Annotated in this window: 108 protein-coding genes and 1 tRNA gene (1 of these 109 only partly in view); 61 read left to right on the plus strand and 48 right to left on the minus strand. The window is 64.6% G+C overall.

Annotation, left to right across the window (positions count from 1 at the left end; all coding sequences use genetic code 11):
- Positions 1-233 precede the first annotated feature (233 nt).
- From ACN9MY_RS02850 to pepA, 6 genes are all read left to right on the plus strand, one after another.
- On the plus strand, positions 234-995 hold the full coding sequence (locus ACN9MY_RS02850) for an N-acyl amino acid synthase FeeM domain-containing protein (RefSeq protein WP_426320377.1): 762 nt from the start codon (positions 234-236) through the stop codon (positions 993-995).
- A gap of 73 nt (positions 996-1068) precedes the next feature.
- Positions 1069-3858 (plus strand): XrtA/PEP-CTERM system TPR-repeat protein PrsT, encoded by a 2790-nt coding sequence (gene prsT, locus ACN9MY_RS02855; protein ID WP_426336821.1) that lies wholly within the window; start codon positions 1069-1071, stop codon positions 3856-3858.
- Positions 3859-3863: 5 nt separating this feature from the next.
- A complete protein-coding gene (locus ACN9MY_RS02860; protein ID WP_426320381.1) occupies positions 3864-4736 on the plus strand; it encodes a ThiF family adenylyltransferase in 873 nt (290 codons plus the stop codon).
- Positions 4733-5788 carry a molybdopterin biosynthesis protein MoeY gene (locus tag ACN9MY_RS02865; protein ID WP_426320383.1) on the plus strand — a complete coding sequence of 352 codons (1056 nt, stop codon included), beginning with the start codon at positions 4733-4735 and terminating at the stop codon, positions 5786-5788. The genes ACN9MY_RS02860 and ACN9MY_RS02865 overlap by 4 nt, the downstream gene beginning before the upstream one ends.
- A gap of 14 nt (positions 5789-5802) precedes the next feature.
- Positions 5803-7011 (plus strand): glycosyltransferase, encoded by a 1209-nt coding sequence (locus ACN9MY_RS02870; protein WP_426167293.1) that lies wholly within the window; start codon positions 5803-5805, stop codon positions 7009-7011.
- Positions 7012-7169: 158 nt separating this feature from the next.
- The gene (gene pepA / locus ACN9MY_RS02875; RefSeq protein WP_426167295.1) at positions 7170-8063 is read left to right on the plus strand and encodes a flocculation-associated PEP-CTERM protein PepA; all 894 of its coding nucleotides are present in this window, start codon (positions 7170-7172) and stop codon (positions 8061-8063) included.
- A 57-nt stretch (positions 8064-8120) separates the two neighbouring features.
- Here the strand turns inward: pepA and ACN9MY_RS02880 are convergent, their stop codons facing one another.
- From ACN9MY_RS02880 to ACN9MY_RS02920, 9 genes are all read right to left on the minus strand, one after another.
- Positions 8121-8915: an SDR family NAD(P)-dependent oxidoreductase gene (locus tag ACN9MY_RS02880; RefSeq protein WP_426167297.1), complete on the minus strand. Its 795-nt coding sequence runs from the start codon at positions 8913-8915 to the stop codon at positions 8121-8123.
- Positions 8902-10527, minus strand: a complete 1626-nt coding sequence (locus ACN9MY_RS02885) for a GMC oxidoreductase (RefSeq protein ID WP_426167299.1) — start codon at positions 10525-10527, stop codon at positions 8902-8904. The genes ACN9MY_RS02880 and ACN9MY_RS02885 overlap by 14 nt, the downstream gene beginning before the upstream one ends.
- 12 nt (positions 10528-10539) lie before the next feature.
- On the minus strand, positions 10540-11388 hold the full coding sequence (locus ACN9MY_RS02890; protein WP_426167301.1) for a lytic transglycosylase domain-containing protein: 849 nt from the start codon (positions 11386-11388) through the stop codon (positions 10540-10542).
- 63 nt (positions 11389-11451) lie between these two features.
- Positions 11452-12558, minus strand: coding sequence for a nucleotidyltransferase domain-containing protein (locus ACN9MY_RS02895; protein ID WP_426320387.1), 1107 nt, complete (start codon positions 12556-12558; stop codon positions 11452-11454).
- Positions 12548-13462, minus strand: a complete 915-nt coding sequence (locus ACN9MY_RS02900; RefSeq protein ID WP_426320389.1) for an HprK-related kinase A — start codon at positions 13460-13462, stop codon at positions 12548-12550. Before ACN9MY_RS02900 ends, ACN9MY_RS02895 begins: the two co-directional genes overlap by 11 nt.
- Positions 13456-13689: an HPr-rel-A system PqqD family peptide chaperone gene (locus ACN9MY_RS02905; RefSeq protein ID WP_426167307.1), complete on the minus strand. Its 234-nt coding sequence runs from the start codon at positions 13687-13689 to the stop codon at positions 13456-13458. Before ACN9MY_RS02905 ends, ACN9MY_RS02900 begins: the two co-directional genes overlap by 7 nt.
- A complete protein-coding gene (locus ACN9MY_RS02910; RefSeq protein WP_426336822.1) occupies positions 13689-14333 on the minus strand; it encodes a hypothetical protein in 645 nt (214 codons plus the stop codon). The genes ACN9MY_RS02905 and ACN9MY_RS02910 overlap by 1 nt, the downstream gene beginning before the upstream one ends.
- A 219-nt stretch (positions 14334-14552) precedes the next feature.
- Positions 14553-15176 carry an XrtA/PEP-CTERM system exopolysaccharide export protein gene (locus ACN9MY_RS02915; RefSeq protein ID WP_426172102.1) on the minus strand — a complete coding sequence of 208 codons (624 nt, stop codon included), beginning with the start codon at positions 15174-15176 and terminating at the stop codon, positions 14553-14555.
- A gap of 69 nt (positions 15177-15245) precedes the next feature.
- On the minus strand, positions 15246-16019 hold the full coding sequence (locus tag ACN9MY_RS02920; protein WP_426167311.1) for a S1 family peptidase: 774 nt from the start codon (positions 16017-16019) through the stop codon (positions 15246-15248).
- Positions 16020-16208: 189 nt separating this feature from the next.
- Here ACN9MY_RS02920 and ACN9MY_RS02925 point away from each other — a divergent pair, with 189 nt between their 5' ends.
- Genes ACN9MY_RS02925 through ACN9MY_RS03000 form a run of 16 tightly spaced genes read left to right on the plus strand, consistent with a single transcriptional unit; the run spans position 16209 to position 36361 of the window.
- Positions 16209-17735, plus strand: coding sequence for an XrtA system polysaccharide chain length determinant (locus tag ACN9MY_RS02925; RefSeq protein ID WP_426320392.1), 1527 nt, complete (start codon positions 16209-16211; stop codon positions 17733-17735).
- Positions 17736-17762: 27 nt separating this feature from the next.
- Positions 17763-18719, plus strand: coding sequence for an XrtA-associated tyrosine autokinase (locus tag ACN9MY_RS02930; protein ID WP_426167315.1), 957 nt, complete (start codon positions 17763-17765; stop codon positions 18717-18719).
- Positions 18700-20271, plus strand: a complete 1572-nt coding sequence (locus ACN9MY_RS02935) for a TIGR03016 family PEP-CTERM system-associated outer membrane protein (RefSeq protein ID WP_426336823.1) — start codon at positions 18700-18702, stop codon at positions 20269-20271. Before ACN9MY_RS02930 ends, ACN9MY_RS02935 begins: the two co-directional genes overlap by 20 nt.
- A 16-nt stretch (positions 20272-20287) precedes the next feature.
- Entirely contained in the window at positions 20288-21316 is a 1029-nt protein-coding gene (locus ACN9MY_RS02940; protein WP_426167319.1) for an XrtA/PEP-CTERM system-associated ATPase, read from the plus strand.
- A complete protein-coding gene (gene wecB / locus ACN9MY_RS02945; RefSeq protein ID WP_426320396.1) occupies positions 21313-22443 on the plus strand; it encodes a non-hydrolyzing UDP-N-acetylglucosamine 2-epimerase in 1131 nt (376 codons plus the stop codon). Before ACN9MY_RS02940 ends, wecB begins: the two co-directional genes overlap by 4 nt.
- A gap of 2 nt (positions 22444-22445) precedes the next feature.
- Positions 22446-23291 (plus strand): XrtA system polysaccharide deacetylase, encoded by an 846-nt coding sequence (locus ACN9MY_RS02950; RefSeq protein ID WP_426167323.1) that lies wholly within the window; start codon positions 22446-22448, stop codon positions 23289-23291.
- Positions 23288-24514: a FemAB family XrtA/PEP-CTERM system-associated protein gene (locus ACN9MY_RS02955; protein WP_426167325.1), complete on the plus strand. Its 1227-nt coding sequence runs from the start codon at positions 23288-23290 to the stop codon at positions 24512-24514. Before ACN9MY_RS02950 ends, ACN9MY_RS02955 begins: the two co-directional genes overlap by 4 nt.
- A gap of 3 nt (positions 24515-24517) precedes the next feature.
- Positions 24518-25762, plus strand: coding sequence for a TIGR03087 family PEP-CTERM/XrtA system glycosyltransferase (locus ACN9MY_RS02960; protein WP_426320398.1), 1245 nt, complete (start codon positions 24518-24520; stop codon positions 25760-25762).
- The gene (gene xrtA, locus ACN9MY_RS02965; RefSeq protein WP_426320400.1) at positions 25759-27306 is read left to right on the plus strand and encodes an exosortase A; all 1548 of its coding nucleotides are present in this window, start codon (positions 25759-25761) and stop codon (positions 27304-27306) included. Before ACN9MY_RS02960 ends, xrtA begins: the two co-directional genes overlap by 4 nt.
- A gap of 9 nt (positions 27307-27315) precedes the next feature.
- Complete coding sequence (locus ACN9MY_RS02970; protein WP_426167331.1) at positions 27316-28485, plus strand: TIGR03088 family PEP-CTERM/XrtA system glycosyltransferase; 1170 nt, start codon at positions 27316-27318, stop codon at positions 28483-28485.
- The gene (locus ACN9MY_RS02975; RefSeq protein ID WP_426320402.1) at positions 28473-30368 is read left to right on the plus strand and encodes an XrtA/PEP-CTERM system amidotransferase; all 1896 of its coding nucleotides are present in this window, start codon (positions 28473-28475) and stop codon (positions 30366-30368) included. The genes ACN9MY_RS02970 and ACN9MY_RS02975 overlap by 13 nt, the downstream gene beginning before the upstream one ends.
- A 2-nt stretch (positions 30369-30370) precedes the next feature.
- Positions 30371-31585, plus strand: a complete 1215-nt coding sequence (locus ACN9MY_RS02980; protein ID WP_426172103.1) for a TIGR04063 family PEP-CTERM/XrtA system glycosyltransferase — start codon at positions 30371-30373, stop codon at positions 31583-31585.
- On the plus strand, positions 31582-32727 hold the full coding sequence (locus ACN9MY_RS02985; protein ID WP_426320404.1) for a glycosyltransferase family 4 protein: 1146 nt from the start codon (positions 31582-31584) through the stop codon (positions 32725-32727). Before ACN9MY_RS02980 ends, ACN9MY_RS02985 begins: the two co-directional genes overlap by 4 nt.
- Complete coding sequence (locus ACN9MY_RS02990) at positions 32724-34094, plus strand: phenylacetate--CoA ligase family protein (protein ID WP_426320406.1); 1371 nt, start codon at positions 32724-32726, stop codon at positions 34092-34094. The genes ACN9MY_RS02985 and ACN9MY_RS02990 overlap by 4 nt, the downstream gene beginning before the upstream one ends.
- A 13-nt stretch (positions 34095-34107) precedes the next feature.
- Positions 34108-35400 carry a putative O-glycosylation ligase, exosortase A system-associated gene (locus tag ACN9MY_RS02995; RefSeq protein WP_426320408.1) on the plus strand — a complete coding sequence of 431 codons (1293 nt, stop codon included), beginning with the start codon at positions 34108-34110 and terminating at the stop codon, positions 35398-35400.
- Entirely contained in the window at positions 35390-36361 is a 972-nt protein-coding gene (locus ACN9MY_RS03000) for a polysaccharide deacetylase family protein (protein WP_426320410.1), read from the plus strand. The genes ACN9MY_RS02995 and ACN9MY_RS03000 overlap by 11 nt, the downstream gene beginning before the upstream one ends.
- On the opposite strand, the gene ACN9MY_RS03005 is transcribed toward ACN9MY_RS03000, so the two are convergent.
- Positions 36358-36675 carry a hypothetical protein gene (locus tag ACN9MY_RS03005; RefSeq protein ID WP_426167343.1) on the minus strand — a complete coding sequence of 106 codons (318 nt, stop codon included), beginning with the start codon at positions 36673-36675 and terminating at the stop codon, positions 36358-36360. The genes ACN9MY_RS03000 and ACN9MY_RS03005 overlap by 4 nt on opposite strands.
- Before the next feature lie 62 nt (positions 36676-36737).
- On the opposite strand from ACN9MY_RS03005, the gene ACN9MY_RS03010 reads away from it, so the two are divergent.
- Positions 36738-36995 carry a MoaD/ThiS family protein gene (locus tag ACN9MY_RS03010; RefSeq protein WP_426167345.1) on the plus strand — a complete coding sequence of 86 codons (258 nt, stop codon included), beginning with the start codon at positions 36738-36740 and terminating at the stop codon, positions 36993-36995.
- 1 nt (position 36996) lies between these two features.
- Entirely contained in the window at positions 36997-38085 is a 1089-nt protein-coding gene (locus ACN9MY_RS03015) for a WD40/YVTN/BNR-like repeat-containing protein (RefSeq protein WP_426167347.1), read from the plus strand.
- On the opposite strand, the gene ACN9MY_RS03020 is transcribed toward ACN9MY_RS03015, so the two are convergent.
- Positions 38078-38689, minus strand: coding sequence for a TetR/AcrR family transcriptional regulator (locus ACN9MY_RS03020; protein ID WP_426320413.1), 612 nt, complete (start codon positions 38687-38689; stop codon positions 38078-38080). The genes ACN9MY_RS03015 and ACN9MY_RS03020 overlap by 8 nt on opposite strands.
- A 115-nt stretch (positions 38690-38804) precedes the next feature.
- On the opposite strand from ACN9MY_RS03020, the gene ACN9MY_RS03025 reads away from it, so the two are divergent.
- Positions 38805-39800 carry an MBL fold metallo-hydrolase gene (locus ACN9MY_RS03025; protein WP_426323670.1) on the plus strand — a complete coding sequence of 332 codons (996 nt, stop codon included), beginning with the start codon at positions 38805-38807 and terminating at the stop codon, positions 39798-39800.
- A gap of 96 nt (positions 39801-39896) precedes the next feature.
- Positions 39897-40916 (plus strand): TonB family protein, encoded by a 1020-nt coding sequence (locus tag ACN9MY_RS03030; protein ID WP_426167351.1) that lies wholly within the window; start codon positions 39897-39899, stop codon positions 40914-40916.
- Between the two features lie 42 nt (positions 40917-40958).
- Here ACN9MY_RS03030 and ACN9MY_RS03035 read toward each other — a convergent pair whose 3' ends face one another.
- Both ACN9MY_RS03035 and ACN9MY_RS03040 read right to left on the minus strand, forming a co-directional pair.
- Positions 40959-41276 carry a hypothetical protein gene (locus ACN9MY_RS03035; protein WP_426320415.1) on the minus strand — a complete coding sequence of 106 codons (318 nt, stop codon included), beginning with the start codon at positions 41274-41276 and terminating at the stop codon, positions 40959-40961.
- Positions 41277-41442: 166 nt separating this feature from the next.
- Positions 41443-43899: a TonB-dependent receptor gene (locus tag ACN9MY_RS03040; protein WP_426320417.1), complete on the minus strand. Its 2457-nt coding sequence runs from the start codon at positions 43897-43899 to the stop codon at positions 41443-41445.
- A 139-nt stretch (positions 43900-44038) separates the two neighbouring features.
- Here ACN9MY_RS03040 and ACN9MY_RS03045 point away from each other — a divergent pair, with 139 nt between their 5' ends.
- From ACN9MY_RS03045 to ACN9MY_RS03065, 5 genes are read left to right on the plus strand one after another with little or no spacing between them, the layout of a single operon-like run.
- Entirely contained in the window at positions 44039-45016 is a 978-nt protein-coding gene (locus tag ACN9MY_RS03045) for a LacI family DNA-binding transcriptional regulator (RefSeq protein WP_426167357.1), read from the plus strand.
- A gap of 51 nt (positions 45017-45067) precedes the next feature.
- Positions 45068-47380 carry a glycoside hydrolase family 65 protein gene (locus tag ACN9MY_RS03050; protein WP_426320419.1) on the plus strand — a complete coding sequence of 771 codons (2313 nt, stop codon included), beginning with the start codon at positions 45068-45070 and terminating at the stop codon, positions 47378-47380.
- Positions 47377-48048, plus strand: a complete 672-nt coding sequence (gene pgmB / locus ACN9MY_RS03055; protein WP_426320421.1) for a beta-phosphoglucomutase — start codon at positions 47377-47379, stop codon at positions 48046-48048. Before ACN9MY_RS03050 ends, pgmB begins: the two co-directional genes overlap by 4 nt.
- Positions 48012-49274, plus strand: a complete 1263-nt coding sequence (locus tag ACN9MY_RS03060; RefSeq protein ID WP_426320423.1) for an MFS transporter — start codon at positions 48012-48014, stop codon at positions 49272-49274. The genes pgmB and ACN9MY_RS03060 overlap by 37 nt, the downstream gene beginning before the upstream one ends.
- Positions 49271-50284 carry a substrate-binding domain-containing protein gene (locus ACN9MY_RS03065; protein ID WP_426167365.1) on the plus strand — a complete coding sequence of 338 codons (1014 nt, stop codon included), beginning with the start codon at positions 49271-49273 and terminating at the stop codon, positions 50282-50284. Before ACN9MY_RS03060 ends, ACN9MY_RS03065 begins: the two co-directional genes overlap by 4 nt.
- Here ACN9MY_RS03065 and ACN9MY_RS03070 read toward each other — a convergent pair.
- The 5 genes from ACN9MY_RS03070 to ACN9MY_RS03090 form a co-directional block, all read right to left on the minus strand.
- Positions 50196-51284, minus strand: a complete 1089-nt coding sequence (locus ACN9MY_RS03070; RefSeq protein WP_426167367.1) for a glycosyltransferase family 2 protein — start codon at positions 51282-51284, stop codon at positions 50196-50198. The genes ACN9MY_RS03065 and ACN9MY_RS03070 overlap by 89 nt on opposite strands.
- Positions 51257-53089 (minus strand): GtrA family protein, encoded by a 1833-nt coding sequence (locus ACN9MY_RS03075; protein WP_426320426.1) that lies wholly within the window; start codon positions 53087-53089, stop codon positions 51257-51259. The genes ACN9MY_RS03070 and ACN9MY_RS03075 overlap by 28 nt, the downstream gene beginning before the upstream one ends.
- 169 nt (positions 53090-53258) lie before the next feature.
- The gene (locus ACN9MY_RS03080; RefSeq protein WP_426320428.1) at positions 53259-54785 is read right to left on the minus strand and encodes an alkaline phosphatase D family protein; all 1527 of its coding nucleotides are present in this window, start codon (positions 54783-54785) and stop codon (positions 53259-53261) included.
- 272 nt (positions 54786-55057) lie between these two features.
- Positions 55058-58351 (minus strand): fused isobutyryl-CoA mutase/GTPase IcmF, encoded by a 3294-nt coding sequence (icmF, locus tag ACN9MY_RS03085; protein WP_426167373.1) that lies wholly within the window; start codon positions 58349-58351, stop codon positions 55058-55060.
- Between the two features lie 172 nt (positions 58352-58523).
- Positions 58524-62054 (minus strand): indolepyruvate ferredoxin oxidoreductase family protein, encoded by a 3531-nt coding sequence (locus ACN9MY_RS03090; RefSeq protein WP_426336824.1) that lies wholly within the window; start codon positions 62052-62054, stop codon positions 58524-58526.
- Between the two features lie 216 nt (positions 62055-62270).
- On the opposite strand from ACN9MY_RS03090, the gene ACN9MY_RS03095 reads away from it, so the two are divergent.
- Positions 62271-62957: a substrate-binding periplasmic protein gene (locus ACN9MY_RS03095; RefSeq protein WP_426320432.1), complete on the plus strand. Its 687-nt coding sequence runs from the start codon at positions 62271-62273 to the stop codon at positions 62955-62957.
- A 4-nt stretch (positions 62958-62961) separates the two neighbouring features.
- Here ACN9MY_RS03095 and ACN9MY_RS03100 read toward each other — a convergent pair whose 3' ends face one another.
- The gene (locus tag ACN9MY_RS03100; protein ID WP_426167379.1) at positions 62962-63891 is read right to left on the minus strand and encodes a LysR substrate-binding domain-containing protein; all 930 of its coding nucleotides are present in this window, start codon (positions 63889-63891) and stop codon (positions 62962-62964) included.
- 69 nt (positions 63892-63960) lie between these two features.
- Here ACN9MY_RS03100 and ACN9MY_RS03105 point away from each other — a divergent pair, with 69 nt between their 5' ends.
- Positions 63961-65181, plus strand: a complete 1221-nt coding sequence (locus ACN9MY_RS03105) for an HD-GYP domain-containing protein (protein ID WP_426167381.1) — start codon at positions 63961-63963, stop codon at positions 65179-65181.
- A gap of 9 nt (positions 65182-65190) precedes the next feature.
- Here ACN9MY_RS03105 and ACN9MY_RS03110 read toward each other — a convergent pair whose 3' ends face one another.
- Positions 65191-66237, minus strand: coding sequence for a GGDEF domain-containing protein (locus ACN9MY_RS03110; RefSeq protein ID WP_426336825.1), 1047 nt, complete (start codon positions 66235-66237; stop codon positions 65191-65193).
- A 298-nt stretch (positions 66238-66535) separates the two neighbouring features.
- Between ACN9MY_RS03110 and ACN9MY_RS03115 the strand changes: the two genes are divergently transcribed.
- The 13 genes from ACN9MY_RS03115 (at position 66536) to ACN9MY_RS03175 (ending at position 78448) form a co-directional block, all read left to right on the plus strand.
- On the plus strand, positions 66536-66709 hold the full coding sequence (locus ACN9MY_RS03115) for a Flp family type IVb pilin (protein WP_426167385.1): 174 nt from the start codon (positions 66536-66538) through the stop codon (positions 66707-66709).
- A 46-nt stretch (positions 66710-66755) separates the two neighbouring features.
- Entirely contained in the window at positions 66756-67193 is a 438-nt protein-coding gene (locus ACN9MY_RS03120; protein ID WP_426320436.1) for an A24 family peptidase, read from the plus strand.
- 66 nt (positions 67194-67259) lie between these two features.
- Positions 67260-68549, plus strand: a complete 1290-nt coding sequence (locus tag ACN9MY_RS03125; protein WP_426167389.1) for an ATP-binding protein — start codon at positions 67260-67262, stop codon at positions 68547-68549.
- Positions 68546-69403: a Flp pilus assembly protein CpaB gene (gene cpaB, locus ACN9MY_RS03130; RefSeq protein ID WP_426320440.1), complete on the plus strand. Its 858-nt coding sequence runs from the start codon at positions 68546-68548 to the stop codon at positions 69401-69403. Before ACN9MY_RS03125 ends, cpaB begins: the two co-directional genes overlap by 4 nt.
- A 9-nt stretch (positions 69404-69412) precedes the next feature.
- Entirely contained in the window at positions 69413-70786 is a 1374-nt protein-coding gene (locus tag ACN9MY_RS03135; protein ID WP_426320442.1) for a type II and III secretion system protein family protein, read from the plus strand.
- The gene (locus ACN9MY_RS03140) at positions 70783-72186 is read left to right on the plus strand and encodes a pilus assembly protein TadG-related protein (protein WP_426167395.1); all 1404 of its coding nucleotides are present in this window, start codon (positions 70783-70785) and stop codon (positions 72184-72186) included. The genes ACN9MY_RS03135 and ACN9MY_RS03140 overlap by 4 nt, the downstream gene beginning before the upstream one ends.
- Positions 72183-72620 carry a hypothetical protein gene (locus ACN9MY_RS03145; protein ID WP_426320444.1) on the plus strand — a complete coding sequence of 146 codons (438 nt, stop codon included), beginning with the start codon at positions 72183-72185 and terminating at the stop codon, positions 72618-72620. The genes ACN9MY_RS03140 and ACN9MY_RS03145 overlap by 4 nt, the downstream gene beginning before the upstream one ends.
- Positions 72610-73170: a TadE/TadG family type IV pilus assembly protein gene (locus ACN9MY_RS03150; RefSeq protein WP_426320446.1), complete on the plus strand. Its 561-nt coding sequence runs from the start codon at positions 72610-72612 to the stop codon at positions 73168-73170. Before ACN9MY_RS03145 ends, ACN9MY_RS03150 begins: the two co-directional genes overlap by 11 nt.
- Before the next feature lie 22 nt (positions 73171-73192).
- Complete coding sequence (locus ACN9MY_RS03155) at positions 73193-74368, plus strand: AAA family ATPase (protein ID WP_426320448.1); 1176 nt, start codon at positions 73193-73195, stop codon at positions 74366-74368.
- Positions 74369-74381: 13 nt separating this feature from the next.
- Positions 74382-75725: a CpaF family protein gene (locus tag ACN9MY_RS03160; protein WP_426167403.1), complete on the plus strand. Its 1344-nt coding sequence runs from the start codon at positions 74382-74384 to the stop codon at positions 75723-75725.
- Positions 75726-75734: 9 nt separating this feature from the next.
- The gene (locus tag ACN9MY_RS03165) at positions 75735-76712 is read left to right on the plus strand and encodes a type II secretion system F family protein (protein WP_426167405.1); all 978 of its coding nucleotides are present in this window, start codon (positions 75735-75737) and stop codon (positions 76710-76712) included.
- Entirely contained in the window at positions 76709-77644 is a 936-nt protein-coding gene (locus ACN9MY_RS03170) for a type II secretion system F family protein (RefSeq protein ID WP_426167407.1), read from the plus strand. The genes ACN9MY_RS03165 and ACN9MY_RS03170 overlap by 4 nt, the downstream gene beginning before the upstream one ends.
- 9 nt (positions 77645-77653) lie before the next feature.
- Positions 77654-78448: a tetratricopeptide repeat protein gene (locus tag ACN9MY_RS03175; RefSeq protein WP_426167409.1), complete on the plus strand. Its 795-nt coding sequence runs from the start codon at positions 77654-77656 to the stop codon at positions 78446-78448.
- Between the two features lie 33 nt (positions 78449-78481).
- Here the strand turns inward: ACN9MY_RS03175 and ACN9MY_RS03180 are convergent, their stop codons facing one another.
- Together ACN9MY_RS03180 and ACN9MY_RS03185 are read right to left on the minus strand one after the other, a co-directional pair.
- Positions 78482-79243 (minus strand): GIN domain-containing protein, encoded by a 762-nt coding sequence (locus ACN9MY_RS03180; protein ID WP_426336826.1) that lies wholly within the window; start codon positions 79241-79243, stop codon positions 78482-78484.
- Positions 79244-79277: 34 nt separating this feature from the next.
- Positions 79278-79475, minus strand: coding sequence for a hypothetical protein (locus ACN9MY_RS03185; protein WP_426167413.1), 198 nt, complete (start codon positions 79473-79475; stop codon positions 79278-79280).
- 211 nt (positions 79476-79686) lie between these two features.
- Between ACN9MY_RS03185 and ACN9MY_RS03190 the strand changes: the two genes are divergently transcribed.
- Both ACN9MY_RS03190 and ACN9MY_RS03195 read left to right on the plus strand, forming a co-directional pair.
- Positions 79687-80703, plus strand: a complete 1017-nt coding sequence (locus ACN9MY_RS03190) for a sensor histidine kinase (RefSeq protein WP_426336827.1) — start codon at positions 79687-79689, stop codon at positions 80701-80703.
- Positions 80700-81458 (plus strand): LytR/AlgR family response regulator transcription factor, encoded by a 759-nt coding sequence (locus ACN9MY_RS03195; RefSeq protein WP_426336828.1) that lies wholly within the window; start codon positions 80700-80702, stop codon positions 81456-81458. Before ACN9MY_RS03190 ends, ACN9MY_RS03195 begins: the two co-directional genes overlap by 4 nt.
- On the opposite strand, the gene ACN9MY_RS03200 is transcribed toward ACN9MY_RS03195, so the two are convergent.
- The 4 genes from ACN9MY_RS03200 to mscL are packed head-to-tail and all read right to left on the minus strand — an operon-like array spanning position 81455 to position 84815.
- A complete protein-coding gene (locus tag ACN9MY_RS03200; protein ID WP_426336829.1) occupies positions 81455-82531 on the minus strand; it encodes a tartrate dehydrogenase in 1077 nt (358 codons plus the stop codon). The two genes, ACN9MY_RS03195 and ACN9MY_RS03200, sit on opposite strands and share 4 nt — an antisense overlap.
- Positions 82528-83223: a DUF2461 domain-containing protein gene (locus ACN9MY_RS03205; RefSeq protein ID WP_426167421.1), complete on the minus strand. Its 696-nt coding sequence runs from the start codon at positions 83221-83223 to the stop codon at positions 82528-82530. Before ACN9MY_RS03205 ends, ACN9MY_RS03200 begins: the two co-directional genes overlap by 4 nt.
- A 1-nt stretch (position 83224) precedes the next feature.
- Positions 83225-84358, minus strand: coding sequence for a Do family serine endopeptidase (locus ACN9MY_RS03210; protein ID WP_426167423.1), 1134 nt, complete (start codon positions 84356-84358; stop codon positions 83225-83227).
- A gap of 31 nt (positions 84359-84389) precedes the next feature.
- Entirely contained in the window at positions 84390-84815 is a 426-nt protein-coding gene (mscL, locus tag ACN9MY_RS03215; RefSeq protein WP_426336830.1) for a large conductance mechanosensitive channel protein MscL, read from the minus strand.
- A 200-nt stretch (positions 84816-85015) separates the two neighbouring features.
- On the opposite strand from mscL, the gene petA reads away from it, so the two are divergent.
- The 7 genes from petA (at position 85016) to ACN9MY_RS03250 (ending at position 90129) form a co-directional block, all read left to right on the plus strand.
- Positions 85016-85624, plus strand: coding sequence for a ubiquinol-cytochrome c reductase iron-sulfur subunit (gene petA / locus ACN9MY_RS03220; protein WP_426336831.1), 609 nt, complete (start codon positions 85016-85018; stop codon positions 85622-85624).
- 3 nt (positions 85625-85627) lie between these two features.
- The gene (locus ACN9MY_RS03225; RefSeq protein WP_426167429.1) at positions 85628-87040 is read left to right on the plus strand and encodes a cytochrome b; all 1413 of its coding nucleotides are present in this window, start codon (positions 85628-85630) and stop codon (positions 87038-87040) included.
- Between the two features lie 35 nt (positions 87041-87075).
- Complete coding sequence (locus tag ACN9MY_RS03230) at positions 87076-87840, plus strand: cytochrome c1 (protein WP_426167431.1); 765 nt, start codon at positions 87076-87078, stop codon at positions 87838-87840.
- Positions 87841-87952: 112 nt separating this feature from the next.
- Positions 87953-88564 carry a glutathione S-transferase N-terminal domain-containing protein gene (locus ACN9MY_RS03235; protein ID WP_426320468.1) on the plus strand — a complete coding sequence of 204 codons (612 nt, stop codon included), beginning with the start codon at positions 87953-87955 and terminating at the stop codon, positions 88562-88564.
- Positions 88565-88616: 52 nt separating this feature from the next.
- The gene (locus ACN9MY_RS03240; RefSeq protein WP_426167434.1) at positions 88617-89102 is read left to right on the plus strand and encodes a ClpXP protease specificity-enhancing factor; all 486 of its coding nucleotides are present in this window, start codon (positions 88617-88619) and stop codon (positions 89100-89102) included.
- 26 nt (positions 89103-89128) lie between these two features.
- Positions 89129-89204, plus strand: a tRNA-Thr gene (locus ACN9MY_RS03245).
- Between the two features lie 145 nt (positions 89205-89349).
- The gene (locus ACN9MY_RS03250; protein WP_426167456.1) at positions 89350-90129 is read left to right on the plus strand and encodes a DUF3800 domain-containing protein; all 780 of its coding nucleotides are present in this window, start codon (positions 89350-89352) and stop codon (positions 90127-90129) included.
- Positions 90130-90306: 177 nt separating this feature from the next.
- On the opposite strand, the gene ACN9MY_RS03255 is transcribed toward ACN9MY_RS03250, so the two are convergent.
- The 8 genes from ACN9MY_RS03255 to ACN9MY_RS03290 form a co-directional block, all read right to left on the minus strand.
- Positions 90307-90807, minus strand: coding sequence for a DoxX family protein (locus ACN9MY_RS03255; protein ID WP_426167458.1), 501 nt, complete (start codon positions 90805-90807; stop codon positions 90307-90309).
- 23 nt (positions 90808-90830) lie between these two features.
- Positions 90831-91397 (minus strand): hypothetical protein, encoded by a 567-nt coding sequence (locus ACN9MY_RS03260; protein ID WP_426167460.1) that lies wholly within the window; start codon positions 91395-91397, stop codon positions 90831-90833.
- Positions 91390-92130, minus strand: a complete 741-nt coding sequence (locus ACN9MY_RS03265; protein ID WP_426167462.1) for a putative DNA-binding domain-containing protein — start codon at positions 92128-92130, stop codon at positions 91390-91392. The genes ACN9MY_RS03260 and ACN9MY_RS03265 overlap by 8 nt, the downstream gene beginning before the upstream one ends.
- Positions 92127-92945, minus strand: a complete 819-nt coding sequence (locus ACN9MY_RS03270; protein ID WP_426336832.1) for a DUF692 domain-containing protein — start codon at positions 92943-92945, stop codon at positions 92127-92129. Before ACN9MY_RS03270 ends, ACN9MY_RS03265 begins: the two co-directional genes overlap by 4 nt.
- 18 nt (positions 92946-92963) lie before the next feature.
- Positions 92964-93233, minus strand: coding sequence for a hypothetical protein (locus ACN9MY_RS03275; RefSeq protein WP_426167466.1), 270 nt, complete (start codon positions 93231-93233; stop codon positions 92964-92966).
- A 28-nt stretch (positions 93234-93261) separates the two neighbouring features.
- Complete coding sequence (locus ACN9MY_RS03280) at positions 93262-94023, minus strand: alpha/beta fold hydrolase (RefSeq protein ID WP_426167468.1); 762 nt, start codon at positions 94021-94023, stop codon at positions 93262-93264.
- The gene (locus ACN9MY_RS03285) at positions 94023-94289 is read right to left on the minus strand and encodes a BufA1 family periplasmic bufferin-type metallophore (protein ID WP_090436148.1); all 267 of its coding nucleotides are present in this window, start codon (positions 94287-94289) and stop codon (positions 94023-94025) included. The genes ACN9MY_RS03280 and ACN9MY_RS03285 overlap by 1 nt, the downstream gene beginning before the upstream one ends.
- A gap of 120 nt (positions 94290-94409) precedes the next feature.
- Positions 94410-95660: a DUF3472 domain-containing protein gene (locus ACN9MY_RS03290; protein ID WP_426167470.1), complete on the minus strand. Its 1251-nt coding sequence runs from the start codon at positions 95658-95660 to the stop codon at positions 94410-94412.
- 93 nt (positions 95661-95753) lie between these two features.
- Between ACN9MY_RS03290 and ACN9MY_RS03295 the strand changes: the two genes are divergently transcribed.
- The gene (locus ACN9MY_RS03295) at positions 95754-96122 is read left to right on the plus strand and encodes a hypothetical protein (RefSeq protein WP_426167472.1); all 369 of its coding nucleotides are present in this window, start codon (positions 95754-95756) and stop codon (positions 96120-96122) included.
- Here the strand turns inward: ACN9MY_RS03295 and ACN9MY_RS03300 are convergent.
- The 8 genes from ACN9MY_RS03300 to ACN9MY_RS03335 form a co-directional block, all read right to left on the minus strand.
- Positions 96119-96883: a hypothetical protein gene (locus ACN9MY_RS03300; protein WP_426320499.1), complete on the minus strand. Its 765-nt coding sequence runs from the start codon at positions 96881-96883 to the stop codon at positions 96119-96121. The genes ACN9MY_RS03295 and ACN9MY_RS03300 overlap by 4 nt on opposite strands.
- Positions 96880-97071 carry a hypothetical protein gene (locus ACN9MY_RS03305; RefSeq protein ID WP_426167476.1) on the minus strand — a complete coding sequence of 64 codons (192 nt, stop codon included), beginning with the start codon at positions 97069-97071 and terminating at the stop codon, positions 96880-96882. Before ACN9MY_RS03305 ends, ACN9MY_RS03300 begins: the two co-directional genes overlap by 4 nt.
- A 107-nt stretch (positions 97072-97178) precedes the next feature.
- Complete coding sequence (locus tag ACN9MY_RS03310) at positions 97179-98447, minus strand: FAD-dependent oxidoreductase (protein ID WP_426320501.1); 1269 nt, start codon at positions 98445-98447, stop codon at positions 97179-97181.
- 12 nt (positions 98448-98459) lie between these two features.
- A complete protein-coding gene (locus tag ACN9MY_RS03315; protein ID WP_426167480.1) occupies positions 98460-98978 on the minus strand; it encodes a thioesterase family protein in 519 nt (172 codons plus the stop codon).
- Complete coding sequence (locus ACN9MY_RS03320; RefSeq protein WP_426167482.1) at positions 98975-99748, minus strand: enoyl-CoA hydratase/isomerase family protein; 774 nt, start codon at positions 99746-99748, stop codon at positions 98975-98977. Before ACN9MY_RS03320 ends, ACN9MY_RS03315 begins: the two co-directional genes overlap by 4 nt.
- An 86-nt stretch (positions 99749-99834) precedes the next feature.
- A complete protein-coding gene (locus tag ACN9MY_RS03325; RefSeq protein WP_426320504.1) occupies positions 99835-100764 on the minus strand; it encodes a diiron oxygenase in 930 nt (309 codons plus the stop codon).
- Between the two features lie 55 nt (positions 100765-100819).
- Positions 100820-102508, minus strand: a complete 1689-nt coding sequence (locus ACN9MY_RS03330; RefSeq protein ID WP_426320506.1) for a long-chain-fatty-acid--CoA ligase — start codon at positions 102506-102508, stop codon at positions 100820-100822.
- Positions 102505-103005, minus strand: a complete 501-nt coding sequence (locus tag ACN9MY_RS03335; protein ID WP_426167488.1) for a winged helix-turn-helix transcriptional regulator — start codon at positions 103003-103005, stop codon at positions 102505-102507. Before ACN9MY_RS03335 ends, ACN9MY_RS03330 begins: the two co-directional genes overlap by 4 nt.
- A gap of 182 nt (positions 103006-103187) precedes the next feature.
- Between ACN9MY_RS03335 and aqpZ the strand changes: the two genes are divergently transcribed.
- Together aqpZ and ACN9MY_RS03345 are read left to right on the plus strand one after the other, a co-directional pair.
- A complete protein-coding gene (gene aqpZ / locus ACN9MY_RS03340) occupies positions 103188-103877 on the plus strand; it encodes an aquaporin Z (RefSeq protein WP_426167490.1) in 690 nt (229 codons plus the stop codon).
- Positions 103878-103924: 47 nt separating this feature from the next.
- Entirely contained in the window at positions 103925-104257 is a 333-nt protein-coding gene (locus ACN9MY_RS03345) for a cupin domain-containing protein (protein ID WP_426167492.1), read from the plus strand.
- On the opposite strand, the gene ACN9MY_RS03350 is transcribed toward ACN9MY_RS03345, so the two are convergent.
- The 6 genes from ACN9MY_RS03350 to ACN9MY_RS03375 form a co-directional block, all read right to left on the minus strand.
- Entirely contained in the window at positions 104238-105506 is a 1269-nt protein-coding gene (locus ACN9MY_RS03350; RefSeq protein ID WP_426320509.1) for an ATP-binding protein, read from the minus strand. The two genes, ACN9MY_RS03345 and ACN9MY_RS03350, sit on opposite strands and share 20 nt — an antisense overlap.
- Before the next feature lie 53 nt (positions 105507-105559).
- Positions 105560-106588: an NAD(P)H-dependent glycerol-3-phosphate dehydrogenase gene (locus ACN9MY_RS03355; protein ID WP_426172105.1), complete on the minus strand. Its 1029-nt coding sequence runs from the start codon at positions 106586-106588 to the stop codon at positions 105560-105562.
- 5 nt (positions 106589-106593) lie between these two features.
- Entirely contained in the window at positions 106594-107040 is a 447-nt protein-coding gene (locus ACN9MY_RS03360) for an SH3 domain-containing protein (protein ID WP_426320511.1), read from the minus strand.
- An 85-nt stretch (positions 107041-107125) separates the two neighbouring features.
- A complete protein-coding gene (gene secB / locus ACN9MY_RS03365; RefSeq protein WP_426167498.1) occupies positions 107126-107617 on the minus strand; it encodes a protein-export chaperone SecB in 492 nt (163 codons plus the stop codon).
- 139 nt (positions 107618-107756) lie between these two features.
- Positions 107757-108017 carry a glutaredoxin 3 gene (grxC, locus tag ACN9MY_RS03370; RefSeq protein WP_057265991.1) on the minus strand — a complete coding sequence of 87 codons (261 nt, stop codon included), beginning with the start codon at positions 108015-108017 and terminating at the stop codon, positions 107757-107759.
- Positions 108018-108027: 10 nt separating this feature from the next.
- Entirely contained in the window at positions 108028-108426 is a 399-nt protein-coding gene (locus tag ACN9MY_RS03375) for a rhodanese-like domain-containing protein (RefSeq protein ID WP_426167501.1), read from the minus strand.
- Between the two features lie 103 nt (positions 108427-108529).
- Between ACN9MY_RS03375 and gpmA the strand changes: the two genes are divergently transcribed.
- The 3 genes in view from gpmA to ACN9MY_RS03390 are tightly spaced (at most 16 nt apart) and all read left to right on the plus strand, a layout consistent with a single transcriptional unit that may run on beyond the window.
- Positions 108530-109276, plus strand: coding sequence for a 2,3-diphosphoglycerate-dependent phosphoglycerate mutase (gpmA, locus tag ACN9MY_RS03380; protein ID WP_426167503.1), 747 nt, complete (start codon positions 108530-108532; stop codon positions 109274-109276).
- Positions 109277-109287: 11 nt separating this feature from the next.
- Positions 109288-110748 carry a murein hydrolase activator EnvC family protein gene (locus tag ACN9MY_RS03385; RefSeq protein WP_426172106.1) on the plus strand — a complete coding sequence of 487 codons (1461 nt, stop codon included), beginning with the start codon at positions 109288-109290 and terminating at the stop codon, positions 110746-110748.
- Between the two features lie 16 nt (positions 110749-110764).
- Positions 110765-112012, plus strand: partial view of a S41 family peptidase gene (locus ACN9MY_RS03390; RefSeq protein ID WP_426320514.1) — the 5' portion only. Its footprint extends 159 nt past the window's final position; only the first 1248 of its 1407 coding nucleotides appear in the window; the start codon lies at positions 110765-110767; its stop codon lies off the right edge, out of view.

Here is a 112012-nt window from a genome sequence, read left to right on the forward strand (position 1 = left end):
TTTACTTCATGGGTATTGTGTGGCGGGCGCTAGCATGCCACCATGTGTGGAGTTGGTAATTTTTACATAACTCGCTTGCAATCCGCTACATTTTCGTCCCGGCATCAATCGTGCGCGCCTCCGCAAGTGTAATCAACTATATTTTGCCGTTGAGCACGGCGTCCGCGCCGCTCGCCGTGCTCATTGGCCGTGGCCAGCCGTAAGGCTTGCGAGTGCCAAAGGAGGATACAGCCATGAATGGAACTGCTGTCCCAGTGCTGGAAGCCGAGCCTGTCCGCAAGACTCCAGCCGATTCCCATGCGCGCGCCACGCTCGAGGACTTGCTTCCGGAAAATATGGAAGACCTGGTCACCGACGAAAAATCATTTGGTATTCGCATGATCGATACGGTTGAAGGCCGCAGCAAGGCCAGCCTGCTAATCAATAAAATGTACTCCTGGCGGGGCTATGCCGGGACCCACAAGCTGACTGACGATCCGAACCGGATCACGCTCACCGCCAGCGACAAGGGCGAAGTGGTGGGCACCCTGACCTTGGGGCTGGACTCGCCAATCGGCATCATGGCCGATGAAATTTTCAAGGAAGAGGTCGATTCGGTGCGCATGATTCCGGGTGCCCGTGTCTGTGAAATCACCAAGCTGGCGTTCGACAATGGCGGCAGCAAATCGCAGATGGCTTCGCTGTTCCATCTGTCGGTGATTTATGCGCGCGACCTGCACCACTGCACCCACATCTTCATTGAAATCAACCCGCGCCACCGCCGCTTCTACGAAGCCATGCTCGGCTTCAAGCGCCTGGGGGAACTGAAGACCAACCCGCGGGTCGACGCCCCGGCCTACCTGCTGGTGGTGGAACTGGACTACGTCAGCCAGCAGATCGAGAAATACGGCGGCCAGGGCGCCGACATGGCCATGTCGGCGCGCTCGTTCTACCCGCTGTTCTATTCGCCGCGCGAAGAACGCGGCATTATCCAGCGCCTGAAGAACATCCAATAGTCTATTGAGATTTGATAGTCGATTGACAATTATTGTGGTATTGTCAATATCCTGATCACCTGCAGGGGTTTCCATGCCACGTCGCGAGAACCGGGGGGCGCAGCGCGCCCTCGCCATCTTCGGCAGCCTGATGCTGGCTGCCGGCCTGTCCGGCTGCCTCAAGTCCGAAACCAGCGCCACCCTGGTGGCGCAAGCCCAGCAGTTCTTGCAAAAGGGCGACAGCAGGGCAGCGCTGATCCAGCTCAAGAACGCCGCCGACAAGAGCCCGCAAGATGGCGAAATCCGGCTCCTGCTGGCGCGCGTCTACAACGACAACAGCGAAGCGGCCCTGGCCGAAAAGGAAGTGCGCAAGGCGCTCAGCCTCAAGGTCGAGCGGGCCCGGGCCTTGCCGCAACTGCTGCGTGCCCTGCTGGCGCAGGACAAGGCCAAGGAAGCGCTGGCCGTAAGCGAGGCCGATGCCGCCAGCGCCAGCCCGGCCCTGCTGGCCGTGCGCGGCGATGCCTGGCTGGCCCTGGGCGACGGCGCCAAGGCGCGCGAAGCCTATGCGCAAGCCCTGGCTGGCGAACCCGGCCAGGCCGATGCCCTGCTGGGCCAGGCGCGCCTGGCGCAACAGGCCGGCGATCGCGCCGCCGCCCTGGCGCTGGCCGAACAGGCGCTGCGCGCCCACCCGAAAGACTTGTCGGTGCTGCGCTACCAGGCGGCACTGCTGCGCCAGCTGGGCAGGAACGACGCGGCGCTGGCGGCGCTGGGCCAGGCGCTCAGCGTGCAGCCCGACCATCTGAATGCCCGCGTCGAGCGCACCGACTTCGAAATCGCCCTCAAGCAGTTCGACGCGGCCAAGGCCGATATCGCCGAACTGAACAAGCTGCGGCCCGATACCCTGCATGCGCTGTACCTGCAGGCTTTGCTCGACCATAACCAGGGCAGGTATACGGAAGCGCAGGGCAATCTGCTCAAGCTGCTGAAAGCGGCGCCCGGCCACCTGCGCACCATGCTGCTGGCCGGCGCCAATGAACTCAAGCTGGGCAATGCCACCGCGGCCCAGGGCTACCTGAACGCCTACCTGGAAAAGTACCCGGAAGACCTGTTCGCCCGCAAGCTGCTAGCCCAGTCCCTGCTCGGCACCCACCAGCCGGCCGAGGCGGCCGCAGCGCTGGCGCCGCTGTTGCGCAGCGGCGCCAGGGACCCGCAGTTGCTGGTGCTGGCCGGCGAATCGCACTTGCGCAACAAGGACTATGCCGCGGCCCAGCAGTATTTCGAACAGGCGGCGCAGGCATTGCCCAACGAAGCCACGCTGCACCTGTCGATCGGCCTGGCCCAGCTCGGCCAGCAGCAATATGCCAAGGCCGTCGAGCAGCTCGAGCGGGCCACCGAGCTCGACCCCAAATCGGAGCAGGCCGCGCTCTACCTGATCCACACTGAAATCAGCCTGCGCCGCTACGACAAGGCGCTGGCGGCGATCAAGGCTTACCAGGCCAGCCAGAAGGACAGCGCCATCGTGCGCAACCTGGAAGGCGGCATTTACCTGGCGCAAAAGAATGCGCCGGCCGCGCGCGCCGCCTTTGAACAAGCGGTGGCGCTGCAGCCCAAGCACCTGGCCGCCAACATGAACCTGGCCCAGCTCGACTTGCAGGACAAGCGGCCCGAAGCCGCCCGCCAGCGTTTCCAGACCGTGCTGCAGCACGACCCGCACAATGTCGGCGCCATGACGGCGCTGGCCGACATTTCCACCCAGCAGGGCAAGCAGGAAGAAGCGCTCGCCTGGCTGGAAAAAGCGGTGGCGGAAAAGCCCAAGGCCACCGAGCTGGGGACCCGCCTGGCCCACGCCTACCTGCAGGCCGGCCAGAACGCCAAGGCCACCACGCTGGCGCGCAAGCTGCAGGTGGAAGATCCGGCCAGCGCCTACCTGGCCGAATTGCTGGGCCAGGTGCAACTGGCCAACCAGGACGCCAGCGGCGCCCTGGAAAGCTTCGGCAAGATGGTGCAGCTGGAGCCGAAATCGGCGCGCGCCTGGTTCGGCATGGCCACCGCCCACCTGATGCTGAAAAATGCCACGGCCGCCAGCGGCGACTTGAAGAAAGTGCTGGCCATCGATCCGCAACACCGCCCGGCGCGCCTGGCGCTGGCTGAAATCGCGCAGCAGCAGAACCGCCCGGCCGAAGTGCTGGCCATCGCGCGCCAGATGCAGAAGGAGGCAGGGCAGCAGCCGGCCGGCTATGTGCTGGAGGGCGACCTGCTGGCGCGCCAGCAAAAATACAAGGAAGCCGTGGCCCTGTACGACAAGGCCTATGGGATTGAAAAGGATGGCCGTGTCATGCTGGCGCTGCACCGCACCCTGCTGGCGGCCGGCCTGCCGCGCGACGCCGACGCGCGCCTGGCGCAGCATCGCAAGGAGCAGCCGGGCGACCTGGCGGCCGCCATGTACGCCGCCGAACTGGCCCTGTCGCGCCAGCAATATGCCGCCGCGGCTGCCGACTTGGAGCTGGTGCTCAAGGCCGCGCCGGACAGCCCGGTGGCCCTGAACAACCTGGCCTGGGCCTATAGCCAGCTGAAGGACCCGCGCGCCCTGGCCACGGCCGAGAAGGCGCTGAAGGCGGCGCCGGACAGCCCGGCCGTGCTCGACACTACCGGCTGGCTGATGGTCGGCAAGGGCGACACCGGCCGCGCGCTGCCGCTGCTGAAGCGGGCCAGCACGCTGCAACCGTCCAATGCCATGCTGCGCTACCACCTGGCGGTCGCGCTCAACCAGTCGGGCGACAAGAAGGCCGCCAGGGCCGAACTGGAAAAACTGGTGGCGGCCGGCACCCCGTTCCCCCACCTCGACGATGCGATCGCCCTGCTCAAGGGCTTGAACGGCAGCTAAGCGCGATGAGCGACGACTTCATCTACGGCAAGGCTTTCTCGCGCAACATCGGCTGGGTCACCGAAGCCGAGCAGGCCAGCCTGCGCGGCAAGCGCGTGGCCATTGCCGGCGCCGGCGGGGTGGGCGGGGTGCACCTGATGACCCTGGTGCGCCTGGGCGTGGGCGCCTTCCACATTGCCGACTTCGACAAGTTCGACCTGCCCAATTTCAACCGCCAGGTCGGCGCCATGCAGTCGACCCGCGGCTTGCCGAAGATCGAGGTGATGGCGCGCATGGCGCGCGACGTCAACCCCGAACTCGAGATCAGGATGTTCCCGGACGGGATCAATGCCGGCAACCTGGACGCCTTCTTCGAGGGCGTCGACATCTACATCGACAGCCTCGACTTCTTCGCCTTCGACATCCGCCAGCAGACCTTTGCCCTGTGCGCCCGGCGCGGCATCCCGGCCACCACGGTCGCGCCGCTGGGCATGGGCGCGGCGCTGCTGAACTTCCTGCCGGGCCGCATGACGTTCGAGGAGTATTTCGGCTGGGGCGACTTGCCGGAAGGCGACAAGGCGATCCGCTTCGTGGTCGGGCTGGCGCCGGCCGGCCTGCACCGGCCCTACCTGGTGGTGCCCTCGGCCGTCAATTTCGCCGAGCGGCGCGGGCCTTCGACCATCATGGCCTGCCAGCTGTGCGCCGGCATTGCCGCCACCGAGGCGCTGAAGATCCTGCTCGGGCGCGGCGACGTGCTGGCCGCGCCGCACGGCATGCAGTTCGATGCCTACCGCAACAAGCTGGTGCGCACCTGGCGCCCCGGCGGCAACAAGCATCCGATCCAGCGCCTGGCGATCATGATCGGCAAGCGCGCCTTTGCGAAAATGGCCCAATCATGACTACCATCGAACAGATCCTCGACCTGGCGCGCTGGGCGCCCAGCGGCGACAACACGCAGGTGTGGCGCTTCGAAATCGTGGCGCCGGACCATGTGGCGGTGCATTGCCACGACACGCGCGACCATGTGGTGTACGACCTGGACGGCCACCCCAGCCAGGTCGCGGTCGGCGCCATGCTGGAAACCATGGCGATTGCCGCCAGCGCCCACGGCCTGCGCGCCGATGCCGTGCGCCGCGCCGGCAGCCCGGACACCCATCCCGTATTCGACGTGCGCTTCACGCCCGATCCCGCCATCGCGCCCAGTGCCTTGCTGCCGGTGATCACCACGCGCAGCGTGCAGCGCCGCCCGCTCAGCACGCGGCCGCTGACGGCGCAGGAAAAGCAGGCGCTGGAAGCGGCGGTCGGCCCGGCGCACCAGGTGCAGTGGATCGAAGGCTTCGGCGGCCGCTGGGCGGCGGCGCGGCTGATGTTCAACAACGCCAAGCTGCGCCTGACCATGCCCGAGGCGTACGAGGTGCACCGCAGCATCATCGACTGGGGCAAGACGCACAGCCCGGACAAGGTGCCGGACCAGGCCCTCGGTGTCGACAACGGCACCCTGGCCCTGATGAAATGGGCCATGGTGAGCTGGGAACGGGTCAACACCATGAATACCCTGATGGGCACCTGGGCGCCGCGCCTGCAGATGGACTTGCTGCCCGGCATCGCCTGCGCCGCCCACTTCGTGATTCGCGCCAAGGCCGCGCCGGCCGGCATCGACGACTACGTGGCCGCCGGCCGCGCTACCCAGCGCTTCTGGCTGACGCTCACTGCGCTGGGCCTGCACATGCAGCCGGAAATGACGCCGCTGATCTTCGGCCGCTATGTGCGCAACGCCCTGCGCTTCACGCGCCTGGACAGGCTGCAGGAATCGGCGCGCCGGCTGTATGGCCAGCTCACCGGGGTGATCGGCGCGGCGCCGGAAACGGCCGTGTTCATGGGCCGGCTTGGCGCCGGCAAGGCGCCGAAGGCGCGCTCGCTGCGCAAGCCCCTGGCTGAATTGATGAAGTAAGCCGGTACCGCGCAATGACACGCAAGAAAATCCTGTTCCTGGCCGAAGCGGTGACCCTGGCACACGTGGGCCGCCCGCTGGCCCTGTCCGCCAGCCTCGACCGCGAACAGTACGAGGTGCACTTTGCCTGCGCCGAGCGCTACGCCTTTTGCTTCGAGGGCGCGGACCTGGTGCGCTGGACCATCCACAGCATCTCGAACCAGCAATTCCTGCAAGCCCTGGCGGACGGCAAGCCGGTCTATGATGCCGCCACCTTGGACGGCTACGTGGAAGAAGACCTGCAACTGCTGCGCCAGGTCCAGCCCGATATCGTGGTGGGCGATTTCCGCCTGTCGCTGTCGGTCAGCGCGCGCCTGGCCGGCGTGCCCTATGTTTCGCTGATCAATGCCTACTGGAGCCCGTATGTGCACCAGCGCTACATCGTGCCCAGCCTGCCGCTCACGCGCTTCTTGCCGATCGCGCTGGCCAATGCCCTGTTCAAGCTGGCGCGCCCGCTGGCCTTTGCCCTGCACACCATTCCCCTCAACCGGGTGCGGCGCCGGCATGGCCTGCCCTCGCTGGGCTGGGACCTGAACCGCGTCTACACCGACGCCGACCACACCCTGTATGCCGACGTGCCGCAGCTGTTCCCGCCGCACGACCTGCCGGCCAGCCACGCCTTCATCGGCCCCGTGCTGTGGTCGCCGCCGCTGCCGGTGCCGGACTGGTGGGACCAGTTGCCCACCGATCGCCCGCTGGTCTACGTGACCGTGGGCAGCTCGGGCCACGGCGCCTTGCTGCCCGCCGTGCTGCAGGCCCTGGCCGGCTTGCCGGTGACGGTGCTGGCCGCCACCGTCGGCATGGTCAAGCTCGATGCCGTGCCGGCCAATGCCCGGGTGGCCGACTTCCTGCCCGGCGAGGAGGCCGCGCGCCGCGCCGCCCTGGTGATCTGCAATGGCGGCAGCCCGACCAGCCACCAGGCGCTGGCGGCCGGGGTGCCCGTGGTCGGCATCGCCGGCAACCTCGACCAGTTCCTCAACATGGAGGGCATCGTTGCCGCCGGCGCCGGCGCCTTGCTGCGCGCCGACCGCTTCGATGGCGCCGCCTTGCAGCAGGCGGTGCAAGGCTTGCTGGCCACGCCGGCGGCTGGCCTTGCGGCGCGTCAACTAATGGACATATTCAGAAACTATCGCTCTTCGGAAGCGTTTAGCAAGTTACTGTCGAAAATCCTTACAAAGGCATAAGTTAGTATCAACGTGGTACTAACGGTAACAAGCCAAGGTATTGATTTCTAAGGAAACCGGGAAGTTGGCACAACTATTGCTCATAGGAGCTTGTGCCCGCTGCAAGGCCAGATAGCAGCAAAAGGTCAGACAGCCCCTTTTAACTCAGGAGTCAATCAATGAAGATTTTCCGCAAACTGCTCCCGCTCGCTACTGTAGCCGGCCTGTTGTTCGCTGCCGGTGCTGCACAGGCAGACGTGATCACCCCCTTCACCATCAAGGACGGCACCAACGTGCTGGCCACCAATGTCAATTCGCTGGACTGGGCCGAAACCGGCAGCGGCCTGGCCAAAGGCATCGGCCCCTTCGGTGCGCCGCTGGCGGTTGGCACCAAGTTCGACTTCCTGTACCAGGCAACCCTGGTGGGCAAGGCCGGCGGCACCGGCAGCCCATCCCTGGGCGGCAGGCTGGACGGTGAAGCGAACGGTTCGGCCGACGGCCTGTTCGAGATCACCATCGCTGCCCGCATGACCGAGGTGGTGTCGAGCGTGGTGCCAGGCCCCGGCGGCACCGCCACCGCCAACTTCAACCTGGCCCCGGGCCAGAACCAGGTCGCGATCTATTTCGACACCAACCAGAACGCCAACACCGCCACCGGCGTGGGCTTCGACGACGGCATCATGATCGCCCTGCTGACCATCGATACTAACTCGTCCGTGTTCCAGTTGCTGGCGCCTAACAATGGCCAGGGTTCCGCCCGCCTGCACGCCGGCATGCTGTCGCCCGGCGACTTCATCGACGCCAACTACCTGGAAGGCGTCACCAGCCTGCTGTTCGGCATCGATTTCCAGTCGAGCCTGAACTACCCGGCTGACACCTCGACCACCACCGGTTTCCACCGCAATGGCTCGAGCAATAACGGCGACCCGTTCGCGACCGACCTGGTGGCCGGCAACGACATCCTGTTCAAGGTGGACGGCTCGAACCGCTTCACCCGTGTGCCGGAACCAGGCACCATGCTGCTGATGGGCATTGGCCTGCTGGGCCTGGCTCGCCTGCGCCGCCGCGCCTGAGCTGCCGCAGGAAATCAATGGGGACGTACCCTTTCAAGGGGTACGTCCCCTTTTTATTTATTGCGGCGGCTTGAACATCTTGGCGACTTCGCGGATCACCATGCTGTGCGGGAACAGGCCGGCAAAGAAGCGTTGCTTGTAGGTGCCCTTGATCGAGGCCACCACCGGGTCGCCCTTGGCCAGGCCGGCCAGCGAAGCCTGCACCACCTCGGCCGTGCTGCCGCGCGCAACCAGGGCGCTGGCGTAGGCGCCGGCCTTGGCGTCGAATTCGGTGTCGGTCGGGCCCGGCACGAGGGTTTGCACGAGGATGCCGCGCTCCTTCCATTCGCCATGCAGGGCCTGGCTGAAGCTTTGCACGAAGGCTTTCGAGGCGGCATACACGGCCATGTAGGGCACCGGCTGGTAGCTCGCCTGCGAGGACACATTGATCACAGCGCTGCTCGGGTAGGATGCCAGGTCGGGCAGGAAGCGGTAGCACATCTCGACCATGGCGCGGTTGTTGACCTCGATCATGTCGCGGTAATCATCGAGTTCCCAATGCTCGAGGCGGTTCCAGCGTCCGATGCCGGCGATATTGCATAGCAGGCGAATGCGGATGCCGAACGCATCCAGCCGTTCCTTCACATGGGCCACTGCGCCTGGCTTGGCAAGGTCGACGCGTATCACTTCAGCCTTTACGCCCAGTTCCTGCACCGCGCGCCTGGCCAGTTCCTGCAAGCGCTCTTCGCGCCGCCCGACCAGCACCACGTTGACGCCGTTGCGCGCCAGCTCGCGCGCGAATTCGGCGCCGATGCCGCCCGAGGCGCCTGTCACCAGCGCCCAGTGGCCGCGCAAATCTTCAAGCTTGATCATCGTAAATTCCTTTTCCTGTCAGCTGGCGTGCCACGCGCAGGGCATTGGCGGCAATGGTCAGGCTGGGATTGGTCCCGCCGCTGGACGGGAAGAACGAGCCGTCGACCACGTACAGGTTGGTTAGGCCGTGTGCGCGATTGCTGGCGTCGAGGACGCTGCTGCGCGGGTCGCTGCCGAAGCGGCAGGTGCCGCAGGCGTGGGCGATGCGCTGGTTGTTGTCGGCCTGCTTCACCAGGTCGAAGGCATAGGGCTTGAGCGCATCCTTCATCAGCCGGCGCATCGTTTCGATGCGCGCCGCATCATGCGGGCGCACGCGATATTCGAACGCCAGGCGCGCATCGCCGCTGGCCGGCGTGACGCGGTTGTCGGCATACGGCAAGTCTTCCAGCGTGCTGGCCAGCACCAGGCGCTCGTGCACGAATTGCCTGAGGATGGGCTTGATCACCGGTTGCGCCAGCTTGAACAGGGGCGCCAGCCAGGGCAGGGCGCCTTGCCGCAGGTCGTCTTCCATCGACGCCGCCAGCACCGGCACCGGCGGCAGGCGGCCGAACGATTGCACCGAGCCGAGCTTTTGGCCGCCGCGCTGGTAGAAGTCGTTGAAGCCGAATTCCTTTTGCCGGTTGTCGAACCCGGCCGGCGTGCGCGGCTTGATCACGTACAGGTCGATATGGTGGCGCATCAGGTGGCGTCCCACCAGGCCGGAATCGTTGGCCAGGCCTTGCGGCCAGTGCGGGGAGCTCGACTGCAACAGCAGGCGCGGCGTCTCCAGTGCGCCGGCCGCCAGGAAGACCTGCTTGCCGCGCAAGGTCAGGCGCTGGCCGCGCTGCTGGCACACCACGCCGGTGACGGCGCTGCGCGTGGCCTCCAGCTGCAGCACTTCGCATTCATCCATCAGCGTGGCACCATGCTGCGCCAGGGCCGGTTCCAGGCAGACGCGGCTGGCGTCGTTCTTGCACTGGCGGTCGCACAGGTAACCCTGGCAGGCAGCGCAGCCGTCGACGAATTCACAGGCCAGCGGCAGGCGGTAGGGATGCAGCGCGCGCTGGCGGAAGAACTCGAACAGCTCGCCGGAAGCCGGCGTCAGCGGTGGCGGTTGCCGGAAGTGGGCGGCCCAGTCGCCGCTGCCGCCGGTGCGCAGCGGGTCGGGCGTGCCGCGCACGCGGAACAGGCGCTCAGCCTCGGCGTAATGCGGCAGCAGTTCTTCGTAGCCGATCGGCCAGGCCTCGGGCAATGCCGCCTCGGCTGCGTCCGGGTGCTGTGCCCGCGGCGCGAAATCGGCGGGGAAGAAGCGTTCCAGCACCATGCCGTACAGCGCGCTGGAGCCGCCGGTGCCGCTGCCGATGAAGGGGACGAAATGCTGGGTGCGCGGGCCGGCGTTGCTGCGGATGGTGTCGCTGTAGCGGCCGGCGCGCTGCAAGGTGGCGCGGTGCTGCGGGCCCGGCGCGGCTGGGGTGGGGAAATGCGTTTCGGCGTAGCTGTTGGTCAGGGCGCCCGGCTGCAGATGGGACTTGCCTTTTTCAAGGAATAACACGCGTTGCCCGGCCTTCGCCAGCGCATAGCCAAGTGGCGCGCCGCCCATGCCGGTGCCGATGATGATCGCGTCCCATTCCATCGGGCAAGGATATCATCGGCGTGATCGAATTGCTATCTGGTGTGTACAGCGCTGCGGCGCCGCTGCCGCGTAAGGATGGCTGGATTTGCCGTACAGCTGGCCGATCCGCCGCACATAGGCGCGCGTCTCGTCGTACGGCGGCACGCCGCCGTACTGGTCGACCGCCTGCTCGCCGGCATTGTAGGCGGCCGTGGCCAGCGCGACGTCGCCGCTGTAGCGCGCCAGCAGCCAGCGCAGGTAGGCCAGGCCGCCGCGCAGGTTCTGCTCGGGGTTGAAGGCGTCGAGCACGCAAAAGCGCGAAGCGGTGGCGGGGATCAGTTGCATCAGCCCGCGCGCGTCGCGCGGTGAAACGGCGCTGCGGTTGAAGCCGGATTCGACGGCGATGACGGCCAGTGCCAGGGCCGGCTCGATCTCGTATTCGGGCGCCAGCCTGTCGACCAGGGCCAGCAGTTGCGGCGACGCCGCCGCATAGTCGGGAATCGGCAAGGCAAGGTCGAGCTCGAGCGCGGGATCGGGCGCCATGCAGGCCGGCAGCGCGGCCCCCGGCGCCGCCGGCAGCAGCGCCTGCATGCGTGCGCTGGCCGCATGGCCCTGTTCGGCAGCCAGGCCGAACAGGCGCCAGGCGGCGCCGTCGTCGTGCGCCACGCCGCGTCCGTTGGCATACATCCAGCCCAGGGCATACTGGGAATCGGGGGCGCCAAGCCGGGCGGCGCGGCAGTACAGCGCTGCGGCCTGGTGCAGGTCGCGCGCCACCCCTTCGCCGTGTTCCAGGCGCTGCGCTTGTTCGTACAGGGTGGCGGCATTCTGCGCGCAGGCAGCGTGGGCCAGCAGGCTGGCCGCCACGAGGGCTGGGAGTCGCATGCAGGCTCCGTGCAAGGCGATGTCCCAGCCATTGTAGCGGGACGGCGCTGGCAGTTGCTGCCGTTATGCGGCCGCACCCTGCGAGTTTTTGGGCGTCAAAAGTGCCTTATGGAACAGGTGGCGCGCCAGGCGCAGCGGCGGCATGCGCAGCCAGTTGCCGCGCACATACAAGAGGAAGTCGGCGACCGCGCCGCCGGCGCCGCGGCAGCTCGGATGGTGGGGCAGCAGCGCACGCATGAACAGCGCATCCATCACGGCCAGCAGTGCGCGCGGCGGGCCGGCGGGCGCGATGGCGGCCAGGGTGGCCGGCGGCACCTCGGTGCCGAGCAGCGCGGCACTGTAGCGCAGGCCGTAGAACATGAAGCGCTGCAGCTGGTGCTGGCGCGCGCGCGCCGGCAACCCTGCCCAGAAGCCGGGCTCGCTGGCGCCGAAATGGGTGAGCAGGCAGTGCAGGTCCCACAGGTCGCGCAAGCCCTTGTCGAACTCGCCGTCGGCAAACAGGTGGGTGGCGCTGTGCAGCACCATGTCCAGCGGCGCCAGGATGGCCGAGCCCGGCGGCGCGGCAGCGCCCGCCAGCGGCCGCGCGGCGGCACGCAGCAGGCGCGCATCTGGGCGCTGGGCGGCCGTGCGCGGCAGGATGGTGTGGTGCACGTCGATGGCGGTCTGGCGCAGCACATGCATCATCGGCGGCAGCTCGTGCATCCACTCGCGGTAGTAGCGCTGGTCGTAGCTGTCATGGTGGGTGCCGACCCAGCCGTGGCGCATCAAGGCCGCTTCCACCTGCGGCAGGCTGTCTTCCGGCACCAGGATGTCGATGTCGGAAAACAGGCGGCCGGCGGCAGGCGGCAGACCGGCTGCGGCATAGGCGCCGCCCTTGAGCAGCAGCAGCGGCACGCCGAGCCCGGCCAGGGCCTTGCCGATCAGGCGGATTTCCCAATAGGTGGCCTGGCGGTGGCGCCGCGCCATGACTGCCGCCCACGCCAGCTGCTCGCGCGCCTGCGGCAAGGCTTGCGCCAGCACGCCGTGCCGCTCCAGCCAGTCATGCAGGGTGGCGCTGAGGTTGGCATTGGCGGCCTGGCGCAGCAGCAGGTCCCAGCCGGCCGGCGGCAGGCCGGCCAGCTGCTGCGGCGCGCGCAGGGCGCGCAGCAGGAGCGGCAACTCAGCTTTCATGGAGGCGGGCAAAGGTGTCCAGGGCTTCATCCAGCGCACTATAGCGGAAGCGGAAGCCGGCTGCCTGCTCGATCAGGCGGCCGAGCGCAGCGAAGCCGGCGGCGCCCAGCACGCTGTAGTTGAAGCTGTTGCCTGCCAGTTCCATGAAGGTGGCAGCGCGCGCCAGCGGTTCCAGCGTGGTGGCGGCGCCGGCGCTGTAATGGGGGAACACGATCCAGGCCGGCTGGGCGCAATCGCCGGCCCGCTGCACGGCATCGCCCGGCGCGCGCATATGGGCCACGGTGCCCTTGGTGGTGTCGTGCACGGGTGTGCTCAGCACCGCGTCCGGCACATAGGCGCGGATGATGTCGATCGAAGCATTCTTCAGGCTGATGGGGCGCGGATTGGGCACCAGCAGGCCGCTCTCGGGATCGAGCAGGGTCAGTTCGTCCGACAGCAGGCGCCAGCCGCCCCTGCCGCACAGGGCGGCGGTCAGCGTGCTCTTGCCCGAGCCGGGCGGCGCCGGCAGGATCACGGCGCGGCCCTGGCGCTCGAGCACGGCCGCATGCACGATCAGGTAGCGGTGGGCGCGGCTCGAGACGCACCAGTTCAGGCCCCATTCGAACATGGGGAAGGCATGTTGCAAGGGCATCGGCTGGAACATTTCGTAGCCGTCGCAGTGCAGCCGTACTTGCGGGCGCAGCCAGCGGCGCGCCGAACGCGGGCGCACCAGGTGCAGGTGGAAGTCGGCGAAATCGCTGTCCTGCAGCAGCGGGTAGTCGCCATACAGATGGCCGATGCCGGCTGCCACGCTGGGCATGTCGGCTTGCAGGCGCACGCTGAAGCGGCCGGTGCGCAGGCGCAAGCCGTCGCCGGCCAGGCGCGCCCGCAGGTCAGCGGGCGCCAGCGAGGCCACGTTCAGCATGGTTCCACCAGGTAGAGTTTGCGCAGTTCGGCCAGGGCCAGCTGCAGTTCCGGGTCGGCCCAGTCTTCAGGCGCCAGTTCGCCGTCGCGCAATGCCTGCAGCAAGTCGAGGGTTGCCTGGTCCAGCAGGTGGGTGGCGCCGGACACTTCGTTGTAGAGCACCACCTGGCCGTCCCAGCTGCGGTGCAGCAGGGACTGGCCCGGCACCAGTTGCCATTGCACCGGCATCAACCCATCGTACCGGCCAGGTAGTCGACCACTTGCTTGGCGTCCCATTGCACGCCGGCAGTCGGGGTGAAGTAGCCGGTATCGCGCAGCTCGTTCCAGATGTTTTGCAGCATCGGCACGGTCTGGAAGCCGGACAGGCCGGCCAGCACGTTCAGGTAGGCTGCCACCAGGTGGGCGCCCAGCTTGTAGGTGTCGAAGTTGGGGCCGTTGCCCAGGATATAGTCCAGGGTGCTATTGTCCGAACCGTAGGTGCTGCTCATTTCGAGGTTGCAGGTGAATACAGTCCGGAACAGGTCGGTCGGCAAGGCGCCGGCCGGCCAGACCTTGTCCGGCAGCGGCGATGGCGTCGGATTCTTGCCGCCGCCCTTGCCGTTGCCGTTGCCATTGCTGCTGCCGCCTGGCGCCGGGTCGGTGTTTTTCCAGGCGCCTGGCGATTTGCCGGCGCAGGCGCCGGGGTCGTTGGGGCGGGCGCTGACCAAGCCGGACTGGAAGCCCGATGGACCGGCGCACACGACCGCCGCCATGCCCGGCTGGCTGTGCAGGGTCAGCAGAACGCCGGATGCTGCGGCACCGGCGCGGGTGAAGCGGCGGCGCGCAGCGCCTTTCGCGCTCAGTTGCTTGCCTGGCTGTTGTTCGTTGGCCACGTCGTCGTCCTTGCGAATTATGTGGGGCAGCTCAGCCGCCCATGATACTTAGTGAACAAGCAAGTACCGTTCCAGATACGAGTTTCACCTATGGAACAGCTGGAAAATCAGGTGCTTAGCCACGGAAAAGGGGGCTCGGATGCCCCCCGGCGGGCAATCATATCTTGAACTGTAAGAATTATCGACACCTAAAGGAAACTATCCAGCTGCTACTTCCTGTCAGAAGAAGCTCTCGGGAATGACCAGGATATCGCCGGGGCGCATCGGCACGTTGGCGGAAATGTCGCCATCCTTGATCAGGTCGTTCAAGCGCACGGTGAACTGTTGCTGCTTGCCGTCGACCATGCGGATGATGCTGGCCTTGTTGCCTGCCGCGAATTCCGTGACCCCGCCGACGGCAATCATCACGTCCAGGATCGACATGTCGCGGCGGTAAGGCAGCGATTGCGGCTTGGCGGCCTGGCCGATCACGCGGATCTGCTCGCCGTACGTGCCGACGAAGCCGGTGACGATGACGGTGACCACCGGTTGCTGGATGAACTTGGCCAGCGCTTTTTCGATGTCGCGCGCCAGTTCGGTCGAGGTCTTGCCGCTGGCCGGCAAGTCTTCCACCAGCGGGGTGGTGATCTTGCCGTCAGGGCGCACCGGCACCACTTGCGACACTTCCGGATTGCGCCAGACGATGATGCTCAGGTTGTCGCCCGGGCCAATCAGGTAATCGGTTTGCGGCACGACGCCGGCGTCGGCCGGTGCGCCGCCATGGGGCGTGGAGCAGCCGCCCAGGCCCAGGGCGCCGAGGACCACGGCGCTCGCGGCGAGAACGCGGGCCAGCTTGGTTTGCATATTCACATTATTCTCCTTGTTTGCTTTTTAGCATTGCCTGTTATACCACGAGTCTTGCTATTTTACCTTCTATTTCTGTGCGCCACCTTGCTGCAGCAGTTCGTGCACGTGGCGCACCGGGATCGCGTAGCTGATGCCGCTGGGGGCGGTGATCGCGCTTTCCTTCATGCCCTTGACCAGGGTCATATTGATGACCGCCACCACGGTGCCGGTTTCGGGATCATACACGGGGCTGCCACTATTGCTGGGGTAAGCCGTGCCGTCGAGCTGGTAAATCGTGAACGGGGCGCCACGCTGCAGCTGCAGCACGGCGCGCGGATTGAGGCCGCGCGAAGTCGGGGTCGGCAGGATGGCCGGCGTCTGCGCCGCCAGCAGGGCGCGGTGGGTGACCGGGTTCAGGCCCAGCATGATGCCCAGCGGATAGCCGGTAAACACCAGGTCGCTGCCTTCGTCCAGCATGTCGCTGCTGCCCAGGGTCAGCGCCGGCAGCGGCGTGCCTTTCATGCGCAGGTGCACCAGGTCGTGCGCGCGGTCGATAGTGACCACGCTCGCTTCGCGGAACTGCAGCTGGTCGCCCTTGCCGGTGACAATGCCCAGGGTTTCCAGTTTTTCCGCATCGAGCGCCGTGACCGCATGGGCGTTGGTAATGACCGACAGTCCGTCACCTACCACAAAGCCGGTGGCATGGAATACGATGGCAGGGCTGCGCGTGCGGTTGAAGGTGCCGATGCCGACTACGCTGGGCTTGACCGCGGCGATGGTGCGCGTCAGCGGAGCGGCCCCGGCCAGCGGGCTGGCGCAGCCCAGGCAGGCTGCCAGGAAAAGTGAAATCAGCTTGGCCATGCAGCCTCCAAATTGGTGAATTGCCGTAGGGAAATGTTAAATTCTTTTCGTCAGCAGGGTGCAACAGGCATAAATTAATAGTAACAGGCAGCGCGTTCTGCTGTATGATAGAGATTAGATGTTATTTAGGCAATATTAGATGTGGGCATTGCGACAGTTTGCCTGCCTAACCAGGGATGAGTGATCGAAATGGCAGAGATTTTGGCATTGCTGTTGACCTTTCTTAAGGCAATCGGGAAATACCGCTGGTATGCAGTGGCGATTGCCTGGCTGGTCGCCGTCATCGGCTGGGCGGTGGTGTACCGCCTGCCGAGCGACTACCAGGCGTCGGCCAGGGTGTACGTCGACACCCAGAGCATCCTGAAACCGCTGATGGCGGGCATGACCACCACGCCCAATGTGGAGCAGCAGGTGATGTTCATGCGCCGTACCCTGATCAGCCGGCCCAATGTGGAGCGCGTGCTGCGCATGGTGGACCTGGACATCAAGGCCAAGGACAGCAAGGAGCACGAGCGCCAGGTCGACGAGCTGATGACCGCGATCAAGGTCACCGGCACCGAGCGCGACGACATCTACACCATCTCGTACAACAATGAGAACCCCAAGCTGGGCAAGGACGTGGTGCAGTCGCTGCTGACCATCTTCGTCGAAGGTTCCTTCGGCGGCAAGAAGCAGGATTCGGAAAAGGCCGTGCAGTTCATCGACGACCAGATCAAGATGTACGAGGAGCGCCTGGCAGCCGGCGAAAACGCGCTGAAGGAATTCAAGATCCGCCACATGGGCCTGCTGCCGCGCCAGGGCACCGACTATTCGACCAACCTGGGCGACCTGTCCGAAAAGCTGAACGAGGCGCGCCTGGAACTGCTGGAAGCGGAACAGGCACGCAATGCCATCAAGCGCCAGATTGCCGGCGAAGACATGGCGCCGGCCGCCGATGCCACCAATATTTCCAACCCTGAACTCGACGGCCGCATCTCGACGCTGGAAAAACAGCTCGACAGCCTGCGCATGCAATATACCGAAGAGCATCCGGACATCGTCTCGGCCAAGCGCCTGATCGCCAACCTGCAGCAGCGCAAGAAAGACGAGGCGAAGAAGGCGGCCAAGAGCGGCGACCCGGGCATGGGCTACAGCCCGATGCTGCAGCAAATGAACGTGGCGCTGTCGGTGGAGGAAGCGCGCGTGGCCTCACTCAAGGCGCGCGTTGGCGAATATACCGCGCGCATGGAGCGCATGCGCTCGCAAAGCACGGCAGCGCCGGAAGTCGAAGCGCAGCTGGCCCAGCTCAACCGCGACTATTCGATCAACAAGGAAAACTACGAAAAGCTGGTGCAGCGCCGCGAAGCGGCCAAGCTGTCCGGCGACCTCAGCTCGGCAACCGACATGATGAGTTTCCGCGTGATCGACCCGCCGATCGTGCCGCAAACCCCGATCGGCCCCAACCGCCCGCGCTTCTACTCGATCGTGTTCGTGGCGGCCCTGCTGGCCGGCCTGGGCGGTGCGTTCCTGATGAGCCAGGTCCGTCCTACCTTCCTCAGCCAGCACAGCCTGCGCGAAGTGACCGGCGTGCCGATCCTCGGCACCATCGGCATGAACTGGACCGAGCAGCAGCGCGCCTCGCGCCGGCGCCGGCTGTATGCCTTCGGCCTGGCCGTGGCCTCGCTGCTGACCGCCTTTGGCGGTGTCATGACCGTTACCTTGCTGCGCGCCGCTTGAGTCGCGCAACACCCAGGGAGTCCACAAGTGAGCATTATTGAAAAAGCCGCCAATCGCCTCGGGCAAGCGCGTCCTGCCGACGCCGCTGCCGAGACCACCGTTTCCCCAGCACCGGCCGCGGCTCCGGTAGCTGAAGCAGTGCACGCGGCCCCGGCCGCTGCTGCTCCGGCTGCTGCCCCGGCCGCGCCGGCCCCGGCGGCAGCGCCGCTGATGCCGACCCTGGCTACCCTGCAGCCGCACGGCGACGCCAGCCGCCGCACCACCCATACTGTGGAGCTGGACCTGATGCGCATGCACGAATCCGGCCTGGTGACTGCTGCCGGCGGCCGCACCGCGCTGGTGGAAGACTTCCGCATCATCAAGCGCCCGCTGATCAAGCGTGCCTTCGGCGCGCGCAAGCCGGGCGACAACCCGGGCAACCTGATCATGATCACCAGCTCGCTGCCCGGCGAAGGCAAGACTTTCTGCGCCATCAACCTGGCCATGAGCATTGCCATGGAACTGGACCACACCGTGCTGCTGGTCGACGCCGACGTGGCGCGTCCTTCGGTGCTGCGCACGCTCGGCCTGCCGGCCCAGCGCGGCCTGATGGATATCCTGCTGGACGACAATGTCGACATGGCCGATGTCATGCTGCGCACCAATGTCAACACCCTGTCGATCCTGCCGGCCGGCACCAGCTCGCCGCGCGCGACCGAGCTGCTGGCTTCGCACATGATGAAAAACCTGGTGAACGAGATCGCGAACCGCTACCCGGACCGTATCGTGATCTTCGATTCGCCGCCGCTGCTGCTGACTTCCGAATCACATGTGCTGGCGTCGAACATGGGCCAGATCGTGATGGTGGTGGAGTCGGAACGCACCACCCAGCACGCGGTCAAGGAGTCGCTGCGCCAGCTCGAGGGCTTGAGCAACGTCAACCTGATCTACAACAAGTCGCGTGAATTCCCGGGTACCGAAACCTATGACTATCACTATGGCTAAGCGCGGCCGCCTGGCCCTGCTGCCGCTGGCAGCGGGCTTGTGCGCAGCGTTTCCGGCGCAGGCCGCATGGGATTTCACGCCCACCGCTGCCGCGCGCGCCACGTATTCCGATAATGTCGGGCTGCAAGCCGATGACCGCGCCGACAGCGGCATGGTGCTGCAGCTTACGCCCGGCTTCCAGTTGCTGAACCACTCGCAGCGCTTCGATTTCAGCCTCGACTATGCGCTGAGCCTGTATGAATACGCCGGTGCGCGCCGCAACGGCGCCCAGCGCCACAACCAGGACCTGAACAGCCAGCTCAAGTCGCGCCTGGTCGAGGACTTCCTGTACCTCGATGCCCAGGCCGGCATCCACCAGCAAGCCACGTCGGCCTTCGGCCCACTGCAGGCCGGCAACGACTACGTGCGCACCAACCGCACCGAGGTGCGCACCTACCGCATCAGCCCTTACCTGGTGCACCGCTTCGGCGCCTTTGCCAATGGCCAGCTGCGCTACACGCACGACTCGGTCAGCACCGACAACGCCGGCATGCGCCGCAGCGACGGCAATACCATCAGCGCCCAGCTGGCCAGCGGCCCGAGCTTCCGCCGCTTCCTGTGGGATGCCATGGCGTCGCGCTCGGTGATCGACGAGCAGCTGCCCAGCATCGGCGGCGGCGCCGAGCGGCAGCAGACCACCAGTTCCAAGGCCGCCAATGTGAACTTGCGCTATGCCGCCACCCCGCAGCTCAACCTCGGCGTGTACGGCGGCTATGACAGCTACGATTTCAGCAGCGTGGGCGGGGCCCAGTCCGGCGCTGCCTATGGCGGCTCGCTGCAGTGGACGCCGTCCGCGCGCACTTCGGTGCAGGCGACGGCCGGCCACCGCTTCTACGGACCCAGCTACAGCCTGGCGCTGCAGCACCGCAGCCGCGGCACCGTGTGGAATATCGGCTACAGCGATTCGGTCAGTTCGACGCGCAGCCAGTTCGTGCTGCCGCAGGCGATCGACACGGCAGCCATGCTGGACAACCTGTTCCGCGCCCAGATTCCCGACGCGCTGCTGCGCGCGGCCGCCGTGCAGGCGTATATCCAGGCGGCAGGCCTGCCGCCGGCGCTGGCCACCAGCGTCAACTTCCTGAGCAACCGCTATTCGCTCAACAAGCAGCTGAACGCCGGCGTGGCATGGCAGCTGGCGCGCACCACCACCACCTTCAGCATGTTCAAGACCAAGCGCCAGATGCTGTCGAGCCAGCAGGTCGACAGCGTCCTGCTGGGCAACACGCTGTCCACCCTGAACGACAACACCGAACAGGTGGGCGGCATGGCCAGCATCAGCTATCGCCCTGGAGCGCAGACGGTGGCGACCCTGCTGGCCAATGCCTCGAACGTCAAATCGTTGAGCGATGCGCGCAGCAGCACCCATCGCGACCTGCGCTTCAACCTGTCGCGCACTTACAGCACGCGCACCACCGGCATCGTGGAATTGCGCCACGTGCGCGGTTCCACCGGGCTGGGCGGCCAGAAGTACACGGAAAATGCCCTGTCCGCGACACTGACAACGAGATTCTAAGCATCAAGGTCTTCCCATGTATGAGAGCTATTACGGGCTGAGCGACAAGCCCTTCCGCCTGCGGCCCGACCCGCATTTCTTCTTCGGCAGCAAGGGCCACAAGCGGGCCATGGCTTACCTGGAGTACGGCCTGTCGCAGGGCGAGGGCTTCATCGTCATCACCGGCGAAGTCGGGGCCGGCAAGACCACCCTGGTGCGCAACCTGTTCAACCAGATCGCGTCGGACAAGATCGTGACTTGCCACCTGGTCAACACCCACCTCAGTTCCGACGACGTGCTGCGCGGCGTGGTGGGCGGCTTCGGCCTGCCGTGCGAGGATGCGGCCAGCAAGACCACCTTGCTGGCGCGCCTGGAAGTTTTCCTGCGCCAGTGTGAGCAGGATGGCAAGCGCGCGCTGCTGGTGGTTGACGAAGCGCAGAACCTGACGCCGAAAGTGGTGGAAGAATTGCGCATGCTGTCCAATTTCCAGACCGACGAGAAATCGCTGCTGCAGACTTTCCTGCTGGGCCAGCCGGAATTCCGCGCCACCCTGCACAGTCCCGGCATGTCGCAGCTGCGCCAGCGCGTGATTGCGACCTACCACCTGGGGCCGATGGACAGCAGCGAAAGCAATGCCTATATCGAGCACCGCATGCGCACTGTCGGCTGGCGCGGCAACCCGCACCTGACGCCGGCTGCCTATGCGGCCGTGTTCGAATATACCGGCGGCATCCCGCGCAAGACCAACCACCTGATGGACCGCCTGCTGCTGATGGGCTTCCTGGAAGAGATGCAGGAATTCACCGATGCCGACGTCGACACGGTGATCCGCGATATCGCGCAGGAATTCCAGCCGCCGCCGCCCGAAGCGGCTGCCGACGGCGCCGATGGCGCGGCCATGCATGCCGCCGGCGCTGGCGGCCTCAGCTTCGGCAACCAGTACCCGGCCGTGCTGGACGAGCGCATGATGCGCGTCGAAAAATCACTGACGTCGGTGCTGTCGATCCTGAAGAAGATCGTGCGTTCGCCGTCCTCTTACAACATCCAACAGGACAGCAACGAATGAGTGCCTTCCGAATCCTATGCGTCGTCGGCGCGCGGCCGAACTTCATGAAGATGGCGCCCATCATGGCCGCTTTCGCGCAGCTCAAGCCGCAGGTCGAGGCGCTGCTGGTGCACACCGGCCAGCACTACGACGTGGCCATGAACCAGCAGTATTTCGATGCGCTGGGCATCCCGAGCCCGGACATCAACCTGGAAGTCGGCTCCGGCAGCCACGCCCAGCAGACCGCCGAAGTGATGAAGCGCTTCGAGCCGGCTATGGATGAGGTGCAGCCGGCTGCCGTGCTGGTGGTGGGCGACGTCAATTCCACCATCGCCTGCGCGCTGGTGGCGGCCAAGAAGGGCGTGCCGGTGATCCACGTGGAAGCGGGCCTGCGCAGCTTCGACCGCGCCATGCCGGAAGAAATCAACCGCGTGCTGACCGACCAGCTGTCGGACCTGCTGTTCACCACCGAGGAGAGCGGCGCCGACAACCTGGCCAGGGAAGGCATCGCAGGCGGGCGCGTGCACTTCGTCGGCAACGTGATGATCGATACCCTGCGCGCCAACCTGGCGCGCGCCATCCCGGCGCCGCAGATCGCGGCCGGCGCCGGGCGCCCGGACTTCCGGGCCGGCAAGGGCGAATACGCCGTGCTGACCCTGCACCGGCCGTCGAACGTGGACGACAAGGCCGTGCTGCAAGGCTTGCTGGAAACCGCCGCCAGGATTTCGGAACGCACGCCGGTGATCTTCCCGGTGCACCCGCGCACCCGCGCCACCATCGAGAAATTCGGCCTGAGCCACCTGCTGGACCGCCCGGAAGTGCTGCTGCTGCCGCCCATGGGCTACCTCGAGATGCTGGGCCTGATGCGCGATGCGCGCGTGGTGCTGACCGATTCCGGCGGCATCCAGGAGGAGACCACAGCGCTCGGCACGCCATGCATCACGCTGCGCCACAACACCGAGCGCCCGATCACTGTCGACGAAGGCACCAACACCATTGCCGGCAACGACCCGGCGCATGTCTGGGCTGCCTATGAGGCGCAGCTGGCCGGCGCCGGCAAGGCCGGCCGCATCCCGCACTTCTGGGACGGCCGCGCCGCCGAGCGCATTGCCGCCATCGTGCTGGACTGGCTGAAGGCGCGGGGCTGAACATGGGCGCGGCCGTTCGCAATGCCATGACCATCGACGTGGAAGACTACTTCCAGGTGTCGGCGTTCGCGCCGCACATCAGCCGCGAAAGCTGGCCGCAGCGCGAGTGCCGGGTCGAGGCGAACATCGACCGCGTGCTTGCCGTCCTGGACGACGGCCGGGCCAAGGGCACCTTCTTCACCCTGGGCTGGATCGCCGAACGCTATCCGGACATGGTGCGCCGCATCGTCGCCGGCGGCCATGAACTGGCCAGCCACGGCTACGGCCACCTGCGCGCTTCCGACCAGTCGCGCGGGCAGTTCATGGACGATGTCTCGCGCAGCAAGAAGATCCTGGAAGACATCGGCGGCCAGCAGGTGATCGGCTACCGCGCGCCCAGCTTTTCGATCGGGCCGGGCAACCTGTGGGCGCTGGACGTGCTGCAGGAAGCGGGCTACCGCTACAGCTCCTCGATCTACCCGATTGCGCACGACCATTACGGCATGCCCGATGCGCCGCGCTTTGCCTTCCACCCGAACGGCGCGCAAGGCTTGCTGGAAGTGCCGATCACCACCGTGCGCATCGGCCAGCGCAACCTGCCGGCCGGCGGCGGCGGCTATTTCCGGCTGCTGCCCTATGCGCTGTCGCGCGGCATGATGCGACGCGTGAACAGGCAAGACGGCCAGCCGGCCATCTTCTACTGCCACCCGTGGGAGCTCGATCCGGGCCAGCCGCGCCCTGAAGGGCTGGGGCTGAAGACGCGCTTCCGCCATTACGTCAACCTGCACCGCATGGAGTCGCGCATCAGGGCCCTGACGCGCGACTTCGCGTGGGATCGCATGGACCGCATTTTCCTGGGGCAGCAATGACGTCGATTATCGAAGCGGCGGCGGAGCGCCGCGCGGCACGCGCCAAGGCGGAAGCGGAAGCGGCGACCGCGCTGGCTGTCGCTGCCGGAAAACCGGTAAACCAGTGTCAGGCACAAGAGCCTGACACTTGCCAGGCAGCTGCTGCGGATCAGGGTCAGACCCTCGGGTCTGACCCAGGTTTACCGGTGTTGGTGCAGTTGCTGGGCAGCAGCCCCGACGAACGCGCCCGCTGGGACGCCTTCGTCCAGGCTTGCCCGGAAGCGACCTTCTTCCACCGCAGCGGCTGGCAAACCATCATCGAGCAATGCTACGGCCACCCGACCTGGTTCTTCTACGTGGAAGAGGGCGGCGTGATCACCGGCGTGCTGCCGCTGGCGCGCATGAAAAGCCGCATGTTCGGGCACTACCTCGCCTCGCTTCCCTTCTGCGTCTACGGCGGCGTGGCAGCCAGCACCGACACCGCGCGCAAGCTGCTGGACCAGGCTGCCGAAGAACTGGCCGCCTCGCTCGGCGTGGGCCACCTGGAATACCGCAACTACGCGGCGGCCCACCCAGGCGACCCGAAATGGCAGGGCAAGGACCTGTACTACACCTTCCGCAAGGCGATCAGCGGCAACGACGAAGAAAACATGAACGCCATCCCGCGCAAGCAGCGCGCGATGGTGCGCAAGGGCATCAAGCTCAATCTGCAGGGCGAGGTGGACGACAACGTCGACCGCATGTTCACCGCCTACGCCCACAGCGTGCACCGCCTGGGCACGCCGGTCTTTCCGAAGAAGTATTTCGCCCTGCTCAAGGAAACCTTCAAGGACGATTGCGAGGTGCGCGTCATCACGCAGGACGGCAAGCTGGTGGCCGGCGTGCTGAGCTTCTTCTTCCGCGACGAAGTGCTGCCCTACTACGGCGGCGGCATGGACCTTGCGCGCGAGGTGGCCGGCAATGACTTCATGTACTGGAACCTGATGCAGGCTGCGGCCGCCAAAGGCTACCGCATGTTCGACTTCGGCCGCAGCAAGAAGGGCACCGGCGCCTTCGACTTCAAGAAGAACTGGGGCTTCACGGCCCAGCCGCTGCCTTATGAATACCAGCTGTTCGCGGCCGACGCGCTGCCGGACGTGAACCCGCTGAACCCGAAATACCAGCTTTTCATCAAGCTGTGGAAGGCAATGCCGCTGCCGCTGGCCAATGCGCTCGGCCCTTTCATCGTCAAGAACCTGGGGTAAATCGTGGAAGACCTGCTGCTGCTGGTGCATCGCATGCCCTATCCGCCCAACAAGGGCGACAAGATCCGCTCCTGGCATTTGCTCAAGCACCTGGCGCAACGCTACCGCGTGCACCTGGCCACCTTTGTCGACGATCCGGACGACTGGCAGCACGTGCCCGTGCTGCAGGAGACCTGCGCCTCGTCGCATTTCCTGCCGCTGGCGCCGCGCGCGGCGCGCTTGCGCAGCCTGGGTGCCGTGCTGCGCAACCGCGCCCTGTCCTACGACTATTACCGCCATGCCGGCATGCAGCGCTGGGTCGACGACACCATGCGCCGGCATGGCATCGGCCGCATCGTGGTGTTTTCCTCGCCGATGGCGCAGTACGCCGAGGCCTGGCCGCAAGCGCGCCGGGTGATCGACTTCGTCGACGTCGATTCCGACAAATGGCGCCAGTACGCCGAGCGCAAGCCGTGGCCGGCCAGTGCGGTCTTCAGCTACGAGGCCAGCCGCCTGCTGCGCTATGAGCGCCAGGTTGCGGCCAGCTTCGACGCCGCGCTCTTCGTTTCCGCGCCGGAGGCCGAACTGTTCCGCCGCCTGGCGCCGGAAAGCGCTGCGCGCATCGGCTCCTTCAGCAACGGCGTCGACACGGCATTCTTCGCGCCGGGAAGCTACGCCAATCCCTACGCGCCCGGCGAAAAGGCGCTGGTGTTCTGCGGCGCCATGGATTACTGGCCGAATATCGATGCCGTGCAATGGTTCGCGGACGAGGTGCTGCCGGCCCTGCGCGAGCGCGATCCTGCGGCGCGCTTCGTGATCGTCGGCGCCCGCCCGTCGGCCGAGGTGCAGGCGCTGGCGGCGCGGCCCGGCGTTACCGTGACGGGGACCGTCCCTGACGTGCGGGCCTATGTGGCGCATGCCGCGCTGTCGGTAGCGCCGCTGCGCATCGCGCGCGGCATCCAGAACAAGGTGCTGGAAGCGATGGCGATGGCGAAAGCGGTGCTGGTGACGCCGCAGGCGCTGGAAGGCATCGATGCGGAAGTGGGGCGCGAACTGCTGCTGGCTGACGATGCCGCGCGCTGGATTGCCGCCGCAACGGCTGCCCTGGCCGGCCCGGCAAGCGGGCTTGACGCACTTGGCGCTGCGGCGCGCGCGCGCGTCGTGGCGGACTACAGCTGGGATGCCCGGCTGGCGCCCCTGGACCGCATGATCGAAACCCCGGCTGCGCGGCAAGCTGGCGCAGCCCCAGCCCTTTGGACACCGGCATGAATACCCTACCTTCCACCGGACCTGCCACGGCGCCCGGCGCGGCGACCGGACCCGTAGCGCACGCCCGCAACGCGCTGCTGGTGGCGCTGGTCATGCTGCTGCCGCTGCTGGTGTTCCATGAAACCGCCTTCAGCATCGCCCAGATCTGGGAGCGCTCCGAGACCTTTGCGCACGGTTACCTGATCCTGCCCATCAGCCTGTGGCTGGTGTGGCGCGAGCGCGCGGCGCTGCAGCAGTTGCCGCTGCAGCCGTGCTGGCCGGCCTTGCTCCTGCTGGCCGGCTGCGGCGCGGCCTGGCTGTTGGCCGACCTGGCTGAAGTGGGCATCGTGCGCCAGTACGCGCTGGCCGCCATGCTGCCGCTGACCGTGCTGGCCGTGCTGGGCAAGCGCATTGCCGGCGCCTTGCTGTTCCCGCTGGCCTTCATCCTGTTCGCGGTGCCGGTCGGCGAAAGCCTGGTGCCGCCGCTGATCGACCTGACCGCCAACTTCACCGTCCAGGCGCTGCGCCTGACCGGCATACCAGTCCTGCGCGAAGGGAACAACTTCGCCATCCCCAGCGGCAACTGGTCGGTGGTCGATGCCTGCAGCGGCCTGCGCTACCTGATCTCGTCGATCACCCTGGGCTGCCTGTTTGCCTATCTGAGCTACCGCACCGCCTGGCGCCGCGCCGCCTTCATCGTGGCATCGATCCTGGTACCGATCGCGGCCAACGGGGTGCGCGCCTACATGATCGTGATGATGGGCCACCTGAGCGGCATGACGCTGGCGGTCGGCGTCGACCACCTGATCTACGGCTGGCTGTTCTTTGGCATCGTCATGCTGCTGCTGTTCTGGGTCGGCAGCTTCTGGCGCGAAGACGCCCAGGCGGCGCGCAGCGGCCCGGCCGCGGCCCGGCCGCCGCTGGCCTTGCCCTTGCGCCCGCTGGCCGGCGGCGTGGCGGCCGTGCTGGCCGTGCTGGTGGTGTGGCCGGCGCTGGCTGCGCGCGCCGACCAGGCCACCGTGGCCGCAGCGCCAGCCAGTCTCGCGCTGGCCTCGCCGGCGCCGGCCGGACCGGCCTTCACCACCTGGCAGCCCGACTATGCCCCGGCCAGCAGCACGCTGCGCCAGTTCTATGCCGGCAAGCCGCCGGTCGGCCTGACCGTGCTGTTCTACCGCGATGCCCCGGGCAGCGCCAAGCTGGTCAGCTCGACCAACCGCATCGGCCAGCAGAAGGGCGCGTTCCACGAAAACAGTTCGGGCCTGCGCGACGAGAATTTCGGCGGCCGCCATATGGCCGTGCGCGAAGCCATGCTGGGCTTTGAGGGACGGCGCCTGCTCGTGTGGCAGTGGTACTGGGTCAACGGCAGCATGACCAGCAGCCATTACGTCGGCAAGCTGCTGCAGATCAAGGGCAAGCTCCTGGCCGGCAACGGCGATGGCGCAGCCGTGATGGTGTTTGCGCCCTATGATGAAGACCCGGCAGCGGCGCGTGCCGCCATGCGCGCCTTCCTGGATAGCAACCTCGAGCCACTGGACCGGGCCCTGGCCGGCACCCGGCGTCCCTGATTCCCTGCCATGAACGACATCCCACTCATCGTCCACCTGACGTATGCCCTGGATTTTGGCGGCATGGAAAACCTCATGGTCGAGCGCATCAACCGCATGCCTGCCGAGCGTTACCGCCACGCCATCGTGTGCCTGACGCGGGTCAACCCGGACTTCGTCAAGCGCATCAGCAAGCCCGGCGTCGCCGTGCACACCCTGGGCAAGCAGCCCGGCCTGTCGCCGGCCACGCACGGCGTGCTGTGGCGCCTGTTGCGCGCGCTGCAACCGGCCGTGCTGCACACCTATAACTTCTCGGCCATCGAATATGCGCCGGCGGCGCTGCTGGCCGGGGTGCCGGTGCGCGTCAACGGAGCCCATGGCCGCGACCACACCGACCCGGACGGCAGCAACCGCAAGCACAATTTCCTGCGCCGACTGATGCTGCCGTTCTACGACGTGTGCTATGCCAATTCGGCCGCCATGGAACAGTGGAACCGCGACGTGATCGGCGTGCCTCCTGCCAAGAGCCGCCTGCTGGCCAACGGCATCGACACCGAGCGCTTCCGCGTGCGCGGCGACAGCGAGGCGCGTCCCTTCTTCAACGATGGCGAAATCGTCATCGGCGCGGTCGGCCGCGTGCAGGACGTGAAGGACCACGCCACCCTGATGGATGCCTTCCTGCTGCTGCGCCAATTGCTGCCGCAGCAGAGCGAACGCCTGCGGCTGGCGATTGTCGGCGACGGCCCGCTGCTGCAGAAACTGCGCGACAAGGCGGCGGCAGCCGGCATTGCCGGCGCCGTGTGGCTGCCGGGTGCGCGCAACGACGTGCCCGACATCCTGCGCAGCTTCGACGTCTTCGCCATGTCTTCGATCGCCGAGGGCACGCCCGGCTCGGCCCTGGAAGCCATGGCCAGCGGCCTGCCGGTGGTGGGCACGCGCGTGGGCGGCATACCGGAAGTGATCGAAAACGGCATCACCGGCCAGCTGGTGCCGCCGTCGAACGCGGCCGCCATGGCGGCCGCGCTGAAGCACTATGTGGAAGCGCCGGCGCTGGCGCGCCGCCACGGCCAGGCCGGCCGCGAGCGGGTGCTGCGCAAGTACAGCATGCCGGCCATGGTGGCCGGCTACCAGGACATGTACGACAGTTTGTGCGAACGCAAGCTCAAGATAAGAAAGCCAGTACCATCATGTGCGGAATAACAGGGATCATGGATGCGCGCGGCGGGCGCGCGGTGGACGAGGCGCTGCTGCGCCGCATGAACGACACCCAGCATCATCGCGGGCCCGACGAGGGCGACGTGTATATCGAGCCGGGCGTGGGCTTTGGCCACCGCCGCCTGTCGGTGATCGACATTGCGCTCGGCCAGCAGCCGCTTGGCAACGAAGACGGCAGCGTGATGGTCTGCTACAACGGCGAGATCTACAACTACCGCGAACTGACCGCGCAGCTGAAAGCGCTCGGCCACACCTTCAAGACCAGGAGCGACACCGAAGTGATCGTGCACGCCTGGGAAGAGTGGGGCGAGGATTGCGTGCACCATTTCCGCGGCATGTTCGCCATCGGCCTGTGGGACCGCAACAAGCAGGTGATGTTCCTGGCGCGCGACCGACTGGGCGTCAAGCCGCTGTACTACGCCATGACGCCGGACGGCTGGTTCGCCTTCAGCTCCGAACTGAAGGCGCTGCGCATGCATCCATCGCTGCCGCGCGAGATCGACCCGCAAGCGGTGGAAGACTATTTCGCCTACGGCTACGTGCCGGAGCCGAAGACCATCTACAAGGGCGCGCTCAAGCTGTCGCCGGGCTTCCGCCTGACCCAGAAAGTCGGCGCGCCGCTGGCGGCGCCGGAGCAGTTCTGGGACGTGCCGTTCAAGCTGCACGAAAAGATGACCGAGAGCGATGCCCAGGGCGAACTGGTGGAGCGCCTGCGCGAGGCGGTGAAGATCCGCCTGGTGGCGGAAGTGCCGCTGGGCGCCTTCCTGTCCGGCGGCGTCGATTCCTCCGCCGTGGTGGCCATGATGGCCGGTTTGGATGAAGGCGCCGTGCACACCTGCTCGATCGCCTTCAAGGACAAGGCTTTCGACGAATCGGAATACGCGCGGCAGGTGGCCGGGCTGTACAAGACCGACCACTTCGTGGAAACCGTCGACACCGACGACTACGGCCTGCTCGACACCCTGGCCCACCTGTACGACGAACCGTATGCCGACAGTTCGGCGATCCCGACCTACCGCGTCTGCCAGCTGGCGCGCAAGCGCGTCACCGTGGCGCTGTCGGGCGACGGCGGCGACGAGAACCTGGCCGGCTACCGCCGCTACCGCTATGCGATGGCGGAGCAGAGCGTGCGCGGGCGCATTCCCGAAGCGCTGCGCAAGCCGGTGTTCGGCACCCTGGGCCGGGTCTACCCGAAGGCCGACTGGGCGCCGCGCGTGCTGCGCGCCAAGACCACCTTTGAAGCGCTGTCTCGCGACCTGGTGGAGGGCTATTTCCACGGCGTGTCGATCATGTCCGACGCCATGCGCGCACGCCTCTTTTCGGCGAAATTCCGCGCCGGCCTGCAGGGCTATGGCGCGATCGACGTGATGCGCGGCCACGCGGCCAGGTCGCCGACCGACGATCCGCTGTCGATGATCCAGTACCTGGACATGAAGACCTACCTGCCGGGCGACATCCTGACCAAGGTCGACCGCGCCTCGATGGCGCATGCGCTGGAAGTGCGGGTGCCGCTGCTGGACCACAAGCTGGTCGAGTGGATTTCCGGCCTGCCGCCGGAGATGAAGCTGAAGGGCAGCGAAGGCAAGTACATCTTCAAGAAATCGATGGAGAAGTACCTGCCGCACGATATCCTGTACCGCCGCAAGCAGGGCTTCGCGGTGCCGCTGGCGGCCTGGTTCCGCGGCCCGCTGCGCGCGCGCGTGCAGCAGGCGTTGCTGGGGCCGGCCCTGGCCGATACCGGCATGTTCAACCAGGACTTCCTGCGCGAACTGGTGGAGCAGCACCTGTCCGGCCGGCGCGACTACAGCGCCCCGATCTGGTCCCTGCTGATGTTTGAAGCCTTCCTGAAAAAAGAGATGCAGGCATGAGTATCCGTATCCTGCACGTGCTGGACCATTCGATCCCGCTGCACAGCGGCTATACCTTCCGCACGCGTTCCATTTTGCAGGCCCAGCGCGCGCGCGGCTGGCAGACCTTCCATATCACCAGCCCGAAACAGGGCGCAAGCGGCGCGCCGCGCGAGACGGTCGACGGCCTGGAGTTCTACCGCACGCCGCCGGCCAGCGGGCCGCTGGCGCAACTGCCGGTGCTGAACCAGGTGGCGGTGATCAACGCCCTGGCGGCACGCCTGCTGGAAGTGGCGCAGGAAGTGAAGCCCGACGTGCTGCACGCGCATTCGCCGGCGCTGAATGCGGTGGCCGCGCTGCGCGTGGGCCGCAAGCTCGGCATTCCTGTCGTGTACGAGATCCGCGCCTTCTGGGAAGACGCCGCGGTCGACCACGGCACCAGCAAGGAGTGGGGCTTGCGCTACCGCCTGACGCGCGCCATGGAAACCTGGGCCCTGCAACGCGTCGATGCCGCCACCACGATTTGCGAAGGCTTGCGCAGCGAGATCATCGGGCGCGGCATCCCGGCCAAGAAAATCGAAGTGATCCCGAACGCCGTCGATATCGGCGACTTCTCGGTCGGCGGCGCGCGCGACGAAGCGCTGGCGCGGCAACTGGGCCTGGAAGGCAAGACCGTGCTGGGCTTCATCGGGTCCTTCTATGCCTACGAGGGACTGGACATCCTGCTCAACGCCCTGCCGGCCATGCTGGCGCAGCGCCAGGAGATCCGCGTGCTGCTGGTCGGCGGCGGGCCGCAGGACGCCGCGCTGCGCGCACAGGCCCAGGCGCTCGGCATCGGCGACAAGGTGGTCTTCACCGGCCGCGTGCCGCACAGCGAAGTGCAGCGCTACTACAACCTGGTGGACGTGCTGTGCTACCCGCGCCACAAGATGCGCCTGACCGACCTGGTGACGCCGCTCAAGCCGCTGGAAGCCATGGCGCAGGGCCGCCTGATGGTGGCCTCGGACGTGGGCGGCCACAAGGAACTGATCGACGACGGCCGCACCGGCGTGCTGTTTACCGCCGGCGACGCCGCATCGTTGTCGCAGCAGGTGCTGGCGTTGCTGGAAGCGCCGCAGACATGGCAGGAGTTCCGCCAGTCGGGGCGCCGCTTTGTGGAGGAAGAACGCAACTGGACCGCCAGCGTGGCGCGCTACCGCAACGTGTACGGCAGCATCACGGAGAAAGCACTGGCATGAACGCGCCGCAGCAAGCATTCGCCGCCGTGCCGCGCGCCGAGGAGGCGCCGGAAGTGCAACGCATTGCCCTGGTCGGGCCGCTGCCGCCGCCTTCCGGCGGCATGGCCAACCAAGCCTTGCAGCTGGCCGGCTTGCTGCGCGAGGCCGGCATCGCGGTCGACTTCGTCCAGACCAACGCGCCGTACCGCCCGGCCTGGGCCGGCAAGGTGCGCGGCGTGCGCGCCCTGTTCCGCATGCTGCCGTATGTGGCAAGCCTGTGGCGCGCCGCCGGGCGCGTGCAGGTGTTCCATGTGATGGCCAATTCCGGCTGGTCCTGGCACCTGTTTGCCGCGCCGGCGATCTGGATCGCGCACCTGCGCGGCACGCCGGTGGTGGTCAATTACCGCGGCGGCGAGGCTGCCAACTTCCTCAAGCAGGCTGCGGCCTGGATGCGCCCCAGCCTGCGCCGCTGCGCCGCCCTGGCCGTGCCGTCGGGCTTCCTGGCGCACGTCTTCGGCCAGCACGGCATCGATTCCGTGGTGGTGCCCAATATCGTCAACCTGGAGCGCTTTGCCGCCGACGCGGCGCCGCGCGCGCGCGGCGCCTTGCGCCTGCTGGTGGCGCGCAACCTGGAAGACATCTACGACAACGCCAGCGCGCTGCGCGCTTTCGCCGTCATCCGGCAAACACATCCCGAGGCCACGCTCACGGTGGCCGGTTCCGGCCCGCTGCGCGGCGAACTTGAACAACTGGCCCAGGGACTGGGCGTGGCGCACGCTGTCCGCTTTACCGGCCGCGTCGATACCGCCGACATGCCGGGCCTGTACCGCAATGCCGACATCATGCTGAATCCCAGCCTGGTCGACAACATGCCCAATTCCGTGCTGGAAGCCCTGGCCAGCGGCGCCCTGGTGGTCAGCACCAACGTCGGCGGCGTGCCCTACGTGGTGGAAGACGGCAAGACCGCGCTGCTGGTGCCGCCGGCCAATCCTGCCGCCATGGCGCAAGCCGTGCTGCGCCTGGCCGAACAACCGGCGCTGGCCGAGGCGTTGCGCAGCGCCGGGCGCGCCAGCGTGGCGCAATATGCCTGGTCCAGCGTCAAGCCGCGCCTGCTGGATGTTTACCGCCAGGCCCTGGCAAGCAAAGGAGGGCGCCGCCCATGATGTACACCGCCCTGGTTTCCGGCGTGCTGTTCCCGCTGCATGAAAAGCTCAAGAAGCACAGCAGCGTGGCCGTGCGCCGCCATATGGAGCAGACCCAGTACTGGCCGCCGGCCCGGCTGCAGGAATTGCAGATCGAACGCTTGCGCGCCCTGCTGCTGCGCGCCCAGCAGCAGGTGCCGTATTACCGCGCAGCCTTTGCCCGCATCGGCTTCGATGCCGCGCGCGACTTCAAAGGCGTGGCGGACCTGGTGCGCCTGCCGCTGCTGGACAAGGCAACGATCCGCGAAAACATCGAAACGCTGAAAGCCGACGATGCCCGGAACCTGGTGCGCTACAACACCGGCGGCTCCACCGGTGCGCCGCTGACCTTCTTCGTCGGGCGCCACCGCGTCAGCCACGACGTGGCCGCCAAGTGGCGCGCCACGCGCTGGTGGAATGTCGATATCGGCGACCGCGAGATCGTGATCTGGGGCTCGCCCATCGAATTGAGTGCGCAGGACCGCGTGCGCATGGTGCGCGACACCCTGATGCGGACCGAATTGATGTCGGCTTTCGCCACCACCGAAGCGGGACTGGACGGCCACGTGGAACGCATCCGCCAGCGCAAGCCGAAGATGCTGTTCGGCTATCCGACCGTGCTGGCGCGCATTGCCTCGCATGCCGAGGACAAGGGCATCCGGCTCGACAAGCTGGGCATCCGCGTTGCCTTCGTCACTTCCGAATGCCTGTACCCCTCGCAGCGCGAGCAGATCGAGCGCGTGTTCGGCTGCCCGGTGGCCAACGGCTACGGCGGCCGCGACTCCGGCTTCATCGCCCACCAGTGCCCGGCCGGCAAGCTGCACATCACCAGCGAAGACATCGTGATCGAAGTGCTGGACCCGGAAGGCCGGCAACTGCCGCCCGGCGAATCGGGCGAGATCGTGGTGACGCATTTGCAGTCGGGCGATTTCCCCTTCATCCGCTACCGCACCGGCGACGTCGGCGCGCTGGACACCGAGCCATGCAGCTGCGGCCGCACCTTGCCGGTGCTCAAGGAAATCCACGGCCGCACCACCGACTTCCTGATCAACCAGGACGGCACCCTGATTCACAGCGCCGCGCTGGCCTACATCATGCGCGACCTGCCGGCGGTGCGCGCCTTCAAGGTGATCCAGGAAACGCTGGACTGGACCCGCGTGCAGATCGTGTACGACGGCCTGTTCGACGACAAGGCGCGGCAGGCGGTCGAAGCCGGCTTCCATGCGCGCATGGGCAAGCAGGTGAAGATCGACGTGGAACTGGTGCCGGAAATCCTGCCGGAAAAGAGCGGCAAATACCGCTATTGCGTGACCAAGCTGGAGACCCCATGGAACGCCTTGACCAAGTAAGCCGGGAGGCGCCATGCGCGACATAATCATTACCCTGATCGTATTCGGCTCGCTGCCGTTCGTTTTCAAGCGCCCCTTTTATGGCGCCGTGCTGTGGATCTGGATCAGCGTGATGAACCCGCACACACAGAGCTGGGGCTGGGCGCAAAGCATGCCGTTCGCCGCCATCATCGCGGGGACCACGGTGCTGGCAATGATGGCCAGGCCGAGAGAGGTGAAGTTTCCGAATACCACCCTGACCTGGCTCCTGGTGGCGTTTACGGGCTGGATGTGCCTGACGACCCTGTTTGCCATCGGCCCGGAAAACCCGCTGCCGCTGCTGAACAAGGTCGTGAAGATCATGCTCATGACCCTGGTCGTGGCCATGCTGGTGCGCACCCGCAGGGACATTGAAATGGTGGTGTGGGCCATCGTGGTCTCGCTGGGCTTCTATGGCGTGAAGGGCGGCCTGTTTACCATCCGCAGCGCCGGCGCCTACCGCGTGTGGGGACCGACCGGCACCTTCATCGAAGGCAATAACGAGATCGCGCTGGCCCTGATCATGGTGGTGCCGCTGATGCTGTTCCTGGGCGGCCTGATCACCAGCAAATGGGGCAAACGCGCCATGTGGGCTGCAGCCGGATTGTGCGTGCTGGCCGCCCTGGGCTCCTATTCCCGCGGCGCGGCAGTAGCGCTGGCAGCCATGCTCGGCTTCCTCTGGCTGAAGAGCCAGGAAAAGTTGAAGCTGGGCGCATTGATGGTGGTGCTGGCGCCGCTGGCGCTGGTGTTCATGCCGGAACAATGGCACAGCCGGATCGATACCATCAACACTTACGAGCAGGACAGCTCGGCGATGGGCCGCATCAATGCCTGGAAGATGGCCATCAACCTGGCCAACGACCATCCGCTGTTTGGCGGCGGCTACCAGATCTACAACAAGTTCATCTTCCAGCTCTACGCGCCCAATCCGGACGATATCCACGCCGCCCACAGCATCTATTTCCAGGTGCTGGGTGAACACGGCTATGTTGGCCTGGCGCTCTTCCTGCTGTTGTATCTCGTGGTCTGGCGCAACGGGACCTGGGTGATCAGGCACGCCGGCGAGCTGCCTGAACTGGAATGGACCATCCGGCTGGTGCGCATGCTGCAGGTGAGCCTGATCGGCTTCATGGTTGGCGGCGCCTTCCTCAGCCTGGCCTATTTCGACGTGCCTTACTACATCATGGTGATCATGGTGGCGACCCGCCTGCTGGTACAGAAAACCTTGAAAGAACAGGCGGCGCAAGCGCCCGCCGCGCTTGAAAAGGAGGCGGAAAGTGTGGCTTAAGCGGCAACTGGAACGGGGCGCCTTGTCGCTGCTGTCCGGCGGCGGCAGGCGTGCGCCGGCCATCCTGATTTACCACCGCGTGCTGCCGGCGCAGGACCCGCTGTTCCCGGGCGAGGTGCATCGCGAACAGTTCCAGCGCCAGCTTTGCTGGCTCAAGTCGCGCTTCAATGTGCTGCCGCTGCTGGATGCGGTGCGGCTGGCTGCCGAGGGCAGGCTGCCCGCGCGCAGCGCCTGCATCACCTTCGACGACGGGTATGCCGACAATGCCGAAGTGGCGCTGCCCCTGCTGCAGAAGCATGGCTTGCACGCGAGCTTCTTTATTGCCACCGGCTTCCTGGATGGCGGCCGCATGTGGAACGATACCGTGATCGAAGCAGTGCGGCGCGCGCCGGGCGAGGTGTTCGATGCCAGCGCGCTCGGCCTGGGACGCCACGCCATCGATAGCTGGGAGGCGCGCCGCAGCACCATCGGCGCCCTGATCGGCCAGCTCAAATACCTGCCGATGGAACAGCGCCTGCAGCAGGTCGGCAAGGTGGCCGCCCTTTCCGGCGCAGAGCTGCCGCGCGACCTGATGATGAGCGGCGCGCAGTTGCGCAAGATGCATGCGGCCGGCATGGGCATCGGCGGCCACACGGTCAACCACCCGATCCTGGCGCGCCTGCCGGCCGCGGAGGCGCGGCGGGAAATCGCGCAGGGCAGGGCGGCGCTGGAAGCGGCGCTCGATGCGCCGGTGCGCGCGTTCGCCTACCCGAACGGCAAACCGGGCCAGGACTACCTGCCCGAGCATGTCGCCATGGTGCGCGAGATGGGCTTTGAGGTTGCCGTGTCGACCTCGTGGGGCACCAGCCGCGGCGAAACGGACTGGTACCAGCTGCCGCGCTTCACGCCGTGGGACCAGGGCATCGGCAAGTTCGGCCTGCGCCTGGCGCGCAATATGCTGCAGCCGGCAGAACGCGTCTAACCGGCGTCGCCGTCGCCCTTGCGCAGGCGCGACAGCAGGGCCGCCGCCTGGTCATTGAGCGGCAGACCGTGGCGCCTGAGCAGCTGCACGTGCAGCACCAGGTTCTCCAGCACCAGCTTGGCCGCCACCGCCAGCAAGGTCAGGCGGCGGTCTTCTTCGCTGAAGCTTTCCATGGTGTCGGCCATTTCGCACAAATGGTTGGCGACCAGTTCGCGCAATTCCTGCTCATCGAACGGCAGGTCGGCAAAATCGATCGGGTCTTCCTGCTCCACTTCGTGCATCAACTGCTCGAGTTCCCGCGGGGTGATGCCCATGTGTGGCTCCGGTTATGCACACGCGTTTATTGTAGGCCAAAGCACGCTAGAATAGCTTTCCCATGGCCCAGATCATCTTTACCCAGCAGTTGGCGCGCTTCCTGCCGGTTCCGACGTTGGAAACCCAGGCGGGCACGTTGCGCGCAGCGCTGGACGGGGCCTTTGCCGCAAATCCGCGCCTGGGGGCCTACGTCTTGGACGAACAGGGCCGCCTGCGTGCCAACGTCGTGGTGTTCATCGACGGCAAGCGCAGTGAGCTCGACGAGCCGCTGCGCAGTGATTCCAGGATCTACGTGCTGCAAGCCCTATCGGGAGGATGACATGGCAGACCGCGCTTTTATTGCAAGCCGCAAGGGCTTGTTCGAGCTGGCTTACCGCAATGGCGCATGGGCGCTGGAGGAAGACAAGTCCTTCTTCGGCGACCCGGTATCGATGGTGCTGTACGACGCGCGCGATGGCGCCACGTATGCTTGCCTGAACCTGGGGCACTTCGGCGCCAAGCTTCACCGGCGCGATGCCGGCAGCGCGCAGTGGCAGGAAATCGCAGTGCCGGCCTATCCGCCCAAGCCGCAGGACAGTAGCGACAAGGTCGACTGGACCCTGAAGCAGATCTGGTCGCTCGAAGCAGGCGGCCCGGACCAGCCCGGGGTGCTGTGGGCCGGCACCTTGCCCGGCGGCCTGTTCCGTTCCGGCGACCGCGGCGAAAGCTGGCAACTGGTGGAAGCGCTGTGGCAAGTGCCGGAGCGCGCGCAATGGTTTGGCGGCGGCTACGACGTGCCGGGCATCCACAGCATTTGCGTCGACCCGCGCGACAGCAATGCAGTGCTGGTCGGCGTATCGTGCGGCGGCGCCTGGCTGACGCGCGACGGCGGCGCGAGCTGGCAGCTGCGCACCCAGGGCATGGCTGCGCGCTACATGCCGCCCGAGATGCAGGATGCCGGCGCGGTGCAGGACCCGCATCGCATCGTGCGCTGTACAGCCGAGCCGGACGTGCTGTGGTGCCAGCACCATAACGGCATCTGGCAGTCGCGCAATAACGCGGAGAGCTGGGAAGAAGTTACGGCGCCGCTGTCGAGCTTCGGCTTTGCGGTGGCGGTGCATCCGCGCGACGGCAGGACCGCCTGGTTCGTGCCGGCCGTGGCCGACCAGCAGCGGGTGCCGGTGGAAGCGGCGCTGGCGGTCAACCGCACTGCCGACGGCGGCGCCAGTTTCAGCACCCTGCGCAGCGGGCTGCCGCAGGAACATTGCTATGACCTGGTGTACCGCCACGGGCTGGCGGTGGCCGACGATGGCAAGACCTTGCTGATGGCCTCGACCACCGGCGGGGCTTGGCTGTCGACCAACGGCGGCGAGCACTGGCAAACCATTTCCACCACGCTGCCGCCGGTGTACGCGGTACGCTTCAACTAAGGCCGTAATAGGACAGGAACATTTCGACGGTGGCGGTGATGACCGCCTCCTGTTCCTGCGGCGTCAGCGGCGCCTTGCCCATCGCCACTTGCGGCCAGAGGGCGAACGACTTCAACTGGCCTTGCAGCATGTGCGACATGAAGGCCGGATCGCCCGCCTTCAGCACCTTGTCTTCCTGCGCCGCGCGCAGGAAGCTGGCCACGCCTTCTTCCTTCTTGCCCAGTTTGGTCATCATGTCGCCGGCGCGCTGCGGCGCGTGGATGGCTTCCGCAATGGCCACGCGCACCAGGTCGAGGAAGTAGTCGTCGCGCAGCATGGCCATTTTCTGGCGCATCAGTTCGAGCAATTGCGGCTTGAGCGGCTTGCCTTGCTGGTAGCCGATGGCATTCAGGGCGGCACTGCAATCCCACAGTTCCTGCAGGATCTGCTCGAACAGCTCGTCCTTGCTGGCGAAGTGGTTGTAGACGGTGCGTTTGGAAACGCCGGCCTCGGCCGCGATGCGGTCCATGCTGGTGGCTTCGAAACCGCGCGCACGGAATTCGGCGATGGCGGCCGTGATGATGGCGGCGCGCTTGCGGTCGGTGAGTTTGTCGGGTTGGTTCATAAAGAATATTTTACACCGGGTAGTTTACTTTTCCCAAAACAGAAACTACACTGTGTAGTGTAAATTTTCTGAACTGAACATGAAACGAACCCTGCTGATTGGAGCGATCTTCATCATGACTTGCCTTGCATTCAACGCCGCTGATTCTCGCCCTGCATACCGCAATGACGCGCCGCGCCAGCAGCCGGGTTTCCTGAAAATGCTCAAGGTGCTGTGGGACTTCACCTTCAACAAACCGGCCGATACCGTGCCGGCGCAAGCCTTGCCAGTGCAAGCACTCACTAGCGAGCAGCTGCTGGCGGCGCCTGACAACAGCCTGTTCCGCCTGGGGCATTCGAGCATCCTGTTGAAGCTCAACGGCGAGTTCTGGCTGACCGATCCGGTGTTTTCCAAGCGCGCCTCGCCGGTGCAGTGGGCTGGTCCGGCCCGCTTCCACGCGCCGCCGATCAGCATTGCCGAACTGCCGCCGATCAAGGGCGTAATCCTGTCGCACAACCATTACGACCACCTCGATTACGCCGCCATTCGCGAACTCGAAGTGAAGACCGAATACTTCCTGGCGCCGTTGGGTGTGGGCGACACCCTGGTGTCCTGGGGTGTTCCTGCGGCCAAGGTGCAGCAACTGGGCTGGTGGCAGTCGGCCACGGCCGGCAGCCTGAAGCTCACCGCCACCCCGGCCCAGCATTTTTCCGGACGCACGCTGTGGGACAGCAACAAGACCCTGTGGGCCTCGTGGGTGATCGAGAGCGGCAGCCTGAAAGTGTTTTTCAGTGGCGATACCGGCTACTTCAAGGGCTTCCGCGAGATTGGCGAGCGCTTTGGCCCCTTCGACCTGACGCTGATGGAAACCGGCGCCTACGACCCGAACTGGCCGGACATCCACATGCAGCCGAAGGAAACCATGCAGGCCCACATCGACCTGCGCGGCAAGGTCATGCTGCCGATCCACAACGGCACCTTCGACCTGGCCATGCATAGCTGGGACGACCCGTTCGAACAGATCACGGCCCTGGCCGCCGCCCGCGGCCAAACCCTGGCGACGCCGATGATCGGCGAAGCCCTCGCTATCGCCCAACCGCAGGCCACCGGCGCCTGGTGGAGGATGCCATGAAACCCTACCAGCAGTTTTTGAGAATGTGGCCCATTCCGCAGCAAGCGGAGTCGTGTTACAGTGAGGAAAATGTTAACCTCATGACAAGTGACCACCATGACCTTACTGAAAGTCTTGCCAGCCCTGCTGGCCAGTCTGGCTATTCTTCCTGCCCAGGCGGAAGGGGTCGGACGTATCGACCGGAGCGTCACGAAGCAGATCTCCGCTGACCTGAAGACTTGCGCCAAACCCGAATGGCCGAAGGAAGCACTGCGCAAGGAGCAAGGCGGGACGGTCATCCTGGCCTTCCTGATTGGCCTGGACGGCAAGGTGCTGGAATCGCGCGTTGAAAAGTCGAGTGGCCATGTCCAGCTGGACCTGGCGGCGCAGGATGGGCTGGCCAAGTGCGCATTCACGCCGCCTGAGAGCGTAGGCCGCACTGAACCGACCTGGACCAAGATGCAGTATGTCTGGACCATCGAGCCCAAAAAGACGCCCGCACAACTGCAAGCCATCTTCGAAAAGGACAAAGCCTTGGCGCTGCAAGGCGACGCTGAAGCCATGTACCGCCTGAGTGTGGCCTATGCAACTGGCCAGGCTACCGAACGCAATAAAGACGAAGCCATGCGCTGGCTGCGCCAGTCCGCCGAACACGGTTTTTCCCTCGCCCAAGAGGGCTTGGGCAATGTGCTGATGATGGGGAAGCAAACAGAACGGCTTCCCGACGAAGGCTGGGCCTGGATCGAGAAAGCTGCTGCCCAGGGCCGCGCCAGCGCGCAAATGACCTTGGGCATGTCGCTGCTGATCGGGCGGGGCAGGGAGCAAGACCTGGCGCGCGGGCGCGAACTGCTGGAAAAATCCGGCGCCCAGGGCAACGCCATGGCCATGGCCGTGCTGGGGACATGGCTGCTGCGTGAAGGCGGTGAGCCGCAGCAGGGCCTGAAGCTGATTGAGGAAGCAGCCGATAAACAGGACCGCATGGCGCAGTTTACCTTGGGCGAGGCGCTGGAAAAGGGCGAGCTACTGCCCCAGGACAACGCTCGCGCCCTGGAGTTGTACCGGCGCTCAGCGGCGGGGGGCTACCGGCCGGCAGTCACTGCACTGGCTCGCCTGCAGCCGCAGGCCCAAAAAAATTGATCAGCTTGTTGCACGCCAGGGCGAGGCTGCGCCCGGGCATGCTCACGCTTGAACATTGATCAGCTTGCCGATCGCCTGGCCGAGGGTATTGACGGTCGGGGGCGTGGGCAGCACGCCGGCTGGGATGCGTTGCCCGATGGCGTAATCAAGGCGAGGCGCTCGCAGCGTTGGCGCTGGCTCGGCTTGGGCGCGTGAGCTGTCCTGTTGTGCCCTGGAGAGGGATTGGGTGTCGAGTTGCAGCTGGGAGCGGCTGGCGTCCAGGCGGTCCTGGTCCCGGGCCACCTGGTCGCGATCGAACTGGACCTTGCGTTCGGCAAAGGCCAAGGCTGTCTGCAGAGCGTTGATGGAGTTCAGGGACACCACAAGTCTACCTTGATAGAGACCTTTCATTCAGGCATCTTGGTCAGCTTAGGCGAAAAGGTGGGCGAATACTAGAGCTCGCTTTGCAAGGGAAAAAAAGGGCGCCGCAGCCTTGGAAAATCCTGCGACGCCCGGAGGGGAACTGGGACTAAGGGGGGTTACGGCATCAGAAACGGTAGGCCAACGACAGCTCCCAGCTGCGGCCGAACAGTGGGCGGGCATTGATCGGGCCGCTGCCGCCCGTGGTCAGGCGCGAGTTGCCTTCGGTCAGGCCAAGTTCGTTGGTGATGTTATTGCCGCTCAGGCGGATTTCGATCTTGTCGCCGATGGTGAACAGTGCGCCCAGGTCTACCGTCTTGTACGAAGGCAGGTATTGCAGGTTGGACTGGTCGGCCCAACGGTCGCCGACATAGGTGTACGTGCCGTACAGCTTGAGCGAATTGTTCTCTCCCATCGCGATGCGGTAGGTAGGCGTGAAGCGGTATTGCAGCTTCGGCTGGCGCTGCACCAGCTTGCCTTCGGTCAGCGGGTTGTCCTTGTACTTCGAATCCTGCCAGTTGCCGGACAGGCTCAGCGACAGGTCGCGGATCGGGCGTACCGCCAGCTCCACTTCCACGCCGTCGCCCTTGGAACCGGACACCGAATTCAGGATGGTGCCATTGGACAGGATCTGCTGGAAGGCGATGCCTTCGAAATCGGTGTGGAAGTAATTGATGTAGGCGCTGTACAGCTGGCCCGCAGTCTTGAAGCCTACCTCGTATTGCTTGATCTTCGGCGTCGGCAGGAAGCTGCGGTCGTCGACCTTGGCCTGGGTGCCGGCATTGCGCAAGTCGTCGAAGGCGATGAAGGTGTGGCCCATATTGGCGCGGGCGAACACGCTCATGTCCTTGGCCAGCTTGTAGTTGCCGCCGACGGTGAAGCTGTTGGCGGAGTCGGTGCGGTTCAGCGCCGTGTTGGAGCCGGTCGGCATCGAGGTATTGTTGTTGTAGACGGTCAGCGGGTTGTTGTCGGTGTCGCCCGTGGCCAGGTTGGAGATCGTTGCGTCAAGCTTCTGGCGCTCGCGGCGCACGCCGCCGTCGATCTTGATCTTGTCGTTGACCTTCCACTCGTTGGCGATGAACAGCGCGGTATTGCTGCCGTCATAGGAAGCGACCGGGGCGTAGAACACGCTGCCATCCTTGCCGTTGTTGGACACGATGACGCCGTTGTCCAGCTTGACGTTGATCAGGCGCGCATTCGGCACGGCCGTCATCAGGTGGCTGCTGCCCAGGTACCACACGTCGTCCGACGAGTAGTTGGCAAAGTAGCCGCCCACGGTCAGGGTGTTGTCCTTGATCCATTCCTTGCTGACGCGGATTTCGTCAGTGAAGGATTTCAACTTCTTTTCGACTGCCCACAGGCCGGCCTGCACCACTTGCTGGTTGGCCGCGACAGGCGTGCCATCGAGGTAGGTAGCCGTGGCGGTGGCGCCGCCATTCGCGGCCAGGGCCGCCGTGTTGTAAGCCGACATCGACAAGGGGTTGTTACCGGTGAACATGGCAATGGTGTTCAGGTCGCCGTCGAAGTGGTTGAACTTGTTGGAGACGTTCCAGCCATTGAAGTCCTGCTCGAACTCCATGCCCAGCACGGTGGATTTCAGGCCGCGGCCGTCGCCCAGGTCGTAATTCAAGGTCTTGCCCGGCGCGGCTTCCACGGTGAAACGGCGCATTTCGTTGCTCATCAAGGTGCCTTTGAGCGGATCGAAACCGGGGAATTCGGTGATGGTGCGGCCTTCATCGCTGGAAATCAGCGGCACGCCGGTATAGAAGGCATTCTTGTCGTCGGTGCGGCGCACGTAGAAGGTCGCTTCGCCCTGGTCCAGCTTGCGGGTCAGGGTGGCGGTAACCTGGCCGCCGTCATCGGACGGGAAGCCGGAATCGCGCACGCCGTGGGTGTTGCGGTAGAAGCCGCCGATGGTGCCGTACCAGCCATCGGAGATCTTGCCGCCGTAGAAGACGTCAATGCGGCGCAGCTCGCCGGTGCCGGTGGTGAAGCGCACCGAGCCTTCCGGTGTGTCGCCGCCCTTTTTCAGGATGAAGTTCATGGTGGCGCCCGGCTGGCCGCTGGAGAAGATGGTGCTCGGGCCGCCGCGCAGCACTTCCACGCGTTCGATGGTGTCGTCCAGGCGGAAGGCCGAGGAGCCCTCGAAGAAGGACAGGGTAGACACCGGATACAGCGGATTGCCCTGCATTTGCACCGAGACGAAAGGCGAATCGGAGCCGGAGGGGAAGCCGCGCACCTGGATGTTGGCGCCGGACTGGCCGCCGGTCGATTCGGCAAACGCGCCCGGCACCAGCTTCATGACGTCGGCAGTGCTGATCGGAGCCGCTTGCTTGAGCTGTTCTTCCGAGGCGGTGGTGATGGAGAAGGCCGAGTCCAGCTTGCGCACGCCGCGGGCCGACGCCACGCCGGTCACGACCACTTGCTGGATTTCTTTCTGGACGGCGGCGTCTGCCGCAGCCGGGGCTGGCGCGGCTTCCGCCGCGGCTGGCTGGCCTTCCTGTTCCGCGGCCTGGGCCTGGCCGATCAAGGTCAGTACAGCGATGGAAATGGACGACAACAGGAACTTCCGATGGTTTTTCATACGTGTCTCTTCTTTCGTTTTATGTGATTCGGCTTCCAAGGCCTGACCATTGAATCAAGAAATGATATCGATGTCAATCGAAATGTTATCGATGTCATTTTGTTGTTGCAGGGTTTGGAAATCTGTCATAATGCCCCGCATGGCTGTCAATAAAACTATGGAAGACCTCGCCAAGCTGGCAGGGGTTTCAAAAATTACCGTGTCGCGCGCCCTGCGTGGCAGTCCCCTTGTGACGGAAGAAACGCGGGAGAAAGTGCGCCAGATCGCGGAAGCCCAGGGCTACCGCCTGAACGTGAGCGCACGCAACCTGCGCATGGGGCGTTCATACTCGGTGGCAGTGGTGGTGGAAATGACACCCGAGAAGGGCCGGCCCATGTCCGACCCTTACCCGCTGGAATTGCTGGGCGGGATCACGCAGGAGCTGACGACAGCCGGCTACAGCGTGGTGCTGACCTCGCGCCAGCTGCTGGATACCGCCCCGGTGCAAGGCGCCGACGGCTTGATCCTGCTGGGCCAGGGTTCGCATGGCGAAGCGGTGACCGCGCTCAAAAAGCGCAGCCAGCCGCTGGTGGTGTGGGGCGCGCCAGGGGCGGGCTCCGATACCGTGGTGGTCGGCAGCGACAACCGCAAGGGCGGCATCAGTGTCGCCCAGCGCTTCATCGAACTGGGGCGCAAGAAGGTGTTGTTCCTTGGCGACGTGGACCACGCCGAGGTGCAGGAACGCTGCGCGGGCTTTATTGACGCGCTGGGAGGGCAGGGTAGCGTGCACATCATGCGGCCGAAGGCGTTTACCTTCGAAGCCGGCTTTGATTGCCTGGACTCCCTGCTGAAGAAGAAGGGCTTGTCGTTCGACGGCGTGTTTGCCGCCAGCGACTTGCTGGCGATGGGCGCGATCCGTGCACTGGCCGAGCGCGAAGTGCGCGTGCCGGAGCAGGTATCGGTCATCGGCTATGACGATACGCCGGGCGCAGTGAGCTTCGTGCCGCCGCTGTCCAGCGTGCACCAGTACCTGCGCGATGGCGGCGTGCTGTTGGCGAAGAAGATGCTGGACCTGCTGGAGGGGCGTCCCGTGGCTTCCGAAACCCTGCCGACCGCGCTGATCGTCCGCGCCACGTAAAAATTTTTTATACCGTTTCCAAACCGGTTTGAACGAAACAGAAGGATGAAGATGCAGCACACTTTCCCCCTCGATGCCTGGTGCATCCGCGAAACGTCCTTCGATGCGGCGTCGAATTTCCTGGATGAGACCCTGTTCGCGCTAGGCAACGGCTACATCGGCCTGCGCGGCACGCCGGAAGAAGGCTATGCGGGCCCGGCCGGCACTTCGCTGGACGGCAGCTACCTGAACGGTTTCTATGAATCGGAACCGATCCACTACCCCGAAAATGCCTATGGCCTGGCGCGCAACAACCAGTTCATGCTGAACGTGCCAAACGCCAAGGGCATTGCGCTGTGGCTCGGCGAGGAGCGTTTCGACCTGCTGCAGGGCAGTGTCGAAAGCTATGAGCGCCGCCTCGACTTCCGCACCGGCTTGCTGGAGCGCGATGTGCTCTGGCAGGCGCCTTCCGGCCGCCGCGTGCAGCTGCGCAGCCGCCGCCTGGTCAGCTTCGCCAGCAAGCACCTGTTCGCCATCGAATTCACGGTGACGCCGCTTGGTTTCGACGGCGCCGTGCGGCTCGAATGCACGATCGACGGCGTGGTGCGCAACCTGGAGGCTGGCGACGATCCGCGGGTAGGCTCCGCCACGACCGGTCCGGCGCTGGCGCTGGCCGGCACCGAGCTGGCGCCGCACTTCGCGGCCCTGCAGCAGCGCACCCACAACAGCGGTTTCACGCTGGTGTCGGCCGCCGCGCAGGTGCTCGATGCGCCGCATTCGTTCGCGCAGCGCGCCGAGGGTTCGCGCCTTGTGCAGTCGTACACCGTCGATGCGCACGACGGCCAGGCCGTGCGGCTGGTGAAGTACGGCTGCTATGTCAGTTCGCGCGATTACGCGGCAGACGAATTGCTGGCACGTGCGCGCGCCGAACTGGAAGCGGCGCGTGGCCTGGGCTTCGACAAGCTCGCCGCGCAGCAGGAAGCCTACCTGGCCGAGTTCTGGGCGCAGGCGGACGTGGAAGTGGCGGGCGACGACGCGCTCCAGCAAGGCATCCGTTTCAACCAGTTCCACTTGCTGCAATCGGTGGGCCGCGACGGCAAGACCAATATCTCCGCCAAGGGCGTGACCGGCGAGGGCTACGAAGGCCACTATTTCTGGGACACGGAGATCTACATCTTCCCCTTCTTCCTGTACAACAAGCCGGAGATCGCGCGCAAGCTGCTGGAGTACCGCTACGCCGGCTTGCCCGCCGCACGCGAACGTGCGCGCCAGATGTCGCACGCCAAGGGTGCGTTGTACCCGTGGCGCACCATCGCTGGCGAGGAATGCTCCGCTTACTTCCCGGCCGGCACAGCGCAGTACCACATCAACGCCGACGTTGCCTACTCCATCAAGCAGTACATGGATGCCACCGGCGACGATGCCTACCTGCTGCAATACGGCGCCGAGATCCTGCTTGAAACCGCGCGCATCTGGCTCGGCATCGGCAGCTATAACCGTGGCGGCGCCTTCGTGATCAACGAAGTGACCGGGCCCGACGAATACACGGCGCTGGTGAACAATAACTACTACACCAACGCGATGGCGAAGCTGCATCTGCAATTTGCCGCCTCGGCGGCCGGGCGCATCGCACGCGAATACCCGCAGGACTGGGCGCGCATTGCCGCCGCCGTTGCGCTGGATGACGGCGAGCTTGAAGCATTCCGCAGCGCTGCCGCTGCGATGCTGCTGCCCTATGACGCGGCCCTTGGCATCCACCCGCAGGATGACAGTTTCCTCGACAAGAAGGTGTGGGACTTCGCCGGTACGCCAGCCGAAAAATATCCCCTGCTGCTCCATTACCACCCGATGGTGATCTACCGCCACCAGGTCTGCAAGCAGGCCGACGTGGTGCTGGCGCTGCTGCTGCTCAGCGAACAATTCACGCTGGAAGACAAGAAGCGCGACTTCGATTACTACGAAGCGGTGACGACGCACGATTCCTCGCTGTCGTCCTGCATTTTCAGCATCATCGCCTCCGAAGTGGGCTACGAAGGCAAGGCCTACGACTACTTCATGGAAACCGCCCGGCTCGACCTGGATAACACCCATGGCAATACGCACTACGGCGTGCACACGGCCGCCATGGCCGGAACCTGGCTGGGCGTGGCTTACGGCTTCGGCGGCATGCGCGTGGTGGACGGCAAGGTGCGCTTTGCGCCGACATTGCCCAAACAGTGGCAGCATTACCAGTTCCGCATCCACCTGCACGGCAGCTTGCTGCAAGTGCGCGTCAGCCCGAGCGGCACGCAATACACGCTGTTGCGCGGCGAGTCGCTGGTTTTCCAGCACCGCGGCGCGCCCGTTACCGTTACACCGGCTGCGCCGGTACAGGAGCTTGCATGAAAGCCGTTATCTTCGACCTCGATGGCGTGATCACCGATACCGCCCACTATCACTTCCTCGCCTGGCAAAGACTTGCGCAGTCGCAGGACGTGCATTTCGACGAAGCCTTCAACGAGAACCTGAAGGGCATCGACCGCATGGGTTCGCTCGAGCTGATACTGGCTGGCGCGCCCCGCAGCTACAGCGACGCGGAGAAACTGGCGCTGGCCGACACCAAGAACGAGCATTACAGGACGCTGATCGCGGAAATGTCGCCCGCCGACCTGTTGCCCGGCGCGGTGGATGCGCTGGACTGGTGCCGCGCGCAAGGCTTGAAGGTGGGCCTTGCGTCGGTCAGCAAGAACGCCTTCACGGTGCTGGAAAGCCTCGGCATCACCGAGAAATTCGACTATGTCGTAGACGCGGCGACGATCGCGCGCGGCAAACCCGATCCCGAAATCTTCCTGCGCGCCGCGTCGGAACTGGGCGTAGACCCGGCCGATTGCGTTGGCGTGGAGGACGCCGTTGCCGGCGTGACCGCGATCAAGGCGGCCGGCATGTTCGCCATTGGCGTTGGCCAGGCGGCCACGCTGTGGCAGGCGGACACCGTGATCCCGGGACTGGGACAATTCAAGAATATCATGGAGACACTATGCAAAACCGGCGCATCACCTGGGTCCTGTTCCTGATCTATTTCACGTTCGCCATACTGTTGAACAGTGTTGGCACGGTGATCCTGCAGGTCATCGGCAACTACGGCGTCAGCAAGTCCGCCGCCAGCGTGCTGGAAGGCTTCAAGGACTTGCCAATCGCCGTGGTGTCCTTCCTGGTGGCGAGCTTCCTGCCGCGCATCGGGTACAAGAAGGCCATGCTGGCCGGGCTTGCCATCGTCACGGGAGCTTGCCTGTCCATGCCGCTGTTGCCTTCCTTCCTCACTACCAAAATGCTGTTCCTGTGCGTCGGCATATCCTTCGCGCTGGTGAAAGTGTCGGTCTACTCCACCCTCGGCCTGGTAGCCGCCGACCGCCGCCAGCATGCGGGCATCATGAATACGCTGGAAGGCTTCTTCATGGTCGGGGTGCTGTGCGCTTACTGGGTGTTCAGCTTTTTCATCGACTCGGACGACCCGCGCTCGCAAAGCTGGCTGCATGTGTATTGGGTGCTGGCCGCCCTGTGCGTGCTCACCTTCGTGCTGCTGCTGGCGACACCTTTCGACGAGAGGCTGGCCGCGCCACCGGAAGCGCGCAGCCTGCCGCAGGAATTTGCGGCGATGCTCAAGCTGTTCTTCAAGCCGTTGGTGTGCGTTTTCGTGCTGACGGCCTTCCTGTACGTGCTGATCGAGCAGAGCGTGGGCACCTGGCTGCCGACCTTCAACAACGAGATCCTGCATCTCCCGGCTGCGATGAGTGTGCAGGTCACAAGCATCTTCGCCGCCTGCCTGGCCGCAGGGCGCCTGTCGGCTGGCGTCCTGATGCGCCGCATGCACTGGTACCCGGTGATGAACGCCTGCCTGCTCGGCATGGGCGCGGTGGTCTTGATTGCGCTGCCGATGACGCACGACGTGGTCGTTGCGCAGGGCGCAGGATGGGGCGATGCGCCGCTTGCGGCCTTCCTGTTCCCCCTGATTGGTCTTTTCATGGCGCCGGTCTACCCGGGCATCAATTCCGTGATGCTGAGCTCCCTGCCCAAGCACCAGCATTCTGCGATGACCGGCCTGCTGGTGATATTCTCTGCGCTGGGCGGCACCACCGGCTCGCTGATCACCGGCTATGTGTTCGGCGCCTTCAGCGGCCATTTCGCGTTCTACCTGACGCTGGTGCCGATTGCGATCGTGCTGGTCACGCTGTACTTCTTCAAGCGTGCGGTCGATGGCAGCGACGGTGGACTGGAGGCACCGGCTATAATTTCGCGATGAACCTGAAGAGCCTCGCCGACAAACTCGGCATGTCGAAGACTACCGTCAGCCGCGCGCTGAACGGCTATCCCGAAGTCAGCGAGTTGACGCGCGAGCGCGTGCTGCGCGCGGCGCGGGAGTCGGGCTACGAAGCCAATCCGATGGCGCGCAGCCTGGCCGTTGGCCGCAGCAACGTGCTTGGCACAATCTATCCGCTGCTGCCGGCCGACCTGGGCGACGCCATGTTCCTCGAGGTGGTGGGCGGGATGTCGGAAGCTCTTGAGCAAAAGCGCATGAACTTCATCATCGCGCCCGTGTCGCCAGCGAACGAAATGCCGTCCTACGAGCAAATGGTGCGCGGCCGCCGCCTCGACGGCTTGGTGGTCAGCCGCACGCTGGTGCACGACGAGCGCATCGCCTTTCTCGCCAAGGCCGGCTTCCCCTTCATCGCCCACGGCCGAACGCAACTTGACGCGCCGTACGCATGGTTCGACTACGATAACGAGGCCGGCATCCGCATGGCGCTCGAGCGCTTGCTGTCGCTGGGTCACCAGCGCATCGCCATGGTCAGCGCACCGCTGGCGATGAATTTCTCAGCGCAACGCCGCGCCAGCTTCCTCGCCACCTTGTCCGGCGCCGGCTTGGCCGCCGATCCGCGCCACCTGGTCGATGATTGCATCGACCGCCGCGCCGGTTATGCGGCCGTACAGGCACTGCTGGCAACGACGCCGCGCCCAAGCGCCATCGTGGTCGACAACCACCTTGCCGGTGTAGGCGCCGTGCGCGCCCTGCTCGACGCCGGCATCGCGATCGGCCAGGAGATCTCGCTGATCGTCTGGGGCAGCATGGCCGACACGCTGGCAGATATCGACGTCACCACCATCGACCAGCCCAATGCCCGCGCCGCCGGCGCGAAAATGGCCGAAATGCTGTTGGCGCGGGTCAATGGCGAGCCAGCCGGCGCGCTGCAGGTGTTGTGGCAGCCGGCGTTGACGGCCGGCGCCACGGCCGGCCCGCTGTGCCGATCTTGACCGTGTTTTTGCTGGCGTCGCCGACCAGGCCCGAGGCGTGCCAGCGATTGACCAGGTAGAGCGGGCGTGCCTTGACCTCGTCAAAGATGCGGCCAAGGTATTCGCCGATGACTCCGATGGCCACCAGCTGGATGCCGCCCAGGAACAGCATTACCGCCATCAGCGAAGGGTAGCCTTTGACTTCATCGCCGAACGCCAGCGCTTTCCACACGACGAATACCGCATATGCCAGCGCCATGATTGCGACACCCAGTCCAACATAGGTGGCCACCTTGAGCGGCGCTACTGTGAACGAAGTAATTCCTTCCAGCGCGAAATTCCAGAGGTTCCAGTAGTTCCATTTGGTCGTGCCGGCAGCGCGCGGCGCCCTGCGGTAGTACAGCGGATGCGAGGAGAAGCCGACCCAGGCAAACAGGCCTTTCATGAAACGGTGTACCTCGCGCAGGCGCTTCATTTCCTGGACCACGCGGCGCGACATGAGGCGGAAGTCTCCGGTGTCGGTCGGAATCGCGACGCGGCTGAGACGGCGGATCAACTTGTAAAAGGCCTTGGCGGTAGCTCGTTTCAGCCAGCTTTCGCCATCGCGCCTGGTGCGTACGCCGTAGACTACATCGTAGCCCCTGCGCCAGATGTCGAGCATGTCCGGGATCAGGGCGGGCGGGTCCTGCAAGTCTGCATCGAGCACCACGACCACATCGCCATTGGTATGGTCCAAGCCGGCGCTCAACGCGATCTCCTTGCCGAAGTTGCGCGACAGGTCGACGATGGCGACGTGCGGATCCGCCTCGCGCAATTGCTGCATCAGCAGCAACGTCTTGTCGCGGCTGCCGTCGTTCACCAGCACTATTTCGTAATCAGCGCCAAGCTGCACCATGACTTCCGTTACGCGTCGATGGAATTCCCCAAGCACTTCCTCTTCGTTGTAGGCAGGCGCAACGATGGAAATGCTGGGCATGCCGGCAGGGCGTGGGGTCAGGTCCTGGTGGGTTGGAATATCCATGATTTGCTCGCTTGGTAGTTAATCAGGAGGATGAGTGCCGTGGCGAATACCTGCGCCAGCAGGTAATGCCAGCCTGCCGCATGGAGCAGCCCGACGATCAAGCCATTCAGGAAAATGCCGACGGCTGCCATCATCAGGAAGCGCGGCAGGGCTTCGCGATGCGGCCGTGTGCTACGGAAGTTGAAACGCCGGTTCAGTTGATAGTTGCAAAGCGCACCGGCGGTGGCGCCGGCCATGGCTGCCAACCCGCTATTCGTCCCGAAGCCCTGTACCAGGCCCACAAGCAGCAGGTAATGCAATCCTGTGCCCACGGCGCCAATGACGGCGTAACGGGCCAGCATCAACATCTCGCGCAACACGCTGCGCGTGCTGTCGGACTGGTGGATGCCGGCCTGGCTTGCACGTACCAGTTGGGCGGCGCCGAAGATCGCCAGCAAGGCCAGCGGCGGGACATGGTATTTGCTGCTGCTTTCAAACACGCTATGCAGAACGAAGAAATAGGCATAGCCCAGCACCAGGGTCGAATGCAAAGCGGCGTCACCGGGACCGGCGCCGCGCAACGATAGCGCCAGCAAGCAGGCCCACAACCCATACCAGAAAGCATTGGCGGCCAGTTTCGCCACCAGGTAGGTACGGCTGCTGCCCCCGCCACTGCGCACCGTGACGTACTGCCCGAATGAATCGTCGCCGAGAAACAGTTTTTGTTTGACAGGTATCAGGCCGACAAACGCAGCGGGATGGCTGCTGATCCATTCCTTTGCCAATTGCAGGCCGGTGCGGTTGCGTTCGAGTTCGCCGAGATTGTCGAGCTCCACTTCGCCGCGCCTGGTATAGCCGCCCGTCGCGAGTGGATTGTTGGCGCGGTACAGGTTGTCGCCACCGTTCGACGTGATCAGCAGGAATTCACCGAACACTCGCGTATTGCGCGCACTCCACGGGGCGATCACAAGCGCCATGCCAAGGACCAGCGTAGCCAGCGCTGCGAGGACGGCGCGCCATGGGCGGCGCTGCAGCAATTCATAGCACAGCAGGACAGCCGGGAAGAACATGGTGGATGGCTGGGCCAGGGCGGAAAAGCCGAGTGCCAGGCCTGCCGCGATGCGCGGCAACGGACCCGCCGACCGGTGCGTGTACAGAAAGAGCACCAGCGGCAGCAGGAAGACCAGCAGGTTTTCTTTCTCGGCCGTCACCGCGCAGGCCAGGTAGTTGGGCCAGACGGCCAGCAGGAAGGCAGCCAGGCGCGCCGCCTGCTGGCCGGCCGCGCAGCTTGCCAATCTCCACACGAGCAGGCTGGCAAGCAGGTATAGCGTCAGGTTGCTCAGCAGGACGATGGTGGCGGCCGGCAGCGGCAAGTGCAGCCAAGCGGCCAGGAAGAGCGGATAGCCAGGCGGCCAGAATGCATGCGAGTTGGCGATGAAATACGGCTCACCGGCAGCGAGCTGCTGCCCCAGTTTCAGGTAAACCGCTCCATCAGACACCGTGGTTGCGGGGAAGACCATGGCCCAGGCAAGGCGCAAGACAATGCCGCATGCCACGATGGCGAGCAAGCTGCTGCGCGGGCTGAACTTGTCGGTGGCTGCAAGTAGCGTGTGCAAGCCATGTGTGAGGTGTGCGCGGAAAAAAAATGCGGTTGCCCCGGCTGCGCTGCCAATCGCGAGGCAACCCAGCAGCGCAACGCTGCCCAGCGGCCCGGCGACTTGCTCCCAGGCGATTGCGGGAGTCGCGAGCAGTACGCCGCATGCCATCACGTAGAACAGGAGACGGGACAAGACAGCAAGTCCGGCAGCAATGGGCGGGGCAGGCATCGCGACCTCCGGTGCGTAGATCGATGCTACATTCGTTTGGATGCGTCCTGTAAAATATTATCAAATATATATTTACAAGTGGTAAATAAAGTGTCGTCCTTTGTGTAATTGTGGGGTCCGTTGCGGCGTCTCCAATGTGGACGTGCCGTTGTGAACTTGCTACAACGCCCTATTTCAGCGGCAGGATGGCTTGGCGGTAGGGCTGCGCCTCGTTCTCCACGTACCAGTTGGCCCACAGGCGGTTGCATGAACGCCCGTCCACCGCGCGATCCGGTTCCAGGCTCAGGTAGTTGCGCGCGCCGATGTAGCGGTGCGAAGTGCCGGGGAACTTGTACATCGAGGTCGTGATGCCGCCTTCCAGTTGTTCCACCTTGTCGCCGACATGTTCGAGGTAGAACAGCGCCATCGCGGGCGGTGGCGGATGCACCACGCCGGAGGAGGTCAGCTGGTGGATGGTAACCGGCTTGCCCCGGTAATGCTTCTGGCTTGATTCGATCGCGCCGATGGCGCCCACGTGCACGTCGCCGGAGAGGATGGTCACGCGGCCGCCGGTGCGCTGCGACCATTCCTGCAGGCGATGGATCAGGCGCAGGCGCTCCCATTGGTGGGTGCGGCTTAACCAGTGGTCTTTCAGGTCGTCCTCCAGCTCCTGCTGGCCGGGCAGGGCGCACAGCAGCATTTCCAGCGTGCTGAAGTCTGGGTGCACGACCGGGATGCTGGACATGAGCAGCAGATGCTTGCAGTCTTCTTGCGCCTCCAGCCAGGCGTAGGCGGCATCCCACGATTGCTGGCCCATGACCACGTCCGGGGTGCGCTCGCTGCGCAAGTCGAGCACCAGCAAGCCATAATCGCCGAAGCGGACGGCCTTGGTAAATCCGGGTTGCTGCGGCAGGCGCATCGGAAGCTCATTCTCCGCCGCGCAGTGCTGCTGGAACAGCAGGAAGTAGTCGCGCGCCACGTCGTAGATTGCCTTGAATACGGGCGATTGCTGGAACTTCTCAGGGTAAGAGCCCCAGCCATCGATGATGTCGTGGTCGTCCCACATCATCACCGTCGGAACACTAGCGAACATGCGCGCCACGTGCGGATATGCCCAGACCTTCAGGTAGTTCCCGAAGAAGAAATCGTCGATCTCGGTTTGCAGCGTCTTGGTGACCGGCTTGTTGGCGAGCTTCTTGTCGTTCGGGGCAGCGGCCCAGTCGTTCAGGGCCGTCGTGCTCCACATGGCATCACTGTAGATCTGGTCGCCGCCCATCAGCAGCAGGTGGTAGGGGCGCTGCACATGGTTGTCGTGCATCTTGTTCCATACCGGGTCCTGCGGGATGTCCTTCATCTTCTTGTAGTCGGAGAAGCCGTTGCAGGAGGTGTAGGCGCAGGTGGGGGCGCTGTCGCGTGCCGGCACGACGAAGGTGAAAGCCTGGCCATCGACGATGTACTGGACCTGCTGCTCGCGCGTGGCGTGCTGCTCGATGGCGAACTGCCAGCTCTCGACGGCATGCACGGCGCGCTTGTGCAAGCGGGTGCGCAAGCGGCGGGATTCGACGGCCAGCGTGCGGACTTCTGCTGCGGCACCTGGCAACACGGCTGCCGTGACTGCGGGCGGTACTTCGCCGTTCCACACGACCAGCGCGCTGACTGTCCACATGCCGTCGGCGCAGCCGCAGAACTTCAAGATAGGTCCCAACACTACTGCCATTGCAATCCCCGTGACGTTAACAAATCGTTAAATGATAACGTATCGCGGTCGGGCTTCGTGTGTTCCAGCTAACTGACGGCCTGCGGTGCGAGTCGTAGCCTGTGACCATGGTTTAACGTCACAGGGAGGCTGTCATGGGGAAGTATTTCTTGGCTTGGCTGCTGGGGGTGCCGGGGATTGTGCTGTTGCTGGTGTGGCTGTTCTTCCACTAGAACCGGTAAGCCGGGGTCAGACCCAAGGGTCTGACCCCAATACGCTGCGGCCGCAGGCCGTTACATGTTGCGGCGGTATTGGCCGCCGACTTCGAACAGCGCGGTCGTGATCTGGCCCAGCGAGCAGACGCGGGCTGCGTCCATCAGCTTGGCGAACACGTTTTCGTTGTCGATGGCGGCTTTCTGCAGCGCTGCCAGGGCGGCTGGCGCGGCATCCGCATTGCGGGCGTGGAAGTCAGCCAGGCGGGTCAGCTGCGATTGCTTTTCGTCGTCGGTGGAACGGGCCAGTTCGATGGTGGCCGGGGCTTCCGAACCCTTTGGATTGCGGAAGGTGTTCACGCCGATGATCGGCAGCGAACCGTCGTGCTTCTTGTGCTCGTACAGCAGCGACTCTTCCTGGATCTTGCCGCGCTGGTAGCCGGTTTCCATGGCGCCAAGAACGCCGCCGCGTTCGGCGATGCGTTCGAATTCCTGCAGCACGGCTTCCTCCACCAGGTCGGTCAGCTCTTCGATGATGAAGGCGCCCTGGTTCGGGTTTTCATTCTTCGCCAAGCCCCATTCGCGGTTGATGATCAGCTGGATCGCCAGTGCGCGGCGGACGGATTCGTCGGTCGGCGTGGTGATCGCTTCATCGTAGGCGTTGGTGTGCAGCGAGTTGCAGTTGTCGTAGATCGCGATCAGCGCCTGTAGCGTGGTGCGGATGTCGTTGAAGTCGATTTCCTGGGCGTGCAGCGAGCGGCCGGACGTCTGGATGTGGTACTTCAGCTTCTGCGAGCGGTCGTTGGCGCCGTATTTCTCTTTCATGGTGACGGCCCAGATGCGGCGCGCCACGCGGCCCAGCACGGTGTATTCGGGATCCATGCCGTTGGAGAAGAAGAACGACAGGTTCGGCGCGAAATCGTCGATGTGCATGCCACGCGCCAGGTAGGCTTCCACGAAGGTAAAGCCGTTGGACAGCGTGAAGGCCAGCTGCGAAATCGGGTTCGCGCCCGCTTCCGCGATGTGGTAGCCGGAGATCGACACCGAGTAGAAGTTGCGCACCTGGTGGTGCACGAAGTACTCCTGGATGTCGCCCATCACCTTCAGCGAGAACTCGGTCGAGAAGATGCAGGTGTTCTGGCCCTGGTCTTCCTTCAGGATGTCGGCCTGCACCGTGCCGCGCACGTTCATCAACACCCAGTCCTTGATCTTCTGGAATTCGTCTTCGGACGGCTGGCGCTTGTTCTCGGTGACGAACTTCTCGACCTGCTGGTCGATGGCGGTGTTCATGAACATCGCCAGGATCGCAGGGGCGGGACCATTGATGGTCATCGATACCGAGGTGCTTGGGTTGCACAGGTCGAAGCCGTCGTACAGCACCTTCATGTCGTCCAGGGTCGCGATGGACACGCCGGAGTTGCCGATCTTGCCGTAGATGTCCGGACGGATCGCGGGATCGGCGCCGTACAGGGTGACGGAGTCGAAGGCGGTCGATAGGCGCTTCGCATCCATGCCGGTGGAGACCAGCTTGAAGCGGCGGTTGGTACGGAAAGCGTCGCCCTCGCCCGCGAACATGCGGGTTGGGTCTTCGCCTTCACGCTTGAAGGCGAACACGCCGGCGGTGAACGGGTAGGAGCCAGGGACGTTTTCCAGCATCAGCCAGCGCAGCAGCTCGCCGTGGTCTTCGTACTTCGGCAGCGAGACCTTGCGGATCTTGGTGCCGGACAGGGTGTGCTGTACCAGGCCGGTGCGGATTTCCTTGTCGCGGATCTTCACGACGTATTCGTCGCCGGCGTAGGCCGCCTGCATGTCCGGCCACTGGGCCAGCAGCTTCTTGGCTGCGCCATCCATGGCGTGATCGCGTTCGATGATCAGGTCGTCGAAGTCGGCCACCGGCTTGCCGGCGACAGCCATCATGCGCTTCGATTCCTGCAGCTGCTGGCGTTCGCGCGCCAGCTTGGCCTGTGCTTGCGTTTTCTTGTGGTAGCCGCGCACGGTGTCGGAGATCTCGGCCAGGTAGCGCGCGCGTGCCGGCGGCACGATCACGTTCTTGCCGGAGCTGAAGCGCACGTCCATCGGGGCCAGCACGCCCTTGGTGGTCTTCAGGCCCTTGCCTGCCAGTACCGGCAGCAGGCCCTGGTACAGCGCGGTCACGCCGTCGTCGTTGAAGCGGGAAGCCTGGGTACCGAACACCGGCATTTCTTCCGGACGCTTGCTCCACATCTCGCGGTTGCGCTGGTACTGCTTGGCCACGTCGCGCAGCGCATCCTGCGCACCCTTGCGGTCGAACTTGTTGATCGCGATGAAGTCGGCGAAGTCCAGCATGTCGATCTTTTCCAGCTGGGACGCGGCGCCGAATTCCGGCGTCATCACGTACATGGAGACGTCGACGTGCGGCACGATCGCCGCGTCGCCCTGGCCGATGCCGGAGGTTTCCACGATCACCAGGTCGAAGCCCGCCACTTTGCAGGCTGCGATCACGTCAGGCAGGGCCTGGGAAATCTCGGAGCCGGCTTCGCGGGTCGCCAGGGAACGCATGAAGACGCGGGTCTTGCCGTTCCAGGGGTTGATCGCGTTCATGCGGATACGGTCGCCCAGCAGCGCGCCGCCGGACTTGCGGCGGGACGGGTCGATCGAGATCACGGCGATGTTCAGCGCGTCGCCCTGGTCCAGGCGGATGCGGCGGATCAGTTCATCGGTCAGCGAGGATTTGCCTGCGCCGCCGGTGCCGGTGATGCCCAGGGTCGGGGCGGTGATGGCCTTGGCGGCCTTGGTCAGTTCGGCGCGCAGCTTGTCGGAGGCCTTGCCGTTTTCCAGCGCGGTGATCAGCTGGGCCAGCGGGCGATGGCGTTGCTCGATCTCGCCGTCGCGGATGGCGTCCAGCTGGGTCGGCGAGTAGGTGGACAGGTCGACGTCGCACTGCTGCACCATCCACTGGATCATACCGACCAGGCCCATGCGCTGGCCGTCTTCAGGGGAGAAGATGCGGGTCACGCCGTAGTCGTGCAGGTCCTTGATTTCGCTCGGGACGATCACGCCGCCGCCGCCGCCGAACACCTTGATGTGCGAACCGCCGCGCTGGCGCAGCAGGTCGATCATGTACTTGAAGTATTCGACGTGGCCGCCCTGGTAGGAGGAGATGGCGATGCCTTGCACGTCTTCGGTCAGGGCCGCGGTGACCACTTCGTCCACCGAGCGGTTGTGGCCCAGGTGGATCACTTCGGCGCCCTGCGATTGCAGGATGCGGCGCATGATGTTGATCGAGGCGTCGTGGCCGTCGAACAGGGACGCGGCGGTGACAAAGCGGACTTTGTTCGCGGTCTTGGCCTGCTCAGGCTCAGCGGACAGTTTCTTGGCGTTGGCGAGGTCGTTCATGTTGTGTGTTCCTTGGAACGGGGGAATTTTGATTATATGACGTTTACGTTAACGTCAAGTCAAGCAAAACCGGTAAACCGGTGTCTGACCCGCAGGGTCAGACACCTCGTCTACGCGGCGGTCGCAGGCCGGGGTGCCTGACCCTGCGGGTCAGGCACCGGTTTACCGGTTTTCAGGCAGCGGCCCGATCGCCGTCCTTGAACGCAGCCATCATCTTCGCCTTAGCCATCTTGTACTCGGCCACAGCCTTTTCCTTCACATGGCCAAAGCCGCGGATACGCTCCGGCAGCCCGGCAATCGCCACGGCCTGCTCATGGTTGCCAGCCGACAACCCCGCCAGCAGTTCAGCCACCACAGCACGGTATTCCGTGATCAGCGCGCGTTCCATCTTACGCTCCTCGGTATAGCCGAAGATATCGAACGCGCCACCGCGCAGGCCCTTGAACTTGGCCAGCAGCTGGAACGCCTTCCACATCCACGAACCATATTCCGCCTTGACCAGGTGGCCCTTGGCATCCTTCTTCGCGAACAGCGGTGGCGCCAGGTTGAACTTCAGCGAGAAATCGCCTTCGAACTGGGTCTTCAACTGCTCCACGAAGCGGCCATCGGTATACAGGCGCGCCACCTCATATTCATCTTTATAGGACATCAGCTTGAACAGCGACTTGGCCACCGCGGTCGACAGCTTGTTGCCCAGGCCCAGCAGGGTCTCTTTCGAGCGCACTTGCTGCACCAGGTCCTCATAGGTGGCGGCATAGGCAGCGTCCTGGTAGCCGGTCAGGAATTCAACGCGCTTCTTGATCACGTTTTCCAGCGACTGTGGCATCTGTACCACGACAGCCTGGGTCGGGGTCGCGATCTTTTCCACGCGCTTGAAGTCCACGGCGGCGCGGCGGCCCCACAGGAAGGAGCGTTTGTTCGATTCAACAGCCACGCCATTCAGTTCGATCGCGCGCAGCAGGGCTGCTTCGCTCAGCGGGATGCGGCCTTTCTGGAAGGCGTAGCCCATCATGAACAGGTTGGAGGCGATCGAATCGCCCATCAGCGCCGTCGCCAGCTTGGTGGCGTTGATGAAGTCCACGGACTGCGCGCCGCCGACCGATTCGGTAATCAGCGCTTCCACGCTTTCGGCCGGGTACTGCCAGTCGGCGTTCTGCGCGAAGGTGCCTGGCGGCTGCTCGTGCTGGTTGACGATGGCGAAGGTGCGGCCTGGGCGCATCTTCGACACGGCGTCGTAGGCGCCGGAGGTCAGCATGTCGCAGCCCAGGATCAGGTCTGCTTCGCCGGTGGCGATACGCTGCGCGCGCAGGTGGGCAGGGGTCTTCGCCACTTTGACGTGGGAAGTCACGGAGCCGTTCTTCTGCGACATGCCGGTCATGTCCAGCACGGAAGCGCCTTTGCCTTCCAGGTGGGCGGCCATGCCCATCAGGGCGCCGACGGTAATCACGCCGGTGCCGCCGATACCGTTGATCAGGATGTTGTATGGCTGCTCGATGCTTGGCAGGACTGGCGCAGGAACATCGCCCCAGTCGTCGGTCTTGGCGGTGCCGGTCTTGGTCTTCTTCAGCGTGCCGCCTTCGACGGTGACGAAGGATGGGCAGAAGCCCTTGGTGCAGGAATAGTCCTTGTTGCAGGAAGATTGGTCGATGGTGCGCTTGCGGCCGAATTCGGTTTCCTTCGGCAGGATCGAGACGCAGTTGGACTGGATGCCGCAATCGCCGCAGCCTTCGCACACCGCTTCGTTGATGACCATGCGCTTTGCAGGGTCGGGGAACTCGCCCTTCTTGCGGCGGCGACGCTTCTCGGCGGCGCAAGTCTGGTCGTAAATGATGACGGTGCAGCCTGGCAGTTCACGCATTTCGCGCTGCACGGCATCCATTTCCTTGCGGTCGTGCAGGGAAACGATGGAAGGCAGGGCGGAACGGTCGGTGTAGCGCGACAGGTCTTCGGTCACCAGGGCGATGCGCTTGATGCCTTCGGCCGCCATCTGCTGCGCGATCATCGGCACGGAGACGGTGCCGTCGACCGGCTGGCCGCCGGTCATTGCCACGGCGTCGTTGTACAGGATCTTGTAGGTGATGTTGACCTTCGCCGCCACGGCGGCGCGGATCGCCAGGTAGCCGGAGTGGAAGTAGGTGCCGTCGCCCAGGTTCTGGAACACGTGCGGCACTTTGCTGAACGCAGCCTGGCCGATCCACGGCGTGCCTTCACCGCCCATATGGGTGGTCAGCTTGTTCATCTCGGGGTAGATCGAGGTCGCCATCACGTGGCAGCCGATGCCGGCCAGCGCGAAGGAACCTTCAGGCACCTTGGTCGAGGTATTGTGCGGGCAGCCGGAGCAGTAGAAGGCCGGACGGAACGGGGTCTCGATCGCCTTCTTCAGTACTGCGTCTTTCGCTTCCAGGAAGGACAGGCGGGCCTTGATCTGGTCCTGGATCGAGGCGTCGGCGATGTAGCGGGCCACGCGGCTGGCGATCACGCGCGCCACTTGCGATACCGAGAAGTCAGCCTTCGGCGGCAGCAGCCATTCGCCGCGCGGGGCCACCCACTCGCCCTTGTCGTCGAACTTGCCGATGATGTGCGGGCGCACGTCGTCGCGCCAGTTGTACAGCTGTTCCTTCAGCTGGTATTCGACGAACTGGCGCTTCTCTTCCACCACCAGGATTTCGTCCAGGCCCTGCGCGAATTCGCGCACCGAGTCCGGTTCCAGCGGCCACGGCATGGAAACCTTGAACAGGCGCAGGCCAACCTTGGCGGCCATGGCTTCGTCGATGCCCAGTTCTTCCAGCGCTTCCAGCACGTCCAGGTAAGATTTGCCGGAGGCGATGATGCCCAGCTTGGCGTCCTTGGAATCGATGGTGGTGTGATTCAGCTTGTTCTCGCGGGCGTAAGCCAGAGCCGCGTAGATCTTGTAGTCCTGCATCAGCGCTTCCTGGTTGCGCGCTTGCTGGCCCAGCGGGATAGAGGACAGGCGGGCATTCAGGCCGCCTTCCGGCATCACGAAGTCCTGCGGGAGCTTCACTTCGACGCGGAACGGATCGGCGTCGATCGAAGCGCTCGACTCGACGGTGTCGGCCAGCGCCTTGAAGGCGACGGCGCAGCCGGAGAAGCGCGACATGGCCCAGCCGTGGATGCCGAGGTCGATGTACTCCTGCACATTGCATGGATACAGCACCGGGATCATGCAGGCGGAGAAAATGTGGTCCGACTGGTGCGGCAGGGTGGAGGAGTAAGCGCCGTGGTCGTCGCCGGCCACCAGCAGGATGCCGCCGTTCCTGGACGTGCCGGCATGGTTCATGTGCTTGAAGACGTCGCCGCAACGGTCCACCCCCGGGCCTTTGCCGTACCACATGGCGAACACGCCGTCGTACTTGGCCGGGCCGATCAGGTCAACCTGCTGCGAACCCCAGACAGCGGTTGCCGCCAGGTCCTCGTTCACGCCCGGAACGAATTGCACATTATGCTTTTCCAGGTGCTTCTGCGCCTTCCACAGGGTCTCGTCCAGGCCGCCCAGCGGGGAGCCGCGGTAGCCGGAAATGAAGCCGCCGGTGTTCAAACCGTCGCGCGCATCGCGCAATTGTTGCATCATAGGCAAGCGCACCAGCGCCTGGATGCCGGACAGAAAGACTTTACCGGTAGTGGAAGTGAATTTGTCGTCGAGGGTGACGTCGTGAAGTACGGACGAGTTGCTGCCGTCTGGCATGGTGGCTGTCTCCAAAATCATGATTCGGTGCGTGCCTGGCATCGGTCGGCGCCGGGTAAGCGCGTCCTTGCCTAGTCACAACGCCTGCGGGTGTGCAGGCCTTTTCAGCGGTCAAGTTTACGGTTTACTTTACGTATACGGAAATATGGTTTGGGGATGGGGGTATAAGAAAAAATGATGGCTCGACGAACAATTCTGATGGCGGCAGCAGTGTTTTTGACCAGCCCAATCGGGGCGTTTGCCGGCGTGGCGCGCAAGATGCAATTGGTGACCAGCCATTTGCCCTCGCTCGTGCATGAAAGCGGCCAGCCCGGCGGTTTGCAGGAACTGGTAGCCGAGCTGTGCAAGCGGGCCGGCGTGGCGCCGGCAACCCAGTTCGTGCCTTGGCGCCGTGCGCAATTCCTGGCCACCACCATGCCGGCAACGGCCATCTATCCTCTGACCCGCTTGCCCGAGCGTGAGGCGCAATACCGCTGGCTGGTGCCGCTGTTTGAGGAGAACTACGTGCTGCTGGCTGTGCGCGGCAAGCTGCTGCCAATCGAGCAGATGAAGGACAAGCGCATTGCCTTGCTGCGCGGCGCCGCCCAGGCAGCGATCCTGAAAGAGTTGGGCTTCAAGCACTTGGTCGAAGCCAGTTCAATCGATGAAGTGCACCGTTTCCTGCTGGGCGGAATGGCCGACGCCGCCTTCGGCGAGCGCCGCATCATTTCCGCCTCGCTGAAAGGCCACGGCTCCGGTGAACGCGATTTCGAAACCAGCGTTCCACTACGCACCACCACGGCCTGGCTGGCAGGCTCTCTTGACTTCGACGACACCGACATTGCCAAGTTCCAGCGCGCACTGGAATCAATGCGGGCGGACGGCACCTTGCGCCGCATCCTTGCAAGACATAAGCTGATCTAATCGCTCAACCGAGCAGGCGGGCGCCGGGCCAGGTATTGCGCTGGCAGAGGTCGGTGGCGACTTGTTGCGTCAGCGCGGCAATCGCGTTGGCGGCATTGGTGAGGGGAATGTTGCGCGATGCGCACAACACCACGGTGCGGCTGATGGCAGGGCTGTTGATGCGCACGCTGCGCATCTGGCCGTGTTCGATTTCGGGCAAGACCGGCGCTACCGGCAGGATCGTGGCGCCCATGCCTGCCATGATGGCGGACTTCAGGATGGCGATCGAGTTGATTTCGATGACATTGCCGATCACCAGCCCGGCGGCGCGTGCCATGGCCTCGATGCGCGGCCGCACGCCATGTTGCAGGCCCGGCAAGATGAGGGTGGTGTTCAGGGCTTGCTGCAGCGTGACGGTTTTGTTGTCGGTGAACCACACCGCGTCGTGACGGCAGATGAAACGCAGTTCTTCTTCCGCCAGGGGGGTGGTGGAAAACGGCGTCAACTGGCCGTCGTCGAACAGCACAGCCAGGTTGACACGTCCGCTTTTGAGCTGTTCCGCCAGGTTTCCGGTCAGTTCTTCGGTCAACTGCAGCGTAATGTCGGGATATTGCTCGCGCGCGGCAGTGAGCAGGGGCAGCGCCAGGGCGCCGGAAATGCTGTGCGGCAGGCCCATGGTGACGCTGCCGGAAGGGCGGGCCGACTGGGTGACGGCGGAGCGGGCGTCGGCCACCTGTTTCAGGATCGCCTGCGCATGGTCATAGAACACCTTGCCGGCATCGGTACTGACCACGCCCTGGGCACTGCGGTGCAGGAGCTGGGCGCCCAGCTCTTCTTCGAGCTGGCGTAGCTGCTGGGTCAGGGCAGGTTGTGCAACATGCAATACCAGTGCGGCACGCGACAACGATCCGTGGTCGACGATTGCTACAAAGTAACGCAGCTGGCGGAGTTCCATATTCCCGTAGGATAACATTGTGTATACTTATTCTAACGTTCTTCACGCAATTACTTCGCGAGCCTCACCATGTTAAAGAAAGTCGATTCGGCGCAGTTAAAGGTCGGCATGTATATCCACGACCTCAGTTGCGACTGGATGACCCATCCGTTTGTGCGCAACCGCTTCGAGATTTCCAGCCAGGAGCAGATCCAGAAAATCATCCAGGCCGGCATCCATGACGTGGTGATCGATGCGTCCAAAGGCTTGGACGTGGAGGATGCGCCCTCGCTGGCCGAGGCCCAGGCGGCCACCGAACGCGAAGTGGAAGAGATCGCCAAGGAACCCTCGCGCATCATCCGCACTTCCCTGGGTGAGGAACTGCAGCGCGCGGCCCAGATTCGCAGCCAGGCAGCCGGCGTGGTGCGCAATGTGATGGCCGATGCCCGCCTCGGCAAGGCTATCGAGATCGGCTCGGTGCAGCCGGTGGTGCAGAACATCACGGAATCGATCTTGCGCAACCCGGGCGCCCTGCTGGGACTGCTGCGCATCAAGTCGAAGGACGATTACACCTTCCTGCATTCGGTCAGCGTGTGCGCCTTGCTGGTGGCCTTCGCCAATGCGCGCAATATGGACCAGGACATCATTCGCGAAGCCGGCCTCGGCGGCCTGCTGCACGATACCGGCAAGGCCCTGGTGCCGGATGCGATCCTGAACAAGCCGGGCCCGCTGACCGACGAAGAATTCGCCATCATCAAGAAGCATCCGATGGATGGCTTCAATATCCTGAAACAGTCCCCTGACGTGCCGGCGCTGGCGCTGGACATCACGCTGCACCACCACGAGCGGCGCGACGGCACCGGCTACCCGGACAAGCTGGCCGGCGACGATATCAGTGAAATCGCGCAGATGGCGGCAATTGTCGACGTGTACGATGCCATTACGGCCGACCGCGTGTACCACAAGGGCCTGCCGGCAGCAGCGGCGCTGCGCAAGATCTACGAGTGGAGCAAGCACCATTTCAACGCCAAGCTGGTGCAGGAATTCATGCGCTGCGTGGGCATCTACCCGGTCGGCACGCTGGTGATGCTGGAGTCAGGCCGCCTCGGCGTGGTGGTCGAGCCGCATGAAAGCAACCTGCTGGCGCCGAAGGTGAACGTGTTCTTCAACACGAAGAAGAATGTCTACATCAAGCCGGAAACGGTCGACCTGTCGCGCGGCCTGGGCTTCGGCGGCGGCGACAAGATCGTGGGCCATGAATCGCCATCGAAATGGCAGGTGGACCCGATGCGCTTCCTGACCCTGGCCTGAGCCCGAACCTCAGAAGAATTCGGCGGTATCGTTGGATTCGACGGTCTGCAGCTGGCCGCCGCTGACCAGCTCGTCGTAATGGCAGGCCATGTTGCGGCCATGGCTCTTGGCGTAATACAGGGCCTGGTCGGCGCGGCCGAGGATGATCACCGGCGCTTCATAGGCGCTGATGCTGACGAAGCCGACACTCACCGTGACCTGGCCAACTTGCGGGAACTCGTGCTGTTCCACGTTCATCCGGAAGCGTTCGATGATTTTCTTGGCGTTATCCAGCGTGGAAGAGCGCAGCAGCACCACGAACTCTTCGCCGCCGAAGCGGAACACGCGGTCCTGGGCGCGGAAGGATGATTGCAGCAGGTTGGCGATCAGGATCAACACCTCATCACCGTACAAATGCCCGAATTTGTCGTTAACTGCCTTGAAATGATCGACATCGACCACGGCCAGCCATTGTTTTTCCTGTTCTTGCGGATTGCGGCGCTCGAGGCCGTCCGGCGGCACTGCCAGCACGTCGTGCTCGGCTGAGGCCTGCAGCATCTTGGCCAGTTGGTCGTCGAAGGTCTTGCGGTTCAGCAGGCCGGTCAGCGAGTCGCGCTCGCTGTAGTCGAGCAGGTTCTGGAAATTGCGGTAGACGCTGACGATGCCGCCGATGATGTGGATGGTATCGCTGGTATACGGCGTCGGATTGACGATTTCCAGGCAGGTATCAGCCTTGTCACCCATCCAGATCGGCAGCCAGAGTGTGTGCTCACCCTCGGGCGACATGTGGTCGGCACTCGATTCGTGGTGCGCCAGGCAGCGCGCGAGGGCGGGGAACATGCTGACCGGGTCGCCCGCGATGGCCGGGTCCAGGTACTCCTCCATGCGCGCAGGGCGGCCTTGCTCGATCACGGCGCGCGAACGGACGTAGAGCTGGCCTCGCACATTGACGATGCTCAGCACACGTGCCTGCGTGGCAGACGCCAGTTCCGCTACCGCCGAGATCACCGAGATGTCGAGCATCGTGTGATCGCGGTGGCCGGTCATGTCCACCATATGTTTCAGAAGGGAATCCATGTGAGTGTCCGGTAACTAGGCGCTCAGCGGCAAAGCAAGGGGCTTTCTAAAGAATAGCTGATCAGGATAAATCTTTTTTGTATTCTCGGCAATTAACTTTGCGCACTTTCATGTAAAAACGCGACCTCATTGCAACACAGCTTCCATGCCTCCAGTTTGACATAGAACACCGCACAGCGAGAAAAAGTTCTGTGCGGAAAGCTTGCGCAATATCAACTTGTTCGTAGGAATGGCTCCTATAGTAAAGCCAATGATGCGCAGCCCAGGCGTCAGAGTTTTCCTAGCGAAGGAGATCATCATGAAAGCACTTTCGGCAGTGAGGCGGTTCATCAGGGATGAGCGGGGCGTGACGGCAATCGAGTATGGCCTGATCGCTTCGCTGATTGCACTGGCAGTAGGCACGGCAATGACCAGCGTCTCGAACGAGCTGAAGGCCGTGTTCAACGACGTGGTCGATGCACTGACGCCTTGATGGGGTGGCTGGCGCCCGGCGGCGGCCGGGCAGCCAGCCTTTTACCATGAGCGGACTCGAAATCATCCTGCTGTGCCTGGTGCTCCAGGCGGCAGCGTCGGACCTGGCCTGGCGCCGGATCCCCAACGTGCTGGTGGCGGCAGGCTTGCTGCTGGCGCTGGCACTCCACTGCTACCTGGGCGGCAACAGTGCGCTGCTGGCGCAGGGGCTGGCCGGCGCGACAGTGGGCCTGCTGTTGTTCCTGCCCTTCTATGCACTGGGCGGCATGGCCGCCGGCGACGTCAAGCTGGCGGCCATGGCAGGCAGCTTCGTCGGGCCCTGGCAAGCGCTGCAGCTTGCCCTGCTGAGCGCGCTGGCAGGCGGGGTGCTGGCGCTGTTCTGCCTGCAACTGGCGCGCTGGCGCGGCGCCAAGGCGGAAGGCATGCCGTATGCCGTGGCGATTGCGGCCGGCACCTTGGCCAGCGTTGCATTGGCGCATCGCTGACCTTTGCTCCGCCTCAATATCCAACCGGAAACCCATGGCTATCATCGGTTCCAACAGGAGGACACCATGATCGATTTTGCAGACGATGAACAGCCGCTGTTGCCAAACCCGCCGCGCACGGTGCGCGACACCGGCCTGGAACCGGCCATGCTGGCCGAGCTGGCGGGCAAGGCCTTGCTGGGCGCCGGCAAATGCCACCTGTCGGTGCTGACCAGCCGCCTGCGCCTGTCGATCAATGTGCTGCGCGAAGTGCTCGACGGCCTGCAAGGCGAGCAAGTGGTGGATGTGGCGTGGCGCGGCGATTCCGATATCGACGTGCAGTACCAGCTCACCGGCATCGGCCGCCAGCGCGCAGCGGAATGGCTGGACCGCTCGCCCTATGTCGGCCCGGCGCCGGTCCCGCTCGAAGCCTGGCGCGCCCAGCTGCAGCGCCAGGCCTTGCAACTGCCGCCGGTGTTGGCGGCCGACGTGGCCAGCGTGTTTGCCGACGACTGCCTGCCGCCGCGCATCCATGAACTGGTGGGCGCCGCCATGCATGCCGGACGTTCGGTCTGCCTGTACGGGCCTTCCGGCAGCGGCAAGACCACCCTGGCGCGCAAGCTGGGCCGCCTGCTGCAAGGCGTGGTGGCGGTGCCGTATGCGGTGGCGGTAGGCAGCGCCATCATCCAGCTTTACGACGCGGCGGTGCACCTGGCGCCCCTGCCCTTGCCGGGGCGGCCTGCCGGCGCACGCAGCGGCGACATGCGCTGGCTGCTGTGCCAGCGCCCCGTGGTGCAGCTGGGCGCGGAGCTGGATGGCGCCATGCTGGACTTGCGCCACGATCCTGCCGGCGGCTGCTACCTGGCGCCGCCCCAGCTCAAGGCTTGCCACGGCCTGCTGATCATCGATGACCTGGGCCGCCAGCGCGTGCCGGCTGCCGCGCTGCTGAACCGCCTGGCACAGTTGCTCGATAGCGGCACCGACCAGCTTGCGCTGCCAGGCGGCCATGCCTTCAGCGTGCCATGCCAGGCGGCGCTGGCCTTCGCCACCAACCTGGCGCCGCACACCCTGCTTGATGGCGCGGCGCTGCGCCGCATCGGCTACAAGGTGGCGCTGGGACCGCTGCCGGAAGCCAGCTACCGCAGCCTGCTGCGCCAGCAATGCCGGGCGCGCGGCATCGAGGCCGACGAAGCGGCGCTGGCCTACCTGGTCGGCGAACTGCACCGGGGCAGCGGCCAGCCCTTGCTGGCCAGCCTGCCGCGTGAAATCGTGGCGCGCGTGGCTGAATTCGCCGGCTTTGCCGGCACCGTGCCGAGCCTGAATCCCGCCACGCTGGACCAGGCCTGGTCCAGCATGTTTGCCGATGGTGCCGTATGAAGGGCCGGCGCGGCTTGCTGATGCTGTCCCTGGCAGCGGTGCTGGGCCTGGCCGCCGTGCTGCTGGCCTCGCGCTGGCTGCGCCAGCCCGCGACGTCCACCGTGCGCATCGCGGTGGCGGCTGCCGATGTCGGCCTGGGCCAGCGCCTGGCGCCGGACATGCTGGCGCTGGCCGAGTGGCCGGCCGGCAGCATGCCGGCCGGCGCCCAGCGCGAGCCGGCGGCGCTGGCGGGCCGCGTGTTGAAAGCCAGCGTGCAGCGTGGCGAGCCGGTGACGGAGGCCAAGCTGGCGCCGGCCGGCACGCTGGGCGGCCTGTCGGCCCTGATCGCGGAAGGCAAGCGCGCCATCACGGTGCGCGTCAACGACGTGGTGGGCGTGGCCGGCTTTGCCCTGCCGGGGAATTTCGTCGACATCCTGGTGTATGCGCCGGCGCAGCACAACGGCAGCAACGGCGTCAATGAAACGGCCGTGTCGAAGATCGTGCTGGAACGGATCCTGGTCCTGGCCGTGGCACAGGAAGTGGCGCGCGACGACACCAAGCCGCGCGTGGTCAATGCCGTCACGCTGGAAGTCACGCCCGCCCAGGCCGAGCAGCTTGACCTGGCGCGCAGCGTCGGCACGCTGTCGCTGGCGCTGCGCAACCAGGTCGACCCGCAGCCGGGCGCCACGCCCGGCGCCACGCGCCATAGCGTGCTTGGCACTGGGATGGCGCCGGCGCCGGCAGCGGCTTCCGCTGCCGCGCCAGCAGCTGCGGCGCCGCGCCTGGCGCGAGCTGCCTTGCCTCCCTCCGCCGAGCCGGCGCGCTATTGCATCGGCGTCATCGACGGCAACCGCAGCAGCAAGGAATGCCTGTGAGGAGGCGCCATGCGATCCGCACCTACCTGCCTGCCAGCCGCGCTGGCCCTGACCCTGTCCCTACTCCCGGCCGCCTCCGCGCTGGGCGATAACCTGCACTGTGCCGGTTCTCCCGCCGTTCCCGGCAAGCTGGCGCTGGAACTCGGCAAATCAACCCTGATGCGCCTGCCGGACACCGTGAACGGGCGCAGCATCGGCAACCCGCACGTGCTGCAGGCAACGCTGGTGGCGCCCGATACGCTGTACCTGGTCGGCGCGGACATCGGTAGCACCAACCTGATCGTGCAGGGCCGGTCCGGCGCCTGCAGCGTGGTGGAAGTGGCGGTGGGCCTGGATGTCTCGCCGCTGCGCGCCAGCCTGGCGGAGCTGCTGCCGCAGGAGCGCGGCATCAAGGTCAGCGCCGCAGCCGACGCCATTGCCCTGAGCGGCAGCGTGAGCGACGGCGCCACCCTGGCGCAAGTGCTGGACCTGGCGCAAGCGTTTGTGCGCCAGGCGCCGCAGCCGCTGGCGCGCAAGGAAGGCGCGCCGGCGCAAGCGTCGGCGCCTGGGCCGCGCCTGGTGAACCTGCTGGCTGTCAGCGCACCGCAGCAGGTCAAGCTGGAAGTCAAGGTGGCGGAAGTGTCGAAGACCCTGCTCGACAAGCTGGAAGCGGGCCTGGCGTTGCGCCATGCCAGCGGCAGCTGGACGGCGATGGTGCTGGCCGACTTCCTGAGCGGCACGCTGGGCAGCGGCCTGTCGCTGTCGAAATCGAACGGCAGCAGCGTGCGGCTCGAAGCGGAACGGCAGGATGGCCAAGTGCGCATCCTGGCCGAGCCGACGGTCATGGCCATGAGCGGGCAGGAAGGCAATTTCCTCGCCGGCGGCAAGGTGATGGTGCCGGTGGCGCAGGAAAACAACCGCATCACGCTGGAGGAAAAGGAATTCGGCGTCGGCCTGAAATTCACCCCCACCGTGCTGGCCGGCGGCCGCATCAACCTGAGGGTGGCGCCGGAAGTGTCGGAACTGTCGCGCGACGGCATCGGCGTCAGCAACGGCAGCTTCAGCGGGCGCGCCATCTTCCCGCTGATTACCACGCGCCGCGCCAGCACCACGGTGCAGCTGCAGGATGGCCAGAGCTTTGCCATCGGTGGCCTGATCCGGCATACCCAGGTCAACAACATCAAGGGCGTGCCCTTTCTCAGCGAGATACCAGTGCTGGGCGCGCTGTTCCGCAGCACCGACTTCCAGAACGACCGCAGCGAACTGCTGTTCGTCATCACGGCCCACCTGGTCAAGCCGGAGGGCGAGGGCGCGGGGCTCGATGGCGCGGCGGCGGCGGCGGCCCAGGCGCGCTACCGCAAGTCCTACAGCGAGCCGGCGCCGGACACGGGGGAACGCAAATGAAGCGCAAACATGAGCGCGGCGCGCTGCTGGTCATGACGGCCCTGGTGCTGCCGCTGGCGATCGGCGTCTGCGGCCTGGCGCTGGAGCTGTCGATGGCCTTCCAGCGCCAGAGCCAGTTGCAGCAAGTTGCCGATACGGTCGCGCTGAGCGCGGCGCAGCAGCTGGATGGCAGCGCGAGCGGCATTGTCATGGCAGGTTCCGCCGCCAGCGTGGTGGTGGCGAACCGCCAGGTGCGCGGTGTGGGACGGGTCTGGCTCAATACCGCCGTGCTGTCGTTTGCTGCGGGCCCGGACGGCCCCTGGCTGGAATACAGTGCGGCCCAGGGCGCGCCCGGTGAGTTGCGCTATGCGCGCGCCGACATGGCCGCGCAGGGGGAAGCCTTCACCATGCTGCCGGTTGCTTTCGGCCGCCTGCTGGGCGGCAGCGACGCCACGACGGTGGGAGCGCGCGCCGTGGCCGGGCCGAATGGCCTGCGCGTGCTGCCGCTGGCGATCTGCGCGCCGAGCAGCAGCGCGGTCGCCACCCGCTACAACGGCCCCGGCCTGGACGAACGCATCGAGTACGGCCTGCGTTTCGGCGTCGCCTACAACCTGCTGGCCCTGAACCCGGCGCCGGGCGCCAGCAGCGGCGAGTACTTCCTGGTCGACCCGGCCAGCCCGCCCGGCAGCCCGGCGCTGCCGTCCAGCACCGACAGCAGCCAGGTGGCGCCGTTCATGTGTGCCGGCAAGCTGGCCTACAACTCGCTGGCCGGCGCGCTGCATGTGCGCCGCAACGCCGGCTTCGACCTGTGGCAGCAGCTCAACTCCCGCTTCGGCAGTTACGGCGGCAGCGACGGCTGCGACCCTTACACGGCGCCGCCGGACAGCAATGTGCGCGAGTACCGCGGCGCCCTGGCGAGCTGGATCAGCAGCTACCCGCCGCAGGCTGCGGCCGCCGCCAGCACGCCCGCGGCCGGCAAGCCCCTGGTGAGCGTGGCCGACGGCGCCTATCCCTTGCCGGCCATCCCCCCGGCGCAGTACGGCACGCTGTGGGCCTACGGTCCCGCCAGGCGCAGCAACAACAGCAACTTCCAGTTCTCCCATTGGAACAGCCTGTATCCCGGGTCGCCGGCATTCAGCGCTACCGGCACCAGCTGGCCAGCCGGCGGCGTGTACAACAACACCGGCTTTATGACCGCGCCCACCGGGAACCCGGGCCGCAAGGACCGGCGCCTGCTCTACGTGCCCCTGCTGGCCTGCCCGCTTCCGGCTGGCGCGAATGTGGACGGCACGGTGCTGGCGGTAGCGCGCTTCTTCATGACGGCCCAGGCCTCGGCCACCGAAGTGCCGGGCGAGTTTGCCGGCATCCTCAGCGCGAAGGAGGTGGCAGCGCTGGCAACCGATGTGGAGCTGCTGCGATGAAGCGCCTGCGCTGCCGCGGCGTGGCCGCCATCGAAGCCGCCCTGGTCATGGCGGGGCTGGCGCCCTTGCTGGCGCTCGCCCTGAACATGGGACACCTGGCGATCGATGGCGCGGCGGCGGACCGGGCCGCCAGCAACGCCGCGCGCTTCCTGTCCCAGGTGCCGCTCGAGAGCCTGCGCGACAGCAGCCGGCGCACCGTGGCGCTGGACAGCGCCCAGCAGATGATCGGGCAAACCCTGTCCGCCGCCAACATCGGTCCCCAGGCATGGCACGTCGAGTTCATGTGCGATATCGGGCATTGCGACCAGCTGTTGCCGGGCATGGTCCCGAGCAAGATCGGCGTGATGCTGACCGTCGAAAGCCAGGCCGTGGTCGAACTGGGCCATCCCGCGGTGAACCTGGTCGTGTACGCGGAGGCCGGCCGTGACAACTAGGACAGCCCGCCGGCGCGGCAGCGCCACCGTTGAATTCGGCCTGGTATGCGCGGTGTTCATGCCCATGCTGTTCGCCATCTTCGAATACGGCCGCCTGCTGTTCGTGTGGAACACGCTGCCCGAAGTGACCCAGCGCGCGGCGCGTGCCGCCGCGATCACGGACTTCAGCAATCCGGCGGCCATGCAGGCGCTGCGCCAGGCGGCGCTGTTTCGCAGCGATGACGGCGCGCTGCCGCTGGCGCCCAACGTCAGCAGCGCCAATATCCGCATCGAATACCTGTGGCAGGACGCCGCCGGCGTGCTGGCGCCGCTGCCGCTGCTGCCGGCCTGCCCGCTGGCCAACCGCATCAACTGCGCGCGCGATCCACATGGCCCGGCTTGCATCAGCATGGTGCGGGTGCGCCTGTGCGGCAGCGGCGCCGCCTGCACCACGCTGGCTTACGAGCCCTTGCTGCCGATGGTGCCGGTACCGGACCTGATGCCTTCTGCCACCACCCTGGTGCCTGCCGAGTCGCTGGGTTACACGCCGGGCCAGGCGCCTTGTCCCTGAACCTGCACGCAAAGGAGGTCCCATGAAAGCGCTGTTGATCAGCAATGACGAACGGTTGCAGGCCGAACTGGCGGCGCAGGGCTCGGCGCGCCTGCCGGCGCTGCAGCTGGCAGCCACGCGGCGCGACCTGCGCGATGCGGTGGAACGGCTGCTGCCGCAGCCGCCCGAACTGGTGCTGTTCGATGCCAGCGAGGTGGAGCCGGCCCAGGCCGAGCTGCTGGAACCGCTGTCGCGGCATTATCCCGACACCTCCTTTATCCTGCTGACGCGCGCGCCGCAGCACGAGTTGCTGATCCGCGCCATGCGCGTCGGCATGCGCGAAGTGCTGCAACTGCCGCTGGTGCATCGGGCCCTGCACGAAGCGCTGGACCGCATCGAGATCGAGCGCGGCGTGACCGCCGTACGCGAGGGCAAGGCGCTGGCCTTCATTTCCTGCAAGGGCGGCAGCGGGGCCACCTTCCTGGCCACCAACTTCGGCTATGCGCTGGCGGCGCTGGCCGGGCGCAAGGTGTTGCTGCTCGACCTGCACGGCCAGTTCGGCGACGCCACGCTGTACGTGTCGGACCAGAAGCCGGCCATGACCCTGTCCGATATCTGCGGCCAGATCGGCCGCCTCGACGCGGCCTTCCTGGAGTCGTGCCTGGTGCACGTGGCGCCCGGCTACGGCGTGCTGGCGGCAGCCGACGACCCGGCGCTGGCGACCCAGATGAAGCCGGACCATATCGACGCCATCCTGCGCGTGGCGCGCCAGCATTATGACTACGTGCTGCTGGACGTGGGGCGCCAGATCGATGCCCTGTCGCTGCGCGCACTGGACCAGGCGGACGCCATCTACCCGGTACTGCAACTGGCGCTGCCCGACATCCGCGATGGGCGCCGCCTTCTCGACATCTTCCGCTCGCTCGGCTATCCGCAGGAGCGCACGCGCCTGATCGTCAACCGCTACGAGAAGGGCGGCAAGCTGCGCCTGGCCGACCTGGAGCAGGCGCTGGGCGCCGACGTGCTGCATACGGTGCCGAACGACTACCTGTCCGCCACCGACTCGGTCAACCAGGGCATTCCGCTGCTGCAGCTGGCGCGCAGCAGCCCGGTGGCGCGCAGCCTGGCGGAACTGGTGGAGGCGGTGACCGAGCGCCGCCTGCCCGAGAGCAAGGGCTTGTTCGACCGGCTGTTTGGCCGCGCCGAAACCGAACATTGATGGGGAGCCGACCATGAGCTTGCGAGAACGCCTGGCGCTGGGCGATGAAAAACCGCAGGCGCCGAGCGCACCGGCGATGGCCGACGGCGCCTACCAGGAGCTGAAGAAGTCCATGCACCAGATGATCCTGGAGCGCATCGACCTGGAGCGGTTGAAGCGCCTGACGCCGGAACAGTTCAAGCACGAACTGGCGCTTCTGGTGGCGCGCATCGTGGAGGACGAGCGCATCGTGCTGAACCAGGGTGAACGCCACAAGCTGGTGCTCGACATCCAGAACGAGATGCTGGGCTTCGGCCCGCTGGAGCCCCTGCTGGCCGATCCCGGCGTGTCCGACATCCTGGTCAATACCCATGCCCAGGTCTACGTCGAGCGCACCGGACGGCTGGAACTGACCGGCATCAGCTTCCACGACAACACGCACCTGATGAAGATCATCGAAAAGATCGTGTCGCGCGTGGGCCGGCGCGTGGATGAATCAAGCCCGATGGTCGACGCGCGCCTGCCGGACGGTTCGCGCGTCAACGCCATCATCCCGCCGCTGGCGGTGGACGGGCCGATTCTGTCGATCCGGCGCTTCTCGGCGCAGCCGCTGTCGATGGAAAAACTGCTGGAGTTCAAGAGCCTGACGCCGCCCATGTCGGAAGTGCTGAAGGCGCTGGGCCAGGCGCGCCTGAACGTGCTGATCTCCGGCGGCACCGGCAGCGGCAAGACCACGCTGCTCAACGTGCTGTCCGGCTTCATCCCGGCCAGCGAACGCATCGTGACCATCGAGGACGCGGCGGAACTGCAACTGCGCCAACCGCATATCGTGCGCCTGGAAACGCGCCTGCCGAACGTGGAAGGCAAGGGCGAGGTGACGCAGCGCGCGCTGGTGCGCAATGCGCTGCGCATGCGTCCCGACCGCATCATCCTGGGCGAAGTGCGCGGCGCCGAGGCGATCGACATGCTGCAGGCCATGAACACGGGCCATGAAGGCTCGTTTGCAACGATCCACGCCAACTCGCCTCGCGACGCGCTGTCGCGGCTGGAGAGCATGGTCGGCATGGCAGGCGCCAACCTGACGCCGCGCACCGCGCGCCAGCAGATCTGCTCCGCCATCACGGTGGTGATGCAGCTTTCGCGCCTGACCGACGGCACGCGCAAGCTGGTCAGCCTGCAGGAAGTCACCGGGATGGAGGGCGACACCGTGGCCATGCACGAGATTTTCCATTTCGAGCAGACCGGTGTGGATGCCCAGGGCAAGGTGCAGGGCCATTATTTCGCCACCGGCGTGCGGCCGCGCTTTGCCGAACGCTTGCGCATGTTCGGCGTGCCGGTGCCCGACAGCGTTTTCGATCCCGGCAAAGTCTACGAATAGGGGGCGGTCATGGATTTCGCCTGGACTGCATTTTCCGTGCTGCTGTTCGCCGCCGTGATCTGCCTGTGCGAGGGTGTCTGGCTGTGGTGGAGCAGCACGCACGGCAACAGTGCGCAGCGCATCGCGCGCCGCCTGCGGTTGATGTCGGGCCGCACCGAGGGCGCGGGCGGCGGCATCAGCATCCTCAAGGAGCGCCGCTACGCGAACTCGCCGGGGCTTGATGCACTGCTGCGGCGCATCCCGCACATCGGCGCGCTGGACCGGCTGCTGCTGCAATCCGGCCTGCGTTGGCAGGTGGCGCGCCTGCTGCAGGTCCAGGGCGCCGCCGCGCTGGCAGGCTTGCTGGCGCCTGCCGCCTTGCACATGCCGCCGCTGCCATCGGCCATTGTCGGCCTGCTGTTCCTGGCAGCGCCGTGCGTGGCGCTGCTGCGCGCGCGCGCCGCACGCATACGCCGCATCGAGTCGCAACTGCCGGAAATGGCCGACTTCCTCGCGCGCGGCCTGCGTGCCGGCCATTCCTTTGCCAACGTGATGCAGATGGCGGGCGACGAAGTGGCCGATCCGCTCGGCGGCGAATTCCGCGTCACTTACGAGGAGGTGAATTTCGGCGTCACCATGCAGGACGCCCTGCACAACCTGGCTGCCCGCGTGCCGCTGACCGATTTGCGCTACCTGGTGATCGCGGTGCTGATTCAGCGCGAATCCGGCGGCAACCTGGCCGAGCTGCTGGACAATGTGTCGCGCATGACGCGCGCGCGCCTGCAACTGTTGGCGCAAGTGCGCGTGATGTCGGCGGAAGGCCGCATGTCGGCCTGGGTCCTGACCTTGATGCCGCTTGGCCTGATGGCCGCGATGCAGGTGACCAATCCGAAATACAGCTCCGTGCTGTGGCAGGACCCGAACGGGCAGCGCATGCTGTGGTACGGGGCATGCGCCATGGTGGTAGGCATGGTATGGATGCGCCAGGTGATCAGGGTGCGCGTATGAGCGGCGCCGACCTGTCTGGCATCCTGTTCCTGCTGCTGGTGTTTGCCGTGGTGGCAGGCCTGGCGCTGTGGGCCATGCTGGCCCTGTCCGGCGTGCCGCTGCGCGAGCGCCTGAAATCCTTCACCAGCGCCAGCGAAACGACGCCTGCGCCCGGCCAGGGCGAGTGGATCGAAAAAGTGGCGCGCGTGGCGGAGCCGTTCAGCCGCCTGTCGCTGCCCGAAGATGGCTGGGAACAGTCGGCGCTGCGCACGCGCTTCATGAATGCCGGCTGGCGCCATCCCGCTGCACCAAAACTGTACTTTGCCGCCAAGACCTTGCTGGCGCTGGCCTTGCCTGCGCTGGTGGCAAGCCTGGCGGGACGTAGCGGCAACCTGCTGCTGGCATTGTTTGCCAGTGCGGCCATCGGCTACTACCTGCCAAACGGCGTGCTGGCGCGCCGCGCCGAACTGCGCCAGCGCGATATCTTCGAAAGCCTGCCCGATGCGCTGGACTTGCTGACCATCTGCGTCGAGGCGGGCCTGAGCATGGAACGCGCGCTGGCAAAAGTTGCGGGCGAAATCCACATCAAGAGCCTGCCGCTGGCACAGGAGCTGCAGCTGGTGCTGATGGAAATGCGCTCCGGCTTTTCCAAGGAGCGCGCGCTGCGCAACCTGGCCCTGCGCAGCGGCGTGGAAGATGTCGATGCGCTGGTGGCGATGCTGGTTCAGGCCGAGCGCTTCGGCACCAGCATGGGCGATTCCCTGCGCGTGCACGCCGACAACCTGCGCCGCAAACGGGCCGTGGTGGCGCAGGAGGCGGCCGCCAAGGTCGCGCTCAAGCTGTTGTTCCCGCTGATCTTCTGCATTTTCCCGGCGCTGATGATCGTGTTGCTGGGGCCCGCATCGATTCAGATGAAAGCCGTATTCCATCCTGTGGCGCACAGCGCGCGTTAGGAGCTTGCCATGCGTAAGACGATCATTGCTGCCTGTGTGGGGATGGTGGCGGCCTGCAGCACGCCGGTGCTGCCGCCGCCCCCCGCCATCGTGGCGGCCACGCCGCCTGCTGCGCCGGCGCCGGCTGCGCTGGCCAGGGATGGCCGCTATGAAGAGGCCATTGCGTTGCTGGAACAGCGTGCGCGGCGTACGCCTGGCGCGGCCCTGCTTGGCGACCTTGGCTACGCCTACTACCTGGGCGGGCACCTGGAGGAGGCGCGTGCCGCACTGGAACGTGCCTGCCTGATGGCGCCATCCAGCCCGGTTGCCTGGGAACGGCTGGCGGCGCTGCTGGAAACGACCGGCGACAGCGGCCGCGCGCTGGAAGCCATGCGCCATGCGCGCCTGTTGCGCGAAGCTGCGAGCGAGCCTGGCGCCGGCACGCAGGCCGCGTCCGGAAGCACGCCCGGCAGCGGCCTTTGGCCGGCGGGCATGGCGCATGTCGAGGTGCGGCAAGTCAGCGCCGGGCTGGTCGAAGTCGCGCGAGTGGAAGACAAGGCGCCGCCGCCGGTACCGGCGCCAAACGCGCCCACGCGGCTGGAAGTCAGCAACGGCAACGGCATTCGTGGCATGGCGGCAGTGGTCGCGCAGCGCTTGCGGGCGGAAGGGATGCAGGTGGTGCGCCTGACGAACACCATCCCCTTCAACGTGGAAGAGACGCGGGTCGAAATACGCGGCAGCGGCGAGCCGCAACTGCGCATCGTGCTCGGCAAGGATGCGGCAATAAAAAAGCCGCCCGGGGTTAGCGGGCGGCAAGCACCGTGAAACAACTCACGAGTTGGTAGGGAAACTTTGGCGTCAGTTCCAGGACACGCTGCCCAGGCCGCGTGCGGTGGACTGGCGGTTGGCCGGCTTGCCGTACACCGTTGCCGAACCCATGCCAGAGAGGCGCAGGTTGGCGGAAGTCCTGGCGTTGAAGGTGGCGCTGCCAAGGCCGGTCATGTCGGCATCCACGCTCTCGCTTTGCAGCTGCTTCGCATCGAGGCTGCCGATGCCGCCCAGTTTTGCGTAAAGCTGCTTGCTCTGGCCGGAGATCGCGATCTGGCCGGCGCCTTTCAGGTTCAGGTCCACCACGTCAGCCTGGGTATCGCTGACGGTCATGCTGCCCACGCCGGTCAGGCGTGCGTCGACTTTCTTGAAGCGCGAGGCCATGTTCACGGCGCCGGCGCCTTCCAGGGAGAGGCGAACTTCATCGCCGTCGAATCCCTTCACTTCAGCCGAGCCCACGCCGGCGGAGACCAGTTCGCGCAGTTGCGGCAGCGTCAGTTCAGCCCTCAGGTTGCGCGGGCCGATGTGGATGCCACGCATGTTTTCGGTACCGATGCGGATGGTGTCGCCGTTCTGCGTCACCGTAATCTTTTGCAGGTAGCGCTTGTCGCCGGACAGCACCAGTGCCGGTGCGCCTTGCTTCAGCTTCAGGTCTACCACGCCATCCAGCACTACTTTCACGGGGCGGCCGTCGACAGTGCGCGCTTCGGTGATGATCTCGTCCGCGCGGGCGGCGCCGGCGGCGGCGAACATCATGGCGGTCATCATCGTGGCGGTGAAAAGCTTTTTCATGTCGGGGCTCCGTGAAATTTCGATTGCGTTCGAATTACAGTGCAGCTTTTTCAGCAGCGGTCAGGCGCTTGGCGGTGACGGTCACCACGGGCATTGCCTTGGCTTCGGCCTTTGCCACGACGGCTGCCGGTGCGCTGTGTTTCAGCGGAGTGGCGGCGGTGGCGAAGCCGGTTGCGCTGATCACGGCAACTGCTGCGAGGAAGATGTATTCCATGTTTTTGGCGATGTTCATTTTGCTCTCCATTCGGTTGGGTTAAGTTCATTTCGCGTTTCGTTGATTGAACTATAGATATGTGCGGTGTCCAGCACTACCGGTCTGCGACGAAATGCAGAAATGGCGACCTGAAATGCAGGAAAGCCGGTGTGACGAAGGCGGACGCCCGTGTGACGGGGGCTGTCGGCGCCTATGAAAAGGGCCGGTATACTGTCCAGCCATGAGAACCTTGCATTTCCTACGTATCCTCGGCATCTGCGTGCTGGCATGGAGCGTCGTCTGCCTGACGGGCGCCGCCTCCTCTTATGGCTCGCTGCTGCAGCGCGGCGCCAACCCCTCCTATGTGGAGCTGCTGCGCGACTGGGGTAGTGCGCATGCCCTGATGGTGGTGTTCAGCGCCGTGCTGTATCTCGTCCTGGAACGCTGGCCGCAGTCGCTGGCCAGTGCGCGTGGGATAGTGCGCACCTATCTGCTGGTGCTGGTCCTGTTCCTGCCATTGGAGTGCCTGTTCGTCTCCCTGCAGCAGGAAAGGAGCTGGTTCGCCATCTTCCTCGAGCTGACCTGGACTACGTTCACCTTCGTTACCGTGGCCGGCCTCCGCATCTGGCAGATCCAGCGGGCGCGCGAGACCGACAACCTGACCCTGCGCCTGGAGCTGGAGCAGCAGCGCCTGGCCGCTCTGCGCGGGCAACTGGAGCCGCACTTCCTGTTCAACGCCCTGAACGCCGTCAGCGCGCTGGTACGCATGGACGATAAAGGCGCAACCCTGAGCGCCATCAGCCGCCTGAGCGGCCTGCTGCGCTACGCCCAGGCGGCAAGCTCGCGCGACTGGGTCACGCTGGCGGAAGAATTGCAGTTCGTGCGCGACTACCTGTCGCTGCAATCGATGCGCTATGGCGACCGGCTGCGGGTGTCGATTGAAGGCGACAGCGGGGCGGTGCTGGCCGCCGACTGCCCGCCTTTGCTGCTGCAGCCGCTGGTCGAGAATGCGCTGCGCCATGATCTGGACTGCCACGACGGTGACAGCGACATCACGCTGCGTTTTTCGGAGCAGGGCGGCATGCTGCATATCCATATCAGCAATTCGGTGCGCGATGTGCCGTCCAACCCGGGCATGGGAATGGGCCTGCACAATATCGAAGCGCGCTTGCGCATCGCCTGCGGCAGCGGCGCCGGCTTGCGCACCGCGCGTGCCGACGGACGCTTTGTCGCCGAGATCAATATGCCAATGTATTTCGTCTCATGAAGATCCGCGCCCTGATCGTCGACGACGAAGAACCCGGCCGCATCAACCTGCGCTACGGCCTGGCGCCGCACAAAGGCTGGCAACTGGTCGGCGAGTGCGCCAGCGCCGCGGCCGCGCGCGCTGCCCTGGCTGGGCAGGACGTAGATGTGATTTTCCTCGATATCCAGATGCCGCAGGAAGCCGGCCTGGCGCTGGCGCGCGAACTGGCCCGGCGCGAAGAACCGCCGCTGGTGATATTCGCCACGGCTTATAACGAGCACGCCATCGAGGCCTTTGAAGTGCATGCGCTGGACTACCTGCTCAAGCCTTTCGACGACCAGCGCCTGGCGCAGGCGCTGGAACGGGCTGCCGCCATGCTGGAGCAACGCCAGCGTGCGGCCTATGCGCGCGCGATGCGCGCCTTCGCCGAGCCGACGGCGCAGGCATACCTGCAGCAACTGAACGTGCGCTCGGTCGGCCGCATCGAATGCGTGCAGGTGGCGGAAGTGCTGTGGATCGAGGCTGCGGGCAATTACGTGGAGCTGCGCTTGCCGCAACGGCGCGTGCTGCACCGGGTGCCGCTGGCGCGGCTGGAGCAGCACCTGGACCCGGCCAATTTCCTGCGCGTGCATCGGCGTGCGCTGGTGCGGGTAGGTGAGGTGGCGTCGCTGGAGCGCGATGCCGAGGGCGCCAGCCAGCTGGTCCTGCGCTGCGGCGACCGCGTGCCGGTCAGCGAACGCTACCTGCCGGCCGTAAAGGCCTTGCTGGGCGCTTAAACCAGGGCGGCGATAGCCGCGCCCATCTCGGTGGTGGAGGCGCTGCCGCCCATGTCCGGCGTGCGCGGGCCCTGGACCAGCACGGTTTCGATCGCACGCATGATGGCGTCGTGCGCCTGGGTGTAGCGGGCGTCGCCGTTGCCGAGGAAATCCAGCATCATGGCGCCGGACCAGATCATGGCGACCGGGTTGGCGATATTCTTGCCGTAGATATCCGGCGCCGAACCATGCACCGGTTCGAACAGCGAGGGCAGGGTGCGCTCCGGGTTCAGGTTGGCCGACGGTGCGATGCCGATGGTACCGGCGCAGGCCGGGCCGAGGTCGCTCAGGATGTCGCCGAACAGGTTGGACGCCACCACCACGTCGAATCGCTCGGGGCTCAGCACAAAGCGCGCCGCCAGGATGTCGACGTGGTACTGGTCCCAGCGCACGTCCGGGTAGTTGGCCGACATGGCTTTCACGCGCTCGTCCCAGTACGGCATGCTGATCGCAATGCCGTTCGACTTGGTGGCCGAGGTCAAGTGCTTCTTTGGGCGCGACTGCGCCAGGTCGAAGGCGAACTGCAGGATGCGGTCGACGCCCTTGCGGGTGAAGACAGCTTCCTGCAACACGACCTCGCGTTCGGTGTGCTCGAACAGGCGGCCGCCGACGGAGGAATATTCACCCTCCGTGTTCTCGCGCACCACGTAGAAATCGATATCGCCCGGCTTCTTGCCGGCCAGCGGGCAGGGCACGCCTGGCATCAGGCGCACCGGACGCAGGTTCACGTACTGGTCGAATTCGCGGCGGAACTTGATCAGGGAGCCCCACAGGGAGATATGGTCGGGAACCGCATCCGGCCAGCCGACCGCGCCGAAGTAGATCGCATCGAAGCCTTTGAGCTGGTCGAACCAGTCGGAGGGCATCATCTGGCCGTGCTGCATGTAATAGTCGCAGTTGGCCCATTCGAAGGTGGTGAATTCCAGCGGCAGGCCAAACCTGGCTGCGGCGGCCTGCAGGGTGCGCAAGCCCTCCGGCATCACTTCCTTGCCGATGCCGTCGCCGGCGATGACTGCGATGCGATGGGTGCTCATGCTGCGTCGGCCTCCTCTTCGACAGGGGCTGAGCGCATCCACTGCACCAGCGGCCAGGCATCCTTGAAAGCGCCCACGATCATGCCCAGCAGCTCGTCCGGCTTGTTCAGCGGCAGCTTCACTTCCTGGTAGACGAAGAAGCTTTTCAGCTTGATGAACTCGATGTGCTCGTGCTCCGGATCGAAGCCTTTCGGCGGCCGTTGCAGCTTGTGTTCTTCGGTGATGGAACCGTAGCGCGCCTTCAGCGCCTTGTTGGCCAGCGCCTTCTTGAAGCCCTTGGCATCGTTGACCATGTGGTTGCGCAGGGCCTTCAGGCGGTGCGGCGGCGGAATGTATTCGCCGGCGCCGATGCCCAGCACGCCGTCAGGGCTGATCTGGAAATACCAGGTCGGGCCGCCCGCCATGCTGGGGCGGCGCATGTCGTTCGGCGCAATGGCGGCCGAGAAATGCGTCTTGTACGGGCTCTTGTCGTGGGCAAAGCGCACGTCGCGGTTGATGCGGAACATGGCTTTCTTCGGATTGCAGAACTTGACCTGGGCATCGAACTTGCCCAACTCCGCGATCACCTGGGTCACCAGCTCCAGGAATTCCTCGCGCAGGATGTCGTAGCGCGGCTTGTTCATCACAAACCACGGGCGGTTGTTGTTGTCGGACAGTTCCGTCAGGTAGCGGGTGAGGTCGCGCAGGTGCATATTATTTTTTGGCTGGGGGGCGTTTGCCCACGGTGAGTTGGAGATCGCTTTCGCGGCTCTTGCGCAGGATGCGCATGGTCGACTGGCCGCCCGGCGCGAGCTGGGCGATCAGGTTCAGCATTTCATTGGTGTCCTTGACCGGCTTACCGTCCACCGACAGCAGGATGTCGCCCGGCTTCATGCCGGCCTTGTCGGCCGGTCCGTTGCGTACCACGCCGGCGATGATGGCGCCCGAATCGCGCGCCAGGCCGAAGCTGTGCGCCAGTTCCGGCGTGATTTCCTGCGATTCGACGCCGATCCAGCCGCGCACCACGTGGCCATCCTTGATGATGGCATCGAGCACCGAACGTGCCGTGCTGACCGGGATCGCGAAGCCGATGCCGACCGAACCCCCGGTCTGGGAGTAAATGGCCGAGTTAATCCCCAGCAGGTTGCCCTGGGTATCGATCAGGGCGCCGCCCGAATTGCCGAAGTTGATGGCGGCGTCGGTCTGGATGAAGTTTTCGAAGTGATTGATGTGCAGGTTGTTGCGGCCCAGGGCCGAGATGATGCCCATGGTGACGGTCTGGCCGACCCCGAATGGATTGCCGATAGCCAGCACCACGTCGCCCACCTTGGCCTGTTCCACCTGGCCCAGCGCGACCACCGGCAGCTTGTCCAACTCGATGCGCACCACGGCCAGGTCGGTTTCCGGGTCGGTGCCCACCATCTTGGCGGCAGCCTTGCGGCCGTCCGGCAGCACCACCTGGATCTCGTCGGCCGCTTCCACCACGTGGTAGTTGGTCAGGATATAGCCCTGCGGGCTGACGATGACGCCGGAACCAAGGCTGTTCTGGTCATCCTCCTCGTCGCGGTCGCCGAAGAAGCGCTTGAAGAAGGGATCGCGCGACAGCGGATGGCGCTTGCGCACCGCCTTGGTAGTCAGGATATTGACCACGGCCGGCATGGCGCGGCTGGCAGCGGCCCGGTACGATCCCGGAGAAGGCGGGGCGCTGGCGTCGGCCAGGATTGCCGTGTGCGCGGCAGTCGGCACGGGCTTGGGGAGCACGGCCGGCCGCTGCACGGCCGTGTATACAAAGTACAGTGCCAATGCGATGGTCACCGTTTGTGCAAACAATAACCAGAGTCTTCGCATGGCGGTATTGCTACAAAATGGGAGTTAACTCCTATTTTCGCAAAGAATCGCGAATTTCGCGCAGCAGCACGATATCTTCTGAAGGTGGTGCAGGTTCTGCCGGTGCGGCAGCCGGCGCTTCGGCGCGGCGCAGCTTGGCGACCAGGCGTACCATCTGGAAGATCACGAAGGCCAGGATGATGAAGTTCAGCAGGATGGTGAAGAAATTGCCGTAGGCGATCACCGCGCCCAGTTTTTTCGCTTCAGCCAGGGCCAGGTTGTGCGGCTGTCCGTTGAGAGGAATGTAATAGTTCGCGAAATCGAGGCCGCCCAACAGCATCCCGATCGGCGGCATGATGACGTCGGTTACCAGGGAATCGACGATTTTGCCGAAGGCGGCGCCGATGATGACACCGACCGCCAGGTCGATGACATTGCCTTTCATTGCAAATTCTTTAAATTCTTGCATCATTCCCATAACATATTCCTTCCAAAAATTTATGGATTTGTATCAACTTTGCTGCAAATTCATGGAACACGCAAGAGGCGCAACATTGGGATGGATTAGCTAATTGCAAGGTTTTGCTTTAAATCGCAACATCACTCCTTTATAATTTAAGGTTGCTAGAAGCTTTGTTAACAATAAAGATTTTGGATTTTTGACTGATTGGGGTTTGTATGAGTAACGAGAAGCAGGTCGATTCGAGCCGTCGCGGTCTCCTCGTCGCAACGTGTGCGGCAGGTGGTGTGGTCGGTTTGGGTGCAACTGGCGCCCTGGTAAGCACGTTCCAGCCGTCCGAGCGCGCGAAGGCAGCTGGTGCACCGGTGGAAGTGGACATCTCTACGCTGCAGCCGGGCGAAATGAAAACGGTCGAATGGCGCGGCAAGCCAGTCTGGATCCTCAAGCGTACCCCCGAAATGGTGGCAACGCTGGCGAAAGATGAAGCTGAACTGGCCGATCCAAAATCCGAGCGTACCCCCGACGACCTGACGCCGGAATACGCCCGCAATCCGCATCGCTCGATTAAGCCGGAAATCCTGGTGGCCGTGGGCATCTGCTCCCACCTGGGCTGCTCCCCATCGTCGAAATTCACCCCAGGCGCACAGCCTTCGCTGCCGGATAACTGGCTCGGCGGCTTCCTGTGCCCATGCCACGGTTCGACCTTCGACCTGGCTGGCCGTGTATTCAAGAACAAGCCTGCTCCGGACAACCTGCAAGTGCCACGCCATATGTACCTGGGCGACAGCAAGCTGATCATCGGTAAAGACGAGAAAGGCGAGGCATAATCCATGGCCGCATTCAAGGAAACCAAATTCCCTGCCGACGCACCTGCAGCCAAGAAGCTGATGGGCTGGGTCGACGACCGCTTCCCTGCCACCAAGCTGTGGAACGACCAGTGGGGCAAATACTACGCCCCGAAAAACTTCAACTTCTGGTACATCTTCGGTTCCCTGGCCATGCTGGTCCTGGTGCTGCAGATCGTCACCGGCATCTTCCTGACCATGCACTACAAGCCGGACGCCGGCCTGGCCTTCGCATCGGTTGAATACATCATGCGCGAAGTTCCATGGGGCTGGCTGGTGCGTTATATGCACTCGACCGGCGCCTCGGCCTTCTTCATCATCGTGTACCTGCACATGACCCGCGGCCTGATGTACGGTTCCTACCGCAAGCCACGTGAACTGATCTGGCTGTTCGGTTTCGCCATCTTCCTGTGCCTGATGGCCGAAGCGTTCTTCGGCTACCTGCTGCCATGGGGCCAGATGTCGTACTGGGGCGCCCAGGTGATCGTCAACCTGTTCGGCGCGATTCCGCTGATCGGCCCTGACCTGTCGCTGTGGATTCGCGGTGACTACGTGGTGTCCGACGCAACCCTGAACCGCTTCTTCGCCTTCCACGTGATCGCGATTCCGCTGGTCCTGCTGGGCCTGGTGGCTGCGCACCTGATTGCACTGCACGAAGTCGGCTCGTCCAACCCGGACGGCATCGAAGTGAAAGAAAACCTGGGCCCGGACGGCCACCCAGTCGATTCGATCCCATCGCACCCGTACTACACCGTGCACGACCTGTTCGGCGTGTCCGTGTTCCTGACCATCTTCTCGGCTGTGGTGTTCTTCGCGCCTGAGATGGGCGGCTACTTCCTGGAGTACAACAACTTCCTGCCGGGCGATTCGATGAAGACCCCGCCGCACATTGCTCCGACCTGGTACTTCACCGCCTTCTACTCGGTGCTGCGCGCCACCACCTCGGACTTCCTGTGGGTGCTGATGGTGGGCATCGCTGCCTACACCGCCTTCCTGTGGATGAAGTCCAAGCTGTCGGGCATGGTCAAGATCGCCGTCAGCGTGATCGCGCTGCTGATGATCGTCGGCATGCTGCCAGGCGCGCTGGATGCGAAGTTCTGGGGCGTGGTGTTCTTCGGCGGTTCCGTGGTGATCCTGGCGTTCCTGCCATGGCTGGACCATTCGCCGGTGAAATCGATTCGTTACCGTCCTGATTGGCACAAATATGTGTACGCCGGCCTGGCCATCGCCTTCGTAGCCCTGGGCTACCTGGGCACCCAGCCGCCAAGCCCAGTCGGCACGATCATCGCTCAGATTGCGACCCTGTACTACTTCAGCTTCTTCCTGCTGATGCCGTGGTGGAGCGCGATGGGTACGTTCAAGAAGGTGCCGGACCGCGTTGTGTTCCACGCGCACTAATCGGACGACCAGAACGCTAAGCAAAGGACTAATAAATGATCTTTTCGAAGAAACTGCTGGCCCTCCTGGCCCTGGTACCAGCGCTGGCCTTCGCCAACGAAGGCGGCTTCCCCCTGGAAAAGGCCCCGGACCGCTCGCACAACATGGCCGCCCTGCAAAACGGCGCCAAGCTGTTCGTGAATTACTGCCTGAACTGCCACAATGCGTCGTCCATGCGCTTCAACCGCCTGCGCGACCTGGGCCTGACCGAAGAGCAGATCAAGAACAACCTGCTGTTCACCGGCGAAAAAGTGGGCGAAATGATGACCACCGCCATGCCGGCCAAGGACGCCAAAGTCTGGTTCGGCACCGTGCCGCCTGACCTGTCCGTGATCGCCCGCGCCAAGGCAACGCCGTCGAACACCGGCAGCGATTACCTGTACACCTACCTGCGTACCTTCTACAAGGACGACACCCGCCCAACCGGCTTCAACAACATGGTGCTGCCGAATGCGGCCATGCCACACGTGCTGTGGGAGCTGCAGGGCGTCCAGTCCGCCAAGTTCGAAGAAGTGGAAGATCCACACGAGCACGGCAAGAAGATGCACAAGTTCGTGGGCTTCGAGCAAGTCACGAAGGGCAGCATGAGCAAGCTGGAATACGACACCGCCGTGGCCGACATCGTTGGCTACATGGAGTGGATGGCCGAGCCGGCCGCCCAGAAGCGCAAGCAACTGGGCGTATGGGTCCTGATCTTCATGACTATCTTCGCTACCCTGGCATGGCGCCTCAACGCGTCGTACTGGAAAGAAGTCAAATAATTGCGTGCGCCGGATTTTCCGGCGCGTGTTTGCGCCGCCTGATACGTCAGGCGGCCCAACTGGGGTGAACCGTTCGCGGTCTCGCCCCCTTTGTTTCTAAGGAACTAGGAAAATGATGGTTCTCTATTCGGGCACTACCTGCCCATTCTCCCAGCGCTGCCGCCTGGTCCTGTTCGAAAAGGGCATGGACTTTGAAGTGCGCGATGTTGACCTGTTCAACAAGCCGGAAGATATTTCGACCATGAACCCGTATGGCCAGGTACCGATCCTGGTCGAGCGCGAATTGATTTTGTACGAATCGAACATCATCAATGAGTACATCGACGAGCGCTTCCCACACCCGCAGCTGATGCCGGCAGACCCGCTGATGCGCGCCCGTGCCCGCCTGATGCTGTTCAACTTCGAGAAGGAACTGTTCGTTCACGTGCACACGCTGGAAAGCGAGCGCAACAAGGCGAGCGACAGGAGCCACGACAAGGCCCGCGCAGAAATCCGCGACCGCCTGACCACCCTGGCTCCGCTGTTCCTGAAGAACAAGTACATGCTGGGCGACGAGTTCTCCATGCTGGACGTGGCCGTGGCTCCGCTGCTGTGGCGCCTGGACCACTACGGCATCGAGCTGTCGAAGACCGCAGCGCCGCTGATGAAGTACGCCGAGCGTATCTTCTCGCGCCCTGCCTACATCGAAGCGCTGACTCCGTCCGAGAAAGTAATGCGTCGCTAATTGCGGCCCCTGCGGCGCGCCCATGGAGCGCGCCGCAACTTATAGTTTGAACATGGCAGAAATCTCCACCAAGCCCTATATGCTGCGCGCCATCTACGAATGGTGCACCGATTGCGGCTATACCCCCTACCTGGCAGTCAAGGTCGACGCAGCAACCCAGGTCCCGATGGAATACGTCAGGAAGGGCGAAATCGTCCTGAACATCAGCTTCGGCGCCACCTCCGGCCTGAAGATGGACAACGACGCGATCCACTTCCACGCCCGCTTCGGCGGCGTGTCGCGCGAGATCTACGTGCCGGTCAATAACGTGATGGCGATCTACGCCAACGAAAACGGCCAGGGCATGGCGTTTGAACCGCTGCTGGGCCAGGCGCCAGCACCGAAAATGCCTGCAGCGGTCGAAGAAGTTGCGCCAGCGCCGACCCTGTCTTCCGTGCCAAGCGCCCCTGCGCCGCGCAGCGAAGACGATAATGGACCGGACGATGGCGGCGAGCCACCAAAGAAAGGTGGCCGTCCAACCCTGACTCGCATTAAATAGCGTATAATCGCGGCGGAAGTTTTACAGCCGGCTTAGCTCATCAGGTAGAGCAGTTGATTTGTAATCATCAGGTGGCGGGTTCGAGTCCTGCAGCCGGCACCAGCATTCCAAAAGCCCAGCCCTCACCGGCTGGGCTTTTTCTATTTGCGCCTGCGTGGTTGTTGTGCAGCCAATGCTGCAAATCAAAACCCCCGTAAAGTGCACCTCTATAATTATCTGACTTCTTGACAATAATCGAGGAAGAGTGATGGCTGCAGATTTCGTCGCCTATATCGATGAAGCGGGAGATGAAGGTTTCAAGTTTCTGGAGGGCGAACGTGGTAGCTCGCGCTGGTTCGTTCTATCTGCGACTATTGTACGAAAATCGAACGATTTGCAATTAGTGAAGGCTGCGAAGGATGTCAGGCAGCTGCTCGGCAAGCCGGATAAATTCGTACTGCATTTCCGTGAACTGAAACACGAGCAGCGAGTGCCTTACGTGCGCCTATTGGGAACACTACCCGTGCGAACTGTAAGTATACTTGTTCATAAGCCTTCAATTAACAATCCGGAGAACTTTCAGCAAGAGGCGCACAAGCTTTACCGCTACAGCACCAGGCTGCTACTAGAACGTGTTAGTTGGTTATGCAGAGACCACGCAATCGGAGGTGCTTGTAACACGGACCTCATTTTCTCGAATCGGTCTGCGATGTCATATGACGACTTGAGATCCTACTTGGAACTGCTGTCGCAACAAGCCAGGGCAGGTGCAGATATCAACATTCATTGGCCTGCGATCACGTGCGACAGCGTGCGCGCGGTAAATCACGACAAATTGGCAGGCCTACAGCTCGCGGATGCAGTGGCATCGAGTGTGTTCTTCGCAGTAAACAAAACTCAGTATGGAGAGGTCGAAAGTCGGTATCTAGAAATATTGAAGCCGACAATTTACAGAAAAGACCGTCGAGCCGATGGTTACGGCCTGAAGATCTGGTGTGGGGACGACGCGGAAAAACAAAGGCTCACCAAGCTGGTGAGCCTTGAGTAAAGTAGACCCCAGGTTCGAGGTTCCCACCCGTTCGGGCTGCCGCCGTTAAGCGACCTCTACAAATCCTGCGCTTGTCTACGCTTGAATAGTAACAAATGATGGAATTTTCAGCAATCGTTGGCATCAGTCAGTCAAGCGTTACCGTTCCCGTCCCCAGCTAACGCACGCGAATTTGACTCAAGGTTCCTTCGCCGAACGCTTTTGCAAAAGGTGATCGATTGAGAACTTGCCGCCGCCTTGAGCAATCAGAGGCAGCAGTAAGGCGGCCCAGCCCAGGTGGGTCGGCCAGGCTTGTGGATAGACGAAGATCTCGATGACGGCGGTCATGGCAAGGAGGCCGAGGGCGGCGAAGCGGGTGAACAGGCCGGCGACCAGCAGCAGTGGCAGGGCGTGTTCGGCGAAGGTGGCCATGGGGGCGGCGATCTCCGGTGGGATCAGGGGCAGCATGTACTCGTAGCGGAAAAGGTCGATCGTCGAATCCTTCAGCGTGAACCAGCCTTCGACTTTGGTGCGGCCGGAGAGGAAGAAGACTGCGGCAATGCCGAGGCGGGCCGCGAGCAGCTGTACCGATGGGGGCAGCAGGCGCGCGGCAAGTGCGTGGAGCGCTGCGATGCCTCCTGCGATGGTGCCGGTGGAAGTGGCTGCGGCGGCTGGGGATCGGGCGAAGTTGGTGTTCATGGTGGTCTCCGTTTTGTCAGGTATCAGGTGCGCCATTTGCCTTGGCGCGCCAGTGTGATGGCTGCATCGGCGATTTGTTGCGTGGTGGCGCTGGCGGCGAGGCCGATTGCCGGGACAGGCGTTGGCGTGGTGCCGCCATCCGCCAACACGAGGCCGATGACGCGCGTGCGGCGATGGCTGGCGGCGGCGCGCGCTGCCTGGGCTCCCTGACCGGTGCCGATGAAGACCGCTTCCGGGATGTGCAGGCTGTCGATGAAGGTCAGCAGGTCCTGGCCGAGCGCCGTGGCATCCGCATCACGCAGCGTCGGCAGCAGAACGAAGTAGCCTTGCGCTGCCAACAGCGATGCAATTTCGGTGTAGTGGTCGATGGAATCGCCCGGGCTGCGGGCGAGCACGATAGGGCGGCCGTCGTCAGGGCCGGCGGCGTGGTAGCTGAGTGCAGGCTGTGCTGCGGCTACTGCGCGCAGCACTTCGGTGGCGCTGCGGATGGGCAGCGCGGCGCCGGCGAGTGCCGGTGCGAAGGCGAGGCTTGCGGTCCCTGCCAGTCCGGTGAGGGCGGATAGCAGGAACAGGCGGCGGGTTTCATTCATTTTCAACTCCGGTAATGAGTTCACTACCAAGCCAGTCGGCCAGCATGGCGCCGGCGCTGGCGATGCCTTGTTCTTCGCCGACGCGTTCCACCAGCAACGCGCACAAGCCGGCGAAGCTGCCGTCGCGCTGGAGGTGCGTCAGCGCGGCAAATTCGATGGCGTCCAGTGCTCGCAGGCAGGAGACGAAGCCCTGGCGCCAGACCAGCAGGCCGCCGGGCGCGGGAAGCATTTCGCCTTCCAGGTTGCTGCTGCCGTCGCGCAGGGCGAACCACAAGTCGGCGGCGTTGGTGGTGGCAATGCGCAGTTGAAGTGTTGGCGCAAGCGTCAGGCTGGCGTGCTCCCAGTCGACTTCGGCCAGTGCGTCGGCAGCGACAGGCGCGGCATCGGGGCCGATGAACGCCTGGTCCAAGGCATGCTCGATCCAGGCCAGTTCGTGCAGGTCCGGATTGTCGGGGAACAGCGCCTGTAGCGTGTCGCAGAAATCGTCGGCGTAGGCGTCCAGCGTCCAGGCGTGTGGAGGGCGGCGCTTGATGTGCGCTGCGGCAGCATGCAGGAAGGCTTCTTCGCCGATGAAGGCGCGCAGTTGCGGGTAGCTCTCTTCCAGGCAGCCGACAAGCTGCGCGCGGTAGTTGTTCAGGTAGACCGCGCGGCCAGGGCCGGCCGGCACGCCTGCAACGGGCGTCGATGAGGCCAGCATGGCGTGGAAATCGCCCTGGAGATTGGCGAGGTTCATGCTGCCTCCCTGTGCGCTGCGAGATGGCGCGCGATATCGAGTTCGGCCAGCAGGTCGGCCAGCGGCGGGATATCGCCATCGCGCTCGATCATGGTGGCCACAGGGCCGCAGCGTGCGATCGTCTGCTGGTACAGTGACCACACCGCATCGTTGACGGCGCTGTCGTGGGTGTCGATCAGCAGGCCGTCGCCCTGGCTATGGCCGGCGAGGTGGATCTGGCATACGCGGTTCATCGGTACCCCGCGCAGGAAATCGAGCGGATCGAAGCCGTGGTTGCTGGCACTGACGAAGACGTTGTTCACGTCCAGCAGCAATCCGCAGCCGGTGCGCTTGGCCATGGCGGAAATGAATTCCCATTCCGTCATGCTGGACTCGGCATACGTCAGGTAGCTCGAAGGATTTTCGACCAGCATGGTGCGTCCCAGTGCTTCCTGCGCCTGGTCGATGTTGTTGCAGATGATGTCGAGCGCCTCCTGCGTGTAAGGCAGCGGCAGCAGGTCGTGCGAATTGAAGCGGCCGATGCGCGACCAGCTCAGGTGGTCGGAGACGAACATCGGTTCGATCTCTTCCACCAGGGCGCACAGGCGGGCCAGGTAGTCCGGCCGCAAACCGTCGGCCGAACCAAGCGACATCGACACACCATGCAGCACCACGGGATGCTTCTCCCTCACGCGGCGCAGGATATCGCGCGGCTGGCCGCCGGCGACCATGCAATTCTCCGAGATCACTTCGACGAAATCCACGTCGACGTCGCCTTCGAGGAAATCGCGGTAGTGCTCGCGGCGCAGGCCGAGGCCAAAGCGATGGGCATGCATGGTGTGCCTCCGTTTGGATTACTTGGCTTCGGTCAGGGTGCCGCCCAGTGCCTTGCACTCGGTCGGGGTTTTTACCAGCACTCCCTGGCCTTTGCACTGGTTCAGGCCTTTGCAGTCGTTCTTGGCGGTGGCGCACAAGCTGGTGCCCTTGCAGGTGTTGATGCCGTAGCAGCGGCCCGGTTCTTCCTTCACTTTTTCTGCAGCGAACGATGGTGCCGACAGGGATGCCAGTGCGATCAGGGCGGCGGCGCCGGCCAGGCCAGCGCGGGTTTTGGTAGCGATGCTCATGATGAATCTCCTTTGGTTAAAGTAGGACTTACTGGACGCTGAGGGCAGCGTCTTCGATGACTTTCGCGACCGCTTCCGGCTGCGAAATTTGTACTGCATGGCTTGCTGCGATTTCTGTGACCCTGGCGCCGGCACGCTTGTACATCCAGCGCTGCAGTTCCGGGCTCACCAGGCGATCCTGCGTGGCGACAATGCCGAAGCTTGGCTTCTGGTGCCAGGTGGCGAACCAGCTTGGCGTTCCCATCAGCACATTGCTGACCGGTACTTGCGAGGCCGCCATGAAGTTGACGCGGTTGGGCGTCAGGTCGGCGGCCAGGTCGGCCTGGAAGCGCGCAGTGTCGTAGAACTGGAAGCCTGCGCGGTCCGGCTTGACGCCTTCACCGGCGCCCGGTATCGACGACAACAGCTGCTGCGAGGTTTCGCCGACTTCCGGCATCAAGGCCGCCACATACACCAGCGCCTTGACCTTGTCGCCGGTGGCCACATTTGACATCACCGTGCCGCCAATGCCATTGCCGACCACGATCACGTTGCCGAACTGCTGGAAAATCGCTTTGCGGACGATGGCAATGTCGTCGTCGAGCGAGGTATGGGGCAGTTGGGCCACGGTGACGTTGAAGCCTTTCAGACGCAGGGTGTCGTGCACCACGCGCCAGCTGGAAGCGTCGATGAAGGCGCCCGGCACGATCACAACGTTTTTCGCGGCTGGCTGGGCGGCCGGTGCGGTGGCATGTGCCGCGCCGGCAAGGCCGGCTGCCAGGGCGATCACCGATGCAATGGCACGCTTCATCACTTCGCCTTCAGCGAGCCGTAGCCCTTAGGGGTTTTGATGGAGGTGCAAGTGCCTTTTTCGACCAGCACCCAGGCATCGCCCTGGTAGTCGACTTTGGAGGTTGCTGCGCACGAAGTGCCCGGGCCCGCGGCACAATCGTTATGGCCGGCTTTCGCCACGCCATAGCACTTTTCCATTTCCTTCTTGGGTTCTGCGGCGTGTGCGGCGGAGGTGCACAATGCGATAGCCAGGGTGGCTGCCAGTCCTGCGTAGGTGGTTTTCATAATCTTGGTCTCCTTGGTTAAGGTGTGACCAGATTAAGGGGGCAGTGTGTATCGCTTTTGTCGAGAGCTCGTGAGAAGTGTATCTGGCATGGCGCCAGATACACTGGGATACAAAAATGTCTACGGCAGGGTGCCGACGTCCACCGTTGGTACTTGTCCGGTAGCCGGGCGGGTGAAGCTTTGGTTGATTGGCACATTGGGGCTGAAGAAGCCGCCATTACGCAAGTAGAAGCTTCCGTTATGCAAGCCACCTGCGTAATCCATGCGCTGGGCGTTGGCTGCGGTGGCGTCGCCAGTGAAGCGTGCCGTCACCAGTTCGGTCCAGCTACCGCCGGTACTGCGCGCCCACTGGTTGTTGAACTGTACGCTGCGGCCAAGGTAGCCCCTGGTGTCAATGAAGTTCTCCAGGAAGGAATACACGCCGGCGTGGTAGGTCGTGGTGGCCGGGCGCTTCCAGGTGGCGATGAAGCGCCAGGCGTTGGTTTCGGGTGCGTAGAACCAGGCGGAGAAATTGGTACCGCCCGCGCCGTCCGGCACGACGCGTGTGATGAAGCGGTAGGTCTGTCCGGCCATCCAGTTGTACAGCAGGTAGGACTGGCCGCCGGTGCCTTCTCCGCCAAACGAGTTGTCGACCACGTTCGGGCCCTTGCGTACCAGCGTGGTCTTGGCGCCGTTATCGGCATCCCAGATCGAGAACAGCACGCGGCGTTCGGTCGGCGAGTTGACCTGGATGCCGAAGTAGCCGCCATTGAATCCGTTGGCCATGAAATAGGAGCCGATCTTGTCTTCGCCTGCCGGCACCGTCACCTCATTGTAGAAATACTCGGTGTTGGCCGGCACCGTGTAGCCGAGGTGGACGGATGGCCCGCGGCGCGACCAGTAGTAATTGGCTGCGTCGTTCGCATAGTTCAGCGGCGTGCTGGTGTTGACGCGCAGTGCCGCAACGTCACCGAAGTAGGAGCCGGATTTGCTAATGCCTTGCAGGTCGACCCGCACGTAACCGGCTGCGGGCACGTTGATGGTACCGACGGTGTAGGTCTTGGTCCTGCCCTTGGTGAGGGTGATGTCGAACGGCGTGCCATTGGCGGTCACGCGGATGTTGCTGGTCTTGCTGCCGGTCAGGCCGGCGTCCAGCGACAAGGTGGCGTTGCCCGCGGCGGCCATGCGGAACCAGATGCTGGTGACGGTATTGGCGCTGGTCCAGTTGGCCAGGCCGTTGTTGTTGATGACTTCCGTCGAACCGGCATCGGCGCTGGTGACGAAGCCGTTGCCGGCCAGGGCGACTACGGCATCCCCGCTGGCAACAGGCTGGCCCGCCAGGGCCGCGGCGGCGGAAAACGCAAGGATTAACAGCGAAATTCTTCGTTTCATCTCCATATCCTTTCAATTTTATTGAAAAACGAAAGGTAAACTACGATGAATCGAAAGTAAGCGCAACTGAAATCGCAGCGTACAATGAGCGGCATGAGGCCAGACCTGCCACCCGACCAGCAATGGAAGCTGATGCTGGGGAGCTTTATCCATGAGTTCTCCCGGCTGGAAGCGCACGTATTCATCCTGTGCGCACGCTGCATCGGTACCGACGACACGCGCAAGCTCACATTCGGCAAGCGGCTTGACCGCATCAAGGCCAGCCTGAAGCAACAATCGCCGCAGTCCAGTGAAGCCATGCTGGCGCTGTTGCGCGAGGCGCGCGGCCTGGCGGAATTTCGCAATGCGCTGCTGCACAACACGTCTTTCCACGGCATGGGCGGCAGCGCGCCGCAAATCGAAGAAATGGAAGCACGGCTGCAGCAGCTTGAGGTGCTGCTGGACGCGCTGGCGCTGGCTTAGTTGCGCAGGGAGGCGATGGCTTGCTGCACGCGCGCACTGTCGACGCGCTTGGCCAGCTTGCGGCCTTGTTCGCGCATGCGCTCGAACGCTTCGTCGAGTTCCGCCGCGCTCGGCTGCAAGGGCGCCAGCGAACGGGCCAGCTTCGGCAGGAGGCCGCGTTGCAGGAAGCGTTCTCCCATCTGGCTCAATTGCCAGGCTACCGCGCCAAGGCTGAGGAAGAAGGCGATGATGAAACCGGTGTCCATGTTTTCCGGCGCCAGCTGTCGCAGCGCGGCAAGCACCAGGGCGCAAAACGCGAATGCGCCGCCGATGGTCCACCACACTTCGCGGTCGAGGCGCGTGGTCGCTTCGAACTCGTCGAGTGCGTCGGCCTGCAGGCGCAACGCCGCATCGAGCTGGCGCCGGCGCTCCGATTCATCAAGCAGCAAGGGCGCTTCGCGCAGGCGCGCAGCAGCGGCCAGTGCATCGGCGTGGCGGATCGACAAATGGGGATTGGTGGTTTGTTCCAGCTGCACCAGCGGCAGCTGTTCCGCGCTCAACTGGGTGTAGTGTCCGACTTCCATGGGCAGCGCCATGCCGCAATCGCAGCAGGTGCGCTGATATCCGGCCAGCTCGCCTTTGGAAATGGTGAGGTAGTACACGTGCCAGGCCATGCCGATGCGCTGCACGGAGAACGCACGGGCTGCCCGGCATACGGGGCAGAAGTCGGCGACGTAGCCGGCGTGGGTGTAGACCGCCTTCCTGCCCCAGACGAAAATCATGCGTGCTTGTGGTGAGTGGTTGCCTTCGCGGTCTTATGGTGCGCGGAGGTTTTCTTCTTCGCCAGGTGATGCTTGGTGGAGGTCGAGGCGGTCTTGTGGTGGGTGGCGGTGGCCTTGGCGTGGGTGGTGCTGGCAAAGGCAGGCACGGTCAGGGCGAGGGCCAGGCTGGCAACGATCAGGTGTTTCATGCGTATCTCCGAGGGCGGCAATGGCGTGCCGGTTCGCCCAGCCATTATAGGCCCCGCCTCCGCCGTTTTTCCATAGGCACAAACCGTAAGGGATGCCCTTTGTACCGTCAGCCGAAATGGCGGCGCATCAGGGCTCGCGCCTGCCGTGCGCTGTGCTCGACTGTCTCGAAGTTCAGGGCGCCGCCCGCGTAGTATATGCGGCACTGGCCCTGCAAGGCGTCGATGCGTTCGAAATAACCGGCTTCCAGGGCGGTGCCGTCGACATGAGGGAAGTAATCCCACTCCTGCTGCAGGACGACGCGCTCCAACCTACCCCCTTGGGCGGCAATATCGGCCGCCAGCAGCTCGCGCAACTGTCCGGTGCTGGCGGCGTCCCCGGCCAACTGCCAGCCCAGGTACATCGGCAGGGCAGGATTGCGGTTGGCCCAGGCATTCATGTGGCCGATGCGTTCGGGGTGTTCGTTCTGGTGCAGGAACAGGAATTCCCCACCCGGCAGGCTGCTGGCGGCAAAGGCGCTGACCAGGTAGCGGTTGCTGCGCAACTGCGCCAGCAGGGCGGCGGCTTCGCTGCCGGCCGGCAGGAAGCTGGCTGCCGTGTGCAGCGGCGCCGCCACCACCACTGCATCGAAGCTGTGCTGGTCGCGGCCATTGATGGTGAGCTGCACCGGACGGCCTGGTGGGCTGTCGAGTGCTGTCACGGCCGCGCCGAGGCGGACGTCGAGCTCTCGCGCCAGTCCTTCCCACAAGCCCTGGAAGCCCTGCGGGAAGACGTGGAACTTGCCCGGCGCCAGGCCGCCCTGGCCGTCGGGCCGGAACAGCCACGGGATCAGTTTCATGAAATACAGGGCCGGCACGGTTTCGTAATAGCCGTAGCCGAACCCCACCAGGGCGCCGCGCGCCAGTTCGGCCACCGGCGTGAAGCCGTGGCTGGCGGCGAAGCGGTCGAACGGCTGGTGCAGCGCGCGCGGCATGCCGGCCAGGGTATCGTAGCGAACCATGGCATAGCGTTCCAGCGCCGCGCCATAATTGGCGATGGCTTGCCCGATTTCGTCCGCGCTGTAGCGGCTGGCAAGGAAGGACGGGGCATCGTGCCGCACCCCATGCTCGTCGAGGAAGCGCTGCTCCACCGGGTAGGGCGCGATCGCAACGCCCAGGCGCTGCGCCAGTCCCAGCACCAGTTCGCACTCGGCGGAGGCGATGACGGCGCCCAGTTCTACCGGGCCGGCGGGCGTCTGCGCGGTGTACACCTTGCCGCCCACGCGCGTGCCCTGTTCGAACAGCGTGACTTTCTTGTAGCCCAGCTGGCGCAGGGTGTCCGCGGCGGTCAGCCCCGCCGGGCCGGCGCCGATGACGGCGATGTTTTGTATGGCTTCCATGGGTTCTCCCGGTCAGGCCCGCATCAGGCGATCGGCCTCGATCCACGCCGTGACCGAGCGCGGGAAGACCGGCGAGGCCGGATCCACGCCCAGTACCGCGCACATTTCATTGCTGCCCACCACGCCGTAGGGGCCGACAATGCCGCCCTTGGTGTGGCCGACCGCCATCACGTCCCCGTCGAGCACGAACTCGAAGCGGATATAGGTCCAGCGCTCGTCCCAGCACAGGGCGCAGAAGCGCAGGGTATAGCGCCGGAACGGCTTGAGCCCGCGCCGGAACGCGATCATCGAGCCGCCCAGCATCGGGCGCCAGCCGCGCTTGAGGGCCGGCCCCATGAAGCCGGCGCGCGTCATGTATTCGACCAGAGCCAGGTCGATGATGGTCATGTAGCGGCCATTGTTCATATGGCCGTTCAGGTCCAGGTCGTTGGGCAGCACGGTGAGCTGCATCTCGATCGTGTCGCCGATCTGGATCGCGGGCTTGAAGCAGGCCCGCAGCCAGACCAGCATGAGGCGGAAATACAGGTTCATTGCGCGGCTGCCGCGGCGGGTTGGCGCAGGCGGCTGGCGACGTAGCGCAGCGCCTGCTGGGTTTCCGGCTGCAGGAAGGCGTCGACGAAGTCGTCGACCGGCAGCGCATCGACGTCGGCAAACACGTCGCGCAGGTCGCGGCGGGCGATGGCGCGCGTGCTGACCAGGGCTTGCGGCGGCACCGACAGCAGTTCCTGCAGGCGCTCGCGCGTGCGCGCCACCACCTGCGAAGGCTCGGCCAGCTCGTCGACCAGGTTCACTTCCAGCGCCTGCTGCGGCGACAGCATGCGGCCGAACACCAGCAGCCTTTCGGCCTGCAGGGCTCCCACCACGCGGCGCACCGCAACCTGGAAGCAGTCCGGCAGCGCCACGCCGACCCGCACTTCGTTCAGGCCAACCTGCCAGGGGCCTTGCGCCATGACGCGGTAGTCGCAGAACACGGCCAGCAGGGCGCCGGCGGCCATGCAATGGCCGGTAATGGCGGCGAAAATCGGTTGGCGCGACAACGCCATCTCGGACGCCAGCAGGAACACTTGCTGCCAGTATTCGCGCACGGCTTCGTAGTCGCCGCCGACCAGGGCGGCCACGTCCACGCCGGAGGAAAACACGCCCGGCGCACCGGACAGGATGATGCCGCGCTGGCCTGTGCGCTCGGCTTCGGCCAGGGCATGGCGCAGGGTTTTCAGCACGCCCACGTCGATCAGGTTGACCGGCGGTCGGGCGATGCGCAATTCCGTGATGCCGGAATCGTGGGGAATGATATCGATCATGCTTGCTCCAGATTCTTTTTGAAACGGCGACAGCTGTCCCTGGCGCGCACTGCGCCATGCAAGCTGCCGCCTGGGGATGATGGGGCTTACTGCTTGATGATGTTGTGCTTCAGGCACCACTCGCGCACGTCGCGGAAGCGGGCTGCATTGAGGCGCTGGTTGTTCGGCGAGTTGCGCACCTCGCGGATCTTGTCGGTGTCGCCGGGTTTGATCGGGAAGTCGAAGGATGCATGCAGGGCGATTTCCGGCATGTAGGTGTATTCGTCCAGCAGGAAGCCGTAGCCCTTCTGGAAGAACTCGCACATCTCTGCCAGCTCCTCCTTGGGCGCCGCCTCGAAGTAGTTTTCGCAGATGGTCTTGGCGAAGGCGATGTGGCGCACTTCTTCCAGGTGGTGTTCCTTGAACATCTGGCGCGTCAGCGGGTCGATGCCGTCGGTCTGGGTCTGGAAGATCGAGTTCAGCTCCGCGAACCATTCGATCAGCAGGTTCCAGCAGATGCCGTACACCGGATGCTTGCCGGCCAGCTGGCGCTCGAACAGGGAGTAGTTGGGGATGTTTTCCGGATGGCTCCACAGGCGCAGGTTGGCCTTGTCCAGGTAGCGGCGGAACATCAGCGTGTGCACGATCTCTTCGCGCGAGAACACCATCAGGTATTCGCGCACGTCGTCGCTCAGGACGCCGTGGTACTGGTTGACGTAGCCGACGTACAGTTCGGGCAGGGTCTGTTCCAGCCAGATGAAATAGGACACGTCGCGGCCGGTCTCCAGCCACAGCACTTCATTGCGCTGTTCCTCGGTCAGCATATCCCAGTAGGGCGTGCCGTAGATCCAGCTCGACTCGGCCACCTTGGGCGGCTTGGAAAAGTCGATGCCTTTTTCCCAGTCGACCACCTGGTCGAGGAACAGCAGCTTGCGGTGCGAGGCGTTGATCAGCGTGCGCACGGTCTTGCTGCGCTTCTCGTCGAGCACGATAGGGTTGGTTTTAGGTTGGCTTACTGCGGCAATACTGGCTTCCATACTTAACTCCTGTTATTGAGATGTTCGGGGGCAGTACAGGGAATGCAGCAAAAACTTACGCCGCGACCTTTTCGTCGCGCAGCTCGCGGCGCAGGATCTTGCCCACATTGGTCTTGGGCAGGGCGTCGCGGAACTCGATGTATTTCGGTTTTTTGTAAGCGGTCAACTGCTGTTTGCAGTAGTCCATCAGCTGTTCGCTGGTGAGCGATTGGTGTTTGCGCACCACGAACAGCTTGACGGCTTCGCCCGAACCGGCGTCGGGTACGCCGATGCAGGCGCATTCGAGCACCAGCGGGTGGGCGGCCACCACGCCTTCCACTTCATTGGGGTAAACGTTGAAGCCGGAGACCAGGATCATGTCCTTCTTGCGGTCCACAATGCGGACATAGCCCTGTTCATCCATGATGCCGATGTCGCCCGACTTGAAGTATCCGGACGCCGTCATGACCTTGGCCGTTTCGTCCGGACGCTTCCAGTAGCCGGCCATCACCTGCGGGCCGCGGATGGCGATTTCGCCGGCCTGGCCGAAGGGCAGGGGATTGCCGTCGTCGTCGACGATCGCCACTTCGGTCGACGGCACCGGCAGGCCGATGGTGCCGCTGAAGCCGTTCTGGTCGGGACGGCACAGCGTGGCCGTCGGCGAGGTCTCCGACAGGCCGTAGCCTTCCAGGATCGGGCTGCCGGTCGCGGCCAGCCAGCGTTCGCTGACCACCTGCTGCACCGCCATGCCGCCGCCCAGGGTGATGCGCAGGCCGGAAAAGTCGACCTTTGCGAGCTCGGGCTGGTTCAGCAAGGCGTTGAACAGGGTGTTCACCCCGGGGAAGAAATTGACGCGGTACTTGGCCAGTTCCTTGACGAAGCCCGCCATGTCGCGCGGATTGGGCACCAGCAGGTTCATCGCGCCCCAGCGCGCGCCCATCAGCATGCAGGCGTTCAGCGCCAGGATGTGGTACAGCGGCAGCGCACATACCGTCACCACCTGTTCGCCCTTGGCTTGATTGAGCAGGGCCGGCCCGGCCCACGCATCGTTCTGCAGCATGTTGGCGATCACGTTGCGGTGGGTCAGGGTGGCGCCCTTGGACAGGCCCGTGGTGCCGCCCGTGTATTGGAGGAAGGCGATGTCGTCGTGGCCCAGCTGCATCGGGCGCAGGGCTTCGCGTGCGCCCTGGCGCAAGGCCGCGCGGAATGGCACGGCGCCCGGCAGATCAAAGAGCGGCACCAACTTCTTCAACGTGCGCACCACGAAGTTGACCAGCATGCCCTTGGCAAAGCCCAGCATGTCGCCCATGCTGGCCACCACCACGTGCTTGACGCTGGTGCGCGGCAGCACCTTTTCCAGCGTGGTGGCGAAGTTTTCGAGGATGAAGATGGCTTCGGCGCCGGAATCGGTCAGCTGGTGCTCCAGCTCACGCGCCGTGTACAGCGGATTGACGTTCACCACGGTGCAGCCGGCGCGCAGGACGGCCGCCACTGCGACCGGATATTGCAGCACATTGGGCATCATCACTGCGACGCGGGCGCCCTTGGCCAGTCCGCGCTGCTGCAGCCATGCGGCCAGGTTGCGCGAGTGCTCGTCCCACTCGCGGTAGCTCATGACGCTGTCCATGCAGGCGTAGGCCTTGCGCGCGGCGAACTTGCCGAAGGACTCCTCCAGCAGGTGCGGCAGGGAGCGGTACAGGTCGGGATCGATGGAGGCCGGAATGCCATCGGGGTAGGACTTGAGCCAGACTTTATCGGTATTCATTGTTTGCTTGTCTCCTCTCTCATGCGCATCAAAGCGTGCGTCTTGTCATCGGCGCCGGGGCCGGCCACCGTATCGATCTGCGCCGGCGCCAGGTCGCGCCCGTCGGCGGCGCGGATGCCCACGCCGGCCACGGGCAGCCCGGTTTCGCGCTCCACCAGCGTCATGCGCGGCCCGTCCGGATGCGGCGCCCATTGCTCGCCCCACACGGTCATCGCGGCCAGGATGGGATAGAGCGAGTGGCCCTTGGGCGTCAGGCGGTAATGGACGATGCGGGCGTCCTCGTCGCTGGGCTGGCGCAGCAGGATGCCGTTCTCCACCAGCTTGCCCAGGCGGCGGGCCAGGATATTGGTGCTGATGCCGAGGTGGCGCTGGAAATCCTGGAAGCGGCTCATGCCGCAGAAGGCGTTGCGCAAAATGACAAAGGTCCACCATTCGCCGACCTGCTCCAGGGTCTGGGCGATGGGGCAGTTCATCTCGGCGAACGAACCTTTGCTCATTGGCTTCCATTTTGGTAGTAAATATATAACATTTACTCTATTGAAACCGCTTGCGTAACACAAGCGAATTTTCTAGAACGGTCGCTCTATTTTTCTGCGGTGCAACATGTCGCACCGTTGTCATTTCCGCCATTTATAGTTAATCTGTTTGCAAAATTACCAATCGTCAACGGAGGCGTGACATGCAAAAACTGGGTGCGGAATTCTTCGGTACGTTCTGGCTAGTCCTGGGCGGTTGCGGCAGTGCGGTGCTGGCGGCGGCATTTCCCGGGGTGGGGATCGGCTTGCACGGGGTGTCGCTGGCCTTCGGCCTGACGGTGCTGACCATGGCCTTTGCCATCGGCCACATTTCGGGCTGTCATTTGAACCCGGCGGTATCGGTCGGCCTGTGGCTGGGCGGCCGCTTCCCGGCCAAGGATTTGCCGGGCTATATCGTGGCGCAGGTGCTGGGCGGCATTGCTGCGGGCGGCGTGCTGTACCTGATCGCCAGCGGCAAGGCAGGTTTTGACGTGGCCGCCGGCTTCGCCTCCAACGGCTATGGCGAGCATTCGCCGGGCGGCTACAGCCTGGTGGCGGCCCTGGTCACGGAAGTGGTGATGACGGCCTTCTTCCTGGTGGTCATCCTGGGGGCAACCGACAAGCGCGCACCGGCTGGCTTTGCGCCGATCGCCATCGGCCTGTGCCTGACCCTGATCCACCTGATCTCGATCCCGGTCACCAACACCTCGGTCAACCCGGCGCGCAGCACCGGCGTCGCGCTGTATGTCGGCGGCTGGGCGGTGGCGCAACTGTGGCTGTTCTGGGTGGCGCCGATCATCGGCGCCGGCGTCGGCGCAGGCATCTACCGCTTCATTGGCGACGAACAGAAATAAGTGCGGCGGCGCCAACTGCTATCATTGGGACAATCCAGGGAGGGTATATGGCGCTACCGCATGCATCATCCGGGCAAGTGGTCCGGATTGGCCGCGAGGCCGGTGAAAGCTTGTCGCAGTTTTCTTCCATCGCACTGGCCAAGACGGAGCAGCTGGAATTGATCCGCATGACCGTGCCGGCCGGCCGTGCGGTACCGGAGCATGCGGTCAAGGGCCAGATCACGCTGCAATGCCTGGAAGGCGAGGTGGCGTTCGATGCGCATGGCCGCACCGCCATCCTGCGCGGCGGGGAAATGCTCTACCTGCAAGGTGGCGCGCCGCACGCCCTGCGCGCCAACACCGATGCGCTGCTGCTGTTGACTATTGTGCTGGAGGATTGAGCGGCAGGCGGAAGGTGAACCGGACGCCGTCGCCCGGCCTGCTGTCGAGGCGTACGCTGCCCTTCAGGATCGCTTGCACGGCGTTCAGCACGATCGTCAGGCCCTGCCCGCGCGCCCCCTCGCCGACCCGCGTCGTGTAGAACGGTTCGAACACGCGCGGCAACGCATCGGCGGCGATGCCGCAGCCATTATCCGTATACACCAGCTCCACGTCGCTGCCCTGGCGCGTAGCGGCAATGTGCACGCAGCGTCCCTCGCGGCCGGCAAAGGCATGGCGCGCCGAATTGTCCAGCAAGGCAACCAGGACCTGTTCGATATGGCCTGGGTAGCTGTCCATTTCCAGGCCGGCAGGAATATCCACCGTCAGGCTGATCGCTTCGCGTCGCAGCGAGGGCGCGGTGGCGCTGGCGACGTGGGCCACCGTTTCGTCGAGGTCGAAGCGGCGCCGCGGCTGCCCCTCCTGGTCCACTGCGATCTGCTTGATGCTGGCCAGCAGGTTGCCGGCACGCGTGCTATTGCGTTCGATCGTGTCGCAGGCTTGCCGCCCTTCGTCGAGCATGCGCCGCAAATTCGATTGCGACAGGGAGCGGGCTTCGGCCTGCTGCAAAATATCGTCCAGCCGCGCGGCCAGCGAGGACGAGCCCAGCACGATATTGCCGAGCGGCGTGTTCAGCTCATGTGCGATGCCGCCGACCAGGCGGCCGATGGTGGCCAGCTTGGCAGTGGCCACCATCTGTTCCAGCAGCGCGGCATCGCGCAGCGCCTGTTCGCGCCGTTCATAGACTTGGCGCAGGTCGCGTTCGACCAGGCCGCGGAATTGCTCCAGCAGTGCGCGCTGGGTATCGTCGTAGGGATTCCTCTTCCGGTCCAGCACGCAGATGGTGCCGAACACGTGGTCGTTAGGCCAGACCAGCGGCAGGCCGAGGTAGGAAACCATGCCGAGCTTGATGTCGGGATTGGCGCACCAGGCGGCGTCCTGCAAGGCATCCGGCACCAGGAGTTCGCCTCGCCGCGCCATCACGGTCTCGCAATACAGGCCGGTATTCAGCGGCGCCAGTTCATGTTCTTCGTAGGGATTGCCGGGCGAATGGCTGGACAGGAATACCTGGATGCTGGGCGGCTGCACGCGCATGATCAGGGCGGCCGGCACGTGCAGCAGGCGGGCCAGCAAGTCCAGGACTTGCTGCCACTTGTCCGCCATCGTCGTGTCGATCTCGAGCGTTTCGGCCAGGTTCGCGGAACTGATCATCGTCGCCTCCACTGAAGGGATGCGCCGATTATAGGATGGCGAGCGCGACGATGCTACTTAACTGGCGGCACCTGGTTTTCCGAGCGCGGGTCGCGCGCCAGCAAGCCTTGCACCAGGTCGGCCGGTTGCAAGCCGTCGAACAGCACGCTGGCGACGGCGTTTGTAATCGGCATCTCCACGCCGAGGCGGCGCGCCAGTTCGCGCACCGCTTTCGCGCAGGGCACGCCTTCGGCCACATGGCCCAGCTCCTTGACCACGGTTTCCAGTGACTTGCCCTGCGCCAGCCCCAGGCCGACGCGGCGGTTGCGTGACAGGTCGCCGGTGCAGGTCAGGATCAGGTCGCCCATGCCGGTCAAGCCCATGAAGGTTTCGACTTGCCCACCCAGGGCGGTGCCGAGGCGGGTAATCTCGGCCAGGCCGCGCGTGATCAGCGCGGCGCGGGCGTTCAGGCCCAGGCCCATGCCGTCGGCCACGCCGGTCGCGATGGCCAGGACGTTCTTCACGGCGCCGCCCACTTCCACGCCGACAATGTCGTCGCTCGAGTAGACGCGCATAGTGCCGCCGTGCACGGCGCCTACCACCAGCTCGCACAGGGCGGCATCGCTGGAGGCAATGGTCAGGGCGCAAGGCAGGCCCTTGGCCACTTCCTGCGCGAACGAAGGGCCGGACAGTGCGCCAGCCGGCACGCTATCGCCCAGTACTTCACGCACGATCTGGTGCGGCAGCATGCCGGTGTCGTATTCAAAGCCTTTGCACAGCCAGACGATGTTCGGAATCTGCCTGCCTTTCAGTGCTTGCAGCAAGGGGCGCAGGCCGGCAACCGGGCAGGCGGCAATCAGCAAGCCATCCTGGCCCGCATGGGCCACGGCGGCATCGAAATCGGAGCTCACCTGCAGCGCAGGCGGGAAGGGGAAGCCTTTCAGGTAATGGCTATTGTCGCGGGCGGCGGCCATCTCGGCCATCGCGGCGGCATCGCGGCCCCACAGCACCACTTCGTGGCGCGCGGCAACAGCGATGGCGACGGCGGTGCCCCAGGCGCCGGCGCCCAGCACGCTGATCTTGCGTTTGCCTTCTTGCAGCATCTTGCTCAATTACCCCAAATATCGTTGCTGCGCACATAGCCGACCAGGCCGTCGCGGTGCTTCACCTTGGTCCAGCCGTTGGCGGCCGGTTCAGCCAGTTCCAGCAGCACGCCCTTGTCGGCGATGAACACCACAGGCGAGGTATCGTCGGCCGCGCCGCGTACCCTGGTGTTGGCTGCGCGGACGATCACGTTGCGCTGCTTGATGCTCAAGCCCTTGGCTTCGGTCCAGGCCAGGTCGCCGGCCATATCGCGCACCTTGACCCACTCGCCATAGGTCAGCACGACTTCCAGCGGGGCGCCGGAGGGGACGATGTACTGCTTGGCCGCCCGGGTCGAGGGGGCGCCGTACAGCACGGCAGGATTGGCGCCGACCGACCGGTAGTCGATAGCCTGGGCGCTGGCGCAAGCCAGCAGCGATGCGGCGATGGCGACAATTCGGCGTAAATTCATCAATTAATACCTTAAAAATGCGCAAAGGCCCACTGGGGCCTTTGCATGCGGGGGAACCGTGGTTCCCCATGATAGCGCAGAAGTATTACTGTACGGTGGCAGAGCCTTCGACCGGGGTGGCGCCAGCTTCAGCAGCTTGCTGCTGGGCGATGGCTGCCAGGCGCTGCTGGTAGAACACTTCAAAGTTGATTTCCGCCAGGTGGATCGGAGGGAAGCCGGCGCGGGTGATCATGTCGGCGATGTTCGAACGCAGGTACGGGTACACGATGTTCGGGCAGCCGATGCCCAGCAGTGGGTCCAGCTGTTCAGCTGGAATGTTGCGGGCTTCGAAGATACCGGCCTGTTTGCCTTCAACCAGGAAAGCGACTTTGTCCTTGATCTTGGCAGTCACGGTCACGGTCACGGTGGACTCGAAGATGCCGTCAGACAGCGGCTCAGCGCCAACGTCCAGCGCCACTTCGATCGAAGGGGCTTCCTGTTCCAGGAAGATAGCTGGGGAATTAGGCTGTTCCAGCGACATGTCTTTCAGGTAGACGCGTTGGATTTGGAATACAGGTTGCAGGTTTTCTTCAGACATGGAACGCTTTCGTATCAGTTATATAGTTAATGCTTGTCCAGGCCACGGGGGTAAGCCAAAGTCAAACGCGACGGCAATTGTAGCAAAACTAGTTTATTTTCCAACGTTTCGCCCGCTTGTCCGTTGTATTTGGGGCCGTTTAACCTTTTAACAAGGGGTCGAGGCCGCCAGCCTGGTCCAAAGCGTACAAATCGTCAAAACCGCCAACGTGGGTATCGCCGATATAGATCTGCGGCACCGTGCGGCGGCCCGTCTTTTCCATCATCAGCTGGCGCTGGGCCGGGTCGAGGTCGACGCGGATCTTGTTGATGGCGGTGACACCCTTGCTTTCCAGCAAACGTTCGGCGCGCACGCAATACGGGCACACCAGGGTGCTGTACATGGTAACGTTGGCAGTCATGGCAACTCCTTTACTTTGTCAGCGGCAGGTTTTGCGACTTCCAGGCATCAATCCCGCCTTCCATCACGACAACGTCGGAGAAACCGGACTTTTCCAGCATGCGGGCGGCGCTGAAGGCGCTGATCCCTTTATCGCATACCACCACCAGGGTCTTGTCCTTGAACTTCTTCAGTTCGTCCATGCGGTTGCCCAGTTCGGCCAGCGGGATGTGTTTGGAATCGATGATACGGCTTTCGGCCTTGTCCTTGGCGCGCACATCGAGAATGCCGGCTTTGCCGCGGTTGATCAGCAGGGTGACTTCGGCCGGCGAGGCTTTTTTACCGCGCTGGGTCAGGACCGGGAACAGCAGGGCGCCGCCGGACAAGAGGACGATGGCGATCAGAAAAATATTGTCGATGATGAATTTCACGGTAATCCAATGGTTGAACTTAATCCGAGCATTATAAAATAGATGCTTGTTCGTGGCTTCGGCGGCGATTTTCACCCATTTCCAATTCTATTGTTATAGCTATATGTACAAAATCGTATTCATGCGTCACGGCGAGTCCACCTGGAACCTGGAAAATCGCTTCACCGGCTGGACCGATGTGGACCTGACCGAAAAAGGCGTCAACGAAGCCAAATCTGCCGGCAAAATCCTCAAAGATGCCGGCTTCTCCTTCGACCTGTGCTATACCTCCGTACTCAAGCGCGCCATCCGCACCCTGTGGCTGACCCTGGACGAGATGGATGAAATGTACGTGCCGATCAAGCATGACTGGCGCCTGAACGAGCGTCATTACGGCGCCCTGCAAGGCCTGGACAAGGGCGAAACCGCCGCCAAGTTCGGCGACGCGCAGGTGCTGGTATGGCGCCGCAGCTACGACATCCCGCCGCCAGCGCTGGAAGCCGGCGACGACCGCACTTCCTTCAACGACCCGCGCTATGCCGGTTTGCCAAAGGATGCCATCCCGCTGACCGAGTGCCTGAAAGATACTGTGGCGCGCGTGATGCCGGCCTGGGACGATGAAATCGCCCCAGCCATCAAGGCCGGCAAGCAGATCCTGATTTCGGCCCACGGCAACAGCCTGCGCGCCCTGATCAAGATGCTCGATGGCATCAGCGACGAGGCCATCGTCGGCCTCAACATCCCGAACGGCCAGCCTCTGGTGTACGAACTGGATGCCGACCTGAAGCCGATCAAGCACTACTACCTGGGCGACCCCGCTGCCATCGCTGCCGCCCAGGCTGCCGTGGCCAACCAGGGCAAGGCCAAGTAATCCCCGTGGCGTTGCATCCGACTCGCCCGGGTCGCGTCTGGAACTTGCGTGGCGTTGCGCTGGCCTTGCTGCTGGCGCTGGGCGCCGTGCATGGCGCCGACGCCGCCAAGGCGCCCAAGCCGACCGAACGCAGCAAGCAAAAGGCTGCCGCCGAGACGGAGCGGGCGGCGCTGGCGCGCAAGCTGGCCAACCTGAAGGCGGAAATCGGCAAGACCGAAAGCGCCAAGGAAGACGCGGCCGACACGCTGGCCGAGTCGGAGGAAGCCATTTCCGACGCCAATCGCACCCTGCGCGACTTGGCGGCGGAGCAATCCCAGATCAATAGCAAGGTGGCCGAACTGGCCGCCGAGCAGCTGCGCCTGTCCGCCACGGTGGCGGCGCAGAAGCAGCAACTGGCCAAGCTGCTGCGCGAGCAGTACGTGGCCGGCAATGAAGACCGCATCAAGCTGCTGCTCTCGGGCGACAATCCCAACCGCATCAACCGCGAACTGCAACTGATGGCTTATGTGTCGCAGTCGCAGGCACGCCTGCTCGATTCGCTGCGCGCCAACCTGAAAAAGGTCGAAGAAAACCAGGCCGAGGCGCAAAACGCCAAGCAGGAACTGGACGAAATCGCCGAGGAAGAAAAGCAGCAGAAAGCGAAATTGGAACAGGAGAAGGGCCGTCGCGCCGCTGCCCTGGCCAGCCTGTCCAAGAAGCTGGTCGCCCAGCGCAAGGAAGCTGGCCGCATGGAACAGGACGCCCAGCGCCTGGATGCCCTGGTCGATAAACTGAACAAGCTGATCGAAGAACAGGCGCGCATCGCCGCCGCTGAAAAGGCACGCCAGGAAAAGCTGGCCGCCGAACGGGCCGCCAAGGCCAAGGCGGAAGCGGAAGCGCGTGCGCTGGCCCGCGCCAAGGCGCAGGCCGAGCGCGAACGCCTGGCGCAGGAAGCGAAAAAGGCCGGCAAGCCGGTGCCGAAACCGCCGCCGGTCGAGGACGAACCGAAGGTCGCCGCCAAGCCGGAGCCTTCCGAGCAGCGCGACGAGAAGTCGCCGCGTCCATCCGAGGTGGCACTGGCGCCAGTGGTGCCGGACGGCGTGTTCGCCAGGTTGAAGGGCGAGCTGCCGGCGCCGGTGGCCGGCAAGGTGGACAAGCGCTTCGGCAGCAAGAACGCCGACGGCGTGGCCTGGAAAGGCATGGTGGTGAAGGCCGCCGCCGGCGCCGAAGTGCGCGCCGTGGCGGCGGGCCGCGTGGTGTACGCAACCTCGCTGCGCGGCTACGGCAATTTCATTATCATCGACCACGGCGGTCAATACTGGAGCGGCTACGGCTACAACGAGTCTGTGCTGAAACGCGCCGGCGACGTGGTGAAAGCAGGCGAGGTGATCGCCACCGTTGGAAATACCGGCGGTTACGAAGAATCGGGTTTATACTTTGAAATGCGCCACCAGGGCAAGCCGATAGATCCGGCCGGGTGGGTCAAGTTCTAGCGGCGGAAAGCAATCAATGGGCAACAAAACGAAGAGTCTGGGCCTGGTCGGCCTTGGTATGGTGGCTGGCATCGCCGTCTCGATGCAGTTTTCCGCCCTTGCGCAAAAGGCTTCCACGCCCTTGCCGCTGGAAGAACTGCGCACCCTGTCCGAAGTTTTCAGCCTGATCAAATCCGACTACGTCGAACAGGTCGACGACAAGAAGCTGCTGCAGGACGCCATCGCCGGCATGGTTTCCTCGCTCGATCCGCATTCCACCTATCTCGATAAGGCCGCATTCAAGGAAATGCGCGAATCCATCCACGGCAAGTTTGTCGGCATCGGCATCGAAGTCGGGGTGGAGGACGGCTACATCAAGGTGGTGGCGCCGATCGAGGATTCGCCGGCCTGGCGCGCCGGCATCAAGGCGGGCGACCTGATTACGCGCCTCGATAACGAACCGCTGAAAGGCCTGCCGCTGGACGACGCCATCAAGAAGATGCGCGGCGAACCGCGCACCAAGGTGGTGCTGACGGTGGCGCGCAAGGATGAAGACAAGCCGCTGCTGATCCCCATCGTACGCGAGGAGATCCGCGTGCAGAGCGTCAAGGTGAAGATGGTGGAGCCGGACTATGCCTGGCTGCGCATCTCGCAATTCCAGGAGCCGACGGTGGAAGACATGGCGAAGAAACTCGGCGCCCTGTATGCCAGGAATCCGAACATCAAGGGCCTGGTGCTGGACCTGCGCAACGACCCGGGCGGCGTGGTGCAGGGCGCGGTCGGCGTGTCGGCCGCCTTCCTGCCGAAGGATGCGCTGGTGGTGTCCACCGACGGCCAGTTGGCCGATTCCAAGCAGGCTTTCCACGCCACTTCCGAGAATTATGCCACCCGCAGCGGCGGCGATCCGCTGGCCAAGCTGCCAGCCGCGCTGAAGACGGTGCCGATGGTGGTGCTGGTCAACGGCGGCTCCGCCTCCGCTTCCGAAATCGTCGCCGGCGCCCTGCAGGATTACAAGCGCGCCATCGTGATGGGCAGCCAGACCTTCGGCAAAGGCTCGGTGCAGACGCTGCGCCAGATCACCGCCGATTCGGCCGTCAAGCTGACTACGGCGCGCTACTTCACGCCGAACGGCCGCGGCATCCAGGCCAAGGGCATCGTGCCGGACGTGCTGGTCGATGAAACGGCGGAAGGCGACGCCATCAACAGCCTGCGCCTGCGCGAAGCCGACCTGCAGAAGCACTTGGCCAACGGCGACGGCGAAGAAGACAAGGAAGGCCGGATCCGC

This window comes from Pseudoduganella sp. R-31 (assembly GCF_049913235.1).
Lineage (GTDB): Bacteria > Pseudomonadota > Gammaproteobacteria > Burkholderiales > Burkholderiaceae_D > Rugamonas.

Bases quoted from the DNA above. Each gene is read 5' to 3' on its own strand.
- pepA (WP_426167295.1), top strand. From the start codon at position 7,170: ATGAAGATTTTCCGCAAACTGCTCCCGCTCGCTACTGTAGCCGGCCTG.
- ACN9MY_RS03110 (WP_426336825.1), bottom strand. From the start codon at position 66,237: ATGGATTCCCTTCTGAAACATATGGTGGACATGACCGGCCACCGCGAT.
- ACN9MY_RS02990 (WP_426320406.1), top strand. From the start codon at position 32,724: ATGATGTACACCGCCCTGGTTTCCGGCGTGCTGTTCCCGCTGCATGAA.
- ACN9MY_RS02870 (WP_426167293.1), top strand. From the start codon at position 5,803: ATGACACGCAAGAAAATCCTGTTCCTGGCCGAAGCGGTGACCCTGGCA.
- ACN9MY_RS03360 (WP_426320511.1), bottom strand. From the start codon at position 107,040: ATGAATTTACGCCGAATTGTCGCCATCGCCGCATCGCTGCTGGCTTGC.
- ACN9MY_RS03300 (WP_426320499.1), bottom strand. From the start codon at position 96,883: ATGATTTTCGTCTGGGGCAGGAAGGCGGTCTACACCCACGCCGGCTAC.
- ACN9MY_RS02975 (WP_426320402.1), top strand. From the start codon at position 28,473: ATGTGCGGAATAACAGGGATCATGGATGCGCGCGGCGGGCGCGCGGTG.
- mscL (WP_426336830.1), bottom strand. From the start codon at position 84,815: ATGGGAATGATGCAAGAATTTAAAGAATTTGCAATGAAAGGCAATGTC.
- ACN9MY_RS02900 (WP_426320389.1), bottom strand. From the start codon at position 13,462: ATGCTGAACGTGGCCTCGCTGGCGCCCGCTGACCTGCGGGCGCGCCTG.
- ACN9MY_RS03260 (WP_426167460.1), bottom strand. From the start codon at position 91,397: ATGAATGAAACCCGCCGCCTGTTCCTGCTATCCGCCCTCACCGGACTG.
- ACN9MY_RS03015 (WP_426167347.1), top strand. From the start codon at position 36,997: ATGGCAGACCGCGCTTTTATTGCAAGCCGCAAGGGCTTGTTCGAGCTG.
- ACN9MY_RS03160 (WP_426167403.1), top strand. From the start codon at position 74,382: ATGAGCTTGCGAGAACGCCTGGCGCTGGGCGATGAAAAACCGCAGGCG.
- wecB (WP_426320396.1), top strand. From the start codon at position 21,313: ATGAGTGCCTTCCGAATCCTATGCGTCGTCGGCGCGCGGCCGAACTTC.
- ACN9MY_RS03060 (WP_426320423.1), top strand. From the start codon at position 48,012: ATGCAAAACCGGCGCATCACCTGGGTCCTGTTCCTGATCTATTTCACG.
- petA (WP_426336831.1), top strand. From the start codon at position 85,016: ATGAGTAACGAGAAGCAGGTCGATTCGAGCCGTCGCGGTCTCCTCGTC.
- ACN9MY_RS02915 (WP_426172102.1), bottom strand. From the start codon at position 15,176: ATGCAAACCAAGCTGGCCCGCGTTCTCGCCGCGAGCGCCGTGGTCCTC.
- ACN9MY_RS03050 (WP_426320419.1), top strand. From the start codon at position 45,068: ATGCAGCACACTTTCCCCCTCGATGCCTGGTGCATCCGCGAAACGTCC.
- ACN9MY_RS03230 (WP_426167431.1), top strand. From the start codon at position 87,076: ATGATCTTTTCGAAGAAACTGCTGGCCCTCCTGGCCCTGGTACCAGCG.
- prsT (WP_426336821.1), top strand. From the start codon at position 1,069: ATGCCACGTCGCGAGAACCGGGGGGCGCAGCGCGCCCTCGCCATCTTC.
- ACN9MY_RS03320 (WP_426167482.1), bottom strand. From the start codon at position 99,748: ATGATCGATATCATTCCCCACGATTCCGGCATCACGGAATTGCGCATC.
- ACN9MY_RS03325 (WP_426320504.1), bottom strand. From the start codon at position 100,764: ATGGAAGCCAGTATTGCCGCAGTAAGCCAACCTAAAACCAACCCTATC.
- ACN9MY_RS03295 (WP_426167472.1), top strand. From the start codon at position 95,754: ATGAGGCCAGACCTGCCACCCGACCAGCAATGGAAGCTGATGCTGGGG.
- ACN9MY_RS03355 (WP_426172105.1), bottom strand. From the start codon at position 106,588: ATGCTGCAAGAAGGCAAACGCAAGATCAGCGTGCTGGGCGCCGGCGCC.
- ACN9MY_RS03265 (WP_426167462.1), bottom strand. From the start codon at position 92,130: ATGAACCTCGCCAATCTCCAGGGCGATTTCCACGCCATGCTGGCCTCA.
- ACN9MY_RS03080 (WP_426320428.1), bottom strand. From the start codon at position 54,785: ATGGCAGTAGTGTTGGGACCTATCTTGAAGTTCTGCGGCTGCGCCGAC.
- ACN9MY_RS03205 (WP_426167421.1), bottom strand. From the start codon at position 83,223: ATGCACCTGCGCGACCTCACCCGCTACCTGACGGAACTGTCCGACAAC.
- xrtA (WP_426320400.1), top strand. From the start codon at position 25,759: ATGAATACCCTACCTTCCACCGGACCTGCCACGGCGCCCGGCGCGGCG.
- ACN9MY_RS03280 (WP_426167468.1), bottom strand. From the start codon at position 94,023: ATGAAGCGTGCCATTGCATCGGTGATCGCCCTGGCAGCCGGCCTTGCC.
- ACN9MY_RS02985 (WP_426320404.1), top strand. From the start codon at position 31,582: ATGAACGCGCCGCAGCAAGCATTCGCCGCCGTGCCGCGCGCCGAGGAG.
- ACN9MY_RS03200 (WP_426336829.1), bottom strand. From the start codon at position 82,531: ATGAGCACCCATCGCATCGCAGTCATCGCCGGCGACGGCATCGGCAAG.
- pgmB (WP_426320421.1), top strand. From the start codon at position 47,377: ATGAAAGCCGTTATCTTCGACCTCGATGGCGTGATCACCGATACCGCC.
- ACN9MY_RS03345 (WP_426167492.1), top strand. From the start codon at position 103,925: ATGGCGCTACCGCATGCATCATCCGGGCAAGTGGTCCGGATTGGCCGC.
- ACN9MY_RS03070 (WP_426167367.1), bottom strand. From the start codon at position 51,284: ATGGATATTCCAACCCACCAGGACCTGACCCCACGCCCTGCCGGCATG.
- ACN9MY_RS03335 (WP_426167488.1), bottom strand. From the start codon at position 103,005: ATGAGCAAAGGTTCGTTCGCCGAGATGAACTGCCCCATCGCCCAGACC.
- ACN9MY_RS03240 (WP_426167434.1), top strand. From the start codon at position 88,617: ATGGCAGAAATCTCCACCAAGCCCTATATGCTGCGCGCCATCTACGAA.
- ACN9MY_RS03010 (WP_426167345.1), top strand. From the start codon at position 36,738: ATGGCCCAGATCATCTTTACCCAGCAGTTGGCGCGCTTCCTGCCGGTT.
- ACN9MY_RS03155 (WP_426320448.1), top strand. From the start codon at position 73,193: ATGAAAGCGCTGTTGATCAGCAATGACGAACGGTTGCAGGCCGAACTG.
- ACN9MY_RS03065 (WP_426167365.1), top strand. From the start codon at position 49,271: ATGAACCTGAAGAGCCTCGCCGACAAACTCGGCATGTCGAAGACTACC.
- ACN9MY_RS03225 (WP_426167429.1), top strand. From the start codon at position 85,628: ATGGCCGCATTCAAGGAAACCAAATTCCCTGCCGACGCACCTGCAGCC.
- ACN9MY_RS03290 (WP_426167470.1), bottom strand. From the start codon at position 95,660: ATGAAACGAAGAATTTCGCTGTTAATCCTTGCGTTTTCCGCCGCCGCG.
- ACN9MY_RS03105 (WP_426167381.1), top strand. From the start codon at position 63,961: ATGTTAAAGAAAGTCGATTCGGCGCAGTTAAAGGTCGGCATGTATATC.
- ACN9MY_RS03045 (WP_426167357.1), top strand. From the start codon at position 44,039: ATGGCTGTCAATAAAACTATGGAAGACCTCGCCAAGCTGGCAGGGGTT.
- ACN9MY_RS02925 (WP_426320392.1), top strand. From the start codon at position 16,209: ATGGCAGAGATTTTGGCATTGCTGTTGACCTTTCTTAAGGCAATCGGG.
- ACN9MY_RS02950 (WP_426167323.1), top strand. From the start codon at position 22,446: ATGGGCGCGGCCGTTCGCAATGCCATGACCATCGACGTGGAAGACTAC.
- secB (WP_426167498.1), bottom strand. From the start codon at position 107,617: ATGTCTGAAGAAAACCTGCAACCTGTATTCCAAATCCAACGCGTCTAC.
- ACN9MY_RS02905 (WP_426167307.1), bottom strand. From the start codon at position 13,689: ATGCCGGTGCAATGGCAACTGGTGCCGGGCCAGTCCCTGCTGCACCGC.
- aqpZ (WP_426167490.1), top strand. From the start codon at position 103,188: ATGCAAAAACTGGGTGCGGAATTCTTCGGTACGTTCTGGCTAGTCCTG.
- ACN9MY_RS03100 (WP_426167379.1), bottom strand. From the start codon at position 63,891: ATGGAACTCCGCCAGCTGCGTTACTTTGTAGCAATCGTCGACCACGGA.
- icmF (WP_426167373.1), bottom strand. From the start codon at position 58,351: ATGAACGACCTCGCCAACGCCAAGAAACTGTCCGCTGAGCCTGAGCAG.
- ACN9MY_RS03175 (WP_426167409.1), top strand. From the start codon at position 77,654: ATGCGTAAGACGATCATTGCTGCCTGTGTGGGGATGGTGGCGGCCTGC.
- ACN9MY_RS02970 (WP_426167331.1), top strand. From the start codon at position 27,316: ATGAACGACATCCCACTCATCGTCCACCTGACGTATGCCCTGGATTTT.
- ACN9MY_RS03115 (WP_426167385.1), top strand. From the start codon at position 66,536: ATGAAAGCACTTTCGGCAGTGAGGCGGTTCATCAGGGATGAGCGGGGC.
- ACN9MY_RS03170 (WP_426167407.1), top strand. From the start codon at position 76,709: ATGAGCGGCGCCGACCTGTCTGGCATCCTGTTCCTGCTGCTGGTGTTT.
- ACN9MY_RS02890 (WP_426167301.1), bottom strand. From the start codon at position 11,388: ATGCGACTCCCAGCCCTCGTGGCGGCCAGCCTGCTGGCCCACGCTGCC.
- ACN9MY_RS03210 (WP_426167423.1), bottom strand. From the start codon at position 84,358: ATGCGAAGACTCTGGTTATTGTTTGCACAAACGGTGACCATCGCATTG.
- ACN9MY_RS03090 (WP_426336824.1), bottom strand. From the start codon at position 62,054: ATGCCAGACGGCAGCAACTCGTCCGTACTTCACGACGTCACCCTCGAC.
- grxC (WP_057265991.1), bottom strand. From the start codon at position 108,017: ATGACTGCCAACGTTACCATGTACAGCACCCTGGTGTGCCCGTATTGC.
- ACN9MY_RS03120 (WP_426320436.1), top strand. From the start codon at position 66,756: ATGAGCGGACTCGAAATCATCCTGCTGTGCCTGGTGCTCCAGGCGGCA.
- ACN9MY_RS03040 (WP_426320417.1), bottom strand. From the start codon at position 43,899: ATGAAAAACCATCGGAAGTTCCTGTTGTCGTCCATTTCCATCGCTGTA.
- ACN9MY_RS02955 (WP_426167325.1), top strand. From the start codon at position 23,288: ATGACGTCGATTATCGAAGCGGCGGCGGAGCGCCGCGCGGCACGCGCC.
- ACN9MY_RS03235 (WP_426320468.1), top strand. From the start codon at position 87,953: ATGATGGTTCTCTATTCGGGCACTACCTGCCCATTCTCCCAGCGCTGC.
- ACN9MY_RS03020 (WP_426320413.1), bottom strand. From the start codon at position 38,689: ATGAACCAACCCGACAAACTCACCGACCGCAAGCGCGCCGCCATCATC.
- ACN9MY_RS02865 (WP_426320383.1), top strand. From the start codon at position 4,733: ATGACTACCATCGAACAGATCCTCGACCTGGCGCGCTGGGCGCCCAGC.
- ACN9MY_RS02885 (WP_426167299.1), bottom strand. From the start codon at position 10,527: ATGGAATGGGACGCGATCATCATCGGCACCGGCATGGGCGGCGCGCCA.
- gpmA (WP_426167503.1), top strand. From the start codon at position 108,530: ATGTACAAAATCGTATTCATGCGTCACGGCGAGTCCACCTGGAACCTG.
- ACN9MY_RS03185 (WP_426167413.1), bottom strand. From the start codon at position 79,475: ATGAACATCGCCAAAAACATGGAATACATCTTCCTCGCAGCAGTTGCC.
- ACN9MY_RS02880 (WP_426167297.1), bottom strand. From the start codon at position 8,915: ATGATCAAGCTTGAAGATTTGCGCGGCCACTGGGCGCTGGTGACAGGC.
- ACN9MY_RS03135 (WP_426320442.1), top strand. From the start codon at position 69,413: ATGCGATCCGCACCTACCTGCCTGCCAGCCGCGCTGGCCCTGACCCTG.
- ACN9MY_RS02995 (WP_426320408.1), top strand. From the start codon at position 34,108: ATGCGCGACATAATCATTACCCTGATCGTATTCGGCTCGCTGCCGTTC.
- ACN9MY_RS03180 (WP_426336826.1), bottom strand. From the start codon at position 79,243: ATGAAAAAGCTTTTCACCGCCACGATGATGACCGCCATGATGTTCGCC.
- ACN9MY_RS02920 (WP_426167311.1), bottom strand. From the start codon at position 16,019: ATGGCCAAGCTGATTTCACTTTTCCTGGCAGCCTGCCTGGGCTGCGCC.
- ACN9MY_RS03310 (WP_426320501.1), bottom strand. From the start codon at position 98,447: ATGGAAGCCATACAAAACATCGCCGTCATCGGCGCCGGCCCGGCGGGG.
- ACN9MY_RS03250 (WP_426167456.1), top strand. From the start codon at position 89,350: ATGGCTGCAGATTTCGTCGCCTATATCGATGAAGCGGGAGATGAAGGT.
- cpaB (WP_426320440.1), top strand. From the start codon at position 68,546: ATGAAGGGCCGGCGCGGCTTGCTGATGCTGTCCCTGGCAGCGGTGCTG.
- ACN9MY_RS03140 (WP_426167395.1), top strand. From the start codon at position 70,783: ATGAAGCGCAAACATGAGCGCGGCGCGCTGCTGGTCATGACGGCCCTG.
- ACN9MY_RS03315 (WP_426167480.1), bottom strand. From the start codon at position 98,978: ATGAACCTGTATTTCCGCCTCATGCTGGTCTGGCTGCGGGCCTGCTTC.
- ACN9MY_RS03330 (WP_426320506.1), bottom strand. From the start codon at position 102,508: ATGAATACCGATAAAGTCTGGCTCAAGTCCTACCCCGATGGCATTCCG.
- ACN9MY_RS03255 (WP_426167458.1), bottom strand. From the start codon at position 90,807: ATGAACACCAACTTCGCCCGATCCCCAGCCGCCGCAGCCACTTCCACC.
- ACN9MY_RS03270 (WP_426336832.1), bottom strand. From the start codon at position 92,945: ATGCATGCCCATCGCTTTGGCCTCGGCCTGCGCCGCGAGCACTACCGC.
- ACN9MY_RS03025 (WP_426323670.1), top strand. From the start codon at position 38,805: ATGACTTGCCTTGCATTCAACGCCGCTGATTCTCGCCCTGCATACCGC.
- ACN9MY_RS02895 (WP_426320387.1), bottom strand. From the start codon at position 12,558: ATGAAAGCTGAGTTGCCGCTCCTGCTGCGCGCCCTGCGCGCGCCGCAG.
- ACN9MY_RS02940 (WP_426167319.1), top strand. From the start codon at position 20,288: ATGTATGAGAGCTATTACGGGCTGAGCGACAAGCCCTTCCGCCTGCGG.
- ACN9MY_RS03275 (WP_426167466.1), bottom strand. From the start codon at position 93,233: ATGAGCATCGCTACCAAAACCCGCGCTGGCCTGGCCGGCGCCGCCGCC.
- ACN9MY_RS03165 (WP_426167405.1), top strand. From the start codon at position 75,735: ATGGATTTCGCCTGGACTGCATTTTCCGTGCTGCTGTTCGCCGCCGTG.
- ACN9MY_RS02850 (WP_426320377.1), top strand. From the start codon at position 234: ATGAATGGAACTGCTGTCCCAGTGCTGGAAGCCGAGCCTGTCCGCAAG.
- ACN9MY_RS03030 (WP_426167351.1), top strand. From the start codon at position 39,897: ATGACCTTACTGAAAGTCTTGCCAGCCCTGCTGGCCAGTCTGGCTATT.
- ACN9MY_RS03075 (WP_426320426.1), bottom strand. From the start codon at position 53,089: ATGCCTGCCCCGCCCATTGCTGCCGGACTTGCTGTCTTGTCCCGTCTC.
- ACN9MY_RS02860 (WP_426320381.1), top strand. From the start codon at position 3,864: ATGAGCGACGACTTCATCTACGGCAAGGCTTTCTCGCGCAACATCGGC.
- ACN9MY_RS03350 (WP_426320509.1), bottom strand. From the start codon at position 105,506: ATGATCAGTTCCGCGAACCTGGCCGAAACGCTCGAGATCGACACGACG.
- ACN9MY_RS03305 (WP_426167476.1), bottom strand. From the start codon at position 97,071: ATGAAACACCTGATCGTTGCCAGCCTGGCCCTCGCCCTGACCGTGCCT.
- ACN9MY_RS03125 (WP_426167389.1), top strand. From the start codon at position 67,260: ATGATCGATTTTGCAGACGATGAACAGCCGCTGTTGCCAAACCCGCCG.
- ACN9MY_RS02935 (WP_426336823.1), top strand. From the start codon at position 18,700: ATGACTATCACTATGGCTAAGCGCGGCCGCCTGGCCCTGCTGCCGCTG.
- ACN9MY_RS03195 (WP_426336828.1), top strand. From the start codon at position 80,700: ATGAAGATCCGCGCCCTGATCGTCGACGACGAAGAACCCGGCCGCATC.
- ACN9MY_RS03285 (WP_090436148.1), bottom strand. From the start codon at position 94,289: ATGAAAACCACCTACGCAGGACTGGCAGCCACCCTGGCTATCGCATTG.
- ACN9MY_RS03005 (WP_426167343.1), bottom strand. From the start codon at position 36,675: ATGGGCATCACCCCGCGGGAACTCGAGCAGTTGATGCACGAAGTGGAG.
- ACN9MY_RS03145 (WP_426320444.1), top strand. From the start codon at position 72,183: ATGAAGCGCCTGCGCTGCCGCGGCGTGGCCGCCATCGAAGCCGCCCTG.